Annotated in this window: 104 protein-coding genes, 5 tRNA genes and 1 pseudogene (1 of these 110 running past the window's edge); 77 read left to right on the top strand and 33 right to left on the bottom strand. The window is 73.5% G+C overall.

What is annotated here, in order from left to right; all coding sequences use genetic code 11:
* Window positions 1-307 precede the first annotated feature (307 nt).
* Window positions 308-886 (top strand): hypothetical protein, encoded by a 579-nt coding sequence (locus ACF09K_RS25900; protein WP_392247169.1) that lies wholly within the window; start codon window positions 308-310, stop codon window positions 884-886.
* 57 nt (window positions 887-943) lie between these two features.
* Here ACF09K_RS25900 and ACF09K_RS25905 read toward each other — a convergent pair whose 3' ends face one another.
* Complete coding sequence (locus ACF09K_RS25905; RefSeq protein WP_392247170.1) at window positions 944-1,249, bottom strand: ferredoxin; 306 nt, start codon at window positions 1,247-1,249, stop codon at window positions 944-946.
* A gap of 243 nt (window positions 1,250-1,492) precedes the next feature.
* Here ACF09K_RS25905 and arc point away from each other — a divergent pair, with 243 nt between their 5' ends.
* From arc to prcA, 6 genes are all read left to right on the top strand, one after another.
* A complete protein-coding gene (gene arc / locus ACF09K_RS25910; RefSeq protein ID WP_392247172.1) occupies window positions 1,493-3,259 on the top strand; it encodes a proteasome ATPase in 1,767 nt (588 codons plus the stop codon).
* Between the two features lie 229 nt (window positions 3,260-3,488).
* Entirely contained in the window at window positions 3,489-5,000 is a 1,512-nt protein-coding gene (dop, locus tag ACF09K_RS25915) for a depupylase/deamidase Dop (RefSeq protein WP_392247173.1), read from the top strand.
* Window positions 5,001-5,188: 188 nt separating this feature from the next.
* Window positions 5,189-5,407, top strand: coding sequence for a ubiquitin-like protein Pup (locus ACF09K_RS25920; protein ID WP_392247174.1), 219 nt, complete (start codon window positions 5,189-5,191; stop codon window positions 5,405-5,407).
* Window positions 5,408-5,449: 42 nt separating this feature from the next.
* Window positions 5,450-6,043 (top strand): endonuclease VII domain-containing protein, encoded by a 594-nt coding sequence (locus ACF09K_RS25925; protein ID WP_392247175.1) that lies wholly within the window; start codon window positions 5,450-5,452, stop codon window positions 6,041-6,043.
* The gene (gene prcB / locus ACF09K_RS25930) at window positions 5,995-6,840 is read left to right on the top strand and encodes a proteasome subunit beta (RefSeq protein ID WP_392247177.1); all 846 of its coding nucleotides are present in this window, start codon (window positions 5,995-5,997) and stop codon (window positions 6,838-6,840) included. The genes ACF09K_RS25925 and prcB overlap by 49 nt, the downstream gene beginning before the upstream one ends.
* Before the next feature lie 58 nt (window positions 6,841-6,898).
* Window positions 6,899-7,645, top strand: a complete 747-nt coding sequence (prcA, locus tag ACF09K_RS25935; protein ID WP_392247179.1) for a proteasome subunit alpha — start codon at window positions 6,899-6,901, stop codon at window positions 7,643-7,645.
* A 70-nt stretch (window positions 7,646-7,715) separates the two neighbouring features.
* Here prcA and ACF09K_RS25940 read toward each other — a convergent pair whose 3' ends face one another.
* Window positions 7,716-8,729: a LacI family DNA-binding transcriptional regulator gene (locus tag ACF09K_RS25940; protein WP_392247180.1), complete on the bottom strand. Its 1,014-nt coding sequence runs from the start codon at window positions 8,727-8,729 to the stop codon at window positions 7,716-7,718.
* Between the two features lie 120 nt (window positions 8,730-8,849).
* Here ACF09K_RS25940 and ACF09K_RS25945 point away from each other — a divergent pair, with 120 nt between their 5' ends.
* The 16 genes from ACF09K_RS25945 to ACF09K_RS26020 all read left to right on the top strand — a co-directional run bounded on the left by ACF09K_RS25945 (window position 8,850) and on the right by ACF09K_RS26020 (window position 26,076).
* On the top strand, window positions 8,850-10,109 hold the full coding sequence (locus tag ACF09K_RS25945) for an MFS transporter (RefSeq protein ID WP_392247182.1): 1,260 nt from the start codon (window positions 8,850-8,852) through the stop codon (window positions 10,107-10,109).
* A gap of 9 nt (window positions 10,110-10,118) precedes the next feature.
* Window positions 10,119-11,480, top strand: coding sequence for a Pup--protein ligase (gene pafA / locus ACF09K_RS25950; protein ID WP_020117715.1), 1,362 nt, complete (start codon window positions 10,119-10,121; stop codon window positions 11,478-11,480).
* A 213-nt stretch (window positions 11,481-11,693) separates the two neighbouring features.
* Entirely contained in the window at window positions 11,694-12,701 is a 1,008-nt protein-coding gene (locus tag ACF09K_RS25955) for an FKBP-type peptidyl-prolyl cis-trans isomerase (protein ID WP_392247184.1), read from the top strand.
* Window positions 12,702-12,760: 59 nt separating this feature from the next.
* Window positions 12,761-13,132, top strand: a complete 372-nt coding sequence (locus ACF09K_RS25960; RefSeq protein WP_073495330.1) for an FKBP-type peptidyl-prolyl cis-trans isomerase — start codon at window positions 12,761-12,763, stop codon at window positions 13,130-13,132.
* Window positions 13,133-13,262: 130 nt separating this feature from the next.
* On the top strand, window positions 13,263-14,240 hold the full coding sequence (locus ACF09K_RS25965; RefSeq protein WP_392247185.1) for a helix-turn-helix transcriptional regulator: 978 nt from the start codon (window positions 13,263-13,265) through the stop codon (window positions 14,238-14,240).
* 18 nt (window positions 14,241-14,258) lie between these two features.
* Window positions 14,259-15,341, top strand: a complete 1,083-nt coding sequence (locus ACF09K_RS25970; RefSeq protein ID WP_392247186.1) for a helix-turn-helix transcriptional regulator — start codon at window positions 14,259-14,261, stop codon at window positions 15,339-15,341.
* Window positions 15,338-15,631: a hypothetical protein gene (locus ACF09K_RS25975; RefSeq protein WP_392247187.1), complete on the top strand. Its 294-nt coding sequence runs from the start codon at window positions 15,338-15,340 to the stop codon at window positions 15,629-15,631. Before ACF09K_RS25970 ends, ACF09K_RS25975 begins: the two co-directional genes overlap by 4 nt.
* A gap of 20 nt (window positions 15,632-15,651) precedes the next feature.
* Window positions 15,652-15,846: a hypothetical protein gene (locus ACF09K_RS25980; RefSeq protein ID WP_392247189.1), complete on the top strand. Its 195-nt coding sequence runs from the start codon at window positions 15,652-15,654 to the stop codon at window positions 15,844-15,846.
* A gap of 261 nt (window positions 15,847-16,107) precedes the next feature.
* Window positions 16,108-16,395, top strand: coding sequence for a Sec-independent protein translocase subunit TatA (gene tatA, locus ACF09K_RS25985; protein WP_363089206.1), 288 nt, complete (start codon window positions 16,108-16,110; stop codon window positions 16,393-16,395).
* A gap of 47 nt (window positions 16,396-16,442) precedes the next feature.
* Window positions 16,443-17,387 carry a twin-arginine translocase subunit TatC gene (tatC, locus tag ACF09K_RS25990; protein WP_392247191.1) on the top strand — a complete coding sequence of 315 codons (945 nt, stop codon included), beginning with the start codon at window positions 16,443-16,445 and terminating at the stop codon, window positions 17,385-17,387.
* Window positions 17,388-17,517: 130 nt separating this feature from the next.
* Window positions 17,518-20,370, top strand: a complete 2,853-nt coding sequence (locus tag ACF09K_RS25995; RefSeq protein ID WP_392247193.1) for a DEAD/DEAH box helicase — start codon at window positions 17,518-17,520, stop codon at window positions 20,368-20,370.
* 1,016 nt (window positions 20,371-21,386) lie between these two features.
* A complete protein-coding gene (locus ACF09K_RS26000; protein WP_392247547.1) occupies window positions 21,387-22,958 on the top strand; it encodes a sensor histidine kinase in 1,572 nt (523 codons plus the stop codon).
* Window positions 22,955-23,362, top strand: coding sequence for a roadblock/LC7 domain-containing protein (locus ACF09K_RS26005; RefSeq protein ID WP_363089202.1), 408 nt, complete (start codon window positions 22,955-22,957; stop codon window positions 23,360-23,362). Before ACF09K_RS26000 ends, ACF09K_RS26005 begins: the two co-directional genes overlap by 4 nt.
* Window positions 23,359-23,754 (top strand): DUF742 domain-containing protein, encoded by a 396-nt coding sequence (locus ACF09K_RS26010; RefSeq protein WP_392247194.1) that lies wholly within the window; start codon window positions 23,359-23,361, stop codon window positions 23,752-23,754. The genes ACF09K_RS26005 and ACF09K_RS26010 overlap by 4 nt, the downstream gene beginning before the upstream one ends.
* Window positions 23,735-24,355 carry an ATP/GTP-binding protein gene (locus tag ACF09K_RS26015; protein WP_392247196.1) on the top strand — a complete coding sequence of 207 codons (621 nt, stop codon included), beginning with the start codon at window positions 23,735-23,737 and terminating at the stop codon, window positions 24,353-24,355. Before ACF09K_RS26010 ends, ACF09K_RS26015 begins: the two co-directional genes overlap by 20 nt.
* 170 nt (window positions 24,356-24,525) lie before the next feature.
* Window positions 24,526-26,076 (top strand): cytochrome P450, encoded by a 1,551-nt coding sequence (locus ACF09K_RS26020; protein ID WP_392247197.1) that lies wholly within the window; start codon window positions 24,526-24,528, stop codon window positions 26,074-26,076.
* On the opposite strand, the gene ACF09K_RS26025 is transcribed toward ACF09K_RS26020, so the two are convergent.
* On the bottom strand, window positions 26,070-27,035 hold the full coding sequence (locus ACF09K_RS26025; RefSeq protein ID WP_392247199.1) for an RluA family pseudouridine synthase: 966 nt from the start codon (window positions 27,033-27,035) through the stop codon (window positions 26,070-26,072). The two genes, ACF09K_RS26020 and ACF09K_RS26025, sit on opposite strands and share 7 nt — an antisense overlap.
* A 69-nt stretch (window positions 27,036-27,104) precedes the next feature.
* Between ACF09K_RS26025 and ACF09K_RS26030 the strand changes: the two genes are divergently transcribed.
* A complete protein-coding gene (locus tag ACF09K_RS26030) occupies window positions 27,105-27,686 on the top strand; it encodes a GNAT family N-acetyltransferase (protein WP_392247201.1) in 582 nt (193 codons plus the stop codon).
* A gap of 68 nt (window positions 27,687-27,754) precedes the next feature.
* Here the strand turns inward: ACF09K_RS26030 and ACF09K_RS26035 are convergent, their stop codons facing one another.
* Entirely contained in the window at window positions 27,755-28,600 is an 846-nt protein-coding gene (locus ACF09K_RS26035; RefSeq protein WP_392247203.1) for a siderophore-interacting protein, read from the bottom strand.
* A gap of 97 nt (window positions 28,601-28,697) precedes the next feature.
* Window positions 28,698-29,627: a 5'-3' exonuclease H3TH domain-containing protein gene (locus tag ACF09K_RS26040; protein WP_392247549.1), complete on the bottom strand. Its 930-nt coding sequence runs from the start codon at window positions 29,625-29,627 to the stop codon at window positions 28,698-28,700.
* 219 nt (window positions 29,628-29,846) lie between these two features.
* On the opposite strand from ACF09K_RS26040, the gene ACF09K_RS26045 reads away from it, so the two are divergent.
* The 4 genes from ACF09K_RS26045 to ACF09K_RS26060 all read left to right on the top strand — a co-directional run bounded on the left by ACF09K_RS26045 (window position 29,847) and on the right by ACF09K_RS26060 (window position 34,472).
* Entirely contained in the window at window positions 29,847-30,929 is a 1,083-nt protein-coding gene (locus ACF09K_RS26045; protein ID WP_392247205.1) for a glycine betaine/L-proline ABC transporter ATP-binding protein, read from the top strand.
* Window positions 30,922-32,733, top strand: a complete 1,812-nt coding sequence (locus ACF09K_RS26050; RefSeq protein ID WP_392247207.1) for an ABC transporter permease/substrate binding protein — start codon at window positions 30,922-30,924, stop codon at window positions 32,731-32,733. The genes ACF09K_RS26045 and ACF09K_RS26050 overlap by 8 nt, the downstream gene beginning before the upstream one ends.
* A 453-nt stretch (window positions 32,734-33,186) precedes the next feature.
* Window positions 33,187-33,753 (top strand): helix-turn-helix domain-containing protein, encoded by a 567-nt coding sequence (locus ACF09K_RS26055; protein WP_392247209.1) that lies wholly within the window; start codon window positions 33,187-33,189, stop codon window positions 33,751-33,753.
* The gene (locus tag ACF09K_RS26060) at window positions 33,753-34,472 is read left to right on the top strand and encodes a helical backbone metal receptor (protein WP_392247211.1); all 720 of its coding nucleotides are present in this window, start codon (window positions 33,753-33,755) and stop codon (window positions 34,470-34,472) included. Before ACF09K_RS26055 ends, ACF09K_RS26060 begins: the two co-directional genes overlap by 1 nt.
* On the opposite strand, the gene ACF09K_RS26065 is transcribed toward ACF09K_RS26060, so the two are convergent.
* Window positions 34,384-35,583, bottom strand: a complete 1,200-nt coding sequence (locus ACF09K_RS26065) for a TDT family transporter (RefSeq protein ID WP_392247213.1) — start codon at window positions 35,581-35,583, stop codon at window positions 34,384-34,386. The two genes, ACF09K_RS26060 and ACF09K_RS26065, sit on opposite strands and share 89 nt — an antisense overlap.
* Window positions 35,584-35,653: 70 nt before the next feature.
* Here ACF09K_RS26065 and ACF09K_RS26070 point away from each other — a divergent pair, with 70 nt between their 5' ends.
* Window positions 35,654-36,604 (top strand): LysR family transcriptional regulator, encoded by a 951-nt coding sequence (locus ACF09K_RS26070; RefSeq protein ID WP_392247215.1) that lies wholly within the window; start codon window positions 35,654-35,656, stop codon window positions 36,602-36,604.
* Window positions 36,605-37,003: 399 nt separating this feature from the next.
* Here the strand turns inward: ACF09K_RS26070 and ACF09K_RS26075 are convergent, their stop codons facing one another.
* Entirely contained in the window at window positions 37,004-37,714 is a 711-nt protein-coding gene (locus tag ACF09K_RS26075; RefSeq protein WP_392247217.1) for a gamma-glutamyl-gamma-aminobutyrate hydrolase family protein, read from the bottom strand.
* Window positions 37,715-37,831: 117 nt separating this feature from the next.
* Window positions 37,832-38,566, bottom strand: a complete 735-nt coding sequence (locus ACF09K_RS26080) for a FadR/GntR family transcriptional regulator (protein ID WP_392247219.1) — start codon at window positions 38,564-38,566, stop codon at window positions 37,832-37,834.
* Between the two features lie 174 nt (window positions 38,567-38,740).
* On the opposite strand from ACF09K_RS26080, the gene ACF09K_RS26085 reads away from it, so the two are divergent.
* From ACF09K_RS26085 to ACF09K_RS26095, 3 genes are all read left to right on the top strand, one after another.
* Window positions 38,741-40,099 (top strand): glutamine synthetase family protein, encoded by a 1,359-nt coding sequence (locus ACF09K_RS26085; RefSeq protein ID WP_392247221.1) that lies wholly within the window; start codon window positions 38,741-38,743, stop codon window positions 40,097-40,099.
* Window positions 40,100-40,245: 146 nt separating this feature from the next.
* On the top strand, window positions 40,246-41,601 hold the full coding sequence (locus ACF09K_RS26090) for an aldehyde dehydrogenase family protein (RefSeq protein ID WP_392247223.1): 1,356 nt from the start codon (window positions 40,246-40,248) through the stop codon (window positions 41,599-41,601).
* Window positions 41,598-42,380: a 3-oxoacyl-ACP reductase gene (locus ACF09K_RS26095; RefSeq protein ID WP_392247225.1), complete on the top strand. Its 783-nt coding sequence runs from the start codon at window positions 41,598-41,600 to the stop codon at window positions 42,378-42,380. The genes ACF09K_RS26090 and ACF09K_RS26095 overlap by 4 nt, the downstream gene beginning before the upstream one ends.
* Window positions 42,381-42,620: 240 nt before the next feature.
* Here the strand turns inward: ACF09K_RS26095 and ACF09K_RS26100 are convergent, their stop codons facing one another.
* Window positions 42,621-43,823 (bottom strand): amino acid deaminase/aldolase, encoded by a 1,203-nt coding sequence (locus ACF09K_RS26100; RefSeq protein WP_392247227.1) that lies wholly within the window; start codon window positions 43,821-43,823, stop codon window positions 42,621-42,623.
* A 1,568-nt stretch (window positions 43,824-45,391) separates the two neighbouring features.
* Here ACF09K_RS26100 and ACF09K_RS26105 point away from each other — a divergent pair.
* Both ACF09K_RS26105 and mycP read left to right on the top strand, forming a co-directional pair.
* On the top strand, window positions 45,392-46,198 hold the full coding sequence (locus ACF09K_RS26105) for a hypothetical protein (RefSeq protein WP_392247229.1): 807 nt from the start codon (window positions 45,392-45,394) through the stop codon (window positions 46,196-46,198).
* Window positions 46,195-47,397: a type VII secretion-associated serine protease mycosin gene (mycP, locus tag ACF09K_RS26110; RefSeq protein WP_392247231.1), complete on the top strand. Its 1,203-nt coding sequence runs from the start codon at window positions 46,195-46,197 to the stop codon at window positions 47,395-47,397. The genes ACF09K_RS26105 and mycP overlap by 4 nt, the downstream gene beginning before the upstream one ends.
* A 162-nt stretch (window positions 47,398-47,559) precedes the next feature.
* On the opposite strand, the gene ACF09K_RS26115 is transcribed toward mycP, so the two are convergent.
* Window positions 47,560-48,585, bottom strand: coding sequence for a serine hydrolase (locus ACF09K_RS26115; protein WP_392247233.1), 1,026 nt, complete (start codon window positions 48,583-48,585; stop codon window positions 47,560-47,562).
* A 150-nt stretch (window positions 48,586-48,735) separates the two neighbouring features.
* Between ACF09K_RS26115 and ACF09K_RS26120 the strand changes: the two genes are divergently transcribed.
* Window positions 48,736-49,503 carry an SseB family protein gene (locus ACF09K_RS26120; protein WP_392247236.1) on the top strand — a complete coding sequence of 256 codons (768 nt, stop codon included), beginning with the start codon at window positions 48,736-48,738 and terminating at the stop codon, window positions 49,501-49,503.
* A gap of 6 nt (window positions 49,504-49,509) precedes the next feature.
* Here the strand turns inward: ACF09K_RS26120 and ACF09K_RS26125 are convergent, their stop codons facing one another.
* Window positions 49,510-49,887 carry a DUF1844 domain-containing protein gene (locus ACF09K_RS26125; RefSeq protein ID WP_392247238.1) on the bottom strand — a complete coding sequence of 126 codons (378 nt, stop codon included), beginning with the start codon at window positions 49,885-49,887 and terminating at the stop codon, window positions 49,510-49,512.
* A 383-nt stretch (window positions 49,888-50,270) separates the two neighbouring features.
* Here ACF09K_RS26125 and infC point away from each other — a divergent pair, with 383 nt between their 5' ends.
* The 9 genes from infC to ACF09K_RS26170 all read left to right on the top strand — a co-directional run bounded on the left by infC (window position 50,271) and on the right by ACF09K_RS26170 (window position 60,332).
* Window positions 50,271-50,972, top strand: coding sequence for a translation initiation factor IF-3 (gene infC / locus ACF09K_RS26130; protein WP_392247240.1), 702 nt, complete (start codon window positions 50,271-50,273; stop codon window positions 50,970-50,972).
* 108 nt (window positions 50,973-51,080) lie between these two features.
* Window positions 51,081-51,275 (top strand): 50S ribosomal protein L35, encoded by a 195-nt coding sequence (rpmI, locus tag ACF09K_RS26135; RefSeq protein WP_007829094.1) that lies wholly within the window; start codon window positions 51,081-51,083, stop codon window positions 51,273-51,275.
* 99 nt (window positions 51,276-51,374) lie between these two features.
* Window positions 51,375-51,758 carry a 50S ribosomal protein L20 gene (gene rplT, locus ACF09K_RS26140; protein ID WP_073499619.1) on the top strand — a complete coding sequence of 128 codons (384 nt, stop codon included), beginning with the start codon at window positions 51,375-51,377 and terminating at the stop codon, window positions 51,756-51,758.
* 140 nt (window positions 51,759-51,898) lie between these two features.
* The gene (locus ACF09K_RS26145) at window positions 51,899-52,747 is read left to right on the top strand and encodes a TrmH family RNA methyltransferase (RefSeq protein WP_392247242.1); all 849 of its coding nucleotides are present in this window, start codon (window positions 51,899-51,901) and stop codon (window positions 52,745-52,747) included.
* A 55-nt stretch (window positions 52,748-52,802) separates the two neighbouring features.
* A complete protein-coding gene (locus tag ACF09K_RS26150) occupies window positions 52,803-53,942 on the top strand; it encodes an ATP-binding protein (RefSeq protein WP_392247244.1) in 1,140 nt (379 codons plus the stop codon).
* A 158-nt stretch (window positions 53,943-54,100) separates the two neighbouring features.
* Window positions 54,101-55,222 carry a phenylalanine--tRNA ligase subunit alpha gene (pheS, locus tag ACF09K_RS26155; RefSeq protein WP_392247247.1) on the top strand — a complete coding sequence of 374 codons (1,122 nt, stop codon included), beginning with the start codon at window positions 54,101-54,103 and terminating at the stop codon, window positions 55,220-55,222.
* Window positions 55,222-57,732 carry a phenylalanine--tRNA ligase subunit beta gene (gene pheT / locus ACF09K_RS26160; protein ID WP_392247249.1) on the top strand — a complete coding sequence of 837 codons (2,511 nt, stop codon included), beginning with the start codon at window positions 55,222-55,224 and terminating at the stop codon, window positions 57,730-57,732. The genes pheS and pheT overlap by 1 nt, the downstream gene beginning before the upstream one ends.
* Before the next feature lie 623 nt (window positions 57,733-58,355).
* The gene (locus ACF09K_RS26165; RefSeq protein WP_392247251.1) at window positions 58,356-59,696 is read left to right on the top strand and encodes a transcriptional regulator; all 1,341 of its coding nucleotides are present in this window, start codon (window positions 58,356-58,358) and stop codon (window positions 59,694-59,696) included.
* Window positions 59,697-59,786: 90 nt separating this feature from the next.
* Window positions 59,787-60,332: an NUDIX hydrolase gene (locus ACF09K_RS26170; protein ID WP_392247253.1), complete on the top strand. Its 546-nt coding sequence runs from the start codon at window positions 59,787-59,789 to the stop codon at window positions 60,330-60,332.
* A gap of 86 nt (window positions 60,333-60,418) precedes the next feature.
* On the opposite strand, the gene ACF09K_RS26175 is transcribed toward ACF09K_RS26170, so the two are convergent.
* Window positions 60,419-61,279, bottom strand: a complete 861-nt coding sequence (locus tag ACF09K_RS26175) for a 3-hydroxybutyryl-CoA dehydrogenase (protein WP_392247255.1) — start codon at window positions 61,277-61,279, stop codon at window positions 60,419-60,421.
* A 180-nt stretch (window positions 61,280-61,459) separates the two neighbouring features.
* On the opposite strand from ACF09K_RS26175, the gene ACF09K_RS26180 reads away from it, so the two are divergent.
* Window positions 61,460-62,731, top strand: coding sequence for a glycoside hydrolase family 10 protein (locus ACF09K_RS26180; protein WP_392247256.1), 1,272 nt, complete (start codon window positions 61,460-61,462; stop codon window positions 62,729-62,731).
* A 96-nt stretch (window positions 62,732-62,827) separates the two neighbouring features.
* Here the strand turns inward: ACF09K_RS26180 and ACF09K_RS26185 are convergent, their stop codons facing one another.
* A complete protein-coding gene (locus tag ACF09K_RS26185; RefSeq protein ID WP_392247551.1) occupies window positions 62,828-63,025 on the bottom strand; it encodes a DUF1918 domain-containing protein in 198 nt (65 codons plus the stop codon).
* Between the two features lie 159 nt (window positions 63,026-63,184).
* A pseudogene (locus ACF09K_RS26190) lies at window positions 63,185-64,096 on the bottom strand (DMT family transporter); the annotation flags it as partial.
* On the opposite strand from ACF09K_RS26190, the gene ACF09K_RS26195 reads away from it, so the two are divergent.
* From ACF09K_RS26195 to ACF09K_RS26205, 3 genes are read left to right on the top strand one after another with little or no spacing between them, the layout of a single operon-like run.
* Window positions 64,095-65,558, top strand: a complete 1,464-nt coding sequence (locus ACF09K_RS26195) for a PLP-dependent aminotransferase family protein (protein ID WP_392247258.1) — start codon at window positions 64,095-64,097, stop codon at window positions 65,556-65,558. The pseudogene ACF09K_RS26190 and the gene ACF09K_RS26195 overlap by 2 nt on opposite strands.
* Before the next feature lie 11 nt (window positions 65,559-65,569).
* A complete protein-coding gene (locus ACF09K_RS26200; protein WP_392247260.1) occupies window positions 65,570-66,034 on the top strand; it encodes a GNAT family N-acetyltransferase in 465 nt (154 codons plus the stop codon).
* 31 nt (window positions 66,035-66,065) lie between these two features.
* The gene (locus ACF09K_RS26205; protein WP_392247262.1) at window positions 66,066-66,659 is read left to right on the top strand and encodes a histidine phosphatase family protein; all 594 of its coding nucleotides are present in this window, start codon (window positions 66,066-66,068) and stop codon (window positions 66,657-66,659) included.
* Here the strand turns inward: ACF09K_RS26205 and ACF09K_RS26210 are convergent.
* Window positions 66,641-67,129 carry a DUF6314 family protein gene (locus tag ACF09K_RS26210; protein ID WP_392247264.1) on the bottom strand — a complete coding sequence of 163 codons (489 nt, stop codon included), beginning with the start codon at window positions 67,127-67,129 and terminating at the stop codon, window positions 66,641-66,643. The two genes, ACF09K_RS26205 and ACF09K_RS26210, sit on opposite strands and share 19 nt — an antisense overlap.
* Window positions 67,130-67,346: 217 nt before the next feature.
* On the opposite strand from ACF09K_RS26210, the gene ACF09K_RS26215 reads away from it, so the two are divergent.
* From ACF09K_RS26215 to ACF09K_RS26240, 6 genes are read left to right on the top strand one after another with little or no spacing between them, the layout of a single operon-like run.
* The gene (locus ACF09K_RS26215) at window positions 67,347-69,962 is read left to right on the top strand and encodes a YfhO family protein (protein WP_392247266.1); all 2,616 of its coding nucleotides are present in this window, start codon (window positions 67,347-67,349) and stop codon (window positions 69,960-69,962) included.
* A 46-nt stretch (window positions 69,963-70,008) separates the two neighbouring features.
* Window positions 70,009-71,037, top strand: a complete 1,029-nt coding sequence (gene argC, locus ACF09K_RS26220; RefSeq protein ID WP_392247268.1) for an N-acetyl-gamma-glutamyl-phosphate reductase — start codon at window positions 70,009-70,011, stop codon at window positions 71,035-71,037.
* Window positions 71,034-72,185 (top strand): bifunctional glutamate N-acetyltransferase/amino-acid acetyltransferase ArgJ, encoded by a 1,152-nt coding sequence (gene argJ, locus ACF09K_RS26225; protein WP_392247270.1) that lies wholly within the window; start codon window positions 71,034-71,036, stop codon window positions 72,183-72,185. The genes argC and argJ overlap by 4 nt, the downstream gene beginning before the upstream one ends.
* A complete protein-coding gene (gene argB / locus ACF09K_RS26230; protein WP_392247272.1) occupies window positions 72,182-73,114 on the top strand; it encodes an acetylglutamate kinase in 933 nt (310 codons plus the stop codon). The genes argJ and argB overlap by 4 nt, the downstream gene beginning before the upstream one ends.
* Window positions 73,111-74,352, top strand: coding sequence for an acetylornithine transaminase (locus tag ACF09K_RS26235; protein WP_392247274.1), 1,242 nt, complete (start codon window positions 73,111-73,113; stop codon window positions 74,350-74,352). Before argB ends, ACF09K_RS26235 begins: the two co-directional genes overlap by 4 nt.
* A gap of 7 nt (window positions 74,353-74,359) precedes the next feature.
* A complete protein-coding gene (locus ACF09K_RS26240) occupies window positions 74,360-74,902 on the top strand; it encodes an arginine repressor (RefSeq protein WP_392247276.1) in 543 nt (180 codons plus the stop codon).
* A gap of 295 nt (window positions 74,903-75,197) precedes the next feature.
* Here the strand turns inward: ACF09K_RS26240 and ACF09K_RS26245 are convergent, their stop codons facing one another.
* From ACF09K_RS26245 to ACF09K_RS26270, 6 genes are all read right to left on the bottom strand, one after another.
* Window positions 75,198-75,938 carry an FAD:protein FMN transferase gene (locus ACF09K_RS26245; RefSeq protein WP_392247552.1) on the bottom strand — a complete coding sequence of 247 codons (741 nt, stop codon included), beginning with the start codon at window positions 75,936-75,938 and terminating at the stop codon, window positions 75,198-75,200.
* A 55-nt stretch (window positions 75,939-75,993) separates the two neighbouring features.
* Window positions 75,994-77,118: an FMN-binding protein gene (locus ACF09K_RS26250; RefSeq protein ID WP_392247278.1), complete on the bottom strand. Its 1,125-nt coding sequence runs from the start codon at window positions 77,116-77,118 to the stop codon at window positions 75,994-75,996.
* Between the two features lie 84 nt (window positions 77,119-77,202).
* Window positions 77,203-78,585 (bottom strand): ferric reductase-like transmembrane domain-containing protein, encoded by a 1,383-nt coding sequence (locus ACF09K_RS26255; protein ID WP_392247280.1) that lies wholly within the window; start codon window positions 78,583-78,585, stop codon window positions 77,203-77,205.
* Between the two features lie 69 nt (window positions 78,586-78,654).
* Window positions 78,655-79,362 (bottom strand): L,D-transpeptidase, encoded by a 708-nt coding sequence (locus ACF09K_RS26260; protein WP_392247282.1) that lies wholly within the window; start codon window positions 79,360-79,362, stop codon window positions 78,655-78,657.
* Between the two features lie 214 nt (window positions 79,363-79,576).
* Window positions 79,577-80,164, bottom strand: a complete 588-nt coding sequence (locus tag ACF09K_RS26265; protein ID WP_392247284.1) for a pyridoxamine 5'-phosphate oxidase family protein — start codon at window positions 80,162-80,164, stop codon at window positions 79,577-79,579.
* 111 nt (window positions 80,165-80,275) lie between these two features.
* Window positions 80,276-81,136 (bottom strand): hypothetical protein, encoded by an 861-nt coding sequence (locus ACF09K_RS26270; RefSeq protein ID WP_392247286.1) that lies wholly within the window; start codon window positions 81,134-81,136, stop codon window positions 80,276-80,278.
* Between the two features lie 260 nt (window positions 81,137-81,396).
* On the opposite strand from ACF09K_RS26270, the gene argH reads away from it, so the two are divergent.
* The 4 genes from argH to ACF09K_RS26290 all read left to right on the top strand — a co-directional run bounded on the left by argH (window position 81,397) and on the right by ACF09K_RS26290 (window position 86,165).
* Complete coding sequence (gene argH, locus ACF09K_RS26275; protein WP_392247288.1) at window positions 81,397-82,824, top strand: argininosuccinate lyase; 1,428 nt, start codon at window positions 81,397-81,399, stop codon at window positions 82,822-82,824.
* Between the two features lie 76 nt (window positions 82,825-82,900).
* On the top strand, window positions 82,901-83,872 hold the full coding sequence (locus tag ACF09K_RS26280) for an aldo/keto reductase (protein WP_392247290.1): 972 nt from the start codon (window positions 82,901-82,903) through the stop codon (window positions 83,870-83,872).
* A gap of 224 nt (window positions 83,873-84,096) precedes the next feature.
* Window positions 84,097-84,645: a TetR/AcrR family transcriptional regulator gene (locus ACF09K_RS26285; protein ID WP_392247292.1), complete on the top strand. Its 549-nt coding sequence runs from the start codon at window positions 84,097-84,099 to the stop codon at window positions 84,643-84,645.
* A complete protein-coding gene (locus tag ACF09K_RS26290) occupies window positions 84,642-86,165 on the top strand; it encodes an MFS transporter (protein ID WP_392247294.1) in 1,524 nt (507 codons plus the stop codon). The genes ACF09K_RS26285 and ACF09K_RS26290 overlap by 4 nt, the downstream gene beginning before the upstream one ends.
* A gap of 137 nt (window positions 86,166-86,302) precedes the next feature.
* Here ACF09K_RS26290 and ACF09K_RS26295 read toward each other — a convergent pair whose 3' ends face one another.
* Complete coding sequence (locus ACF09K_RS26295) at window positions 86,303-86,974, bottom strand: lysophospholipid acyltransferase family protein (protein ID WP_392247554.1); 672 nt, start codon at window positions 86,972-86,974, stop codon at window positions 86,303-86,305.
* A 413-nt stretch (window positions 86,975-87,387) separates the two neighbouring features.
* Here ACF09K_RS26295 and ACF09K_RS26300 point away from each other — a divergent pair, with 413 nt between their 5' ends.
* Window positions 87,388-88,587 (top strand): glycerophosphodiester phosphodiesterase, encoded by a 1,200-nt coding sequence (locus ACF09K_RS26300; RefSeq protein WP_392247296.1) that lies wholly within the window; start codon window positions 87,388-87,390, stop codon window positions 88,585-88,587.
* A gap of 377 nt (window positions 88,588-88,964) precedes the next feature.
* Window positions 88,965-89,462: a GNAT family N-acetyltransferase gene (locus ACF09K_RS26305; protein ID WP_392247298.1), complete on the top strand. Its 498-nt coding sequence runs from the start codon at window positions 88,965-88,967 to the stop codon at window positions 89,460-89,462.
* 70 nt (window positions 89,463-89,532) lie between these two features.
* On the opposite strand, the gene ACF09K_RS26310 is transcribed toward ACF09K_RS26305, so the two are convergent.
* Both ACF09K_RS26310 and ACF09K_RS26315 read right to left on the bottom strand, forming a co-directional pair.
* The gene (locus ACF09K_RS26310; protein WP_392247300.1) at window positions 89,533-89,967 is read right to left on the bottom strand and encodes a hypothetical protein; all 435 of its coding nucleotides are present in this window, start codon (window positions 89,965-89,967) and stop codon (window positions 89,533-89,535) included.
* Window positions 89,948-90,307 carry a hypothetical protein gene (locus ACF09K_RS26315; RefSeq protein WP_392247302.1) on the bottom strand — a complete coding sequence of 120 codons (360 nt, stop codon included), beginning with the start codon at window positions 90,305-90,307 and terminating at the stop codon, window positions 89,948-89,950. Before ACF09K_RS26315 ends, ACF09K_RS26310 begins: the two co-directional genes overlap by 20 nt.
* 705 nt (window positions 90,308-91,012) lie before the next feature.
* On the opposite strand from ACF09K_RS26315, the gene ACF09K_RS26320 reads away from it, so the two are divergent.
* The 8 genes from ACF09K_RS26320 to ACF09K_RS26355 all read left to right on the top strand — a co-directional run bounded on the left by ACF09K_RS26320 (window position 91,013) and on the right by ACF09K_RS26355 (window position 102,591).
* Entirely contained in the window at window positions 91,013-92,056 is a 1,044-nt protein-coding gene (locus tag ACF09K_RS26320) for a methionine ABC transporter ATP-binding protein (protein WP_392247304.1), read from the top strand.
* The gene (locus ACF09K_RS26325) at window positions 92,053-92,796 is read left to right on the top strand and encodes a methionine ABC transporter permease (protein WP_392247306.1); all 744 of its coding nucleotides are present in this window, start codon (window positions 92,053-92,055) and stop codon (window positions 92,794-92,796) included. Before ACF09K_RS26320 ends, ACF09K_RS26325 begins: the two co-directional genes overlap by 4 nt.
* Before the next feature lie 154 nt (window positions 92,797-92,950).
* Window positions 92,951-93,787, top strand: a complete 837-nt coding sequence (locus tag ACF09K_RS26330; RefSeq protein WP_392247308.1) for a MetQ/NlpA family ABC transporter substrate-binding protein — start codon at window positions 92,951-92,953, stop codon at window positions 93,785-93,787.
* Between the two features lie 192 nt (window positions 93,788-93,979).
* A complete protein-coding gene (locus ACF09K_RS26335) occupies window positions 93,980-94,618 on the top strand; it encodes a GNAT family N-acetyltransferase (protein WP_392247309.1) in 639 nt (212 codons plus the stop codon).
* A gap of 112 nt (window positions 94,619-94,730) precedes the next feature.
* Window positions 94,731-96,005, top strand: coding sequence for a precorrin-6y C5,15-methyltransferase (decarboxylating) subunit CbiE (gene cbiE / locus ACF09K_RS26340; RefSeq protein ID WP_392247311.1), 1,275 nt, complete (start codon window positions 94,731-94,733; stop codon window positions 96,003-96,005).
* 347 nt (window positions 96,006-96,352) lie between these two features.
* The gene (gene cobT, locus ACF09K_RS26345) at window positions 96,353-100,300 is read left to right on the top strand and encodes a nicotinate-nucleotide--dimethylbenzimidazole phosphoribosyltransferase (RefSeq protein WP_392247313.1); all 3,948 of its coding nucleotides are present in this window, start codon (window positions 96,353-96,355) and stop codon (window positions 100,298-100,300) included.
* A 136-nt stretch (window positions 100,301-100,436) separates the two neighbouring features.
* Window positions 100,437-101,669: a uroporphyrinogen-III C-methyltransferase gene (cobA, locus tag ACF09K_RS26350; protein ID WP_392247315.1), complete on the top strand. Its 1,233-nt coding sequence runs from the start codon at window positions 100,437-100,439 to the stop codon at window positions 101,667-101,669.
* Between the two features lie 103 nt (window positions 101,670-101,772).
* Entirely contained in the window at window positions 101,773-102,591 is an 819-nt protein-coding gene (locus ACF09K_RS26355; protein WP_392247317.1) for a TrmH family RNA methyltransferase, read from the top strand.
* Here ACF09K_RS26355 and ACF09K_RS26360 read toward each other — a convergent pair.
* A complete protein-coding gene (locus ACF09K_RS26360) occupies window positions 102,558-103,991 on the bottom strand; it encodes a protein kinase (RefSeq protein ID WP_392247556.1) in 1,434 nt (477 codons plus the stop codon). The genes ACF09K_RS26355 and ACF09K_RS26360 overlap by 34 nt on opposite strands.
* Window positions 103,992-104,588: 597 nt before the next feature.
* On the opposite strand from ACF09K_RS26360, the gene ACF09K_RS26365 reads away from it, so the two are divergent.
* From ACF09K_RS26365 to ACF09K_RS26375, 3 genes are all read left to right on the top strand, one after another.
* Window positions 104,589-104,771 (top strand): hypothetical protein, encoded by a 183-nt coding sequence (locus ACF09K_RS26365; protein ID WP_363089137.1) that lies wholly within the window; start codon window positions 104,589-104,591, stop codon window positions 104,769-104,771.
* Between the two features lie 390 nt (window positions 104,772-105,161).
* On the top strand, window positions 105,162-106,103 hold the full coding sequence (locus tag ACF09K_RS26370) for a phosphotransferase family protein (RefSeq protein WP_392247319.1): 942 nt from the start codon (window positions 105,162-105,164) through the stop codon (window positions 106,101-106,103).
* 81 nt (window positions 106,104-106,184) lie between these two features.
* Window positions 106,185-106,463: a zf-TFIIB domain-containing protein gene (locus tag ACF09K_RS26375; protein WP_392247321.1), complete on the top strand. Its 279-nt coding sequence runs from the start codon at window positions 106,185-106,187 to the stop codon at window positions 106,461-106,463.
* 55 nt (window positions 106,464-106,518) lie between these two features.
* Here the strand turns inward: ACF09K_RS26375 and ACF09K_RS26380 are convergent.
* The 5 genes from ACF09K_RS26380 to ACF09K_RS26400 all read right to left on the bottom strand — a co-directional run bounded on the left by ACF09K_RS26380 (window position 106,519) and on the right by ACF09K_RS26400 (window position 106,974).
* Window positions 106,519-106,590: transfer RNA gene (locus ACF09K_RS26380), tRNA-Val, on the bottom strand.
* A gap of 36 nt (window positions 106,591-106,626) precedes the next feature.
* Window positions 106,627-106,698 (bottom strand) — tRNA-Val (locus ACF09K_RS26385).
* 19 nt (window positions 106,699-106,717) lie between these two features.
* Window positions 106,718-106,789, bottom strand: a tRNA-Val gene (locus ACF09K_RS26390).
* A 1-nt stretch (window position 106,790) separates the two neighbouring features.
* Window positions 106,791-106,864: transfer RNA gene (locus ACF09K_RS26395), tRNA-Cys, on the bottom strand.
* 37 nt (window positions 106,865-106,901) lie between these two features.
* Window positions 106,902-106,974 (bottom strand) — tRNA-Gly (locus ACF09K_RS26400).
* Window positions 106,975-107,151: 177 nt separating this feature from the next.
* On the opposite strand from ACF09K_RS26400, the gene ACF09K_RS26405 reads away from it, so the two are divergent.
* From ACF09K_RS26405 to ACF09K_RS26415, 3 genes are all read left to right on the top strand, one after another.
* A complete protein-coding gene (locus ACF09K_RS26405; RefSeq protein ID WP_392247323.1) occupies window positions 107,152-108,195 on the top strand; it encodes a chorismate-binding protein in 1,044 nt (347 codons plus the stop codon).
* On the top strand, window positions 108,192-109,013 hold the full coding sequence (locus ACF09K_RS26410; protein ID WP_392247325.1) for an aminotransferase class IV: 822 nt from the start codon (window positions 108,192-108,194) through the stop codon (window positions 109,011-109,013). Before ACF09K_RS26405 ends, ACF09K_RS26410 begins: the two co-directional genes overlap by 4 nt.
* A gap of 76 nt (window positions 109,014-109,089) precedes the next feature.
* Complete coding sequence (locus ACF09K_RS26415) at window positions 109,090-109,908, top strand: GNAT family N-acetyltransferase (protein ID WP_392247326.1); 819 nt, start codon at window positions 109,090-109,092, stop codon at window positions 109,906-109,908.
* Window positions 109,909-109,939: 31 nt separating this feature from the next.
* Here the strand turns inward: ACF09K_RS26415 and ACF09K_RS26420 are convergent, their stop codons facing one another.
* Window positions 109,940-110,482: a DsbA family protein gene (locus tag ACF09K_RS26420; RefSeq protein WP_392247328.1), complete on the bottom strand. Its 543-nt coding sequence runs from the start codon at window positions 110,480-110,482 to the stop codon at window positions 109,940-109,942.
* Between the two features lie 235 nt (window positions 110,483-110,717).
* Between ACF09K_RS26420 and ACF09K_RS26425 the strand changes: the two genes are divergently transcribed.
* Both ACF09K_RS26425 and ACF09K_RS26430 read left to right on the top strand, forming a co-directional pair.
* Window positions 110,718-111,164, top strand: a complete 447-nt coding sequence (locus ACF09K_RS26425) for a hypothetical protein (RefSeq protein WP_392247329.1) — start codon at window positions 110,718-110,720, stop codon at window positions 111,162-111,164.
* 222 nt (window positions 111,165-111,386) lie between these two features.
* Window positions 111,387-111,539 (top strand): hypothetical protein, encoded by a 153-nt coding sequence (locus ACF09K_RS26430; protein WP_020128804.1) that lies wholly within the window; start codon window positions 111,387-111,389, stop codon window positions 111,537-111,539.
* A 61-nt stretch (window positions 111,540-111,600) separates the two neighbouring features.
* On the opposite strand, the gene ACF09K_RS26435 is transcribed toward ACF09K_RS26430, so the two are convergent.
* Complete coding sequence (locus tag ACF09K_RS26435; protein ID WP_392247331.1) at window positions 111,601-112,161, bottom strand: CGNR zinc finger domain-containing protein; 561 nt, start codon at window positions 112,159-112,161, stop codon at window positions 111,601-111,603.
* Window positions 112,162-112,429: 268 nt separating this feature from the next.
* Entirely contained in the window at window positions 112,430-112,843 is a 414-nt protein-coding gene (locus ACF09K_RS26440) for an SsgA family sporulation/cell division regulator (RefSeq protein ID WP_004002642.1), read from the bottom strand.
* 191 nt (window positions 112,844-113,034) lie between these two features.
* On the opposite strand from ACF09K_RS26440, the gene ACF09K_RS26445 reads away from it, so the two are divergent.
* On the top strand, window positions 113,035-113,354 hold the 5' portion of the coding sequence (locus tag ACF09K_RS26445; protein ID WP_392247333.1) for a TIGR02611 family protein. Its footprint extends 139 nt past the window's final position; 320 of the gene's 459 nt are visible here — the first part of the coding sequence; it begins with the start codon at window positions 113,035-113,037; its stop codon lies off the right edge, out of view.

Raw genomic sequence — 113,354 nt, forward strand, 5'->3', positions numbered from 1 at the left:
GCCCGTGTACTGGGTGTACTCGGGTGATCCGACAACGCGGCGAGGTGCCGTGCCAGGCGTCGCGCGCCCGGCGGGAATTGTCAGACACGCCCTAGTCCGGCCGACGCCGCACCAACGAACCGACGCCGTGGTCCAGTTCCCGCGAACCCGAGGGAACTGGACCACGGCGTCGTCGCTTTGGCACCGCCCGCAGGACACCACCCCGACCCCCGACCCCCCTGTTCCCCACACTGTGACGTGTGGCACGATGCAGCCCATCCCACCGGCACAACCCCCACCGGCACAGCCCTCACAGGAGACGCTCCTCGTGCAGCAACCCGCCGTCCCGGAACTGGCACACACCCACACCCGGCCGATCCACTGGCTCGCGACCGCCACCGCCGTCGCCGGCGTCGTGGCCCTGTCCTCGGTGCTCCAGCCCGGCCCCGCGACCGCCGCCCAGGCGAGCGGCCCCGGCACGGCCCCCGCACCCGTCACCGCGACCGCCCCGGCCACCACGGGCGTCGACTTCCCCCTGGAATGCGGCCCGGTGAAGGCACTGGTGATGAAGAAGGCCACCGGAGACCTGGACGGCGACGGCAGGCCGGAAACAGTCGCCGCGGTCCACTGCGACGCCCCCATGGGCACCCCGCCCGACGGCCTCTACGTCCTCACCCAGGCCGCCGGCGCGACCAGCCCCCGGGTCGTCGCCACACTCGTCGACCCCAAGGAACGCCGCACCGTCACCGCCCTGACCGTCGGCGACGGCGCCGTACTCGCCGACTACCTCGGCTACTCCTCGCCCGACGTCCCCAGTTGCTGCCCGGACGTCAAGGAGAGCGCCAAGTGGCGCTGGCACGACTACGCGTTCGTCCGCTCCACACCCGCCGCCACCCACAGCGTCTGAACCGGGCCACCGGGGCTGTGAGGAATCAGACAGCCGTCACCACGCGTACGAACACCGTCACTCCGCGTCCGGACCGTAGACCTCGACCCCGTCCGCGACCCTCCGCACATGGATGCAGTCGCCCGGACACTCCCGCGCCGAGTCCACCACGTCCGCCAACAACGGCAGCGGAACCGGCACCGTGGCACCCTTGTCCTGCAGAAGCTCGTCATCGGCGGCCCTGACGTACGCCAGACCGTCGACATCCAGCTCGAACACCTCCGGCGCATACTGCGCACAGATACCGTCGCCGGTACAGAGATCCTGGTCGATCCAGACCTCCAGAGCCTCGCCGCCGACACCGGCCTCCTGCTGCACGCCCATATCTCCTGCCGAATGTTTGCCGAGCCGTACGGGAACGATGCAGGCTCTGACGGGTGTTGAACACTTCGACCCTACCCCCGGCAGCTTTCCAACCACGTTCGGTGGGTATTCCCCTGGCGTGAGGGAGAGCGCAAGGGTGAAGATCGGACACACCCCGACAGTCTTTTGATCTAGGGGTTTCAATCGACACCCACCCAGGTAGGGTCTGGAAGCGTCCAGCTCCCCTTGGAGGAGGTGAGGACCGTGGCAGCCCACGACGACGACATGAACCGCGGCATCCGCCCGGGACGAGGGTCCGACGACCCCGACGGGCAGATTGCCTACCTTGAGCAGGAGATCGCCGTCCTGCGACGCAAGCTCGCCGACTCTCCGCGACACACGAGGATTCTCGAAGAGCGGATCGTCGAGCTGCAGACCAATCTGGCCGGCGTGTCCGCCCAGAACGAAAGACTGGCCAGCACACTCCGCGAGGCCCGCGACCAGATCGTGGCCCTCAAGGAAGAAGTCGACCGGCTCGCACAGCCGCCCGCCGGCTTCGGTGTCTTCCTCCAGGCGAACGAGGACGGCACCGCCGACATCTTCACCGGGGGCCGCAAGCTCCGGGTGAACGTCAGCCCCGGCGTCGAGCTCGACGAGCTCCGACGCGGCCAGGAACTGATGCTCAACGAAGCACTCAACGTGGTCGAGGCCATGGAGTACGAGAGCGTCGGCGACATCGTCACCCTCAAGGAGATCCTCGAGGACGGCCAGCGCGCCCTGGTCGTCGGACACACCGACGAAGAACGGGTGGTCAGGCTCGCCGAGCCCCTGCTGGACGTCGTCATCCGGCCCGGCGACGCCCTGCTGCTCGAACCCCGCTCCGGCTACGTCTACGAGGTCGTCCCCAAGAGCGAGGTCGAAGAACTCGTCCTCGAAGAGGTCCCGGACATCGGGTACGAGCAGATCGGCGGCCTCGGCGGCCAGATCGAAGCCATCCGCGACGCGGTCGAGCTGCCCTACCTCTACCCCGACCTCTTCCGCGAGCACGAGCTGCGCCCCCCCAAGGGCGTCCTGCTCTACGGCCCCCCCGGATGCGGCAAGACGCTCATCGCCAAGGCCGTCGCCAACTCGCTGGCCAAGAAGGTCGCCGAGGTCACCGGCCAGGCCGCCGGCAAGAGCTTCTTCCTCAACATCAAGGGCCCCGAGCTCCTCAACAAGTACGTCGGCGAGACCGAGCGGCAGATCCGCCTGGTCTTCCAGCGCGCCCGTGAGAAGGCCAGCGAGGGCACCCCCGTCATCGTCTTCTTCGACGAGATGGAATCCCTCTTCCGCACCCGCGGCTCCGGTGTCAGCTCGGACGTGGAGAACACCATCGTCCCCCAGCTCCTCGCCGAGATCGACGGCGTGGAAGGCCTGCAGAACGTGGTCGTGATCGGCGCCTCCAACCGCGAGGACATGATCGACCCGGCCATCCTGCGCCCCGGCCGGCTCGACGTGAAGATCAAGATCGAACGTCCGGACGCCGAAGCGGCCAAGGACATCTTCGGCAAGTACCTCACCGAACGCCTCCCGCTCCACTCCGACGACCTCGGCGAACACTCCGGCGACCGCACCACCACCGTCGACAGCATGATCCAGACGGCAGTGGAACACATGTACGCCGAATCCGAGGAGAACCGCTTCCTGGAAGTCACCTACGCCAACGGCGACAAGGAAGTCCTCTACTTCAAGGACTTCAACTCCGGCGCCATGATCGAGAACATCGTGGGCCGCGCCAAGAAAATGGCGATCAAGGACTTCCTCGAGAAGAACCAGAAGGGCCTCCGCGTCTCCCACCTCCTCCAGGCCTGCGTGGACGAGTTCAAGGAGAACGAGGACCTCCCCAACACCACCAACCCCGACGACTGGGCCCGCATCTCCGGAAAGAAGGGCGAGCGGATCGTCTACATCCGCACCCTCATCACCGGAAAGCAGGGCTCCGACACCGGACGCTCCATCGACACGGTGGCGAACACCGGACAGTACCTGTAGAACCAGGGCGGCTGCGGGTGCCCCCACCGGGCACCCGCAGCCGACTGCTTTTCGGGCCACGGCTGGAGCAGGCAATGACGCAAATGATCTCCCCACCAGCGCAGAGGCGTTCTAGGCTCATCCGTACCGCCGGGCACAGTGCGGGCACGGGCACCGCACACGCACCGGAACACCCGCGGTACTTGAGCGGCGCCCACGACCGAGGACGCCGCCGGGCAAGGAGGGCCGCATGACCGTACGGCGAGTAATGGGCATCGAGACGGAATACGGGATCTCCGTCCCCGGTCACCCGAACGCCAATGCCATGCTCACCTCGTCCCAGATCGTCAACGCCTACGCGGCGGCGATGCACCGGGCCCGCCGGGCCCGCTGGGACTTCGAGGAGGAGAACCCCCTGCGGGACGCCCGAGGCTTCGACCTCGCCCGCGAAGCCGCCGACTCCACCCAGCTCACCGACGAGGACATCGGCCTCGCCAACGTCATCCTCACCAACGGCGCCCGCCTCTACGTCGACCACGCCCACCCCGAATACAGCTCGCCCGAGGTCACCAACCCGCGCGACGCCGTCCTCTGGGACAAAGCCGGCGAACGCATCATGGCCGAAGCCGCCGAACGAGCCGCCGCGCTCCCCGGCGCCCAGCCGATCCACCTCTACAAGAACAACACCGACAACAAGGGCGCCTCCTACGGCACGCACGAGAACTACCTGATGAAGCGCGAGACCGCCTTCTCCGACATCGTGCGCCACCTCACGCCCTTCTTCGTCTCCCGCCAGGTCTTCGCCGGAGCCGGCCGCGTCGGCATCGGCCAGGACGGACACGAACACGGCTTCCAGCTCAGCCAGCGCGCCGACTACTTCGAGGTCGAGGTCGGCCTCGAGACCACCCTCAAGCGCCCCATCATCAACACCCGCGACGAGCCGCACGCCGACGCCGAGAAGTACCGCCGCCTCCACGTGATCATCGGGGACGCCAACCTCTCCGAGATCTCCACCTACCTCAAGCTCGGCACCACCGCCCTGGTCCTGTCCATGATCGAGGACGGCTTCATCGCCGTCGACCTCGCCGTCGACCAACCCGTCCGCACCCTCCACCAGGTCTCCCACGACCCCACCCTCGAGCACCTCGTCACCCTCCGCAGCGGCCGCACACTCACCGCGGTCCAACTGCAGATGGAGTACTTCGAGCTGTCACGCAAGTACGTGGAGGAGCGCTACGGGGCGGACGCCGACGACCAGACCAAGGACGTCCTGGCGCGCTGGGAGGACACCCTCACGCGCCTGGAGAACGACCCCATGAGCCTGGCCGGCGAACTGGACTGGGTGGCCAAACGCGAACTGATGGAGGGCTACCGCCGCCGCGACGCCCTCGACTGGGACGCCGCCCGCCTCCACCTCGTCGACCTCCAGTACGCCGACGTACGGGCCGAGAAAGGCCTCTACAACCGCCTCGTGGCCCGCGGACGCGTCAAGCGGCTCCTGGACGAGACGGAGGTCCAGCGGGCCGTCGGCAAGCCTCCCGAGGACACCCGCGCCTACTTCCGCGGCCGCTGCCTGGAGCAGTACGCCGACGACGTGGCGGCCGCCTCCTGGGACTCGGTCATCTTCGACCTGCCGGGCCGCGACAGCCTCCAGCGGGTTCCAACCCTGGAACCGCTTCGCGGAACGCGAAATCACGTCAAGGCGCTCCTCGACCGCTGCCGCACCGCGGAAGACCTGGTCAAGGTCTTGTCCGGGCACTGAACGGGTACCCGGCCGGACCCGGGCGCGAGGGTGGAAACCCCCGCGCCCGGGAATCATCGAGATGGACCCCGCACGTTGTGGCAACTGCGGGGCCGATGTCGGACCCGGCTTGTAGGGTCTGATCACCACCGATCGGCAGGAATGCCGACCTGTCGACCATGTCGGGCGAACTGAGCGGGGTGAGGGTTATGGCGACCAAGGACACCGGCGGCGGCCAGCAGAAGGCGACGCGCTCCACCGAGGAGACCGAGGAGCAGGCGGCGGAGACGCAGGCCTCGGACGACCTCAAGGAGCGTCAGGAGAAGCTGAGCGACGACGTGGACTCGGTTCTTGACGAGATTGACGATGTACTCGAGGAGAACGCCGAGGATTTCGTGAGGTCCTTCGTTCAGAAAGGTGGCCAGTAGGTCACTTTCGCCTTCGATTTGAAGGTGTAGCGGGGTGGACGGGTGGTCGATCAATTGAATGGGAAGCGCTGCGCGTGGTGTGGTGAGATCCGGCCGCGCGCAGCCTTCGCAACGAAGCGGTCAAACCTCGATGGCCTGCAGCATCGCTGCCGGGACTGTGCTGCCGAGTCGGACCGGAGGCGCCAGGAGGCCATGGGGCGAACGCCTCCGCCTCGTCAAGGGATCCGGGAGGGCCACAAGCACTGTCAGGCGTGTGGCGAGCTCAAGCCGCACTCGGAGTGGCACAAGAAGGAATCAGCCCCGGACGGCTTGGCGTCGCGGTGTCGATCTTGCCGTGCTGTCGATAACCGCCGAGGCCACCTGATGCGCAAGTATGGTCTTACGCCAGCTGAGTTGGACGCGCTGATCGCGGAGCAGCACGGCGTCTGCTGTATATGTCTTGCCGCCCCGGCCGAGCATGTGGATCACTGCCACAAGACGGGTAGGGTCCGAGGCGTACTGTGCTTCAGCTGCAACGCCGCACTGGGGCAGTTCAAGGATCGGCCCGATGCCATAAGGCGGGCTGCTGCTTACGTGGAAGGAAACGCGTGGAAGCCAACACTCGTAGCACCGGGCGTCTACCAGCTGCCTTCCTGACGCCTGGGTCCTCGTCCTTCATGGACTTCCTCTCCGAGCACCAGCCGGAGCTGCTGCCCGGCAACCGGCAACTCCCCGCGATGCAGGGGGTGATCGAGGCGCCGCACGGCACGACGATCGTGGCGGTGACCTTCCCCGGCGGTGTGGTGCTCGCCGGTGACCGTCGCGCGACGATGGGCAACGTGATCGCGCAGCGCGACATCGAGAAGGTGTTCCCGGCGGACGAGTACTCGGCCGTCGGTATCGCGGGCACCGCCGGTCTGGCCGTGGAGATGGTCAAGCTCTTCCAGCTGGAGCTGGAGCACTTCGAGAAGGTCGAGGGTGCTCAGCTGTCGCTGGAGGGCAAGGCGAACCGGCTGTCGACGATGATCCGTTCCAACCTGGGCATGGCGATGCAGGGTCTGGCCGTGGTGCCGCTGTTCGCCGGGTTCGACGTGGACCGCGGCAGGGGCCGGATCTTCTCCTACGACGTCACCGGGGGCCGTTCCGAGGAGCACCACTTCGCGGCGACCGGTTCGGGTTCGGTCTTCGCGCGCGGTGCCATGAAGAAGCTGTACCGCCATGACCTGAGCGAGGAGGAGACCACGACGCTCGTGGTCCAGGCGCTCTACGACGCGGCTGACGACGACTCGGCGACCGGTGGTCCCGATGTCGCCCGCCGGATCTACCCCATCGTCACCGTGATCACCGACGACGGTTTCCGCCGGCTCTCGGACGACGAGTCCTCCGAGATCGCCCGTTCGGTGCTGGCCCGTCGTCTCGAGCAGCCGGACGGTCCCCGGGCCGCGTTGCTGTAGCGGGCCGGGTTCCTGGCAAGGTGATCGTGTGACTTCCACAGAAAGGGACGGATAACCGGTGTCGACGCCGTTCTATGTCTCACCCCAGCAGGCGATGGCGGACCGTGCGGAGTACGCGCGCAAGGGCATCGCCCGTGGTCGGAGCCTGGCCGTGCTCCAGTACGCCGACGGCATCGTGTTCGTCGGTGAGAACCCGTCCCGTGCGCTGCACAAGTTCAGCGAGATCTACGACCGGATCGGTTTCGCGGCCGCCGGCAAGTACAACGAGTACGAGAACCTCCGGATCGGCGGGGTGCGCTACGCGGATCTGCGGGGTTACACCTACGACCGGGACGACGTGACCGCTCGCGGTCTGGCGAACGTCTACGCGCAGACGCTGGGCACCATCTTCTCCTCGGCCGGTGAGAAGCCGTACGAGGTGGAGCTGGTGGTGGCGGAGGTCGGGGAGACGCCGGACGGTGATCAGATCTACCGGTTGCCGCACGACGGGTCGATCGTGGACGAGCACGGTTCGGTCGCGGTCGGCGGCAATGCGGAACAGATCGGCAGCTACCTGGACCAGCGTCACCGGGACGGGATGAGTCTCGCGGAGGCCCTGAAGCTGGCGGTGCAGGCCCTGTCGCGTGACACCAACGGCACGGAGCGGGAGATTCCCGCCGAGCGTCTGGAGGTGGCGGTCCTGGACCGTACGCGTCCGCAGTCGCGCAAGTTCAAGCGGATCGTGGGGCGGCAGCTGGGGAGGCTGCTGGAGGCCGGCGGGGCGTCGACGGAGGCGGAGAGCGCCGAGGAGTCGGACGAGAAGTAGCCCGGCCCGTTCTCGCTGTGCCCCGGCCGTTCTCCGGTCGGGGCACAGGTGTTTTCCCGGAGGGGGTCTGTCAGGGCCTGGGTGGGGCCGTGGAGGCCCGGACGACCAGGTGGACGGGGATCCGTGCGGTTTCGGGTGTGCGGCCGTCCAGGACGGCCAGCAGGGCTCGCATGCCGTGTTCTCCGAAGAGTTCGGCGTCCAGGCGGACGGTCGTCAGTTCCGGGTCGAGGGCGGCGGCGAGGGCGATGTCGTCCACGCCGGTGACGGAGATGTCGTCGGGGATGCGCAGTCCGTGTCGTCGTGCGGCCTTGTAGACGCCGGCGGCGAGTTTGTCGTCGTCGCAGACGACGGCGGTGGGCCGGGGGCCGGGGGAGTCCAGGGCGGCTTCCGCGGCCGTGCGGGCGCCGTCGATGGTCATGGGGGTGGGGGCGGTGCGCAGGGTGGTGCCGGGCACGGCGCGCACGCGTGCGGCCAGCTCGCGGGCGCGTACCTCGAACGTCCAGGAGGGGACGTCGGAGGCCAGGTGCAGGAAGTGGCGGTGGCCGAGGTGCAGGAGGTGTTCGGCGACCTGGCGGGCGCCGTCGGCGATGTCGAGGTTGACGGTGGCGGCTCCGAGGCTGCCGTGGGGGTCGCTGTCGAGCATGACGAGGGGGAGTTGGTCGCCGCGGATGGTGGTGAGGGCGTCGGCGGCCATGGAGGAGGCCAGGACGCCGTCGAGGGCGGTGGGGGCGGAGGCGAAGGGGTCGGGGGCGGGGCCGATGCCTTCGGGGGAGGGGTAGAGGACGACGCCGAAGCCGTGGGTGGCGGCGAGGCGGGCTGCGCCGGTGTAGACGCCGGCGAAGAATTCGGTGGTCAGTTCCGGGACGACGAGCAGGATGGTGCGGGTGCGGCCCAGGCGCAGGTTGCGGGCGGCCAGGTTGGGGCGGTAGCCGAGGTCGCGGGCGGCCTGGCGTACGCGTTCCGCGGTGGTCTCGGAGACGCGGCCGCGCCATTTGTCGCCGAGGACGAGGGAGACGGCGGCCTGGGAGACGCCTGCGGCCCGGGCGACGTCGCGGCTCGTCGGGCGGGTGCTGGCTCGTGCCACCGTGGGCCTGCTCTTTCGTCTGGACGGGTGAACAGCGCACATGGTACGTATGACCGGGACGCGTTATACGTAAAACCTTGGCGGGGTCGACCGCCTCGGGGGAGCCGACGGAGGCGGGACATGGCCGCGGGGTATCTGGAGATCCTCAGGGCGCGGCACGCGGCCCGGCTCCTCGCCGGCACCCTGGTGGGGCGACTGCCCAACGCCACGGCCGCCATCGCGATCGTGCTGTTCGTGCGTGCCGAGGGCGGCGGCTACACCCTCGCGGGCGTCCTGGCGGCCGTGTACGGCGTCGCCAACGCCGTCGGCCAGCCGCTGCTCGGCCGTCTGGTCGACCTGCACGGCCAGCCGCGTGTGCAGCTGTCCGCCGCGCTCGCCGCGGCCTTCGCCATGGGCGGCTTCGCCTTCGCCGGCATCGCCCCGCTGCCGCTCGCCCTCGTCCTCGTCGCGGCGGCCGGGCTGTTCACCCCGCCGCTGGAGGGCGGCCTGCGGGCGCTGTGGCCGTCGGTGCTGCGCCGGGAGGAGCAGGTGCACACCGCGTACGCGATGGACGCGGTGGCCCAGGAGGTGATGTTCACCGTCGGGCCGCTGCTGGTGACCCTGTGCACCTCGCTGTGGTCGGCGCAGGCCGCCCTGCTGGTCCTGAACGGGCTCGGGGTGCTCGGGGCGCTGACCGTGGTCGTCTCGCCGCCCTCGCGGGGGTGGCGCTCCGCCCCGCGCGAGGCGCACTGGCTGGGCGCCCTGCGGTCGCCCGGTCTGCTCGTGCTGCTGGGTGCCTTCCTGTTCGTCGGCATCGCGCTGGGGTCCATCACGGTGGCCTCCGTGCCGTACGCAGACGACCACGGGGGTGACGTGGTGTACGGCTGGCTGATGGCCGCCCTCGGCCTCGGCGCGCTCGTCGGCGGGGTGGCCTACGGGGCGCGGCGGTGGGTGGGGGCGCCGGAGCGGCGACTGCGGGTGCTGGTGGCGTTCCTGGCGGTGTGTTACCTGCCGCTGACGCTGATGCCGGGCGCGGTCGCCATGGTGGCGCTCACCGCGCTGGCGGGCGTGTTCCTCGCGCCCGCCATCGCCTGCGCGTTCGTGCTGGTCGACCGGCACGCGCCGCGCGGCACCGTCACGGAGGCGTTCTCCTGGCTGGTGACCACCTTCACGGTCGGTCACTCGCTCGGAACGGCCGTGGCGGGCCCGGTCGTCGAGGCGGGTGGCGCCCGGTGGGGTTTCGCCGTGCCGGGTGCGGCGGGTGCCGTGGCATTGCTGGTTTTGCTGGCCACGGGGCGGGTACTCGCCGTTCCCGCCGGAAGCGGGGTGGTTGCGGCTTCATCGGAAAATGATCCGAACCGTGCCGTCGAACCCCGTTTCAGTTCAGGGGATCGGGCGTAATGTTCAGTCATGGACCGCCGCATTTTCGGGCTGGAGAACGAGTACGGCGTCACGTGCACGTTCAGGGGACAGCGCCGCCTGTCGCCTGACGAGGTGGCGCGGTACCTCTTCCGCCGTGTCGTGTCATGGGGCCGAAGCAGCAATGTCTTTCTGCGGAACGGCGCCCGCCTCTATCTCGACGTGGGATCGCATCCGGAATACGCGACACCCGAATGTGACAACGTGACCGAACTGGTCACCCACGACAAGGCCGGCGAGCGCATTCTCGAGGGACTCCTGGTGGACGCGGAACGACGCCTGCACGAGGAAGGAATCGCGGGCGACGTCTACCTCTTCAAGAACAACACCGACTCGGCGGGCAACTCCTACGGTTGCCACGAGAACTACCTGGTGGCCCGGCACGGGGAGTTCTCCCGGCTCGCGGACATCCTCATCCCCTTCCTGGTGACCCGGCAGCTGCTGTGCGGTGCCGGGAAGGTGCTCCAGACGCCCCGCGGGGCCGTCTACTGCGTGAGCCAGCGGGCCGAGCACATCTGGGAGGGCGTCTCCTCGGCGACGACCCGGTCCCGGCCCATCATCAACACCCGCGACGAACCGCACGCCGACGCCGAGCGCTACCGTCGCCTGCACGTCATCGTGGGCGACTCGAACATGTCCGAGACGACCATGCTGCTCAAGGTCGGCGCCACCGACCTGGTGCTGCGCATGATCGAGGCGGGCACCGTGATGCGCGACCTGACCCTGGAGAACCCGATCCGGGCGATCCGCGAGGTCAGCCACGACATCACCGGCCGGCGCAAGGTGCGCCTGGCCAGCGGCCGTGAGGCCTCCGCCCTCGAGGTGCAGCGCGAGTACTACGAGAAGGCCGTGGACTTCGTCGAGCGCCGCGGCATCCGTACCGGCACCGTCGACCAGGTCCTGGAGCTGTGGGGCCGCACGCTCGACGCGATCGAGGCCGAGGACCTCGACCGGATCGGCACCGAGATCGACTGGGTGATGAAGTACAAGCTCATCGAGCGGTACCGGGCCAAGCACAACATGACCATGTCGCACCCGCGCGTGGCGCAGATAGACCTCGCCTACCACGACATCCACCGTCGTCGTGGCCTGTACTACCTGCTGGAGCGCAAGGGGCAGGCCGCCCGGATCTGCAACGACCTGAAGATCTTCGAGGGCAAGTCGGTTCCCCCGCAGACCACTCGGGCGCGGTTGCGCGGTGACTTCATCCGCCGGGCCCAGGAGCAGCGGCGGGACTTCACCGTCGACTGGGTGCACCTCAAGCTCAACGACCAGGCGCAGCGCACGGTGTTGTGCAAGGACCCGTTCCGTTCGGTGGACGACCGGGTGGAGAAGCTGATCGCCGGAATGTGACCGGGTGCCGCGTTCCGCGGCAATGCCGGAACGCGACGAGGGCGCCGTGCGTTTCCCGTACGGCGCCCTTCTCGCGTCGGCGGTGCCGTCCCGGGGACAACTCCCGGGGCACCTGCCGAAACGGAACCGGGCCGAAACCTGAATCGGCGCGGAATCGTCAGTAAGGTAGCGCGCACGCCATCAGCAAGATCAACCGATTACGAGGCCCCCACCGTGCGCCGACGCTCACTCATTCTCGCCGCCGTACCCGCAGGACTGGTCACGCTCGCCGGGTGCGGGGACGACTCGTCCGACTCGTCGGGCAAGGTGGACAGCAGCGCGTCGCCCTCCGCCTCGGCCCCCTCCGCCGCGCCCGCCCCCAAGATCGTCGACGGTCCGCTGCCGGCCATCACCGCGGGCACGAAGTTCGGGGAGAAGCCGACGGTCGCCAAGGGCAGCGGCGCGCCCTCCGACCAGCTCGCCGTGAAGACGGTCATCGCGGGCGGCGGCCGGACCGTCGCGGAGGGCGACTACATCCAGGCCCAGTACCTCGGCCAGATCTGGGACACCGGCAAGGTCCTCGACAACTCCTACGACCGCGGGGCGCCGCTGCTCACCCAGCTCGCGCAGGGCAGCACCATGGAGGGCTGGCGCTACGCCCTGACCGGCAAGAAGGCCGGCAGCCGGGTGCAGTTCGCCGTCCCGCCGACCTGGGGCTTCGGCAAGGAGGGCAACGCGGAGGCGGGCGTCAAGGGCACCGACACGCTGGTGTTCGTGTTCGACGTCCAGGACACCTTCAACGCCAGGAGCTCGGCCGAGGGCAAGAAGGTCCCCCAGGACGACGCCGCCGTGCCGAAGGTCGGCACCAACACCGACGGCAAGGCGCCCTCCGTCGAGATCCCCAAGGCCGATCCGCCGAAGAAGCTCGTGTCGGGCTACGTCATCGAGGGCGACGGGGAGGCCGTCGCGGCCGACGACACGGTCCTCGTGCAGTACAAGGGCGTCGTCTGGGACACCGGCAAGGAGTTCGACTCGACGTACCAGCGGTCCGCGCTGACCTCGTTCTCGCTCCAGCAGGTCGTCAAGGGCTGGGCGCAGGGCCTGACCGGCAAGAAGACCGGCAGCCGCGTCGTGATCGTGATCCCGCCCGACCTGGGGTACGGCGACCGGCCGCCGGCCGGCAGCGGCATCGAGAAGGACTCCACGATGGTCTTCACGGTGGACCTCCTCGCGAAGATGTGACGCCGCCGTGATGTAAGACTGTGCTGTTGCCTTTCCGCGAACAAGCAGGAGCGTAAGACGTGAGCATCGAGAAGCCCGAGATCGACTTCCCGGGCGGCGAGCCCCCGGCGGACCTCGAGATCAAGGACATCTGGGAGGGCGACGGTGAGGTGGCGCAGGCGGGCCAGACCGTCTCCGTGCACTACGTCGGTGTCGCCTTCAGCACCGGTGAGGAGTTCGACGCGAGCTGGAACCGCGGTACCCCGTTCCGCTTCCCGCTGGGCGGCGGCCGGGTCATCAAGGGCTGGGACCAGGGCGTGCAGGGCATGAAGGTCGGCGGCCGTCGCCAGCTGACCATCCCGGCGCACCTCGCCTACGGCAACCAGAGCCCGACCCCGGCGATCAAGCCGGGCGAGACGCTGATCTTCGTGGTCGACCTGCTCGGGGTCTGATCGTCGCGGGACCGGTCTCGACCAGCCGGGGTCCATGCCCGTCCGGGCATGGGCCCTCGGCTTTTGCCCGGGCGCCGCGGAGCGGTACGGTCGTCCGTCGGAAGCACCACAGGAGAGGCGAAGGGCGTCGATGGCCATTGCCAAGGCGGAGCGGCTGATGAACCTGGCGCTGTGTCTGCTCGGGACACGGCGGCCGCTCAGCAAGCGCGAGCTGCGTGACTCCATCGAGGCCTACGTCGAGGCGTTCGGTCCGGGCAGGGGCGGGGCCGGGTCGGACGACTCCTTCAACCGGATGTTCGAGCGGGACAAGGACGACCTGCGCGAGCTGGGCCTGGTCATCGAGACCGTCGAGAGCCTGGACGGCGAGATCGGCTACCTCGCCCGCCGTGACAGCAACCGGCTGCCGGCCATCACCCTCGACGCCGAGGAGGCCGCCGCCCTGGGCCTGGCCGCCAAGGTGTGGCAGCAGGCCAGGCTCGCCGGCGCGGCCAGCGGCGCCCTGCAGAAACTGCGCGCGGCGGGCCTGCCCGAGGACGTCGACCCCTACGAGCCGCACAGTGCCCTGGAACCGCGCATCCCCGTCCACGAGGCCGCGTTCGAGCCGCTGATGCTGGCCTGCCGCGACCGCCGTCCCGTCGTCTTCGACTACCGCAAGGCCACCGCCGCCCGTCCCGAGCCCCGGCACGTCGAGCCGTGGGCGCTGGAGTGCTGGCGCGGCCACTGGTACCTCGCGGGCTGGGACCGCGACCGGGGGGCCGAGCGGGTCTTCCGGCTGTCCCGCATCACCGGCAAGGTGCGCTCGCGCGGGACGGCGTTCAGCGCGCCCGTGCCCGACGTCGTCACCGTCCGCGAGACGGTGGCCGGCTGGGCGGGGGAGACCGCCGACCGCAGCGCGCTGATCCGGCTGCGCGCCGGCTGCGGGTACCCCTTGCGGGCGAGGGCCACGGCGGTGCGGGAACTCGGCGACGGCTGGGACGAGTTGGAGATTCCGTACGGGCACGGCCTGGACGCCTGGCTGGTGGAGTTCGGCCCGGACGTGGTGGTGCTGGAGCCCGCGGAGCTGCGGGCCGACGTGGTGGACCGGCTGCGCGCCGTGGCCAAGGGCTGAGGGGGAGCGAGCAACACAGTGGCAGGCAAACCGGTCAGGCCGGCGAACGCGATCGACCAGACCCGGCGGATGCTCTCCCTGGTGACGTACCTGCGGGAGCGCCCGGGAGCGCGCATCGAGGACGTCGCCCGTGCCTTCGGGATCACCGAGGACGAGCTGGTCTCCGACCTCGACGTGCTGCCCATGTGCGGCACCAGCTTCCGCGGCGGCGACCTGCTCGACATCGACACCGACGGCGAGCGGATCTGGTGGCACAACCCGGCCGCCCTCGGCGCGGACGCCGCCGAACCGCTGCGGCTGGCCGCCGACGAGGCGACCGCCCTGCTGGTGGCCGCCCGCGCGGTGGCGACCCTGCCCGGCCTGCGCGAGAGCGACCGCCAGGCACTGCTGCGGGCCACCGCCAAGGTGGAGACAGCGGCCGGGGAGGCGGCGGGCGCCAGCTCCCGCCTGTCGGTGACCTTCGAGTCCGAGGGCGGGGTCTTCGCCGACGTCGACCGGGCGATCTCCGAGCGCCGCCGGCTGTGGATCCGCTACTACTCGCCCGCCCGCGACGAGGTCACCGAGCGCGAGATCGACCCGATCCGCCTGGTCAGCGTCGGGCACACGTACGTGGAGGCCTGGTGCCGCCGCTCCGAGGCGCGGCGCACCTTCCGCCTCGACCGGGTCGCCGAGATCAGGATCCTCGACGAGCCCGCCGCGCCGCCGGAGGTCGAGCTGCGCGACCTGTCGGAGGGGCTGGTCCAGCCCGCCGCCGAGGACCCGGAGGTCGTCGTCGAGGTGGGGCCCGGCGGGCGCTGGGTCGCCGAGTACTACCCGCACGACAGCGCCGAGGAGCTCGCGGACGGCGGCCTGCGCATCACCCTGCGCACGCCCGAGCCGGCCTCGCTGCGGCGGCTGGCGCTGCGGCTCGGCCGCGACGGCCGCATCGTGGCGCCGCAGGACCTCGCCGACAGCGCCCGCCGCGCGGCCCGCGAGGCGCTGGCGGCGTACGACGGGGTGGAGGCCGCGGGGCACGGCGGGACCGCCGGTCCCGGCGGCGGGCCGGGCGGCACGGAGCGGGCCGGGCGGGCGCGGATCGAGGGTCGGGAGCGGCAGCGGTGAGCGAGTCGGTGACGACGTCCGGCGCGCGGGGCGTCTCGGTGGCCTCGGCGTTCTCGGGCATGACCGGCGTGGCCCCGGTGGTCTTCAGGGCGGGCTGCCCGGACTGCCGCGGCCGTTTCGAACTCGCCGCCGGTGCGCTGCGCCTGGTCGTCGGCGCCTCCAGCCGCACCACCTTCTACTCCTTCACCTGTCCCGACTGCGGCGCCGCCGTGCGCAAGCCGGCCGGGGAGCGGGTGGTCGAGCTGCTCACCGGGGGCGGGGTCAGGACCCTGCGGCTGCACACCCCGTAGGAAGGTCTAGGCTCGGCGTCATGTTCTGGCCGATGTTCGCGGTAGCCGTGGGTTTTCTGGGTCTCGCCGTCCTCGCGGTGTTCGCCGTCCGGGTCTTCGTGGAGGCGCGGCGCCTGGGCCGCCAGGTGTCGGACTCCGCGCAGCGCATCAGCCGGGCCGCGGAGGAGCTGGAGCGGGCGTCCCTGAGCGCGGCCCGGGCCGTGGACACCCTGTGAGTGCCGCCGTGGCCCTCGTGTGAGTCCCGCGAGGAATACGTTTTGGGACACTTCGCCCTCCCGTCGCGGCGGTCCGGACAGGTACGCTGCTGATCGCGGTCCGCAGAACGAGGCCCGGATCGCGGACCGGGAGTACGCACGGGGATTGCCTCACGTTCACCCCTGAGCGTTACGATCGCTGCCAGCACGATCGTTCGGACAACTGTCCGACCGATCGGACAGCAATCCCACCCAGCCGCCTCGGTGAGAAGGTAAAGACTTATGTTCGGAAGGCTCGGCGCCCCCGAGATCATTCTCATCCTCGTCGTCATCATCCTGCTGTTCGGCGCGAAGAAGCTTCCGGACATGGCCCGCTCGCTCGGCAAGTCCGCTCGCATCCTCAAGAGCGAGGCCAAGGCGATGAAGGACGACGGCAGCAGCACGGCCACCCCGGCCGGACCGCCCAACGACGGCGAGCAGCCCCCGGCTCAGCGCACCATCCAGGCCTCCCCCGGTGACGTGACCAGCTCGCGCCCGGTCAGCGAGCCGACGGATTCGACCAAGCGCTGACGCAGGGCCGGTGACCTCCGGCCCGCCGCACGAGATGGGAACGTGGGTTGCTCAAGTCCGCCCGCAAGAAGGAGAAGGACCCGGAGGGGCGGATGCCCCTCGCGGAACACCTCCGTGAGTTGCGCAACCGGCTCGCGAAGGCGCTGCTGGCCATCGTGGTCGTCACGATCGTCGCCGCCTTCTTCTACAAGGACATCATCGAGTTCTTCACGAACCCGATCCTGACCGCGGTGGGGTGCGACTCGACCTTCGCGGAGCTGGCGCAGCAGAGGAGCGGCACCTGCGCCCGCATCGTCCTGAACGGTCTGCTCACCCCGTTCACGCTCGCCCTGAAGGTCTCCCTGATGGCGGGCGTGATCTTCGCGTCGCCTGTCTGGCTCCACCAGCTGTGGGGCTTCGTCGCACCGGGCCTGCACCAGCACGAGCGCAAGTACGCCTACGCGTTCGTCGGCACGGGCGTCCCGCTGTTCCTCGGCGGCGCCTTCTTCGCGTACAAGACGCTGCCGACGATGGCGAAGGTGCTCCTCGAGTTCTCACCGGCGGACCTGGACAACCAGCTGCCGCTCGACGAGCTGCTCGACCTCATCGTGCGCATGGTGCTCGTCTTCGGCCTCTCCTTCGAGCTGCCGCTGCTGCTGGTCATGCTCAACCTCACCGGGGCGCTGACCGGCCGGCGCATGGTGAGCTGGTGGCGCGGCATGATCATCGGCATCACGGTCTTCGCCGCCGTGGCCACGCCCAGCACCGACCCGCTGACGATGCTGGCGCTCGCCGGACCGATCTGGATCCTCTACTTCTTCGCCACCGGCTTCTCCCTGCTGAACGACCGCCGCAGGCGCCGCCGGGACGCCCTGGGCCCCGCCGACGACGAGGCCTCCGAGCTGGACCTCACCCCCGAGGACATCGGCCGGGTCGAGGCGGTCGCCCCGAGCCGGACACTGCCCGCACAGACGAGCGCGGAACGGGTCAACGGCTACGACGACGTGACCTGAGCACCGGCACGCAGCCTCCCCGCGGCCGGGGCGCCCGCACGGCGCCCCGGCCGCGCCGTGTGTCCGGGCGGCGACCCGCCGTGAGGCCCCGGACCTCCCGGACGCGGGCCCCGGACGGCGGATCCGGATAATGATCGTCCTGTTGTCAGTGCGGCCCGGTACGGTGGAAAGCACGATGACAGAGGACCTCTCACCGGCCGAGCGGTACGCGGCAGCCCGTAAGCGTGCTGTCGAGCAGGCCACCGCGCTCGCCTCCTTCCGCGAGATGTACGACTTCGGTCTCGACCCCTTCCAGATCGAGGCCTGCCAGGCGCTCGAGTCGGGCAAAGGCGTCCTGGTCGCCGCCCCGACCGGCTCGGGCAAGACGATCGTCGGCGAGTTCGCCGTCCACCTCGCCCTCCGGCAGGGCAAGAAGTGCTTCTACACGACACCCATCAAGGCGCTGTCCAACCAGAAGTACTCCGACCTGTGCCGTCGCCACGGCGCCGACAAGGTCGGTCTGCTGACCGGCGACAACAGCGTCAACTCCGACGCCCCGGTGATCGTGATGACCACCGAGGTCCTGCGGAACATGCTGTACGCCGGTTCGCAGACCCTCCTCGGCCTCGGGTACGTCGTGATGGACGAGGTGCACTACCTCTCCGACCGCTTCCGGGGCGCCGTGTGGGAGGAGGTGATCATCCACCTCCCCGAGTCGGTGACCCTGGTCTCCCTGTCGGCGACCGTGTCCAACGCCGAGGAGTTCGGCGACTGGCTCGACACCGTGCGCGGCGACACCGAGGTGATCGTCTCCGAGCACCGGCCCGTGCCGCTGTTCCAGCACGTGCTCGCCGGACGGCGGATGTACGACCTCTTCGAGGAGGGCGAGGGCCACCGCAGGGCCGTCAACCCCGACCTCGCGCGGCTGGCCCGCATGGAGGCGAGCCGCCCGTCGTACCAGGACCGCAGGCGCGGCCGGAACATGCGCGAGGCCGACCGCGAGCGCGAGCGCAGACAGCGGTCGCGGGTGTGGACGCCCGGACGCCCCGAGGTCATCGAGCGGCTCGACGCCGAGGGCCTGCTGCCCGCGATCACCTTCATCTTCAGCCGTGCCGCCTGCGAGGCCGCCGTCCAGCAGTGCCTGTACGCCGGGCTGCGGCTCAACGACGACGACGCGCGCGAACGGGTCCGCGCCCTGGTGGAGGAGCGCACCGCCGCCATCCCCCACGAGGACCTGCACGTCCTCGGCTACTACGAGTGGCTGGAGGGCCTGGAGCGGGGCATAGCCGCCCACCACGCGGGCATGCTGCCGACCTTCAAGGAGGTCGTCGAGGAGCTGTTCGTCCGCGGTCTGGTCAAGGCCGTCTTCGCCACCGAGACCCTCGCCCTCGGCATCAACATGCCCGCCCGCTCGGTCGTGCTGGAGAAGCTCGTCAAGTGGAACGGCGAACAGCACGCCGACATCACCCCCGGCGAGTACACGCAGCTCACCGGCCGTGCGGGGCGCCGCGGCATCGATGTCGAGGGACACGCCGTCGTGCTGTGGCAGCGGGGCATGAACCCCGACCACCTGGCCGGTCTGGCGGGCACCCGCACCTACCCGCTGCGCTCCAGCTTCAAGCCGTCGTACAACATGGCGGTCAACCTGGTCCAGCAGTTCGGGCGGCACCGCTCGCGCGAGCTGCTGGAGACCTCCTTCGCGCAGTTCCAGGCCGACCGGTCGGTCGTCGGGATCTCCCGGCAGGTGCAGCGCAACGAGGAGGGCCTGGAGGGCTACAAGGCCTCCATGACCTGCCACCTCGGCGACTTCGAGGAGTACGCGCGGCTGCGTCGCGAACTCAAGGACCGCGAGACGGAGCTGGCCAAGCAGGGCGCGGCCCAGCGGCGGGCCGAGGCGGCGGTGGCGCTGGAGAAGCTGAAGCCGGGTGACATCATCCACGTGCCCACCGGCAAGTACGCCGGACTGGCCCTCGTCCTGGATCCGGGCCTGTCCGCCGGCCGGGCCGACGGCCACCGCGGCTTCGACCACCACGACGGGCCGCGCCCGCTCGTGCTGACCGCCGAGCGGCAGGTCAAGCGGCTCGCCGCGATGGACTTCCCGGTGCCCGTCGAGGCGCTGGAGCGGATGCGCATCCCGAAGACGTTCAACCCGCGTTCCCCGCAGTCCCGGCGGGACCTCGCCTCCGCCCTGCGCACCAAGGCCGGGCACATCACGCCCGAGCGTGCCCGCAGGGGCCGGTCCCAGGCGGCCGACGACCGCGAGATCGCCCGCCTGCGCACCGCGCTGCGCGCCCACCCCTGCCACGGCTGCTCCGAGCGCGAGGACCACGCCCGCTGGGCCGAGCGCTATCACCGGCTGCTGCGCGACACCTCGCAGCTGGAGCGCCGGATCGAGGGCCGGACGAACACCATCGCCCGCACCTTCGACCGGATCGTGGCCCTGCTGACCGAACTGGACTACCTGCGCGGCAACGAGGTCACCGAGCACGGCAGGCGGCTGGCCCGGCTGTACGGCGAGCTGGACCTGCTGGCGAGCGAATGCCTGCGGGCCGGCGTCTGGGAGGGCCTGGCGCCGGCCGAACTCGCCGCCTGCGTCTCGGCGCTGGTGTTCGAGGCCCGGTCCGGCGACGACGCGATGGCGCCGAAGCTGCCCGCGGGCAACGCCAAGGCCGCGCTCGGCGAGATGGTGCGGATCTGGGGCCGGCTGGACGCGCTGGAGGAGGACTTCCGGATCAGCCAGACCGAGGGCGTCGGCCAGCGCGAGCCCGATCTCGGCTTCGCCTGGGCCGCCCACATGTGGGCCTCGGGCAAGGGCCTCGACGAGGTCCTGCGGGAGGTCGAGATGCCGGCCGGCGACTTCGTGCGCTGGTGCAAGCAGGTCATCGACGTCCTCGGGCAGATCGCGGCGGCCGCGCCCGCGGAGAGTTCGTCCGTGGCGAAGAACGCCCGCAAGGCGGTCGACGCACTGCTGCGGGGCGTCGTGGCGTACTCGTCGGTGGGCTGAGCACACGCGGGCGGGAACCCCGGCCGCGGCGGTGGCTTCGGCCGGGGCACGACGGGCACCGCCGCCCGGGCGGAGACGCCGGGGCGGCGGGACCGGGACCGGTGGCTGTCCGAGGGGCGCCGGGCCCGTGAGGAAGTGTGCCGCCGGCCGGGGATGACGCCGGGGCGGTGAGATGTGCCGTTGCCCGAGGGGGGACATCGGGCCTGTGAGGTGTGCCGCGGTCCGGGCGGAGACGCCGGGGCGGTGAGGTGTGCCGTTGCCCGAGCAGAGGCGTCGGGTCTGTGAGGTGTGCCGCCGCCCGGGGGAGGGGCCAGGCGGTGAGGTGGGCGGCTGCCTGAGCGGGGACGCCGGGCCTGTGAGGTGTGTGCTGCCGTCCGGGCGGAGCGGCCGGGGCGGTGACAGGGCTCTGCTGACGGTTCGTCAGTGGGTCGGCGGCGCGGAGGGCTGCCGGTTCCGGTGAGTGCCTTCCCGGACGCCGGCTGCGTGCGGAGCCGCCGCCCTGGCCCGTCACCGGGAGGCGTGACACCCGCGCCCCGGCCGAGCCGCCGCACTCGCCCGCGAGGACGAGCTTCGGCGAGGTGGCCGCCAAGGCCCCGAGGGCGGGTCGGGCTCCCGTGCTCCGGCCTGCTCTCCGCCCCGCCCTGCGTTCCGCCCCGTGGCACTCGCGAAGCGGGCCTGCGCGTGACGGCCGTCCGACGGCCGCCCCCGCCTCCGCATCACCTGTCCCGGTGAAGGATTTCGCACGTCCGTACGGCATTACGCAGCGTGTGCGAACGAATTCCGAGCGTGCGAAACGCCCGAGGTTACTCCAGGTGCGGGTGTGGTTTCAGGCGGTTGTCGAACATGACGCGGCGGTGATCCGGCCGGACTAGGCTCGCCCGCGGCGCACCGAGTTGAGGCGTATTCGTGCGCTTGTTCCCGGACATCCCGATGATGCCGACAGATCCCCTACAGAGGGTGCCCACATGGTGAGTGTTCAGTCCCCACCCGGTCGCCGTGAACCGGCCCACATCCGTATGGTGCTGCTGCCGGCGACGGTGATGGCCGCGGCGACCGGAGCGGCCGTCGCCCTGGTGGCGACCCCGGCCCGGACGGCCGTCGGCGTCTGCGGAGCCGTCGCCACCCTCCTGGTGGCCCTCGCCGGCACCGAGGCGGTGCGCCGCGGCCGTCAACTGAAGGAACTGCGCGCGGAGAAGGAACGCCGGATCGGGAATCTGGAACGCCGGGTCTCCGCCCACGAGGAGCAGAACCTCCGGCTCGCCGACTTCTTCGTCCCCCAGGCGGTGGCCTGGCTGCGCGCCGGCAACTCGCCCCGGGAGGTGATGCTCCACTTCGCCGAGGTGGACGCCGGCTACCGCGACCTCGGCGAGGGACAGCGCAAGGTGGTCAAGACGATCCTCGAGATCGTCGACCACGAGGAGGCCCTGCGCGACTCCGCCCAGCGCTCGTTCGTCAGCGTCGCCCGGCGCGTCCAGGCCATCGTGCACCAACAGGCCGCGGAACTCAGGGAGATGGAGGAGGACCACGGCCGCAACCCCGAGGTCTTCGACGACCTCCTGCGCATCGACCACGGCACCGCCCTGATCGGCCGTCTCGCCGACTCCATCGGCGTGCTCGGCGGCGGCCGCCCCGGCCGCAACTGGCCCCAGCCCGTGCCGCTCTACAGCGTGCTGCGCGGCGCCATGTCCCGCATCCTGGAGTACCGCCGCATCCAGCTCGACTCCATCGCCAAGGTCAACATCCGCGGCCTGTCCGTCGAACCGCTGATCCACGCGCTCGCCGAACTCCTCGACAACTCCACCCGCTACTCGCCGCCCACCAGCAAGGTGCACGTCAACGCCGTCGAGGTGCAGACCGGCATCGCGATCGAGATCGAGGACGCCGGCGTCAGCCTCAGCGAGGAGGCCCGCGCCAAGGCCGAGCGCATGCTCGAACAGGCCATGGCCGGGGTCGACATCCAGGACGTCGGGGGCACCCCGCGCCTCGGGCTCGCGGTCGTCGGCCGGCTCTGCACGGCGTTCAACATGCAGATCTCCCTGCGCACTTCCGCCTACGGCGGTGTCCGCGCCGTACTGATCGCGCCGAGCGAGATGGTCACCTCCGACCCCGCGCCCGGCTTCGCCCACGGCATCGGCGCCACCGCCGTACCGCAGATCGACCTGGGCGACATCGAGGGCCCGAAGCGGCCTCCGAAGAAGCGCCGCCCCACCAACCCGAGGATCCCGGCGGATGTCTCCCTGGACGACGACGAGGTGCCCGAGGTCACCGAGTGGACCGACAAGGGCCTGCCGCAGCGCCGCAGCAAGACCACCGTCCCGATCAGCCAGCGCTACCGCGAGGCGTACGCCGCCCAGGCGGCCGAACGCGCCGGTGAGCCCGACCCGTTCGCGCTGCCCGCACCGGAACCCCGGCCCGGCGTGGAGCGGCAGGAGCCCGGCGTCGCCTTCGAGGCGTTCTGGGAGGGACTGAAGAAGGAGGCCCCGCCCGGACACCACCCGACGGACTTCACCCGCAATCCCACCGCATACCTGCATCTGCTCAAGGACAAGGCCGAGTTCGAGGCCGACGATGAAGGGGACCGCACGTGATCCAGCAGCGCCAAAACTTCGACTGGCTGCTCAAGGAACTGTACGACGGGGTTCCGGGCATCGAGATGATCGTCGTGCTCTCGGCCGACGGACTGCGCATCGCCCGCTACGCCGGTGATCCCGACGCCGCCGACCGGATCGCGGCGGCCTGCGCCGGCCTCCAGAGCCTGGCCAACGCCGTCGCCCAGGAGATCCACTCCAGCGACGGCGAGATGAACCTCGTCATGATCGAGCTGAACGGCGGCTACTTCTACATGATGTCCGCCGGTGCCAACGCCTACCTCGCCGTGCTCGCCGACGTCCGCTGCGAGGCCGGCCGGATGAGCGCCATGATGCGCGACCTCGTGGTGCGGATCGGCGCCCATCTGACCAGCCCGCCCCGGCGGAACGGGCAGAGCGTATGACGCCTCCGCAACGCCGACGGCGCGACCCCGCCCCGGAACCGCCCCCGCAGCCGTCGAAGGAGGGGGAGGGCAAGAACCCCGAACGGCTGTACATCATCACCGGACCGGACGGCGAACGCGCCCCGCTCGACCTCGTCACCCTGATCGTGGCGCGTGCCGAACCCCCCTCCTCCGCGCCCCCGGAGCAGTCGGCGGTGCTGCGGATGTGCCGGGCTCCGCTGTCGGTGGCCGAGGTGTCGGCCTACCTCGGCCTGCCGTTCAGCGTGGTGACGGTGCTGCTCACCGAGATGCTGGCGGCCGAACTCGTCCAGGCGCGCGCCCCGATCGTCCGGCAGCACCTCCCCGACCGTTCCCTCCTCGAAGCGGTGATCCATGGACTTCAACGGCTCTGACACCGTCCCCGGCCCACGCGCCGAGGACCACCTGCCGCAGACCACCACGGCGGCGGCCAAGATCGTCATCGTGGGCGGCTTCGGTGTCGGCAAGACGACCATGGTCGGGTCGGTCAGCGAGATCAAGCCGCTGACCACCGAGGAGACCATGACGCAGGCCGGTATCGGCGTCGACGACAACTACGGCTCCGACACCAAGACCGCCACCACCGTCGCCATGGACTTCGGCCGCATCCGCATCACGGACCAGGTCGTGCTCTACCTCTTCGGCACCCCCGGCCAGGAGCGGTTCTGGTTCCTGTGGAACGGCCTGTTCGAGGGCGCGCTCGGCGCGGTCGTCCTGGTCGACACCCGCCGCCTGGAGGTCAGCTTCGAGGTCATGGGCCGCCTGGAGGAACGCGGCGTGCCCTTCGTGGTCGCCGTCAACACCTTCCCCGACGGGCCCCGTTACCCGCTGGAGGACCTGCGGAGCGCCCTCGACCTGCCGCCCGAGATCCCGATCGTGGAGTGCGACGTGCGCCGCCGGGCCTCCAGCCGCGACGTGCTGATGACGCTGACGCGCTTCCTGCACGACCTCGTGCGGACCGGCAGCCTGACCTGACACGCGTCCCCCTGACGCCCGCCCACTCCCTGACACCCGCCCCCTCCTGCCTTCCGCCCCCTCCTGCCTTCCGCCCCCTCCTGCCTTCCGTCCACCTCTGCCTTCCGCCCCCCGCCTCCCGGCCCCTCCCGGACCCCTTTCGGAGCGACCCAGTGACGCCTGACCACCCCATGACGACCGGTCCCCACGACCTGGCCCTCGACCCGCCGCCCGGCTGCCCCGCGCACGGCCGTGGCCCCGGCGGACTGCGCCGGCTCTACGGGCCCGGCGCCGAGGACCTGGACGACCTCTACGAGCAACTGCGCGAGCAGCACGGCCCGGTGGCGCCCGTCCTGCTCCACGACGACGTGCCGATGTGGGTGGTCCTCGGCCACGCCGAGAACATGCACATGGTCCGCACGCCCTCCCAGTACAGCCGCGACAGCCGCATCTGGACGCCGCTGGTGGACGGCGCGGTCAAGCCCGACCACCCGCTCATGCCGCACATCGCCTGGCAGCCCATCTGCTCCCACGCCGAGGGCGACGAGCACAAGCGGCTGCGCGGCGCGGTCACCGCCGCCATGGCGACCATCGACGACCGCAGCCTGCGCCGGTACATCTACCGGTCCACCCAGCGCCTGGTCAACCGCTTCTGCGAGCGGGGCCGGGCCGAGCTGGTCGGCCAGTTCGCCGAGCACCTCCCGATGGCCGTGATGTGCCACGTGCTCGGCATGCCCGAGGAGTACGACGACCGCATGGTCCACGCCGCCCGGGACGCGCTCAAGGGCACCGGGACCGCGATCGCCAGCCACAACCACGTCATGGAGGCGCTGAGCCGGCTCACCGCCCGCCGCCGCGCCCGGCCCCAGGACGACTTCACCAGCCATCTCGTGCTGGACCCGGCGGAACTGACCGACGACGAGGTCCGGGAGCACCTGCGCCTGGTGCTCTTCGCCGCCTACGAGGCCACGGTCAACCTGCTCTCCAACGCCCTGCGGATGGTCCTCACCGACCCGCGGTTCCTCGCCCAGCTCAACGGCGGGCAGATGACGGTGCCGGAGGCGGTCGAGCAGTCCCTGTGGGACGAGCCGCCGTTCAGCACGGTCTTCGCCTACTTCGCCAAGCAGGACACCGAGCTGGGCGGACAGCGCATCCGCCGGGGCGACGGCCTCCTCTTCGCGCCCGCGCCCGGCAACGTGGACCCGCGGGTCCGTCCCGACCTGTCCGCCGGCATGCAGGGCAACCGCGCCCACCTCGCCTTCGGCGGCGGTCCGCACGAGTGCCCCGGCCAGGACATCGGGCGCGCCATCGCCGACGTCGGCGTCGACGCCCTGCTCACGCGCCTGCCCGACGTGCAGCTCGCCTGCGCGGAGGAGGACCTGCGCTGGACGACGTCGATCGCCTCCCGGCACCTCATGGAGCTGCCGGTCCGCTTCGAGCCCAAGCCCCAGCAGGACGTCATGGTCAGGCCCGCCCACGGTGCGCTCCCGCCGCCGCGTCCGGTCCTCCCGGTGACCCCCGGCACCACGCCGGCGCCCGGTACCGTACCCGCCGCTCCGCCGGCCACCCTCCTGCCACCGCCCGCCGAGCCCCGGCCGGCGACCGTCCCGCGCCCCCGGCCCGAGCACCAGCCCCAGCCTCAGCAGCAGCCCCGGCCCGAGCCCGCGGCGGCCCGCGCCGCGGAACCGGCCCGTCGGCCCAGCGGCTGGCGGCGCCTCCTCGACTGGTGGCGCGGCTACTGATCCCCGGCGCGCCCGCCGCCCCGGCCGTCGTGCGACGACCGGGCGGCCAGCGTCCGACGGCTCCGCAACCGGTGCTCCACCCCCGTCACCGGATCGGTGAACTCCAGCTCCCGCGCCAGCAGTTGCAGCGGGCGCCGGAAGTCGCCGGCCGGTCCGGGGGCGGTCACCTCGGGGTACAGGGGGTCGCCGAGGATGGGCACGCCCAGCGCGGTCATGTGCACCCGCAGCTGATGGGTCTGCCCGGTCCGCGGGATCAGCCGGTAGCGGGCGAGTCCGTCCGCGAGGTGCTCGGCCAGTTCGACGCGGCTGACCGCGTTGGGCTCGCCCGGCACCTCACGGGCGGTCAGCGTCCCGCGTTCCTTCACGATCCGGCTGCGCACGGTCACCGGCAGCGCCAGCCCCGGATCGTACGGCGCGACAGCCTCGTACACCTTGCGGACCAGGCGGTCGCGGAACAGGGTCTGGTAGGCACCCCGCTCCTCGGGACGCACGGTGAACAGCACCAGGCCCGCGGTGAGCCGGTCCAGTCGGTGGGCGGCGCCCAGCGCGGGCAGCTCCAGCTCCCGCCGCAGCCGGGCCAGCGCGGTCTCGGTGACGTGGCTGCCGCGCGGTGTGGTGGCGAGGAAGTGGGGCTTGTCGGCCACGACGACGTGCTCGTCGCGGTACACGACCTCCACCGGGAACGGCACCGGCTCCTCGGCGGGCAGGTCCCGGTGGAACCAGACGAACATCCCCGGCACGTACGCCGCGTCCGCCGCCACCGCCCGCCCGTCGGCCCCGACGATCCGCCCCGCCGCGAACAGCGCGTCCACGGCCCCGGCCCGCTCCGGCCCGAACCGCTGCGCCAGGTGCTCCCGCACGGTCGCCCAGGAGCCCCCGCCCGGCAGCCGCACCCGTACCGGGTCGACCCCGTCACGCTGCGGGAGGGGGGACAGCGGGGGAGCGGTGCGGCGTCTCATCGGAATCCACCCTACGGCCGCCGCGAAAACCCGTTGGCACGCTCCCGGCCGGTGGGCATGCTTCCCGGCATGCCCTTCCTGACCGGTCCCGTCCTCCCCGCCGGCGCCCTCGCCACGTCCCCGCAACCGCTCCTGTCCACCGGCGACGGCCTTCTCCTGCGGCCCTGGCGGGCCACGGACGCGCCCGCCGTCCATGCCGCCTTCCAGGACCCGCTGCTGCATCGGTGGCACGTCCGGGCCGCCGACTCCGTCGCCGAGGTCACCGGCTGGATCGAGGAGTGGCTGGCCGAGTGGACCGGGGAGCGGACCGCCCAGTGGGCCGTCGTCGACGCGGCCACCGACGCGCTGCGCGGACGCGTGGCGCTGCGCGGCATCGAACTCGGCGACGGCGTGGCCGAGGTGGCCTACTGGACCACGGCGGCCGCCCGGGGCCGGCGGGTGGCCGCCCGCGCCACGAGCGCCCTGTCGCGGTGGGCCCTCGACGAGGTCGGCTTCCACCGCCTGGAACTGCTGCACGCCACGGCCAACGAGGCCTCCTGCCGCGTGGCCGCCAGGGCCGGCTTCCTCCTGGAGGGCACCAAACGCAGCGCGGGCCTGCACCAGGACGGCTGGCACGACATGCACCTGCACGCCCGGGTGCGGGGCGACTGACCGGGGCCGGGGCCGGGGCTCGGGGCCCCGCCCGCCTCGGCCGCCCGCCTCGGCCGCCCGTCCCGGCGTCAGGCGGCCGGTGTGGTGTTCTCCTGCTCGGCCTCCACGCGCGCGTTCCACTCCCGCTTGGCGGCCTGCCAGCCGTCCTCGTCGTGGCCGAGCCGCCAGTAGCCGGAGACCGACAGGTCCTCGCGGGGGATCCGCAGTTCGACCCGCAGCAGCCTGCGCAGTTCCTTCACGAAGGCGGCCTCGCCGTGGACGAAGGCGTGCAGCCGGCCCTCGGGGAACTCCAGCGCGCGGACCGCCGCCAGGAGCCGCTCGCCGACCGGACGCCCGCCGCGGTGCAGCCAGACGACCTCCACGTCGGAGTCGATCTTCTGCTCCTCCTCGGGGCCGGAGACCTCGACGAGGGCGTGCGCCACGGCGCCGGCGGGCAGCGACTCCAGCGCCGCCGCGATGGCGGGCAGCGCGCTCTCGTCACCGGCCAGCAGGTGCCAGTCGGCGGCCGGGTCGGGGGCGTAGGCGCCACCGGGGCCCAGGAAGCGGACGGTCTCGCCCGGCCGGACACGGGCCGCCCACGGCCCGGCGATACCCTCGTCGCCGTGCAGGACGAAGTCCAGGGTCAGCTCGCGGTGCTCGGCGTCCCAGCGGCGCACGGTGTACGTCCGCGTCACGGGCCACTGCTCGCGGGGGAACTCCGCGCGGATGCGCTCCAGGTCGAAGGGCTCCGGGTAGGTCACGCCCTCGGGTCCGAACAGCAGCTTCACGTAGTGGTCGGTGCAGGTGCCGGCGGGGAACCCGGCCAGCTCCTCCCCGCCGAGGACGACGCGCTGCATGTGGGGGGTGAGCCGTTCGGTGCGGACGACCCGCGCGGAACGGGGCTTCCGGGGCTTCCGTGCCGGACGTTCTGCCATGACGGCCTCCCGAGCCTTCATTGGTTAGGTTTGCCTAAGTTAGCATCTCGTGCCGCCGCGGCACCCCACCGCGCGGTCCCGCTCGCGGGGCCGACGTCTACGCGCCGAGCGTGGTCAGCAGCCGCTGCAGCGACCCGCCGAGCCCCCAGCGCTCCGCCAGCCCTGCCAGTTCCGCGGGTTCCCGCGCGGCACGCGGGAGCCGCGTCGTCACCGCCGGCAGCGGCACGTCGTCGGCGACCCTGACCACCTTCGGCGCGACGGCGAGGTAGGGGCCGGCCTCGCCGAGCCGCTTGCGCTGCGTGGGCGTGAGCCGGGCCCCGGGGTCGTCGACCGCGGCCAGGATCCCGGCCAGGTCGCCGAACTCGGCCAGCAGCTTGGCCGCCGTCTTCTCGCCGATGCCCGGCACGCCGGGCAGGCCGTCGCTCGGATCGCCGCGCAGCAGCGCCAGATCCGCGTACCCGCGCCCGTCGACGCCATACTTCTCGCGCAGCCACGCCTCGTCCGTGGTCTGCAGCGTGCCGACGCCCTTCAGCGGGTACAGCACCCGCACCCCGCGCGCGTCGTCCACCAGCTGGTACAGGTCGCGGTCGCCGGTGACGATGTCGACCGGGCCCTTCGCGCGCGCGGTGAAGGTGCCGATCACGTCGTCCGCCTCGTACCCGGCGACACCGACGCGGGCGATGCCCAGCGCGTCCAGGACCGCCTCGATCACCGGCACCTGCGGGGAGAGCGTGTCCGGCACCTCCTCCTCGTCCGGCCCCGCCTCGTGCTCCTCGGCGACCCGGTGCGCCTTGTAGGAGGGGATGAGGTCGACCCGCCACCGCGGCCGCCAGTCGGCGTCCATGCAGGCGACCAGCTCGTCGGGCCGGTGGTCCCTGACCAGGCGGTCGATGAAGTCCAGCAGCCCGCGCACGGCGTTCACCGGCGTGCCGTCCGGGGCCCTCACGGAGTCGGGGACACCGAAGTAGGCACGGAAATACAGGGAGGCGGTGTCGAGGAGCATCAGTCGTCCGGTCACGCCACGCATCATGCCGCACCGGCCCGGCGGGCGGCCGCCGCGATTCACTCCCGTGGCAGGTGTGAAGGGTCTGTGAACTGTCCCACGGGCGTGTTTGCCCTTGCCGGTCGGGGGCAGGTGCCGCGTCGGAGCGGTGCCGGTTGCACATTCAACTGCTGTGAACGCCCGGCGGGCCGCACCCGGCCCCGCCGCCGCTCCCGTCCCTGCCCCCGACCAGAGAAGGTACGTGTGTCCTCCAGGCTGGAAGCCGACCACCTGTACAAGGTGTTCGGCAGACGACAGGACGAGGCGGTCGAGCGGCTGCGCCGCGGCGCCGACCGGGACGAGCTGCGCGGCGACGGCACCACCGCCGCCGTCATCGACGCCTCCTTCACCGTGGACCCCGGCCAGATCTTCGTCGTCATGGGCCTGTCCGGCTCCGGGAAGTCCACCCTGCTGCGCATGCTCAACGGACTGCTGGAGCCCACCGCGGGACGCGTCCTCTTCGACGGCGAGGACCTGACCGCGCTCGGCGACCGCGAACTGCGCGAGGTCCGCGCCAGGAAGATCAGCATGGTCTTCCAGCACTTCGCGCTCTTCCCGCACCGCAGCGTCCTCGACAACGCCGGCTACGGCCTCGCCGTGCAGGGCGTCCCGCGCGCCGAACGCGAGGAGCGCGCCGGCGAGGCCCTGCGGCTGTGCGGACTGGCCGGCTGGGAGAAGTCCTGGCCGGACGAGCTGTCCGGCGGCATGCAGCAGCGGGTGGGACTCGCCCGCGCCCTCGCCACCGACGCCGACCTGCTCCTGATGGACGAGTCCTTCAGCGCGCTGGACCCGCTGATCCGCCGCGACATGCAGGACCAGCTGCTCACGCTCCAGAAGACCCTGAAGAAGACGATCGTCTTCATCACCCACGACCTCAACGAGGCCATGCGCCTGGGCGACCGCATCGCCGTCATGCGCGACGGCCGCATCGTGCAGAACGGCACCGCCGAGGACATCCTCGTCCGCCCGGCCGACGACTACGTCGCCTCCTTCATCCAGGACGTCGACCGCTCCCGCGTACTGACCGCGTCCGCGGTCATGGACACCGCCGTCCGCGGCGACGAGGCCGACTGCGGCTGCGCCACCGCGGACCCCGACACCCCCTTCACCGAGCTGTGCGCGCTCAGCGCCCGCACGACGCACCCGGTCGCCGTCGTGAACGCGCGGCGCGAACTCGTCGGAGTGGTCCCGCGCCGGCGCCTCGTCGGCTTCCTCGGCGACGAACACGGGGAGCCCACCGCCTGTGCCGACCCGCGCGACGGGGGGAAGGTGACCGCCCGTGCCTAGGCTGCACCTCGGTGACTGGGTCGACTCCGGCGTGGACTGGCTCGTCACCCACATGTCCTGGCTGTTCGACGCCGTCAAGGCGGTCGTCGAAGGCATGTACGACGGCATCGACACCGTCCTCACCGCCCCCGAGCCCCTGCTGCTCGCCGGCATCCTCGCCGTCCTCGCCTGGTGGCTGCGCGGCCTGGTCGCGGGCGTCCTCGGCTTCGCCGGGTTCGCGCTCGTCGACTCCCTCGACCTGTGGGAGGAGGCGATGTCCACGCTGTCGCTGGTGCTCGTCGCCACGGTGATCGCCCTGGTGATCTCGGTGCCGCTGGGCATCCGGGCGGCCCGCTCCCCGGCCGTCAGCGCCGCCCTGCGACCGGTCCTGGACCTGCTCCAGACCATGCCGTCGATGGTCCTGCTGATCCCCGCGATCCTCTTCTTCGGCATGGGCGTGCCCGCCGGCGTGATCGCCACCCTGATCTTCGCGCTCGCCCCCGGCGTGCGCATGACCGAACTCGGCATCCGCCAGGTCGACGCCGAACTCGTCGAGGCTGCGGAGGCCTTCGGCACGACGCCCCGCGACACCCTCTGGCGGGTCCAGCTACCGCTCGCCCTGCCGACGATCATGGCGGGCGTCAACCAGGTCATCATGCTCGGCCTGTCGATGGTCGTCATCGCCGGCATGGTCGGCACCGGCGGCCTCGGCGGCTCCGTCAACGAGGCCATCGGCCGGCTCGACATCGGCCTCGGCTTCGAGGCCGGCCTCGGCATCGTCGTGCTCGCCATCTACCTGGACCGCATGACCGGCGCCCTCGGCACCCGCCTCTCCCCGCTCGGCCGCCGCGCCACCGCCAAGGCCCGCCCCACCGTGTGGAGCCACCGCCCCCGCCCGGCCGTGGCCGTGGTCGGCGTGCTCGTCCTGGCGCTCGTCGCCGGCGGCATGGGCGTCTTCGGCTCGAACTCCGGCACCGCCGAGGCCTCCGCCGCGGACGTCGGCAAGGGCGAGGAGATCACCATCGGCTACATCCCCTGGGACGAGGGCATCGCCTCCACCTACCTGTGGAAGGAGCTGCTGGAGGAGCGCGGCTTCGAGGTGAAGACCACCCAGTACGCCGCCGCCCCCCTCTACACCGGCCTCGCTACCGGTCAGGTCGACTTCCAGACCGACTCCTGGCTGCCCACCACGCACGCCGAGTACTGGAAGAAGTACGGCGACCAGCTCGACGACCTCGGCACCTGGTACGGCCCCACGTCCCTTGAGCTGAGCGTCCCGGCGTACATGAAGGACGTGAACACCCTCGCCGACCTGAAGGCGAAGTCGGCCGAGTTCGGCGGCCGGATCACCGGCATCGAACCCAGCGCCGGAATGATGGGCCTGCTCAAGGACAAGGTCGTCGAGGAGTACAGCCTCGACGGCTACCGGGTCGTCGACGGGTCGACCCCGGCGATGCTCGCCGAGCTGAAGCGGGCCTACGCCAGGAAGGACCCGATCGTCGTCACGCTCTGGTCGCCGCACTGGGCCTACAGCGAGTACGACCTGAAGAAGCTGAAGGACCCCCGGGGCGCCTGGGGCGAGGGCGACGGCGTGCACACCCTGTCCCGCGAGGGCTTCGCCGCCGACCACCCCGAGGTCGGCGCCTGGCTGAAGGACTTCTCCATGACCGAGGAGCAGCTCACCGGTCTGGAGGCGCGCATCCAGAAGGCCGGCAAGGGCAAGGAGCAGGAAGCCGTCCGCGCCTGGCTGAAGGAGAACCCCGGCCTGCTCGACCGGTGGGCACCGGTCGGCGGAGTGGGGGAGCGGAGCAGGGCGGCCGGGTGACCTGACAGCACCCGGGCCGTCCCGCGCGGGGCGGGCGCCGGCGCACCTCCACAGGACGTGCGCCGGGGCCCGCCCCGCGCCGCCGTTCGCACGGCACGGATCCGGCCGAACGCACAGCGCCACGTCCGGGCCCGGACGGCCGTCGGCACCGGCCGCCCGACCAGCCGGATCACGCCGCGCGAACGGCGGCGCGAACGCCGCGGGAACGCCCCGGGAACACCGGGAGGCCGCCGGGCATTGAACCGGAGGACGAGGGGGAAACGCCCCCGCCCGCGGACGATCGGCCGGCGCGAATCGTGACGTCCCGTGTGACGCCGGACGTCCTCGATGTGACGGGCCCGTGAAACGGTTTGCCGAACATGCGTAGGGTGCAAGAGAACTCCATCAGACGCCGTGCGCCCGCGACGGGGCACCCGGCATGCGGACCGACGAGCGGAGGAGGGAGCCGAAGCGATGGGCGACCACAAAGAACAGCCGCTCCGGGTGGGCGCGGCCGTCCGGCGGCGGCGCCGGTCCCTGGACCTCACGCTCGCCGTCGTGGCCGAGCGCAGCGGGTTGTCGGTCCCGTTCCTGAGCCAGATCGAGAACGACCGGGCGCGGCCCAGCACCGGTTCCCTGGAGAAGGTCGCCGACGCCCTGCGCACCACGGCCGTCGAACTCCTCGCCGCCGCCGACCCGGCGTGCAGCGTCGACGTCGTGCGCGCCGAGACCACCGGACCCGAACCCGGTCCGCGCTCCCGGTCGCTGGTCCGTGGCCACCACCAGATGCACGCCTCGGAGTTCACCGGCGACCACGAGGCCGGCCGCGAGTTCCAGTACCGCAACGACCAGTTGATGTACGTCGCCGACGGCGCGGTGGAGATCGAGGCCGAGGGCCGGGCCTACCGTCTCGGCCGCGGCGACACCCTGTACCTCACCGGCGGGGTCCGGCACCGCTGGCGCGCGACCGTGCCGGACACCCGGGTCGTGGTCGTCGCCGTGGCGGAGCACATCGAGGCGGTCCGGGACCGCAAGCGGTAGTGCGGGCCGTCTCCCTGGTGCCCTCGCTCACGGAGGCGGTGGCCGTCACCCTGCCCGGCGTCCTGGCCGGTGCCACCGACTGGTGCACCCACCCGGCGGGCCTCGACGTCGTCCGGGTGGGCGGCACCAAGAACCCCGCGACCGACCGGATCGCCGCGCTCGCGCCCGATCTCGTGATCGCCAACGAGGAGGAGAACCGCGAGCCGGACCTCGCCGCCCTCCGGGACGCCGGCATCGAGGTCCTGGTCACCGAGGTCCGCAACGTGCCGCAGGCCTTCCGCGAGCTGGCCCGCGTGCTGGCGGCCTGCGGGGCCCGCTCGCGCCCCCGCTGGCTGGACGAGGCCGAGGAGGCCTGGAGCGCTCCGCGACCGCCCGGCCGGCGCCGCACGGCCGTCGTGCCCGTCTGGCGGCGGCCGTGGATGGTCCTGGGCCGCGACACCTTCGCCGGGGACGTCCTCGCCCGCCTCGGGGTGGACCACCTGTACACGGCCCACCCGGACCGCTATCCGAAGGTCACGGCCCGGGAACTGCGGGCGGCCGCCCCGGACCTGGTCGTCCTCCCCGACGAGCCCTACCGCTTCACCGCCGGCGACGGCCCGGAGGCGTTCCCCGGCCTGCCGTGCGCCCTCGTCAGCGGACGGCACCTGACGTGGTACGGCCCGTCGCTCGCCGAGGCCCCCCGCGTGCTGGCCGGGGCGCTGCGAGCAGCCGGCCGCTGACCAGCCCCCGCACGGTGTGCGCGGTGACGACGACCCAGGCGGTCACGAGCACGGCGTACAGACCGGCGGCCAGCGCCCCGTACGCGACCAGCCCGGTGTGCCGGGCCAGCGCCGCGGCGCCGGTCACACAGGTGCCGACCGGGAAGGTGAACGCCCACCACGTCATCGCGAAGCCCATTCCGCGCCGGCGGGCCCGCACCACGAGGGCGCCGGCCAGGCACAGCCACAGCAGTGCGAACCCCATGACGGGCACCCCGTACAGGACGGCGAGGACCGCGAGAGCCCGGCCGTCCGCGGCCGGGGCCACCGAGGGCGCGGCCTCCGCGAACGCCCCGACGGCCGTCGTCGACTGCCCGAGCGGCCCCAGGACCAGGAACAGGGTCGGCGTCAGGGCGAGCGGCAGCGGCCCGCCCGTGACCAGCCGGGCGAAGACCAGCGGCAGCATCACCAGCGTGGCGAGCAGACTCAGCCCGAACAGCGCGAAGCACGCGAACAGCAGCGTCTCGCGGGCCTGCCCGGCCGGCAGGTACGGCACCAGGCGCGGCCCCGTCGCCGCCGGCACCATCGGCGCGACGAGCGGCAGCAGCCACACCGGGGTGGCCTGCTCCGGCCCGACCCGATGGCGCACGGCCATCAGGTACGGCACGGCGACGGCCGCCGCGAGCCCCACCGCCGTACCGGCGCCTGACAGCACGGCGCCGAGGGCCACGGCCGCGCCGGTGCCGATCCAGTCCCGGCCGACGGAGAGCGTCCCGCCGCCGACCGCGACCAGCGCCATCGCCAGGCAGCCGTAGAACGGGACCGTCGCCGGGTCCAGGACATGGGCGCGGGCCTGGTCGCGGTGGTGACGCCAGTGCAGGGCCCGGGCGGTGAGCAGGGCCGGCAGCAGGACCAGGGAGAGCGCCCAGACGGCCGCGCAGGCGGGGCGCAGTCCCGGCGGGCGGGCGGGCAGCGCGGCGCCCGCCGTCGCCACCACGGCGGTGCCCATGACCGTGGCGTACCAGTGGGGGCCGAGATGGCGGACGGCGGCGGCACGCGGGCGCGGCCGGGGGCCCGCGACGGGGGCGGAGGAGGGCAGGGAGGAGGGGGCGGGCTGGACTGCGGTGACCATGATCCCACCGTCCCGTCCCGACGCCCCCGCGACCAGGGACGATGACTCTATGGGGGCATAAGCTGGCTTTATGAGTGGCGACGAGACGACGCACGAACCCGCGCCCGAACCCTTGGGGGAGCGGCCCGACGGATCGATCGCGCACCGGGTCCCCGACCTCGGCGCCCTGGAGCTGCTGCTGGCCGTGGCCCGGCTCGGCAGCCTCGGGGCGGCCGCCCGCGAACTGGGCATCACCCAGCCGGCCGCGAGCAGCCGCGTCCGCACGATGGAACGCCAGCTCGGGGTGGCCCTCGTGGACCGCTCCCCGCGCGGTTCCCGGCTCACCGACGCCGGGGCGCTCGTCACCGACTGGGCGCGGCGGATCGTCGAGGCGGCGGCCGCCTTCGACGCGGGCGCGCAGGCGCTGCGCGACCGGCGCGACTCGCGGCTGCGGGTCGCGGCGAGCATGACCATCGCCGAGTACCTGCTGCCCGGCTGGCTCCTCGCGCTGCGCGCGCAGCGCCCGGACACGGCGGTGTCGCTGCTCGCGGGCAACTCGACGGCGGTGGCGGAACGCCTGCTGTCCGGCGAGGCCGACCTCGGTTTCGTCGAGGGGCTCAGCGTGCCGGCGGGCCTGGACTCGACGGTCATCGCCCACGACCGGCTGATCGTCGTCGTCGCGCCGGCGCATCCGTGGGCGCGGCGCCGGCGGGCGGTGTCCGCGCCGGAACTGGCCTCGACGCCGCTGATCCTGCGGGAGGAGGGCTCCGGTACGCGGCAGGTCCTGGACGCGGCCCTCGGCGGACTGGCCCGCCCCCTGATCGAGCTGTCCTCGACGACGGCGGTGAAGGCGGCCGCGGTCGGCGGCGCGGGCCCGGCGGTCCTGAGCGAGCTGGTGGTGGGGGAGGAGCTGGGCCTGCGGCGCCTGGTGTCCGTCCCGGTGGACGGCGTCCGCCTGGCCCGGGACCTCCGGGCGGTCTGGCCCACGGGCCACCGCCCCACGGGCCCGGCCCGGGACCTGCTGTCGCTGACGCGGGGGTAGCGGTCGGTCAGGGCCGCGGGCGGACGGGGACCGGTCCGCCCGGTCCGCCCGGTCCGCCCGCGGTCGGGATGGGGCCCGCCCAGGGGCGACACGGGGGTAGTCGGTGATCAGGGCCGCGGCCGGGTGGGGACCGGCGCGTCCGGCCCGTCCGGCGGTCGGGACGGGGCCCGCCCAGGGGTGAGGCGGGGCTCGGGGCGCAACCCCCGGGGGCGGACCGGGAGGGGGCGGCGGGGCGGAGACCTGCCTGGACCCGCCGTACTCGTCGCACCCGCCGTGCGGTTCCGCCTCGCGGGCCCGCGAGGCCGCCTCACCCCGCGGGTCCGCCGCGCGGCTCGGCTTCGCGGGTCTGCCGCGCGGCCGCACCCGGCTGTCCCGCCTCGCCGCCTCACCCCGCCGTCATCAGCCCCCGCCGCACCCCGCCGCCGTCACCAGCCCCCGCATCACCCGCACATCGTCCCCCGCCTCCGGATGCCACTGCACCCCCAGCACCCACCGCCCGCCCGCGGACGGGAGTTCGACGGCCTCCACCGTCCCGTCCTCCGCGTACGCGGACGCCACCAGTCCCGTCCCCAGCCGCTCCACCGCCTGGTGGTGGAAGGTGGGCACCGACGTCTCCTCCGGCACCAGCCCGGCGTACCGGGTGCCCGGCACGGGCTTGACCGCGTGCCGCCCGAACACCCCGGGCGCCTCCGCGTGCCCGGGCAGGTGCTGCACGAGCGACCCCCCGAGCGCCACGTTCAGCAACTGCATCCCCCGGCAGATCCCCAGCAGCGGCACCCCCGCCCCCAGCGCCGCCCCGATCAACGCCAGCTCCCAGGCGTCCCGCTCCCGCGCCGGCGGACCCGTCCGGGGATCGCGCTCGGCGCCGTAGCGCGCGGGCTCCACGTCGGGCCCGCCCGCGATCACCAGCCCGTCCAGCCGGGCCACGGCGGACGCCGCGTGCTCGGGGGCGTCCGGCGGCAGCATCACCGCCAGCGCGCCCGCCCGCTGCACGAGCCGCGGATACCCGGCCGGCAGCAGCACCGCCTCCAGCTCCCACACCCCCCACCGCGTACCGGTCTCCAGATAGGTGCTGACGCCGATCAGCGGTCTGTCCGTCCCGTTCGCCACGCCCCGCCCTCCGTCCCGCCGTCGGCCACCGCCTCCGCACGGCCGTTGCCTCCGCACGGTCGCTGTCCCCGTGCGGACCGAATGGACCATAAGTGAACCATTGAACACGCCCGTGGGTCAGGCGTGGAAGCCCCGCAGCAGCGCGGCCGTCCCGGCGCAGTGCTCGCGCATGATCTCCCGGGCCCCGTCCGCGTCGCCGTCGAGCACCGCCCCCACCAGCGCCGTGTGCTGGCGCTGGGAGTGCTCCAGGTTGCGCACCAGCAGCGGGATGCAGTCCAGCAGGTCGTTGAGCGTGGCCCGGACCGCCGCGTACTGCGCCGCCAGCGACGGGGAGCCGCACAGCTCGGCGAGGGTGAGGTGCAGCATCGTGTCGTGGCGGCGGTACTCGGCGAGCGGCGCGTCCCTGGTGCGCGCCAGCGCCGTCCGCAACCGTCCGGCCCGCCCCGCCGTCAGCCCGTGCGCCGCGCACAGGCCCGCCGCGCCGACCTCCAGCACCTCCCGGAACCGGAGCACGTCCTCCAGGCCGGCCTGGGTGATCCGCCGCCGCAGCTCGTCCTCGCCGACCGCGTCCGTGCGCGGCAGCACGAACGTCCCGCCGTACCTGCCGCGGCGGGACTCCACGAGCCCCTGGTCCTGGAGCACCTTCAGCACCTCGCGCAGCGTCACCCGGCTGATCCCGAGCCGCTCCGCCAGGTCCCGTTCGGCCGGGAGCCGTTCCCCGGCGGGCACCAGACCCAGCCGTACCACCTGGAGGACCTGCTGCAGGGCCTCCTCGAAACCGTTCCCGGCCCGCACCGGCCGGAGCACCGGCGTCAGCCGGTCCGCCGGTCCTTCCCCGCCGTCCGCCGGCATCCCGTCGCGCCCCCTTCCCAAGTAAAGGTTCCCGGCAATACCTTATGGCTCCCGGTCGTCCGACACAGCCCCCAGCAGCAGCCCCAGCAGCGCCCCGCAGCCGTGACAACAGCCCCCGCAGCCGCAGCCGCAGCAGCAGTCGTAACAGCCGAGGAAGCCTGAGGAGGCCCTCCCGTGGCAGACCGCACACCCCCGCTCGGCGTCGAGGAACTGCACGCCCTCGTCGCCGGCGGTGAGATCGACACCGTCGTCCTCGCCTTCCCCGACATGCAGGGGCGTCTCCAGGGCAAGCGGTTCGCCGCCCGCTTCTTCCTCGACGAGGTCCTCGAACACGGCACCGAGGGCTGCAACTACCTCCTCGCCGTCGACGCCGAGATGAACACGGTCGGCGGTTACGAGATGTCCTCGTGGGAACGGGGCTACGGCGACTTCGCCATGCGTCCCGACCCGAGCACCCTGCGCCGCCTGCCCTGGCACCCCGGTACGGCGATGCTCCTCGCCGACCTCGCCTGGGAGGACGGCTCGCCCGTGGCCGCCGCCCCCCGGCAGATCCTGCGCCGCCAGCTCGAACGCCTCGCCGACCTGGGCTACACCGCCCGGGTCGGCACCGAGCTGGAGTTCATCGTCTTCAAGGACACCTACGAGCAGGCCTGGGACGCCCGTTACCGGGGACTCACCCCGGCCAACCGGTACAACGTCGACTACTCGATCCTCGGCACCGGCCGCGTCGAGCCCCTGCTGCGCCGCCTGCGCAACGACATGGCCGGCGCCGGTCTCACCGTCGAGTCCGCCAAGGGCGAGTGCAACCCCGGCCAGCACGAGATCGTCTTCCGCTACGACGAGGCCCTGGTCACCTGCGACCAGCACGCCCTCTACAAGACCGGCGCCAAGGAGATCGCCTCCCAGGAGGGCGTCTCCCTCACCTTCATGGCCAAGTACGACGAGCGCGAGGGCAACTCCTGCCACATCCACCTCTCCCTCGCGGACGCCGACGGCACCAACGCGATGGCCGGGCCGGACGGGATGTCCGACGTCATGCGCCACTTCCTCGCCGGACAGCTCGCCGCGCTGCGCGACTTCTCCCTCCTGTACGCCCCGCACATCAACTCCTACAAGCGGTTCCAGCCGGGCTCCTTCGCCCCGACCGCCGTCGCCTGGGGACACGACAACCGCACCTGCGCCCTGCGCGTCGTCGGCCACGGCCGCTCCCTGCGCTTCGAGAACCGGCTGCCCGGCGGCGACGTCAACCCGCACCTCGCCGTCGCCGCACTGGTGGCCGCCGGCCTCCACGGTGTCGAGCGGAAGCTGGAACCGCCCGAGCCCTGTACGGGCAACGCCTACACCGCCGACTACGCGCACGTCCCCACCACCCTGCGCGAGGCCGCCGAGCTGTGGGAGAACAGCGCCATCGCCCGGGCGGCCTTCGGCGACGAGGTCGTCGCGCACTACCGCAACATGGCCCGTGTCGAGGTGGAGGCCTTCGACGCGGCGGTCACCGACTGGGAGCTGCGCCGCTCCTTCGAACGCATGTGAGGCCCTCCTTGCCCGACCAGCCCTCTTCCGACCGGCCCTCTTCCGACCAGCCCTCTTCCGACCGGTCCGCTTCCGGCCGGCCCACCTCGGACCGGCCCACCTCCGACCGGCTCCCGGCCGGCGACCTCCCTCCGGACCTGCTACGGGTGATCGATCCGGCCACCGAGGAGGTCGTCGCCACCGTCCCCGCCGCCACCGGGGACGACGTCCACGCGGCCGTCGTGCGCGGCACCCGGGCCCAGTCCCGCTGGGCCGCCCTCGCACCCGGCGACCGCGCCCGCCTGCTGCGCCGGTTCGCCGCGCGGGTCGACGAGCACCTCGAGGAACTCGCGCAACTGGAGGTCCGCGAGGCCGGACACACCGTCGGCAACGCCCGCTGGGAGGCGGGCAACGTCCGTGATCTGCTCGACTACGCGGCCGGCGGGGTGGAACGGCTCACGGGACGTCAGATCCCGGTCGCGGGCGGCCTCGACGTCACGATCCTCGAACCGCTGGGCGTCGTCGGCGTCATCGCGCCGTGGAACTTCCCGATGCCGATCGCGGCCTGGGGCGCCGCCCCCGCGCTAGCCGCGGGCAACGCGGTGCTCCTCAAGCCCGCCGAGACGACCCCGCTGACCGCCCTGCGGCTGGCCGAACTCGCCCTGGAGGCCGGCCTGCCGGAGGGCCTCCTCCAGGTGCTGCCCGGCCGCGGCCCCGTCGCGGGCAACGCCCTGGTCGAGCATCCCGGCGTGGCGAAGATCGTCTTCACCGGGTCCACGGCCGTGGGCAGACGGGTGTGGGCGAAGGGCGCCGAGCGGCTCAAGCGCGTCACCCTGGAACTCGGTGGCAAGAGCCCCAACATCGTCTTCGCCGACGCCGACGTCGAGGCCGCCGCCGCGGCGGCTCCCATGGCCTTCCTCGACAACGCCGGACAGGACTGCTGCGCCCGCACCCGCATCCTCGTCCAGCGCGCCGTCCACGACCGCTTCCTGGACCTCCTCGCCCCCGCGATCGAGTCGGTCGTGGTCGGCGACCCGGCCGACGAGACCACGGACATGGGCCCGCTGATCTCCCGCGCCCAGCTGGACCGCGTCCGTTCGTACGTACCGGACGGCCTGCCCGGCATCCGCGGCAAGGCCCCCGACGGCCCCGGTTTCTGGTTCCCGCCCACCGTCCTGACCGGCCTCGACCCCCGTGCGCGCGTCGCCGTCGAGGAGGTCTTCGGCCCGGTCGCCGTCGTCCTCCCCTTCGAGGACGAGGCGGAGGCGGTCGAACTCGCCAACGCCACCGACTACGGCCTCTCCGGCTCCGTCTGGACCCGCGACGTCGGCCGCGCCCTGCGCGTCTCGCGAGCCGTGCGCGCCGGGAACCTGTCCGTCAACTCGCACTCCAGCGTCCGCTACTGGACGCCGTTCGGCGGCTTCAAGCAGTCCGGCATCGGCCGCGAACTCGGCCCGGACGCCCTGACCGCCTTCACCGAGACCAAGAACGTCTTCATCAGCACGGAGGGCCCCGCACAGTGACCAGAGAGATCATCTGCCGCCGGCTCGTCGGCCGCACCGCCGTCATCACCGGGGCAGGCAGCGGGATCGGCCTCGCCGCCGCGCGCCGCCTCGCCTCCGAGGGGGCCCACGTCGTCTGCGGCGACGTCGACGAGACCCGCGGCGAAGCCGCCGCCGAGGAGGCCGGAGGCCTCTTCGTGAAGGTCGACGTCACCGACCCCGACCAGGTGGAGGCCCTGTTCAAGGCGGCGTACGACACCTACGGCAGCGTCGACGTCGCCTTCAACAACGCCGGGATCTCACCCCCCGACGACGACTCGATCCTCGACACCGGGCTGGAGGCCTGGAAACGCGTCCAGGAGGTCAACCTCACCTCCGTCTACCTGTGCTGCAAGGCCGCCATCCCCTACATGCGGCGCCAGGGCAGGGGCTCCATCATCAACACGGCGTCCTTCGTGGCGAGGATGGGCGCCGCCACCTCCCAGATCTCGTACACGGCCTCCAAGGGCGGCGTCCTCGCCATGTCCCGGGAACTGGGCGTGCAGTTCGCGCGGGAGGGCATCCGCGTGAACGCCCTCTGCCCCGGTCCGGTCGACACCCCGCTGCTCCGGGAACTGTTCGCCAAGGACCCCGAGCGGGCGGCCCGCCGGCTCGTCCACATCCCGGCCGGGCGGTTCGCCGAGGCCGACGAGATCGCCGCCGCCGTCGCCTTCCTGGCCAGCGACGACTCCTCCTTCGTCAACGCCAGCGACTTCCTGGTCGACGGCGGCATCTCCGGGGCGTACGTCACCCCGCTGTAGGCCGCTCCCCGCGGTGCCGGGACGAACACGACGCCCCGCCCGGCCGGTACGGCGTTCCCGGCCGCTCCCCACCGGGAGCGCCGGCGGACGGCGCCCCGGACCGGCCACCGGCACACCCCGGAGCCCTCGCCGCACCGGCGGCGGAGGGCTCCCGACCGGCGACCCCTCGAGCCCACCGGCCGGCATCCCCCGGACCGGCGCGGCGAACCGGAACCGCACGACCTGCTCCGTCCGCGCGGCTCAGAGGAACGTCCGGCCCTCGCCCCGGTACGTCGGCACGGTCGCCGTCACCCGGTCGCCCTCGATCAGATGCAGGGTGTCGAACCGCTCGCACAGCTCACCCGCCTTGGCGTGCCGGAACCACACCTTGTCGCCGATCAGCAGATCGTCGGCGGGGGAGCCGAGCAGCGGGGTCTGCACCTCGCCGGGTCCCTCCTGCGGGTCGTAGCGCAGCCCTTCCGGCAGGTACGGCACCGGCAGCCGGTCGCCGCCGGCGACACCGGAGGCGGGGTAGCCGCCGCCGAGGACGGTGACGACGCCGACCCCCGGCCGCCGTACGACGGGCTGGGCGAACAGGGCGGCCGGACGGCCGCTGAACGACGTGTAGTTGTCGAACAGACGCGGCACGTACAGTCCCGAACCCGCCGCGATCTCGGTGACCGCGTCCTCCGCGGCCGTGTGCTGCACACTGCCCGTGCCGCCGCCGTTGACGAACTCCAGGTCCGGCGCCACGGCCCGCACCGCACGCACCACCGCGGCGCGCCGCTCGACGAGTTCACGGCGGGCGGCGGCCTGCATCAGCCGCACCGCCCGTGACCGGAAGGGCCGCCCGGCCACCGAGTCGCCCACGCCCGCGATGTGTCCCTCGTACGCCATGATCCCCACCAGCCGGAACCCCGGCCGTCGGGCCACCGCCCGTGCCACGTCGGCCACTTGGGCCGGGGAGTGCAGCGGGGAGCGCAGCGCGCCGACCCGCACCCGGCCGCCCAGCAGCTTCAGTGAGGTGTCCAACTCCAGGCAGACCCGGACCACTTCGCCTCCCCCGTCGCGCGCGGAGTCGATGAGGTCGAGCTGGGCGACGTCGTCGACCATCACCGTGACGGCGGCGGCGAGCTTGGGGTCGCCGGCGAGTTCCGCGAAGCCGGAGCGGTCGGCGGAGGGGTAGGCGAGCAGGACGTCGTCGAAGCCCGACCGGGCCAGCCACAGGGATTCGGCCAGGGTGAAGGACATGACGCCCGCGAAACCGTCCTTCGCCAGGACGCGTTCCAGCAGGGCCCGGCAGCGGACGGACTTGCTGGCGACCCGGACCGGCTTCCCGCCCGCCCGGCGCACCAGGTCGTCCGCGTTGGCGTCGAACGCCTCCAGGTCGACGACGGCGAGAGGGGCGTCGAGAGAGGCGGTGGCCCGGTCGTACCGGACCCGGTCGGCGGCGCGCGCAGTCATGGACGCAGCCTGCCAGAACCGGTTACCGCAGGGTAGGGGACGTTCCGGGCAGATGCCCCCGGGGGCGCGGACCGGTTCCCGTTCGCGCGGGAACAAGCCGTAGAGTGACGCGCACGCACGGAGGAGGGCTCCGGCCGGTCACCCGTGCCGGGATGCCGGTCCTCCCGTGCGGGTATGCGTGCCCAGGAAGGACCGTCGGGTCCGCACCGGGGCCGCCTGGCCGAGGAGACCGGCCCGCGCAGGCGACGACGGCGCGGGCACGAGGAAACGGGGGGTGCATGAGCACGGAGGCACGCCGCGCCTCGGTCCCCCCGCGCCCCGCGACGCCCCCGCCCCCGGCGGCTCCGCCCCGCCCGCCCCACCCACCGGCGTCCACGGACCCGGACCACGACCACGACGCGGACTCCCGGGCACCCGGACCGCCGCCCGCGGGGTCCCCGTCGTTCCGTACGGCCCCGGCCCCGAAGCCGCCGTCCGTCGCGCCGGGCCTCCCGCACCTGCCGCCCCCGCACCCGGACCACATGCCCCCGCCCCCCGCGTCGGCCCGCTTCCCGGACGGTCCGCCCCGGAGCGGTGGGACCGGCAGGAGTGACGAGGGCCCGTCCCGGACCGGAGCGCACGGGCCGGAGGACGGTCCCCGGTCCGCGGCCCCCGACGGCGGCCGCCGCGCGGTCCCCATACCCCCGCGCCCGGCGGGACCGGCGGAACGGCAGGTCACGCCCCCGGCCCGCTGGGGCGGTTCCCGTCCGGCAGCCGGTGCGGACGGTGCCGGCGGCGCGGGATCGGCCGGTGCCGACCCGGCACGTCCCGCCGTCCCCCGCCCCGCCCGCCCGGACGGCACCCGCTCCCCGCACCCGGCACCCACCCGCGCCACCGGTCCGGAGACCCCTCGCGCCACCGGCCCGGAGGTTTCCCGCCCCACCGGTCCGGAGACCTCCCGCCCGGCAGCCCCGGCAGCCCCGGCAGCCCCGGCAGCCCCGGCAGCCCCGGCAGCCCCGGCAGCCCGTCGCCCCGTACGACTGGACGCCGTCCGGCCCCCGCGTCCGGACGCCGCGCCGGCGAACGGCTCCCGCCCGGCCGCCCCGCAGGCCGCCGGCCAGGACCGCTCCGCCACCCCCCGGGCCACCCCCCGGCCCGGCCCGCGGGACGGCGCGGCCGGCGCCGCAGCTCCGGACCGGACCTCCGCCCCGGCCCCCGCACCCGCCCCCGGCGCGGAAGCCGCACCGCCCGGCTTCTCCCGCCGGGAGACCCGCGACGCGCAAGGCGCCCCCGCCGCACCCCGCGAGCCCGTCCCCGACCACCCCGGCCCTCCCGCCCCCGGCACCGCCTGGAGCCCCCTCCCGCGTTCCTGGGCGCCCGCCCCCGGACAGCACCGGGACGCGCTGTCGACCGCCCTCCCCGGGCGGCACCCCGAAGCGGACGCGCCGCCCGCCTGGAGTCCCGCGACGCCGCTGCGCCACCCCGGCTTCGACGCCCCGTCCCCGGCCGCCGGGGCCGGACCCGACCCGGCCTTGTCGTGGAGCGCTCCGGCGGCGCCGGGCGGAGCACCCGGCTCCGCGCGGCCCGTCGTGAGGTTCGCCGCCCCGGAGGGGTACGGCGACGCCCCGCGCGCGGAGCGTCGCGGGCTGCGCGGGCACACCGTCGCGGCCGCGGCCTGCGTGGTCCTCGGGCTCGGCCTCATCGGCGGTGCCGTCACCGGCAGCTGGCTCGTCGGCGCCCCCGCGGACGCGGGGGAGCGGAGCGTCTACGCCACCGCGGGCGACCTGTGGCACAACGTGCCCGTCGACCTGCTGTTCCCCCCGGCCGTGGACGGACAGGGCGCCGGCCCCGGCGGCGCCGACCGCACCTGGACGCGGATCGCCGTCGCCCCGGACAGCGGCTGCGCCGGCGCCTTCGACCCGTTGCTCGGAAAGGCCCTCGCCCCGGTCGGCTGCACCCGCCTGCTGCGCGCGACCTACACCGACGCCACCCGCAGCTTCGTCACCACCGTGGGCCTGCTGTTCACCACGGCGGACGCGGCCGGCATGCGCGCCCTCGACGCCAGGTTCGACAAGGAGGGACTGGCCGGCCGGACCGACCTCATGCCCCGCCCGTACGCCGCGAAGGGCACGCTCGCCGCCGCCTTCGGCGACGCGCAGCGCGCCTCGTGGACGGTGTCCGTCCTCACCGACGCCCCCGTCGTCGTCTACGCCGTCTCCGGCTGGGCGGACGGCCGTACGGTCGCCGCCGCGCAGTCCGCCGTCGAGGCCACCGCCTCCGGCGCCACCACCGCCGTGGCCCAGGCGGGCCTGGGCCACGAGGCGAAGGGGCTCGCCGACCGCATCGAGCGCGGCCTGCGCAAGACCGCCGTATCGCCCTCGGAGCCGCCGTCATGAGCGGGCGCGGTGCCCGCCGGGCCGGTGTGCTGGGCTGCCTGCTGGCCGCCGCGGTCGCCCTGGTGCCGCCCACCGCCGCGTACGCGGACGGCATCCGAGCCAAGCAGTGGGCACTGGAGGCCCTGCGCACCGAGGAGGTCTGGCGGACCACCAAGGGCGGGGGCATCACCGTCGCGGTCCTGGACACCGGCGTCGAGGCCGACCACCCGGACCTCGACGGCAACGTCCTGACCGGCAGGGACATGGTCGGCTTCGGAGCCGGGCCCGGCGACCGCGCCTGGGCCCGCCACGGCACCGCGATGGCCGGCATCATCGCCGGTCACGGGCACGGCTACGGCAACGGCGACGGCGTCATGGGCATCGCCCCGGAGGCGAAGATCCTGCCCGTCCGGGTGATCCTGGAGGACGGCGACCCGTCCCGCGCCAAAGCCCGCACCACCCGCGGCAACGCCCTCGCCGAAGGCATCCGCTGGGCCGCCGACCAGGGCGCCGACGTCATCAACCTCTCCCTCGGCGACGACTCCGCGTCGGCCCACCCCGAACCCGCCGAGGACGAGGCCGTCCAGTACGCGCTGAAGAAGGGCTCGGTCGTCGTCGCCTCGGCCGGCAACGGCGGCGAGAAGGGCGACCACATCTCCTACCCGGCGGCCTACCCGGGCGTCATCGCCGCGACCGCCGTCGACCGCTACGGCACCCGCGCCTCCTTCTCCACCCGCCGCTGGTACGCCACGGTGAGCGCCCCCGGCGTCGACGTCGTCATCGCCGACCCCGACCACAAGTACTACGAGGGCTGGGGAACCTCCGCCGCGGCGGCCTTCGTCTCCGGCGCGGCCGCCCTCGTCAAGGCCGCCCACCCCGACCTGACCCCGGCGCAGATCAAGAAGCTGCTGGAGGACACCGCCCGCAACTCCCCCACCGGCGGCCGCGACGACTCCCGCGGCTTCGGCTTCGTCGACCCGGCCGCCGCGATCGAGGCCGCCACCGGCCTCGAACCCGAGGGCCTGCGGGCGGCGGCGTACGGCGAGGAGTACTTCGGCCCCGGCCCGGACGAGCGGAAGGCCGAGGACGCCGCCTCCGGCTGGGCCGGCCCGCTCGCGGGCGGCACCGGGGGAGTGCTGCTGGTGGCCGCGGTGATCCTGTGGCGGGGCCGCCGCGCCCGCGACCGCGAGGACGGTCAGCAGCAGTACGACGTCCTGTAGACGCCGCTCTCCGGCCGGCCCCGGCCCCCGGACGACGCCGGCCGGGACCGCTCGGCCCCCGGGCGCGCCCATCTGGCCCGCCCGGCCCCGGGCGTCGCCCATCCGGCCGGCCCCGGCCCCCCCGGACAACGCCCGCCCGGTCACCGGGCCGGCCCGCTCGCGTCAGGCGTCCGTGAAGGCGGACAGCGCCGCCCCGGCCGCCGCTTCCACCAGCGCGATCCCCTCGGCCCGCGTCCGGTTGCCGTCCGACAGCACGGCCACCAGGTAGTCGCGCCCGCCGGACGTCACCCGCCCGATGCTGTTGACGTCCCACAGCCCCGTCGCCGTACGCGGCAACCAGCCGTTCTTCAGCGCCCACGCCGACCCGTCGGCGACGGCCGAGACCCCCCAGCTCTGGTCCGCCGCGATCTGCCCCATCAACGACCGGAGGTACGCCCGCGAGGCCTCGTCCAGCGCCGACGCGGTGCCGAAGACCTGCCGCAGCAGCGTCAGCTGGTCGGCCGCGGTGGTCCGGGTCAGCCCCCACAGCGCGCCGTCACCGCCCCGGGTGCCGGTGAGTCCGAACCGCAGGTTCGCCGCGTCGAGCCCCGCCGCGCCGCCGATGGAGTTCCACAGCGCGGTCGCCGAGGCGTTGTCGCTGTGCTCGATCATCGCGGTCGCGTACGCCTCCTCCCGGGCCGTGAGGCGCCGGCCGGCGTCCTGCGCCCGGAGCAGCAGCGCCGCCAGGATGTCCACCTTGACGATGCTCGCCGTGTCGAAGGCACCGGTGCCGTGGACGGCGCTCCGCCCGGATTCCACGTCGAGCACGGCCACCGAGACCGCGGCGGCGTCCGGCACGGTCACCGAGGCCATCGCCTCCGCCAGCAGGACGTCGCGGTCGACCACGGACCCGGACCCGGCCCCGGAACCCGACGTGGACCCGGGCGTGGACCCGGACCGGATCACGGACTCCACCGATGCCTCCCCGCTCGTCGCCGACGGCACCGACGCCGAGGGCGACGGTGCCGTCGACGATACGGCGCCGGGACCCGGGTGCGCCCGCGCCTTCACGTACACCGTCCCGGCCGCCGAGGCGCCGAGCACGGCCACGGAGGCGAGCGCGCAGGAGAGGAGGGGACGGCGCCCGGACGGACGAGCGCGGCTGCCGCGGCGTGCCCCGCGCTCTCTGGGTTCTCTGGAGGACTGCATGCCCGTGATGCTGGAGGCGCCGGCTGTGCGCCCCGTCAGACCCGGATCAAAGGTGTGTCAGGGTTTTCTGAGAAACCCGTGAAAGCGGTCACCGCCGTGTTCCCGGCCCCCCGCAAGGCCGGCGGTTTCCCCCCGATAGGGTCGGTGACCGTGGCGAACAAGAACATTCCCGACCCCGGTTTCTCCGACGACGACGGCTCCGCCGACCCCGTGCTGAGCGCGGCGCTCGCCGCCTGGGCCGAGGACCGCACCGCCGTGGGACCCGTACTGGAGGCGCTCGAGGGCGCCCGGCTGCTCGTCCCCGTCGTCGCCGTGCTCGGGGAGGTGGAGGAGGACGAGAACGGGCTGCGCCGCGAGAAGACCAGCGACATGGCCGTACCGACCCTGAAGGCGGGGGACCGCACGGCGCTGCCGGCCTTCACCTCCACCGCGTCCCTCGCCCGCTGGGACCCGAAGGCGCGCCCCGTCGCCGTGCCCCTGCACCAGGCCCTGCGGGCGGCCGCGCACGAGAAGGCCGACACGGTCGTCCTCGACATGGCCGGGCCGGTCGCCTTCGAACTGACGGGGCCCGCGCTGCTGGCGCTCGCCGAGGGCCGCACCACGACGGACCCGCTGGCCGACCCGGCGGTCGTCGACGCGGTACGGGCCGCGGTGGCCGCCGAACCGGCCGTCCTGCGCGCCCACCTGGTGCCCGGCCGGTCCGACGGCACCCTCGGCACCCTCGGCACCCTCGGCACCCTCGGCACCCTCGCCCTCGTTCTGGCCCCCGACGCCGCTCCCGCCGAGGCCGCGCGGGCCGTGGCGGAGCGCATCGCCGCCGACGAGACACTGAGGGCCCGCCTGGTGCGCGGCCTCGACCTGGCACTCCTGCCGGCCGGAACCACCCCTCCGGGCGAGCCCTTCTACCTGCGCGACTGACGAACCTCAGCCGTAGACCGGCCCGGTGTACTTCTCGCCAGGGCCCTGGCCCGGCTCGTCCGGGACGATCGAGGCCTCGCGGAAGGCGAGCTGGAGCGACTTCAGACCGTCGCGCAGCGGTGCCGCGTGGAAGGAGCTGATCTCGGTCGTGCTCGCGTCCAGCAGGCCGGCGAGGGCGGTGATCAGCTTGCGGGCCTCGTCCAGGTCCTTGTACTTGTCGCCCTCCTCGGTGAGGCCGAGCTTCACGGCGGACGCGCTCATCAGGTTGACGGCGACCGTCACGATCACCTCGACCGCCGGGACCTCGGCGATGTCGCGGGTCATCTCGTCGAAACCGGCGGTGCCGGAGGGCTCGGGGCTGTCCGAGGGGGAGGTCTCACTCATGCCCCACACGATAGGGCCCGCCGCACGCCCCCTTGACAGCAGGAGGCCGCGGACACCGGATTCGCGCACGCGTGAACGAGCTGCTAACCTCGTGTAACGACCGGTCGGACACGCGTGCCCCTCAGCAGGCGGATCCGGCCCACAAGTGGAGGCTCCGAACTCCCACCCGACCACCCTCCGGGGCGGCGGGTCACCCCGGTCAGGCGGCCACCATCGTTCCGTACGGACGATGGAGTCGCCCGGTAGTGCGCCCCGCGGTCCTCGCGGCGGTGCTCCGGTAGTGCTTGGAGCCCCGCGTGTGATCGTTCGGGGCATTTTTTGTGCTTCGGCGTGGTTATCAACCAAACGAACACAGACGTTACGCGGCCGTTCGCCAGACTGCCGTGTGGTGCTACCGAGGAGGATCCATCAGCGCCGAGCCCCGTATCAACGACCGGATTCGCGTTCCCGAGGTGCGACTTGTCGGTCCCAGTGGTGAGCAGGTCGGCATCGTGCCGCTCGCGAAGGCACTGGAGCTTGCGCAGGAGTACGACCTGGACCTGGTCGAGGTCGCGGCAACCGCCCGCCCGCCGGTCTGCAAGCTCATGGACTACGGGAAGTTCAAGTACGAGTCGGCCATGAAGGCCCGTGAGGCGCGCAAGAACCAGGCGCACACGGTCATCAAGGAGATGAAGCTCCGGCCGAAGATCGACCCGCACGACTATGACACCAAGAAGGGTCACGTCGTCCGGTTCCTCAAGCAGGGCGACAAGGTCAAGATCACGATCATGTTCCGTGGTCGCGAGCAGTCCCGGCCCGAGCTGGGCTACCGGCTGCTGCAGCGTCTGGCGGAGGACGTCCAGGACCTCGGGTTCATCGAGTCGAACCCGAAGCAGGACGGCCGAAACATGATCATGGTTCTCGGTCCGCACAAGAAGAAGACCGAGGCGATGGCCGAGGCACGTCAGGCCCAGGAGGCCCGCAAGGCCGAGGCGAAGGCCAACCCGGGCCGCTCGCAGAACGCCGCGGATTCCGACGCCGTGAACGCCGAGGGATCCGGGGACGACGCGCGGTCCGAGTCCGCCGAGGCCTCCGCCGAGGCGTGACCCCCCGGGACTTCGGTCCCAGGACGTAACCGATACAAGCGACGCTCCACCTGTGCCCGGTTTCACGACCGGGCACCGGAGCGCCACCGACGAGGAGAGAACGGCGCTATGCCGAAGAACAAGTCGCACAGCGGTGCCAGCAAGCGCTTCAAGGTCACCGGCTCCGGCAAGGTGCTCCGCGAGCGCGCCGGCAAGCGCCACCTGCTCGAGCACAAGTCGTCGCGCCTGACGCGTCGCCTCACCGGCAACGCCGAGATGGCCCCGGGCGACGCCAAGAAGATCAAGAAGCTTCTCGGCAAGTGACGTACGGGCGCCTCGCCGCCGTACGTACGTCTGAACCGGGACCCAATCGTTTCCGGGCCGTGTGAGTCCCACCGCGGCCCCGCTACAAGGAGTTAAAAAGTGGCACGCGTCAAGCGGGCAGTCAACGCCCACAAGAAGCGCCGGGCGATCCTCGAGGCGGCCTCCGGCTACCGCGGTCAGCGTTCGCGCCTGTACCGCAAGGCCAAGGAGCAGGTCACCCACTCGCTGGTCTACAACTACAACGACCGCAAGAAGCGCAAGGGCGACTTCCGCCGGCTGTGGATCCAGCGCATCAACGCCGCTGCCCGCGCCAACGGCATCACGTACAACCGCTTCATCCAGGGTCTGAACGCCGCGAGCATCGAGGTCGACCGCAAGATCCTGGCCGAGCTGGCGGTCAACGACCCGACCGCGTTCGCCGCGCTCGTCGAGGTCGCCCAGAAGGCGCTGCCGTCGGACGTGAACGCGCCGAAGGCTGCGTGACGCCGCGCCGGCTGAGCCGGAAGTGACATGACTCGGACCCGCAGGCCACCCGCCTGCGGGTCCGAGTGCGTCCGCCCCGGACTGCTTCCGCCCCCGCCGCCCCGTCCCGCCCCCCGCCGACCCACCGAAGGTGAACCCCGATGCCCCCCGCCACCCCCGACCTCGTCTCCCCCCGTTCCGCCCGCGTCCTGGCCGCCAGGCGCCTCGCGCGACGCAACTTCCGGGGGAAGGAGCGGCTGTTCCTCGCGGAGGGCCCGCAGGCCGTACGGGAGGCCGCCGCCCACGGCGACACCCTCGTGGAGCTGTTCGCCACCCCCGAGGCCGCGGAGCGCCACGCGGGCATCGTCGGCGAGGCCCGGGACGCCGGCGCCCGCGTGCACCTCGCCGACGAGCGGGTCATCGAGGACATCTCCACCACCGTCACCCCGCAGGGCCTCGTGGGCGTGTGCCGCTTCGTCGACACCCCCTTCGACGACGTCCTCGCCGCCCGCCCCCGCCTCGTCGCCGTCCTCGCGCACGTCCGCGACCCCGGCAACGCCGGCACCGTCCTGCGCTGCGCCGACGCGGCCGGCGCCGACGCCGTCGTCCTCACCGACGCCTCCGTCGACCTGTACAACCCCAAGGCGGTACGGGCCTCGGTCGGATCGCTGTTCCACCTGCCGGTCGCCGTCGGCGTCCCCGTCGAGCGGGCCGTCGCCGGGCTGAGGGACGCCGGGGTGCGCATCCTCGCCGCCGACGGCGCCGGCCGGGACGACCTCGACCACGAACTGGACGAGGGCACCATGGGCGGCCCCACCGCCTGGGTCTTCGGCAACGAGGCCTGGGGGCTGCCCGAGGAGACCCGGGCCCTCGCCGACGCCGTCGTCCGCGTCCCGATCCACGGGAAGGCCGAGAGCCTGAACCTCGCGACCGCCGCGGCCGTATGTCTCTACGCGTCGGCCCGTGCACAGCGCGCCTCCGGAGGGTGCCGCTCCGTCACCGACAGCTAGTAGGGTGACCAGCTCGGGGGGCCTCTTCCGGGAGGACGGGAGGTGAGGTAAGGGGATGGGTGTCGGCACGAGCAGCGCACCGGGAGCCGGGGGACCGGGGCGCCCGCCCGCGGCCCGACCGGCCGGTGACCCCACCGGACTCGGCATCGACCCCGACGACCTGCCCGACGGGCTGGTCGTCGCCGACGAGCACGGGTACGTCGTCTGCTTCAACGCCGCCGCCGAGCGCATCACCGCCGTTCCCGCCGCCGAGGCCCTCGGACAGCGGCTCGACAAGGCCCTGCCGCTGGAGGACCTCGAAGGCCGCCGCTGGTGGCAGCTGACCGACCCCTACAGCGGACTCGCCATCCGGGTGGGCCAGCCCGAACGCAACCTGCTGCTGCCCGGCGGACGTGAGGTCCTCGCCTCCGCCCGGTACGTCCGCGGCGAGCCCACCGGCCCCGTCCGCCGCGTCGTCGTCTCCCTCCGCGACACCGAGGCCCGCCGCCGCACCGAGCGCAGTCACGCCGAACTGATCGCCACCGTCGCCCACGAGCTGCGTTCCCCCCTCACCTCCGTGAAGGGGTTCACCGCCACGCTCCTCGCCAAGTGGACGCGGTTCACCGACGACCAGAAGCGGCTGATGCTGGAGACGGTCGACGCCGACGCCGACCGCGTCACCCGGCTCATCGCCGAACTCCTCGACATCTCCCGGATCGACTCCGGCCGGCTGGAGGTGCGCCGGCAGCCCGTTGACATGGGCGCCGCCGTCGGCCGCCACATCCAGGCCTACGTCGCCGCCGGGCAGCCCGCCGACCGGTTCCTGCTGCGCATCGAACAGCCGCTGCCCCCCCTGTGGGCCGACCCCGACAAGGTCGACCAGGTGCTCAGCAACCTCATCGAAAATGCGGTGCGGCACGGCGAGGGAACCGTCACCATTGACGTCACGCCCGCCCCGTCCCCCCGCGAGGGGGAGGACACCGGCACGTCGGTCATCGTGAGCGACGAGGGCACCGGCATCCCGGAGGAGTCCATGAACCGCGTCTTCACCCGCTTCTGGCGGGGCAGCAAGCGCGGCGGCACGGGCCTCGGGCTGTACATCGTCAAGGGCATCGTCGAGGCCCACGGCGGCGTCATCACGGTCGGCCGCGCCCACGGCGGCGGCGCCGAGTTCCGATTTACGCTGCCCGTGGCGGCCCCGGCCTATCTGGCCTAGCCACCGCGGGCGCATCGGTACGTTCTCACCCCGTTAGACTCGGCCTTTGGCACCTTCGTGTCCCATGGACGGCCCTCCGAGTGAGCCGGTGACGGGGACATTCAGCCTGGGGGCACCTCCCAGCGGTAGCTGGGGGACAATCGGAAGCACGGGAAGAGATGTCGGCACCGAACAAGTCGTACGACCCAGTAGAGGTCGAGGCCCTGAAACCGGAAGAGATCGAGCGCATGCGGGACGAGGCGCTCGCCGCCTTCGCCGCCGCGGACTCCCTCGACGCACTCCAGGAGGCCAAGGTCGCCCACACCGGCGGCGCCTCCCCGCTGGCCCTCGCCAACCGCGAGATCGGCGCACTGCCCCCGCACGCGAAGGCCGCCGCCGGCAAGCTCGTCGGCCAGGCCCGCGGCGCGGTGAACAAGGGCCTCGCCGCCCGGCAGACCGAGCTGGAGGCCGAGCGCGACGCGCGCGTCCTGGTCGAGGAGGCGGTGGACGTCACGCTGCCCCACGACCGGGTCCCGGCCGGCGCCCGCCACCCGCTCACCACGCTCTCCGAGCGCATCGAGGACGTCTTCGTCGCCATGGGCTACGAGGTCGCCGAGGGCCCGCAGGTCGAGGCCGAGTGGTTCAACTTCGACGCCCTCAACATCGGCCCGGACCACCCGGCCCGCGGCGAGGCGGACACGTTCTTCGTGCAGGGACCGCAGGGCGGCACCGAGTCCGGTGTGGTGCTGCGCACCCACACCTCGCCCGTGCAGATCCGCTCGCTGCTCGGCCGCGAGCTGCCGGTGTACGTGATCTGCCCCGGCCGCGTGTACCGCACCGACGAGCTGGACGCCACGCACACCCCCGTCTTCCACCAGGTCGAGCTGCTCGCCGTGGACGAGGGCCTGACCATGGCGGACCTCAAGGGCACCCTGGACCACATGGTCCAGGCGCTGTTCGGCGAGGGCATGAAGACCCGGCTGCGCCCGAACTTCTTCCCCTTCACCGAGCCGTCCGCCGAGATGGACATGGTGTGCTACGTCTGCCGCGGCGAGTCCGTCGGCAACCCCGACCGGCCCTGCCGCACCTGCTCCAGCGAGGGCTGGATCGAACTGGGCGGCTGCGGCATGGTCAACCCCAAGGTGCTCACGGCCTGCGGCGTCGACCCGGAGAAGTACAGCGGGTTCGCCTTCGGGTTCGGCATCGAGCGGATGCTGATGTTCCGCCACAACGTCGAAGACATGCGAGACATGGTCGAGGGTGACGTCCGGTTCACCCGGCCGTTCGGGATGGAGATCTGATGCGGGTCCCGCTTTCCTGGCTGCGGGAGTACGTCGACCTGCCGGCCACCGAGACCGGCCGCGACGTCCAGGCCAGGCTCATCTCGGCCGGCCTCGAGGTCGAGACGGTCGAGCAGCTCGGCCACGACCTCAAGGGCCCCCTCGTCGTCGGCCGGGTGCTGACCATCGAGGAGCTGGAGGGCTTCAAGAAGCCCATCCGCTTCTGCACCGTCGACGTCGGGCAGGCCAACGGCACCGGCGAACCGCAGGAGATCGTCTGCGGCGCCCGCAACTTCGCCGTCGGCGACAAGGTCGTCGTGGTCCTCCCGGGTGCGGTCCTGCCCGGCGGCTTCGCCATCGCCGCGCGCAAGACGTACGGCAAGACCTCCCACGGCATGATCTGCTCCAGCGACGAGCTGGGCATGGGCGACGACGGCACCAAGGGCATCATCGTGCTGCCGCCGGAGACCGAGGTCGGCAGGGACGCCGTCGAACTCCTCGAACTGGTCGACGAGGTCCTGGACATCGCCGTCACCGCCAACCGCGGCGACTGCCTGTCCCTCCGCGGCGTCGCCCGCGAGACCGCCATCGCCTACGGCCTGCCGCTGCGCGACCCCGCCCTGCTCGACGTACCCGGACCCAACGCCTTCGGCTACCCCGTCCAGGTCTCCGACCCGGTCGGCTGCGACCGCTTCACCGCCCGCACCGTCACCGGTCTGAGCCCCGAGGCGCGCTCCCCGATCTGGCTCCAGCGCCGGCTCCAGAAGGTCGGCATGCGCCCGATCTCGCTCGCCGTCGACGTCACGAACTACGTGATGATGGAGCTGGGCCAGCCCCTGCACGCCTACGACCGCACCCTGGTCCAGGGCACCATCGGCGTCCGCCGCGCGGCCGAGGGCGAGAAGCTCGTCACCCTCGACGGCGTCGAGCGCACCCTGCACGCCGAGGACCTGGTCATCACCGACGAGCGCGGCCCCATCGGCCTCGCCGGTGTCATGGGCGGCGCCAACACGGAGATCGCCGACCACGCCGAGTCCGAGGGGACCACCGACGTCGTCATCGAGGCCGCCCACTTCGACGCGGTCTCCGTCGCCCGCACCGCCCGCCGCCACAAGCTGTCCTCCGAGGCGTCCAAGCGCTTCGAGCGCGGCGTCGACCCGCAGGCGTCGTCGGCGGCCGCGCAGCGCACGGTCGACCTGCTGGTGCTGCTCGCCGGCGGCACCGCCGAGGCCGGCGTCACCGAGGTCGTCGCCCCGTCCGCGCCGCACACCGTCGCCGTGCCCGCCGACCACCCGGACAAGGTCGCGGGTGTCGGCTACGGCCGCGAGACCGTCGTACGACGGCTCCAGGAGATCGGCTGCGACGTGTACGGGCAGGACGAGCTGATCGTCACCGTGCCGTCCTGGCGGCCCGACCTCGGCGAGGCCAACGACCTCGCCGAGGAGGTCATCCGGCTGGAGGGCTACGAGAACCTGCCCTCCACGCTGCCCAAGCCCCCGTCGGGGCGCGGCCTCACCCACCGCCAGCGGCTGCACCGCCGGGTCGGCCGCGCGCTGGCCGGTGCCGGTTACGTCGAGGCGCCGAACTACCCGTTCGTCGCCGAGCAGGTCTTCGACCAGCTCGGCCTGGACGCCGACGACCCGGCCCGCCGCGTCGTCCGGCTGACCAACCCGCTCAACGACGAGGAGCCCGCGCTCCGCACGTCGCTGCTGCCGGGCCTGCTCGCCGCGCTGCGGCGCAACGACGGCCGCGGCTCGCACGACCTGGCCCTCTTCGAGACCGGGCTGGTCTTCCTCCCGCGCGAGGAGCAGCGCGTCGCCGGTCACCTGCCGGTCGACCGCCGGCCGACCGGCGAGGAGATCGCGGCGATCGACGCCGTACTGCCCGAGCAGCCGCGCCACGTCGCCGCCGTCCTCGCGGGAGCCCGCGAACAGGCCGGCTGGTGGGGCAGGGGCCGCCCGGCGGACTGGGCCGACGCCGTCGAGGCGGCGCGGACGGTCGCCCGGGAGGCGGGCGCCGAACTGATCGTCCGCAAGGGCCGGTACGGGCCGTGGCACCCGGGCCGGTGCGCCGAGCTGGTGGTCGCCGCCGACGGCGCCGAGCGGGTCGTCGGCCACGCCGGCGAGCTGCACCCGCGCGTGCTGAAGGCCCTCGGCCTGCCCGCGCGCACCTCGGCCATGGAGCTGGACCTGGACGTCCTGGAGCGGGTCGGCGACGACACGCCCCGGGCGCCGAGCATCTCCACGTTCCCCGTCGCCACGCAGGACGTCGCGCTCGTCGTCGACGTCCACGTCCCGCACGCCGACGTCGAGGCCGCGCTGCGCGAGGGCGCCGGTGAACTCCTCGAGGGGATCAGGCTGTTCGACGTCTACGAGAACGCGGAGCAGCTGGGCGACGGGCGGAAGTCGCTCGCCTACGCCCTGCGCTTCCGCGCGGCGGACCGGACGCTGACGGTCGACGAGGCCTCGGCCGCCCGGGACGCGGCGGTCGCCCTCGCGGGCGAGCGGACGGGTGCGGTGCTGCGCGGCTGAGGTGCTGCGTGGCTGACATGCCGTGCGGCTGACGCGCCGTGCGGCCGAGGCGGGTGCGGGGGCAGGAGCCCCGCACCCGCCTCTCATCCGTTCGGGTGAGTTCTCCCGGCGACCGGGCCCGTGGGCCCCGGCGCCGACGGAACCGGACCGGCCTCGCGGGGCACCGGCCTCTCGGGCCCGGTCCGCCGGTGCCGCACGGGGCCGGTCCGTCCGCGCTGTACGAGCCCGGACGGGGAGCGGTCCGCCGCGTCCGGCACCGGACCGGCCCGGCCCGGCAGCGCCTGCCGCGGGCCCCGCGCACGGTCTCCGGCGCACCCCGCGCCGCACGGCGGGCAGGCCGCCGGGCGACGGCGCGCCGCCCGCGCGGCACGACCGGCGACCGCGGCGGCCGGCCCGGCGGACCACGGCCCGGGCCGCGGAGCGAACGGCCGGGCCGCCGCTTGATGAGGGGGGAGCCGACGGCCCGGCCGGCCTCTTTCGAGGCGTTTCAGTCAACCGGACGGCGACCCTGTGCGACAGCGCGCGCACGGTGCGGATGCGCGCACTCGGTTCGCACCCCGTGTGAAGACGCACCCGCTACCGTGAGTGGCGCCGTCGGCACCGAACCACCCGGGGGGCACCTCATGCAGCCCAACACCCTCCTCGACGCGATCCTGGACGAGGCCGGAATCTCGCACGCGGGCCTCGCCGCACACGTCAACCAGGCCGGCCGCGCCCGCGGACTCGCGCTGCGCTACGAACACACCGCCGTCGCCCGGTGGCTCAAGGGCCAGCGCCCGCGCGGACAGGTCCCCGACCTGATCTGCGAGGTGCTCGCCCGCCGGCTGCGGCGGCCCGTCACCCTCGACGACATCGGCCTCGGCGTGCCCGGCGCACCCGCGGCACCGCACGGCACCTCGCTGTCCGGGTTCGTGGAGCGGGCCACCGCCCTGTGGCGCTGCGACGAGCAGCGGCGCCCGCACGTCCTGGGCGCCCCCGCGGTCACCGGCACGCCGGCCGTGATGCCGGTGTGGGAGTGGGAGAACCCGCCCGAGGACACCGACGTCTCCCGCGACGGCCGGCACCGGGTCACCGCCGCCGGCATCGAGACGCTGCGCGCGGCCCGCGCCCACTACGAGCAGATGTACCGCAGGGCCGGCGGCGTGGCGACCCGCGGCCGCGTCGTCGGTTTCCTCAACGCCGAGGCGGCCCCGCTGCTGCGCGGCGGCTGCACCGACGCCACCGGCCGCCGACTGCACCGCGCGACCGGCGCCCTGGTGGCGATCGCCGGCATCTGCGCCTACGACTCCGACGCGCACGGCCTCGCCCAGCGCTACTTCCACCAGGCACTGCGGCTCGCGAAGGCCAGCGGGGACCGGGGACTCGGGGCGTACGCCATCGCGCTGCTGGTCAACCAGTCCCTGTTCATGCGGGAGTTCCGGCAGGCCGTCGCCTTCGCGGAGGCCGCGCTGCGCACGGTCGGCAAGGACGTCACCCCCGCCCTCGCCTCCGACCTGCACGCGATGCAGGCGAAGGCGTACGCCCACCTCGGCGACGGCCGGAGCGCCCTGTCCTGCATCCGGCGGGCCGAGGCCGCCGCCGACCGCATCCGGCGCGGCACCGAGCCGGACGAGACCGGCTACGTCCAGCCGGGGCTGGTCAACGTCCAGGTGGCGGAAGCCCTGTTGAGCCTCGGCGACGTCACCGCCGCCGCGGAGCACGCCGCGGCCGCCGTCGGCACGCCCGCCCACGACCGGGGCCGGGTGCACCGGCTCGCCATGCTCAGCACCGTCGAGCTGCGCCGGGGGAACGCCGACCGGGCGGTGGCCACCGCCGTGCTGATGGCGGAGCAGGCGCGGGGCATGGAGTCCCGGCGGCTGCGCGACAGACTCCGGACGGTACGCGAACACCTGGTGCGCAGCGGCTGCGCGGGCACGGCGGAGGCGGCCGAACTCATCGACGGCGCGCTGCGCGTGCCGTTGTAGCGCCCGCGCCCCCGTTCCCGTTCCCGCGGCCGTTCCTGTTGCGATTCCTGCTGCGATATTGCCCCTTACTCGACGGAAGGTGGCAGAACCGTGCAGTGGACGAAACAGAACGAGCGAACTGTGTATGAAAACCGCTGGTTCCAGGTCAACCTCGCGGACGTCGGCCTGCCGGACGGCCGGCACCTCGACCACTTCCTCATACGGCTGCGGCCCGTCGCGGTGGCCACCGTGGTGAACGCGGCCGACGAGGTCCTCCTGCTGTGGCGGCACCGCTTCATCACCGACAGCTGGGGATGGGAACTCGCCGCGGGCGTCGTCGAGGACGGCGAGGACGTCGCCCGCGCGGCCGCCAGGGAACTGGAGGAGGAGACCGGCTGGCGGCCGGGCCGCCTGCACCACCTGATGAGCGTGGAACCGGCCAACGGCCTCACCGACGCCCGCCACCACGTCTACTGGTCGGACGAGGGCGAGTACGTGGGGCACCCCGTGGACGACTTCGAGTCCGAGCGCCGGGAATGGGTCCCCCTCGCACGCGTGCCCGGCATGGTCGCCCGGGGGGAGGTCCCGGCCGCCGACACGGCGGCCGCCCTCCTGCTCCTGCACCACCTCAGGCTCGGCCGTGACACCGGGCGCTGAGGCCCGGCCGGCCCGGCACGGACGCTCCGCGGCGTGAACGGGCCCGGCACCGGGTGAGGTGCCGGGCCCGCGTGACGCGCCGGGGGTCAGCCGTAGGTGTAGAAGCCCGAGCCGGTCTTGCGGCCCAGGCGGCCGGCGTCGACCATGCGCTGGAGCAGCGGGGGAGCGGCGTACAGGGGCTCCTTGTACTCCTCGTACATCGACTGCGCGACCGAGGCCACCGTGTCGAGGCCGATCAGGTCGGACAGCTTCAGCGGGCCCATCGGGTGGGCGCAGCCCAGCTCCATGCCGTTGTCGATGTCCTCGCGGTTGGCGATGCCCGTCTCGAACATCCGGATCGCGGAGAGCAGGTACGGGATCAGCAGCGCGTTGACCACGAAGCCCGAGCGGTCCTGGGCGCGGATGGCGTGCTTGCCGACCGTCTTCTCGGCGAACAGCTGCGCACGGCTGAGGGTGCCCTCGGAGGTGGTCAGCGCCGGGATCAGCTCGACGAGCTTCTGCACCGGCGCCGGGTTGAAGAAGTGGATGCCGACGACCTGGTCGGGCCGCGAGGTGGCGACCGCCAGCTTCACCAGCGGGATGGAGGAGGTGTTGGAGGCCAGGATGGCGTCCGGGCGGGTCACGACCTGGTCCAGGACCTGGAAGATCTCCGTCTTGACCTGCTCGTTCTCCACGACGGCCTCGATGACCAGGTCGCGGTCGGCGAACTCGCCGAGGTCGGTGGTGAAGCTCAGGCGCGCCTGCGTGGCGTCCCGCTCCTCCTCGCTGATCTTGCCGCGTTCGGCGGCCTTGGCCAGGGAGTTGAAGAGCCGGGTGCGGCCGAACTCCAGGGCCTCGCCGGTGGTCTCGGCGACCTTCACGTCGAGTCCGGCCCGCGCGCAGACCTCGGCGATGCCCGCCCCCATCTGGCCGCAGCCCACCACTCCGACGCGTTCGATGTCGGTCACATCGGTCCCTTTCACTGGCTGACTCCGGTCACTGCGCAGGTCTCCCGGGTCTCGGCAGGCCTGCTCCGATCGTGCACGTTACTAGCAAGTATCGATGATCGATCGCCGGGGTGGGGGCATGCTGGGCGCGGAGTCGATCCGTGACCGAGCGGATCCGCGGTGTATGTGGGGATGTGCGCGATGGGGCGACTGACTCGGCGGGCGTTCGCGCTGGCCGCGCTGTCGGCGTTCACGACGACGGGCGCGGCGGCCCGCCCGGCCGGGAGCCAGGCCGGAGGCCCGTCCGCACATGGCGGGCACGGCGGGCACGGCGGGCACGGGCGGGCGACGGCGGAGATGCGGGGTGTGTGGCTGGCCACCGTCGCCAACCGGGACTGGCCCTCACGCACCGGACTGACGGCGGCCCAGCAGCGTTCCGAACTGCTCGGCTGGCTCGACCTGGCGGTCCACAACCGTCTCAACACGGTGATCCTCCAGGTCCGGCCCACGGCGGACGCCCTGTGGCCCTCGCCGTACGAGCCGTGGTCGCAGGTGCTCACCGGCACCCAGGGCAAGGCGCCCGGCTGGGACCCGCTGTGCACCGCCGTGACGGAGGCGCACGCCCGCGGACTCCAGCTGCACGCCTGGTTCAACCCCTACCGCGTCGCCGTCCACGACGATCCGGCCCGGCTCGTCGCCTCCCACCCCGCGCGCCGGCACCCCGACTGGGTGGTCCCGTACGGCGGGAAGCTCCACTACAACCCCGGGCTGCCCGAGGTCCGGGCGTTCGTGCAGGACGCGATCCTCGACGCGGTGCGCCGCTACCCGGTCGACGCCGTGCACTTCGACGACTACTTCTATCCCTATCCGGTGGCCGGCCAGACCTTCGACGACGACGCGGCCTACGACGCCCACGGCGGCGCCTTCACCGACCGGGCCGCCTGGCGACGCGACAACATCGACCGGCTGGTGCGCGAGACGGCCGCCCGGATCAAGTCGGTGCGGCCCACCGCGCAGTTCGGGATCAGCCCCTTCGGGGTGTGGCGCAACGCCTCCACCGACCCGCGCGGCTCGGACACCCGGGCGCTCCAGTCGTACGACGCCGTCCACGCCGACACCCGCAGGTGGGTGCGGGAGGGCTGGATCGACTACGTCGTGCCGCAGCTGTACTGGAACATCGGGTTCTCCGCCGCCGACTACGCCGCGCTCGTGCCCTGGTGGGCGGAGGTCGCGCGGGGCAGCCGCACCAGGCTCTACCTGGGGGAGGCGCTGTACAAGGCCGGCGATCCGGCGCAGCCCGCGGCCTGGCAGGACCCGGCCGAACTGTCCCGGCACCTCACCCTCGCGGCCGGCCGGCCCGAGGTCCGCGGCCACGTCTTCTTCGCCGCGAAGGAGCTGCGCGCGGACCGCGCCGGCGCGATGGCGCGGGTCGTCGCCGACCACTACGCGCAGCCGGCGACGCCCCCGCGCTGACCTGCCGTCGTGTCCTGCCGTGCTCGGCCGTGCCGGTCGGGCCGTCGTGTCCTGCCGTGCCCGGTCGTGCCGGTCGTGCCGTCGTACCGTGCCGGCCTACCGTCGCTCCTCGCTCTTGTGGCGGATCTCGGTGTCCGGTCCCGGCGAGCACACGCCCTCGTGCCCGTCCGTGAAGCGGACGCGGTAGGGAGGGTTGCCCTCCTGTCCCAGCACTTCGACGATCTCGCCGACCTTGTCGTGTTGGCCCACCACCCTGCCGTGCTGGACAAGCTGGTCGCCCGTGGTCGCACGCATCTGTGAGACCTCCTCACCGTGTGCGGGAGCAGCGGTTCGTGTCCTGGAGTCGTCCCGGGATCCGTACGCGGAGCCGTCCCGGAGTCCTTTTCCCGTCTGTGGCGCGCCCACCGGCCGAACCGGCGCGCGGCGCCCTCGGAGCCTTCCGTCGGAGACCTGACCGCGCGCCCGCTGGGTGACGACGATGCAGACCAGGACGGCCGCGGCCGTCAGCGGAGCGGCGGGCGTGAGGTGCTCGCCCAGCAGCAGCACCGACCACACCAGTGTGAGCAGGGGCTGGGCCAACTGCAACTGGCTGGCCCTGGGGATGCCGATGGCGGCCATGCCCCGGTACCAGACGACGAGGCCGAGGAACTGCGAGCCCACCGCCACCCACAGCAGCCCGGTCACGCCGTGCGCGGTCAGCCGGACCGGTTCGAGGGCGAGGGCGAGGGCGGCGGCGGGCACGGCGAGCGGCAGGCAGAGCACCAGCGCCCAGCCGATGACCTGCCAGCCCGGCATCACCCGCGCCAGCCGGCCGCCCTCGGTGTAGCCGGCCGCGCACACCAGCAGCGCCCCGAACAGGTACAGGTCGGCGGTGGTGAGGGCGCCGCCGCTCTGCCGCACGGTGAAGGCCACCACCGCGCCGGCACCCACCAGCGCCGCCGTCCAGAAGGTCCGGGAGGGCCGGGAGCCGACGCGCAGGGCGGACAGCAGCGCGGTCGTCAGGGGCAGCAGACCCACCACCACGGCCGCGTGCGCGGTGGACGAGGTCCGCAGGGCCAGGGTGCTGAGCAGCGGGAAGCCCACGACGACCCCGGCGGCCACGACGGCGAGACCCGCCCGGTCCCGGCGGGCGGGCAGCGGCACCCGCAGGGCGAGGAGGCAGCCGCCCGCGACGAGCGCGGCCAGCACGCTGCGCACGGCGACCAGCGACCAGGGGCCGAAACCCTCCAGGCCCCAGGCGGTGGCGGGGAAGGTGAGCGAGAAGGCGCCGACGCCGAGAGCGGCCTGAAGGGTACCGGGGCCGTGCGCCCGCGGGGCGGCCACCGCTATCGCGGGAGGGGCAGTAGCGCTACTCTGTGTCTTCATGCATGAGCGTAGCAGTGTCGGTGAACTGGCGGATCGACTCCGAAGGGAGCTCGACCGCTACTCTCCCGGTGGAAAGCTCCCGTCGAGTCGTGCCCTCGTCGAGCGGTTCCGGGTGAGCCCCGTGACGGTGTCGCGGGCCCTCGCGCAACTGGCCGCCGAGGGGCTGGTGGTCACCCGGCCGGGCGCCGGTGCCTTCCGGGCCGGGCTGCGCCCCGCGCCCGCACCGGCCGGCGACACCTCCTGGCAGGAGGTCGCGCTGAGCGCGGAGGGCGCCGACCTCGTGCCCCGCTCGGTGGACGCCTCCGGCGTGACCGTCTCCCTAGCGGCCCCACCGCCCGGCGTCGTCGAGTTCAGCGGCGGCTACCTGCACTCCTCCCTGCAACCGGAGCGCGCCATGTCGGCGGCCCTGGCGCGGGCCGCGCGACGTCCCGGCGCCTGGGGGCGGCCGCCCCTGGAGGGGCTGCCGGAGCTGCGCGAGTGGTTCGCGCGCGCCATCGGCGGCGCGGTCACCGCCGCCGAGGTGCTCGTCAGCGCCGGCGGCCAGACCGCGCTCACCACCGCCCTGCGGGCGCTGGCCCCGCCCGGCGCCCCGGTGCTCGTCGAGTCGCCGACCTATCCGGGCATGCTGGCGATCGCCCGCTCGGCGGGACTGCGCCCGGTGCCGGTGCCCGTGGACCCCGACGGCGTCAGGCCCGAACTGCTCGCCGACGCCTTCCGCGCGACCGGCGCCCGCGTCTTCGTCTGCCAGCCGCTGTTCCAGAACCCGACCGGCGCCGTCCTGGCCCCGGCCCGCCGCGGTGAGGTGCTGCGCATCGCCCGCGAGGCCGGCGCCTTCGTCGTGGAGGACGACTTCGTGCGGCGGCTCGCGCACGAGGACGCCGGGCCGCTGCCGCGCCCGCTCGCCGCCGACGACCCCGACGGCGTCGTCGTCCACGTCGGTTCGCTCACCAAGGCGACCTCGCCGAGCTTCCGGGTCAGCGCCCTGGCCGCCCGCGGTCCGGTCCTGGAGCGCCTGCGCGCCATCCAGGTCGTCGACACCTTCTTCGTGCCCCGCCCCCTCCAGGAGGCGGCGCTCGAACTCGTCGGCTCGCCCGCCTGGCCGCGCCACCTGCGGGCGGTCGCGGCCGAGTTGCGCAGCCGGCGCGACACTCTTACCACCGCCCTCGCCCTGGACCTGCCCGAACTCGCCCTCCCGCACGTCCCGTCCGGCGGCTACCACCTCTGGCTGCGCCTGCCCGACGGCACGCGGGAGCCGGCGTTCACGGCGGCGGCCCTGCGCGCGGGCGTCGCCGTGACCCCCGGCCGCCCCTACTTCAGCGCCGAACCCCCGGCCCCGCACATCCGCCTGAGCTTCGCGGCCGCCGCCGGGGCCGGGGAGATCGCGGAAGGGGTGCGGCGGCTGCGGTCGGCCCGCGACGAGGTGCTCGCGGAAACGGTTCGACACCGGGCATCCCGTCTGTGAGGGTCACCCCCATGACCTCCCGCACCACGCCGCCCCTCGCCGAGGGCTACGAGATCTCCGCCGACACCGACCGGATCGACGTCGGACGGGTGCACCGCTGGCTGTCGACCGACGCCTACTGGGCGCTCGGCCGGGAGCGCGAGAAGCAGGAGCGGGCCGTCGCCGGGTCGCTGAACTTCGGCGTGTACGAGACGGTGTCCGGACAGCAGGTCGCCTACGCGCGCGTGGTGACCGACCTGGCGACCTTCGCCTGGCTGTGCGACGTGTACGTGGACCCGGCGGTGCGGGGGAAGGGCATCGGGACCTCGCTGGTCGCGGCCGTCCGCGACCACCTGCGCCCGCACGGTCTGCGCCGCCTCCTGCTCGCCACCCACGACGCGCACGGCGTCTACGCGAAGATCGGCTTCGAGGCGCTGGAGCGGCCCGACCACTGGATGGCGCTGATCTTCGAGAAGCCTTCACACGGCGGCTCTTGACCCGGCCCCTCGGGCGTCCCACCATCACCGCATGGCACTCCGGGTCACGTTCGTCGCCGCGGCGCGCGGTTCCGCGCCGCTCGCCGAGCGTTTCGAGGACGACCGCCCGCTGGACCAGGCGGGCTGGGACGAGGTGCAGCGGGCGGCCGGCGCTCTCCTGCCGCCGGCGGCGGCCGAGCTGCGCTACTGCTCGCCGACCCCGCGCAGCCGTGCCACCGGTGACGCGCTCGGGTACGCCCCGCTCGCGCAGCTCGCCCTGCGGGACTGCGACATGGGGCGCTGGCGCGGCCTCACGCTGGGGGAGGCGATGGCCCGGGAGCCGGAGGCGGTGGACGCCTGGCTGGCCGACCCGCGGGCCACTCCGCACGGCGGCGAGTCGCTGCCGGCGTTCATCTCCCGGGTGGGCGGCTGGCTCGACACCCGGTCCGTGGAGGACGGCTGCCGGATCGTGGCCGTCGCCGAGCCGAGCGTGATCCGGGCCGCCCTGGTCCACGTGCTCAGGGCGCCGCCGTCGACGTACTGGAACCTCGACGTGCGCTCGCTGTCGACGACCACCGTCGCCGGGCGCGGCGGACGGTGGAACCTGCGCTTCGAGGGGAGCGCGGTTCAGGCCTCGCGCGCGTAGCCATCGGCGGCCTCGCGCACGCAGCCGGCGGCCTCGCGCACGTAGTCGGTGGTGAGGACCAGGTCCTTCGCGGGGCCGCGCACCCGCCAGACCGTCCGCCAGCGGTCGGCGTCCCGGACGGTGAACTCGCCCCGGTAGAGGTCCGCGGCGCACGGGTGGCCGCTCACGTGACGCCCGCTCGTCAGGTCGAGGTCGTGGAAGGGCCGCCCGTCGGCGAACGTGACGTCGGCCGTGCCCGGCGCCCGCCCGGGCAGGAAACGCAGGGTCCGCCCGGCGGGCCGCGGCACGCCCCGCCAGACGAACGTGCCCGACTCCTCGTGCAGCAGGCCGCCGCCGTCCAACGGGCCGAAAACCGTCGTGCCCTCGAAGCGCCCCGCCTCGCCGCTCGCCAGGTCCCGCACCGACCGCTCGGCCCGCCAGCGCCCGGCGAGGAACGCCAGGACGTCCGGCACCGGCCAGAACTCGCCCATCGCGCGCCGACCTCCGTCCCCTCCGTGACCGCGCGACCCGTCGACGCGCTCCGTCCACCTCCCTATCTTGCCGTTCGGAGCGCGGAAGGAGGCGCACGGAGCCGCGGGAGACACCAGGAGCCGGCCGCTGCCCCGCGGGCAGCGGCCGGCCTCTGGAAAGCTGCCTGACATCTCCCGTTTCCCCGCCGGTGCGGGCGCGGGTGCCAGGCTCGCCGGCATGCTCGCCGTACCGCGGTTACCGGCACCGGCCCGGCCGGGGCGGTCCCCGTCCCTGCTCGCCGCCCTCCTGACCGTCACGGCGTTCTGCGCCTCCGACGCCGTCGCCCGCAGCTTTCCCTTCGGCCCGCGCACCCGCAGCGTCAACGACCTGGGCAACCAGTACCTGCCGTTCCACGCGCACCTGTGGGACCTGCTGCACGGCCGGGCCGACGGCGGCGTGCTGTTCAACTGGCAGTCCGGCTACGGGGCGAGCTTCCTGCCCGACCTCGCCACCTACGTCACCAGCCCGTTCGCCCCGCTCGTCGCGGTGTTCCCGCGCGACCGGATCGACCTCGCGGTGTACGCCGTCACCGTCCTGAAGCTCGCCTGCGCCGCCGCCGCGATGGCCCGGCTGCTCCGTGACCTGCGGCCCGGCCGCTGGTGGGCGGCGGGACTCCTCGGCGCGTCCTACGCCCTGTGCGGCTGGAGCGTGTCGAGCGGCACGTACAACCTGATGTGGCTCGACGGCCTCATCGCCCTGCCGCTGCTGTGCCTGGCCGGCGAGTGGGCCCTGGCCGGACGGCGTCTCCTCCCCGGCGTGGGGATCGTGGCCGCGGCCTGGACCGCCAACTTCTACACCGCCTACATGGCCACCCTCGCCGCCGGCCTCGTGTTCCTCCTGCGGCTGTGGCTCCGCGGACTCCCGCGCCGCGAAGGCCTCGCCGCGGCGGGCCGGGCCGCGCTGACCGCCGCCCTCGGCACGGGCCTCGCGGCGCCCCTGGTGGCGGTCGTGTACTTCGGCAGCGCCCACGCCTCGCCGGGCAGGTTCACGGGGTTCACCCCGGTGCCCGCCCAGGACCTCCTGGCCCGCCTGCTGCCGACGACGTACGGCTTCGGCTCGCCCGCACTCTTCGTGGGCACCCCCGCGCTGCTGCTCGCCCTCTCGCTGCCCTTCGCGCGGTCGGCGCCCGTACGGGTGCGCGCCGGCTGGACCGTGCTGGTGACCGTGGTGACGCTGTCGATGCAGTGGGGCCCGACCCAGCTGCTCTGGCACGCCTTCGCCGTCCCGCAGGGCAGCGGGTACCGGCAGACCTTCGTGGTGTGCGCGCTCCTGGTGATCGCGGCCTGGCACGCGCTCTCGTACGGCCCGCCCGACCGGCGCGCGTCGGCCGCGGCGGCCGGGCTGCTCGCGCTGGTCGCCGCCGTCGCGAGCCGCAGCGACCTGGTACGGCCCCTGGCGTGGGCCGTGCTGCTCCCGGCCGTGGCGGGCACGCTGGGCGGCCTGCTGCTGCTCGGCCGTGCGGGCGCCGGGCGTGCGCCCGGCACCGGGCGCCGTACCGTGCCCGCCGTGTGCGCCGTCGCGCTGCTCCTGTGCACGCAGCTCGGCGAGGTCACCGCCACCGCCGCCGCGGCCACCCGCACGCGGCTCGGGCACATGGACGACTACGCGCCCTGGGGGCAGCGGCGGCAGCAGCAGGCGGACGCGGTCGCCGAGGCCGACGGCTGGCCCCGCCACCGCACCGACCCGGGCCGGGAGCAGACCGTGGGCAACGACCCCCTGATGGTCGGCGGCCAGGGCGCCCAGTACTACAGCAGCCACACCTCCGACGTGCTGTTCCGTACGCTCACCGCCCTCGGCGGCGGCTGGACCTCGGGCGGCCGCAGCCTCCAGAGCCTGGACAACGCCGTCACCGACGCCGTCTTCTCCGTCGGCGCCCGGGTGCACTCCCCGCCCGACCCGCACCAGAACTGGTTCCCGCAGGACGGCAGCGGCGTGACCGTGTCCCGGCGGAAGGTGCCGCCCCTGGTGACGGTACGGCCCGCCGCGGCCGGCGCCCCCGCCTTCGGGCCCTCGCCGTACCGCAACCAGGAACTCCTGCTGGGCACCCGCGTCTACACCGTGCCCCGCCTCACCGTGCGGACCGGCGGCGGGACGGCGCCCCGCCGGACCGGGGGCGACCGGCCCGGCGTACGCCTCGACGCCCCCGGCGCGCGGACCGCCGCGGGCCGGCCGACGATCACGGCCGCGTGCCCGGCGGGCAGCGAGGTGTACCTGTGGGCGCCGCGCTTCGCGGGCACCGCGCGGCTCGCCGGCGCCCCCGCCGGCGCTCCGACCGGCCGGTTCCGCTCCGACTCCGTCAGCAAGATCGCCGCCATGCAGCGGCTGGGCACCGTCCCGGCGTCCGGACTCCTGCGCGTCGACCTGTCCCCCGACCGGCCGGGCACCGTCCCGGACGGAGCCGTCGGCTGCCTGGACACCGCCCGGCTGGACGCCGCCGTCGAGCGCCTCACGGCCACCGGCGCCACCGAGGTGAGCGTCTCCGGCGGCACGGTCCGGGCGGAACTCCCCGAGGGCAGTACGGGGACCGCCGTCGTCGCCGCGCCCCGGATCGCCGGATGGCGCTGCGCCACGGGCGACGGCCCCGCCGTGCCCGCCGGCGACCACCACGGCCTGATCGCCGTCCCCCTCGACGGCTCCTCGACCCGCCTCACCTGCACCTTCCACCCGCCCGGCCTGCGGCTGGGCACGGCCCTGGGCGGCGCGTCCCTGCTGACCGTGGCGCTGCTCGGCGTCCTCGCCGCCGTCCGGCGGCGGCACGGGGCAGCCGGTCCCTCCGGAGAATGGATTGTATAAACGTGCATAGCGACGTATAGTCATGCCATCCAAGAGGAGGGTGGACATGGCGGTACGTGCGGCGGTGGCCGGAGCGAGCGGGTACGCGGGCGGCGAGGCGCTGCGCCTGCTCCTCGCGCACCCCGAGATCGAGATCGGCGCCCTCACCGGCAACTCCAACGCGGGGCAGCGGCTGGGAGCCCTCCAGCCGCACCTGCTGCCCCTCGCCGACCGCGTGCTCCAGGAGACCACCCCCGAGGTGCTCGCCGGGCACGAGGTCGTCTTCCTCGCCCTCCCGCACGGACAGTCCGCCGCCGTCGCCGAACAGCTCGGCCCGGACGTCCTGGTGATCGACATGGGCGCCGACTTCCGGCTCGCGGACCCGGCCGACTGGGAGCGGTTCTACGGCTCCCCGCACGCCGGCACCTGGCCCTACGGCCTCCCCGAACTGCCGGGCGCCCGCGTCGCGCTGGAGGGGTCCAGGCGCATCGCGGTGCCCGGTTGCTACCCCACGGCCGTCTCCCTCGCCCTGTTCCCGGCGTACGCCGCCGGCCTGGCCGGGGCCCAGGCCGTGATCGTCGCCGCCTCCGGCACCTCCGGCGCCGGCAAGGCGGCCAAGCCGCACCTGCTCGGCAGCGAGGTCATGGGGTCGATGTCCCCGTACGGCGTCGGCGGCGGGCACCGGCACACGCCCGAGATGATCCAGAACCTCAGCGCGGCGGCGGGGGAGCGGATCTCCGTCTCCTTCACGCCGACCCTCGCGCCGATGTCCCGCGGCATCCTCGCCACGTGCAGCGCCGCCGCCAAGGAGGGCGTCACCGCCGAGTCCCTGCGCGCGGCCTACGAGAAGGCCTTCGCCGACGAGCCCTTCGTGCACCTGCTGCCCGAGGGCCGCTGGCCCGCCACGGCGTCCGTCCAGGGTTCCAACGCCGTTCAGGTGCAGGTCGCCCTCGACGAGGAGGCGGGCCGCATCATCGCGATCAGCGCCATCGACAACCTGACCAAGGGCACCGCCGGCGGTGCCGTCCAGAGCATGAACATCGCCCTCGGGTTCCCCGAGGCACTGGGACTTTCCACGATCGGAGTCGCACCGTGAGCGTCACGGCAGCCAAGGGGTTCACGGCGGCGGGCATCGCCGCCGGGATCAAGGAGAACGGCAACCCGGACCTGGCCCTCGTGGTCAACACCGGGCCCCGTCGCGCCGCCGCGGGCGTCTTCACCTCCAACCGCGTCAAGGCCGCGCCGGTGCTGTGGTCCGAGCAGGTCCTCAGGAGCGGCGCCCTGTCCGCCGTGGTCCTCAACTCCGGCGGCGCCAACGCCTGCACGGGACCGAAGGGCTTCCAGGACACGCACGCCACCGCCGAGAAGGCCGCCGCGGTCCTCGGCCTGGGCGCCGGCGAGGTCGCCGTCGCCTCCACCGGACTGATCGGCGTCCTCCTCCCCATGGACAAGCTGCTCCCCGGGGTCGAGAAGGCCGCCGGGGCGCTCAGCGAGCACGGCGGCGAGAAGGCCGCCATCGCCATCAAGACCACCGACACCGTCCACAAGACGTCCGTCGTGACGAAGGACGGCTGGACCGTCGGCGGCATGGCCAAGGGCGCGGGCATGCTCGCCCCCGGCCTGGCCACCATGCTCGTCGTCCTCACCACCGACGCCGACGTCGACAGCGCGACCCTGGACCGGGCGCTGCGCGCCGCCACCCGGGTCACCTTCGACCGCGTCGACTCCGACGGCTGCATGTCGACCAACGACACCGTGCTGCTGCTCGCCTCCGGCTCCGCCGGCGTCACCCCGGAGTACGCCGGGTTCGCCGAGGCCGTCCGCACCGTCTGCGACGACCTGGGGCAGCAGCTCATCCGCGACGCCGAGGGCGCCGGCAAGGACATCAAGGTCGAGGTCGTGGGCGCCGCGAGCGAGGACGACGCCGTCGAGGTGGGCCGCTCCATCGCCCGCAACAACCTCCTCAAGTGCGCCATCCACGGCGAGGACCCCAACTGGGGCCGCGTGCTCTCCGCGATCGGCACCACCGCGGCCGCCTTCGAGCCCGACCGGCTCAACGTCGCCATCAACGGCGTCTGGGTGTGCAAGAACGGCGCCGTCGGCGAGGACCGCGACAAGGTCGACATGCGCTACCGCGAGGTCCACATCGTCGCCGACCTCGCGGCCGGCACCGAGACCGCCACCATCTGGACCAACGACCTCACCGCCGACTACGTCCACGAGAACAGCGCCTACTCGTCATGAGCAACGGACCCACGCGGAAGCACACCGCCCTGCCCAAGGCCCAGATCCTCATCGAAGCGCTGCCCTGGCTGACCCGGCACAACGGCAAGACGGTCGTCATCAAGTTCGGCGGCAACGCCATGATCGACGAGGACCTGAAGGCCGCCTTCGCCCAGGACGTGGTGTTCCTGCACCACGCCGGCATCCGGCCCGTCGTCGTGCACGGCGGCGGCCCGCAGATCAGCGCCGCCCTCGACAAGCACGGCATCGTCAGCGAGTTCAAGGCCGGCCTGCGCGTCACCACCGAGGACGCCATGGACGTCGTACGGATGGTGCTGGCCGGGCAGGTCCAGCGCGAACTGGTCGGGCTGCTCAACCAGCACGGCCCGCTCGCCGTCGGGCTCACCGGTGAGGACGCCCACACCATCACCGCCGTCAAGCACCGGCCCGAGATCGACGGGGAACTGGTCGACATCGGGCGGGTCGGCGAGATCACCGCGATCGACACGGGCGCGATCGAGGCACTGCTCGCCGACGGCCGCATCCCGGTCGTCTCCTCCATCGCCCGCTCCGAGGACGACGGACATGTCTACAACGTCAATGCTGATACGGCGGCTGCGGCACTCGCTGCTGCTCTGGGCGCCGAGACCCTCATGGTCCTCACGGACGTCGAGGGCCTCTACGAGGACTGGCCGAACTCCGACGAGGTGATCAGCCGCCTCACCGCCTCCCAACTGGAGAAACTCCTCCCGGAGTTGTCCTCCGGCATGGTGCCGAAGATGGAGGGCTGCCTGCACGCCGTCCGGGGCGGCGTCACCACCGCCCGCGTCATCGACGGCCGCGTCCAGCACTCGATCCTGCTGGAGATCTTCACCGACGAGGGCATCGGCACGATGGTCGTGGCCGACGAGGAAGCCGTGCCCGGCGAGAAAGAGGGGGAGTCGTCATGAGCGACGCCGTCGTGAGCAACGCCGCCACGGGTGACGCCGTCAGCGGCAACGAGGAACTGACCGCGCGCTGGCAGGGCGCGCTCATGAACAACTACGGCACCCCGCTGCTGCCCCTGGTCCGCGGCGAGGGCACCCGGCTCTGGGACGCCGACGGCAACAGCTACCTCGACTTCGTCGGCGGCATCGCGACCAACGCCCTCGGCCACGCCCACCCGGCCGTCGTCGAGGCCGTGACCCGGCAGATCGGCTCCCTCGGCCACATCTCCAACTTCTTCCTGGCCGAACCGACCGTGGCCCTCGCCGAACGGCTCCTGCGGCACTTCGGCCGGGAGGGCAGGGTCTTCTTCTGCAACTCCGGAGCCGAGGCCAACGAGGCCGCCTTCAAGATCGGCCGGCTGACCGGGCGCACCCACGTCGTGGCCACCGAGGGCGCCTTCCACGGCCGGACGATGGGCGCCCTCGCGCTCACCGGGCAGCCCGGCAAGCGCGACCCCTTCCTGCCGCTGCCCGGCGACGTCACCCACGTCCCCTTCGGCGACGCGCAGGCGCTGGCCGCCGCCGTCACCGAGGAGACCGCGCTCGTCGTCCTCGAGCCGATCCAGGGCGAACTCGGCGTCGTCGTCCCGCCCGCCGGCTACCTCAAGGCCGCCCGCGCCATCACCGCCGCCACCGGCGCCCTCCTCGTCCTCGACGAGGTGCAGACCGGCATCGGCCGGACCGGGCACTGGTTCGAGTACCAGGCCCACGAAGGCGTCCTGCCCGACGTGGTCACCCTCGCCAAGCAGCTCGGCGGCGGACTGCCGCTCGGCGCCACCGTCGCCTTCGGCCGGGCCGCCGAACTGCTGCGGCCCGGCCAGCACGGCACGACGTTCGGCGGCAACCCCGTCGCCTGCGCCGCCGGACTCGCCGTCCTCGACACCATCGAGAACGAGGGCCTGCTGGAGAACGTCAAGCGGCAGAGCGAGCGGCTGCGCAACGGAATCGAGGGTCTCGGCCACCCGTTGATCGATTGTGTCCGGGGCGCGGGTCTCCTCCTGGGTATCGTGCTCACCGAGCCGCTCGCGCCCCAGGTGCGCCAGGCGGCTCAGGAGGCCGGTTTCCTGGTCAACGCGCCCGCCCCCGACGTCGTACGGCTGATGCCACCGCTGAACCTCGGCGACGACGAGGCGGACGCGCTGCTCGCGGCGTTGCCCGGCATCCTCCAGGCAGTGCACGGGGACGGACGATCCGGGGAATGAGACGACGATGAGCCAGGCGCAGGACCACGAGCAGACGGCGGCCAACGGGCCCGCCGTCCCGCAGACCCGCACCGCCCGCCACCGCCGGATCGTCGACATCCTCAACCGGCAGCCCGTGCGCTCCCAGAGCCAGCTGGCGAAACTGCTCGCCGACGACGGGCTGAGCGTCACCCAGGCGACGCTCTCCCGCGATCTGGACGAGCTGAACGCGGTGAAGATCCGCAACAACGACGGCGACCTGATCTACGCGGTGCCCAGCGAGGGCGGATTCCGGACGCCGCGGGTCCCGCTGGGCGGGTCGGCGAAGGAGGAGCGGATGCGGCGGCTGTCGCAGGAACTGCTGATCTCCGCCGAGGCCTCCGCGAACCTCGTGGTCCTGCGCACGCCGCCGGGCGCGGCCCAGTTCCTCGCCTCGGCGATCGACCAGGCGGAACTGCACGACATCCTCGGCACGATCGCCGGCGACGACACGCTGCTGCTCATCAGCCGGGAGCCGACCGGCGGCCAGGCCCTGGCGGACCACCTGCTGAGGCTGGCCCAGAACACCTGAGGCTCCACCGGCCGACCCGGCCGTCGGTCCGGCCGGTCCTTCGGCCGAGGGTGCGCGGGCGCCGGACGCGCCCGCGGGGCGGAGCCGGACACCGGCACCGCCCCGCGCCCCCGGGGGTGCCGCGGTCACCCGTGCCGGCACCGGCCGCCGTCCGCGGGCAGGCGTGCCGCCCGGGCCGGCACGGGGCGGCCCGGGCGGGCGCAGGGGCGGCACGCGCCAGGGGCCGCACACCCCGCGACCCATGCCCCGGCACCGGCCGGCGGCCGGGCCGAACCGCGTCCGGCCCGGCGGGGGTTCAGCCCAGCCGACGCGCCAGACCCCCCGTGCACCGCACCTCGTCCCCGGCCGTGATCAGCAGTGCCTCCACGTCGGGCAGCGACTCCAGCCACCGCAGTCCCTCCCGCGACCCCATCGCGAAGGCGGCGGTGGCCCAGCAGTCCGCCCAGGTCAGCCGGGGCGCCACGACGGTCACGGCGACCAGGTCGGTCACCGCCGACCGCCCCGTGCGCGGGTCGACGATGTGCGCCCCCCGCTCCACCGTCCCCGACGTGGCCACCGCCAGCTCGTCCGCCCCCGCCGCCGAGACCACCGCCGCCAGCCCACCGGGCCGCAGCGGATCCGACACCCCGACCCGCCAGGGCCGGCCGGGGCCGGGCACGCCCAGCACCTGCACGTCGCCGCCGCCGTTGACGCTCACCCCGTTCACCCCCGCCGCGGCGATCGCCCGTGCCGCGCGCTCGGCCGCCCACCCCTTGACGATCCCGGTGGGGTCGAGCCGGCCGTCCCGGTAGCGCATGCTGAACCAGCCCTCACTGGTCCGCTCCGCCTCGGCGCCCAGTTCCAGCACCTCGGCCACCTCGGGGCCGCACTCCCCGACGGTCAGCTCGCCGCGCGCCAGCCGGGAGACCTCGCTGTCCTCCCGGTAGGTGCTGAACACCTCGTTCACCCGGTGCAGGCCGGCGACCGCCTCGTCGAGGGCCGCCCGCACCGCCCCGGGTTCCCCGCCGCGGACGTCGAAGGAGAAGACGGTCCCCATGACCTCCTCCGCGTGCCGCACCACGGCGGGTGCCTGCGACGACCCGGCCACCGTGTCAGTCACCGGCCCGGTCCAGCGCCGACTGCAGGGACTCCCGGTAGCCGTCGCTGGTGTAGGTGGCGCCGGAGACGGCGTCGATGTCGGCACTGCCGGCGGCCACCGCGGCCCGGTTGAGCCTCGGGACGGCGTCGGCGGTGATCTGGTCGCTCCGCCCGCCCTTGGGCGCCTGGACCGTCTCCGCCTTCGTGATCCTGCCGCCGCTGACGGTGATCCGCACCTGCACGGCGCCGTACTGCGTCTGAGCGGCCTCCCCGGTGAAGGTGCCGCCCGCCGGGGCGTTCCCCGAGGCCTCCGGCGCCTTCGAGCCCTCCGGAGCCTTCGGGGCCTCCGGTGCCTCCGAGCCCTGCTGGGCCCCCGAACCCTGCGCCCCCGCGCTCGCGTTGGCCTTGTCGATCGCGGACTGGAGGGACTTCTTGTAGCCGTCGCTGGTGTAGGTGGCGCCGGAGACGGCGTCGATGCCGGGGCTCTGCCGGGCGACGACGGCCTGGTTGAGCTGGGGGACGGCGTCGGCGGTGATCTGGTCGCTCCGCCCGCCCTTGGGCGCCCGGACCGCCTCCGCCTTCGTGATCCGGTTCCTGCTGACGGTGATCCGCACCTGCACGGCCCCGTACTGCGTCTGCGCGGCGTCCCCGTCGAAGGTGCCGGACACCTGGGCGGTGCCCGCCCCCTGGGAGGCCCCCGCGCCCGCCTTCATCCTGTCGATCGCCGACTGGAGGGACTTCTTGTAGCCGGCGCTGGTGAAGGTGGCGCCGGAGACGGCATCGATGTCGGCGCTCTGCGCGGTGACGGCGGCCCGGTTGAGCTGGGGGACGGCGTCGGCGGTGATCCGGTCGCTCTGCCCGCCCTTGGGCGCCTGGACCGCCTCCGCCTCGGTGATCCTGCCGTCGTCGACGGTCAGGCGGACCTGCACGGCGCCGTACTGCGTCTGTGCCGCGTCACCGGTGACCGCCCCGGACGCGGCCGCCGCGGTCCCGCCCTGGGCGGCCTGCTGGGCCGCCGCGCCGGCGGCCGGGGAGGAGCCGGGGTCGGTCGCCGGCTTCAGCGACAGCAGCAGCACGATCCCGGACACGGTGGCCGCGCCCGCGAGGACGACGCGCCGCAGAGGATGCTTCTTCTTCATCGTTCCTGATTCCCGTCGCTTCCGTCGCTTGCCGCGGATCCGTTGATGTCCGTCGCCGGCCGTGTGCCGCCGGGGGGCCGCCGCTCACATCTCGAACGACTCGTGGTGGATGCGGCGGGCGGGCACCCCGGCGCCGCGCAGGGCCTCGTACACGTTCCGGGCGAAACCGGCCGGCCCGCACATGAAGACGTCGTGGTCCTCGATGTCCGGCAGCTTGCGCCGCAGGGACTCCGCCGAGATGTCGGGGCGTTCCCCGTCGGGGCTGTTGACGGCGTACATCAGCCGGGCCCCCCGCTCGTCGGCGATCTTCGCCAGCTCGTCCCACAGCGCCAGGTCCTGGGTGCTGTTGGCCCGGTACAGGAGCGTGATGTCACCGGCCGCGCCGGGCAGCGTCTCGAACAGCGCCCGCATCGGCGTGATGCCGACGCCGCCGGCCACCAGCAGCACCTTGCCCTGGCTGCGCCGGGAGGCCGTCATGGCGCCGTACGGACCCTCGGCCCACACCTTCACCCCGGGCTTCAGACCGCGCAGCGCGGAGCTGTGGTCGCCGATCGCCTTGACGGTGATGCGCAGCAGTTCGGGGCGGGGCGCCGCCGACAGCGAGTACGGGTGCGAGCTGAACCGCATGCCCGGCGCCATGAACCGCCACCGGAAGAACTGTCCGGCCTCCGCGCCCATCCGGTGCAGCCTGCGCCCGCCGATCAGCACCGACACGATGCCGGGCGTCTCCTCGATGACCGCTTCGACGTACATGCGGTGGCGCAGGTTCAGCCGGATCGGGGTGAGGACGCGGTACCAGAGGACCAGCGCGGTGACCGATCCGTACAGCGCGTACCAGACGGTCTTCGCGGCGGGCTCGACGGCGAACTCGTTGCCGGTGGTGATCTGGTGCCAGAACGTCAGGAACACCGCGGCGTACGTCAGGAGGTGGACGTGGTACCAGGTGTCGTACGGCATCCTGCGGCGCACCGGGCCGATCGACGCCAGGCCGACGACCACCAGCAGGGACGTGCCGACGGCGGCCTTGCCCATGTCGGGCAGCTGGTTCACGGAGTCGACCGTCTGCCGCACGATGTCGCCGAGCGTCCTGCCGGACTGGAGCGCGTACCCCCACATGATGAGGAACACGTGCGCGAAGGTGAGGCTCAGCGTGTAGCGGCCGGTCATCGCGTGCCAGCGGGCGACCCGGTCCGAGCCGACCCGCCGTTCCAGCGCGGGCACCCGGGCCATCTGGAGGACGACGAGCGCCATCAGGTAGCCGGCGAGCAGGCCCGTGATCCGGCCGGCGTTGAGGATCCTGCCCTCGGTGCCCGCGACGGACGCGGTGTTGTCCCACCACAGCCACAGCACCCCCGCGGCACCCGCCCAGACGGCGAGCAGCAGCGGGACGGCCGGGGAGCGGCGCGGACGGATGCGGCGCATCGTCTGGCGGCGGGCGGCACGGCCGCCGGCGATCGTCGTGGTCACTGTTCCTCCGTGGTGCGGGCCCTTGACCCACAGATACGGGGCGCGGCCGCACGGTGTTCAGCGCCGCGCTCAGTAGCGGGTGATCGCCGTCGCTCCGCCGTCCGTCCCGATCGCGATGTGCGGCCGTTCCCGCGGGCGGGCCCACGTCAGGATCCGCCGCATCGCGTCCACCGGGACCGACACGCAGCCCGCCGTCGCCCCACGGCCGTCGACGTGGAGGAAGATCCCCGCCCCGCGACCGCGCACCGGCTCGCGGTAGTTGAACCCGATCACCAGGGCGTGCGCGTACTGCGTCCGGAAGCCGATCAGGTGCTCGGACTCGTCGGCGCGGCAGTCGGCCGCCCGCGGTTCGGTCCACCGGTTGTAGGAACGGGACGCGTTGTCCTGGCACCACCAGGAGTCCTCGCGCACACGGCGGTGGGCGTACGTCGTCCCGCGGGGCGGCGCCTGGACGCCGAACGCGAACGGCAGGCCGTACAGTCCGGTCGGTGTCGTGTCGGTGCCCTGCCGGCGTACGGCCCCCTCGACCAGCCCGTTCGCGCCGAACCGGGCCGGCGCGGAACCGGTCCGCACCCACCGGCCGCCCCGCAGGTCCCACCAGGCGAGGGTGCCCGCCGTGGCGCCGGCCCCCGGGGCGACGGCGGTGATCAGCTGGGTGCCGCCGCCCGTGTCCGCCATCCGCGCGGGCAGCGGGGGCGACCCGCCGGTGCCCGGAGCAGCCCCGAGCAGCGGCAGGGACGCACAGACGAGGGCGGCGGCGAGGGCACGAGGGCGCATGGTCAGACGCTAAGCGGCCCCGGCCGCCCCGGCAGGCCGGGTGGGCCGACCGTGCGGGGCCCACCGCCCCGCCGCACCCCGCCCCGTCCGCGGACCGCCGGTCCCGGTACCTGCCGCTGTCCGCCGGTCCCTGCATCCGCCGGTCCCTGCATCCGCCGGTCCCCGCACCGGTCGGTCCCGGTGCCCGCCGGTCCCGGCACCGGGACCGACCGCGTCAGGCCGGACGCGGTGGCAGCGGCAGCGGGAGTCCCGGGAGTCCGTCCATGCTCGTCGCCACGTGTTCCTTCTTCGTGAAGTACGCGCTGAGCGACGCGTCGTCCTCGCGCGCGAACCGCTTCCCGTGCAGGTCCCGGTCCTCGTCGTACGTCATGAAGGGCACGGCGTACCCGCAGGTGTCCCGGACCAGTTCGGCGTGCACGACGATGACCGCACGCAGCCCGTGCGGGACCGGGTCGATCCCGGGGAAGCGGGCGAGGAGGTCCGGGAAGCGGGGGTCGTCGCGGAAGACCGGTTCGCCGCGGCCGTGCACCCGCACGATGTTCGGCGGTCCCTGGAACGCGCACCACATCAGCGTGATCCGGCCGTTCTCCCGCAGGTGCGCGATCGTCTCGGCGTTGGAGCCGGCGAAGTCCAGGTAGGCCACGGTGTGTTCGTCGAGGACGGCGAACGACCCCCTGAGGCCCTTGGGGGAGAGGTTCACGGTGCCGTCGCCGGACAACGGCGCGGTCGCGGTGAAGAAGAGGGGCTGCTCCTCGATGAACGTGCGGAGTCTGCCGTCGATGCGTTCGTAGGTCTTTCCCATGACTGACGATTGTTCGGGAAAGCCTTTCGCACGTCTAAGCGATTTCGTGGCCGGACGCCGCGGCGGCCGCCCCGGCCGGTGTTCCCCGGGGCGGCCGCCGCGCCTGTCAGGTCACTTGTTCAGCGCGCAGGGTGCGAGTGCGTCGAGGCCCTGGGGCTTGGCGGCGGTGCGGCCGATGGCGGTCGCGATGCGGTTGACGGTGGAGACGCGCTTGTCCTTCAGCGGGCCGAGGATGGCGTTCTGGACGAAGTTGGGGCCGCCCTGGCCGACGGTGTCGACGAGGCGCTTGTTGGCCTCGGCGATCTGGGTGTTGAGCAGGGCGAGGTTGCGGTCGACCTCGGCCTGGGCGGTGGCGGGGATCGCGGGGAGCCGCGAGGCCACGTCCGGGCAGCTGATCGTGCCCGCGGCGCCGGCGTTGCCCGTGTTGCCGTTGTTCCCCGCGTTTCCCGCGTTCCCGGCGTTGCCGTTGTTGCCCGCGTTGCCGTTGTTCCCGTTGTTCCCCGCTTGCTGACCGGGCGCCGCGGCGGCGCCGTCGAGGGCGCAGGGTGCGAGTGCGTCGAGGCCCTGGGGCTTGGCGGCGGTGCGGCCGATGGCGGTCGCGATGCGGTTGACGGTGGAGACGCGCTTGTCCTTCAGCGGGCCGAGGATGGCGTTCTGGACGAAGTTGGGGCCGCCCTGGCCGACGGTGTCGACGAGGCGCTTGTTGGCCTCGGCGATCTGGGTGTTGAGCAGGGCGAGGTTGCGGTCCACTTCCGCCTGGGCGGTGGCGGGGATCGCGGGGAGCCGCGAGGCCACGTCCGGGCAGCTGATCGTTCCGGGGGAGGCGAGCGTCCGGGCGTCCGTGCCGCCGTTCTTCGACGTCTCCCCGGCGAGGGCGGAGTTCACGACCACCGCGCCGGTCAGTGCCAGAGCGGCGGCGCCGCCGATGAGCGCCACGCGACGCTTGTTGTACTTCGGAAGAGCCCTGGACATGCGGATGCCTCACTTGGGTCAGGAGCGGGTGGACCGGACGCGGCGCCTGCGTCCAGCGGTGAGTACGGGTAAGCGGTTGCCGTTGTTCAAAGGCGTTGCGAAAACATCCGCGGGACCGGTGGCGGACGCCGGGACCCGCCGCCGACTTGATTGACGAATCATGCATGACACTGCATACTCATGCAGGAGTCAGCTGGTGAAGAGCAACGGTCGGCCTGCGAAGATCTGAGTTCGCCCACACCCTTCTAGGAGCAACCCGAGTGAGCAGCAACAGCGGTGACGTACGGCTCTGGGGCGGCCGGTTCGCCGACGGACCCGCCGAGGCCCTGGCGAAACTGTCCGCGTCCGTCCACTTCGACTGGCGGCTCGCGCCCTACGACATCGCCGGTTCGCGCGCCCACGCGCGCGTGCTCCACAAGGCGGGCCTGCTCACCGACGACGAGCTGACGGCCATGCTCGCGGGCCTGGACCGGCTGGCGGCGGACGTGGCCTCGGGGACCCTGGTCGGCACCGTCGCCGACGAGGACATCCACACCGCCCTGGAGCGGGGCCTGCTGGAGATCCTCGGCCCCGACCTCGGCGGCAAGCTCCGCGCCGGGCGCTCCCGCAACGACCAGGTCGCCACCCTCTTCCGGATGTACCTGCGCGACCACGCCCGGATCATCGGCGGCCTGATCGCCGATCTCCAGGACGCCCTGATCGGCCTGGCGGAGGCCCACCCGGACGTGGCGATGCCCGGCCGCACCCACCTCCAGCACGCCCAGCCGGTCCTCTTCGCCCACCACGTCCTCGCGCACGTGCAGCCCCTGTCCCGGGACGCGGAGCGGCTGCGCCAGTGGGACGAGCGCACGGCCGTCTCGCCGTACGGCTCGGGAGCGCTCGCCGGTTCCTCGCTCGGCCTCGACCCCGAGGCGGTCGCCGCGGACCTCGGCTTCGAGCGCGGCAGCGTCGGCAACTCGATCGACGGCACGGCCTCCCGCGACTTCGTCGCCGAGTTCGCCTTCATCACCGCGATGATCGGCGTGAACCTCTCCCGGATCGCCGAGGAGGTCATCATCTGGAACACGAAGGAGTTCTCCTTCGTGACCCTGCACGACGCGTTCTCCACGGGCTCGTCGATCATGCCGCAGAAGAAGAACCCGGACATCGCCGAGCTGGCGCGCGGCAAGAGCGGCCGTCTGATCGGCAACCTGACCGGTCTCCTGGCCACCCTCAAGGCCCTCCCCCTCGCCTACAACCGCGACCTGCAGGAGGACAAGGAGCCCGTCTTCGACTCCTGCGAGCAGCTGGAGGTCCTGCTCCCCGCCTTCACCGGCATGATCGCCACCCTCACCGTCCACCATGAGCGCATGGAGGAACTGGCCCCGGCCGGCTTCTCCCTCGCCACCGACGTCGCCGAGTGGCTGGTCAAGCAGGGCGTGCCGTTCCGGGTGGCGCACGAGGTCGCCGGCGAGTGCGTGAAGGCCGCCGAGGCCGAGGGCAAGGAGCTGGACGAGCTGACCGACGAGCAGTTCGCGAAGATCTCCGCCCACCTCACCCCCGAGGTGCGCTCCGTCCTCAACGTCCCCGGCGCCCTCGCCTCCCGCGACGGCCGCGGCGGTACGGCGCCGAGCGCGGTCGCCGTCCAGCTCGCCGAGGTGAAGGCGGACGTCGCCGTCCAGCACCGGTGGGCGGACGCCAGGAAGTAGCGGTTCCGCCGCCGTCGGGGCGTCGCGGGTTACGTTGGTCGCCAGCCGTACCGGAGCCGACCCCACGGAGCCCGCGATGCCCTTCGCCCGCCTCGCCGCAGCGACGACCCCCACCTGTCACCTCGGCCTGGGGCTCGCCGCGGTCGGCCGCCCCGGCTACATCAACCTCGGCCGGGACCGCGACCTCGGGGACGACCGCGACGTCGAGACGCTGCGCGCCCGCACCCACGAACTCCTCGACGCCGCCTACGCCCAGGGCGTCCGCTACCTCGACGCGGCCCGCTCCTACGGCCGCTCCGAGGAGTTCCTCGCCGACTGGCTGACGGCACACCCCGAGGTGGACGACGTCGTCGTCGGCAGCAAGTGGGGCTACACCTACACCGCCGGGTGGACCACCGACGCCGAGCTGCACGAGGTCAAGGACCACACCCTCGCGACGTACGAGCGCCAGCGCGCCGAGACGGCCCGCCTGCTCGGTGACCGTCTCGACCTCTACCAGATCCACTCGGTCACCCCGGACAGCCCGGCCCTCACCGACAAGGAACTCCACGCCAGGCTGGCCGAGGCCGCGGCCGGGGGCCTCACCGTCGGCTTCTCCACCAGCGGCCCCGCCCAGGCCGACGCCGTCCGCGCCGCCCTCGCCGTCGAGGTCGACGGCACCCCCCTCTTCCGTACCGTCCAGTCCACGTACAACGTCCTGGAGACCTCGGCCGGCCCGGCCCTCGCCGAGGCCCACGACGCCGGACTCACGGTGATCGTCAAGGAGGGCATGGCCAACGGCCGCCTCGCCGGACCGTACGCACCGGACGTCCTCAGGGCGGTGGCCGAGGAGACCGGCCTCGGCTGTGACGCGGTCGCCCTCGCGACGATCCTGCGGCAGCCGTGGGCCGGGGTCGTCCTGTCCGGCGCCGCGACCGTCGCGCAGCTCTCCTCCAACCTGCACGCGGCCGTCGTCGACCTCGACGAGGACCGCGTGGCCCGGCTCGCGGCCCTGACGGAGGAGCCGGCCGCCTACTGGGAGCGGCGCGGCCGCCTGCCCTGGCACTGACGGAGCACCCGGACCGCCCGGAGTACCGGGACCCGCCGGACCGCCGGCCCCCCGGACCGCTGGGCCCTCCCGGCCCCCGGACCGCTGGGCCCCCGGCCCCCGGAGCGCCGGGAGCACCCGGACCGCCCGGCTCGCTCCGGGAGTCACCGCACGAGATGCGCAGGGCGTGAGATGCACACGCCGCTGATGAGACATTCATGTCTCATGTGGGTTATAGTCGTCTCATGGCTGTCGACCGTGATCACGTGCTGCGCAGCGCCGCGGCCCTGCTGACCCGCAGATCCACCGCGACCATGGACGAGGTCGCCAGGGCCGCCGGGATCAGCAGGGCCACCCTGCACCGGCAGTTCGCCGGACGCGACGCGCTCGTGCGGGCGCTGGAGGCGCTCGGCATCCAGGAGTGCGAGGCCGCCCTGGACCGGGCCCGTCCCGACGACGGCCCGGCGAGCGCGGCCGTCCGCCGCGTGGTCCGCGAGATCGAACCCGCGGCCCCCCTGCTGGCCTTCCTCTACAGCGAGAACCAGCTGTTCGAGGGGGAGGAGCAGAACGAGGGCTGGGCCGGGATCGACGACCGCGTCGCCGCCCTCTTCCGGCGCGGCCAGGCCGACGGCGAGTTCCGCATCGACCTGAGTCCGGCCTGGCTCACCGAGGCCCTGTACGGCCTGCTGGCCTCCGGCGCCTGGGCGGTCGCGGAAGGCCGCGTCGCCCGCAACGACTTCACCCACATGATCGTCGAGCTGCTGCTCGGCGGCGCACTGAGGAGACGACCATGACCGGCACCCTGCGGCCGGTGACCCCGGACGAGGCGGTGAAGCGCCCCGGCCGCTGGCTCGCGCTCTCCGTCCTCGTGTTCGCCGTGCTGCTGGTCGCCGTCGACGCGACCGTCCTCGGCCTGGCGACCCCCTACATCAGCGAGGACCTCGAGCCCTCGGGGACCCAGCTCCTGTGGATCGGCGACGTGTACTCCTTCGTCATCGCCGGTCTGCTGGTCTCGATGGGCAGCCTGGGCGACCGGATCGGCCGCAAGCGCGTCCTGCTCGTCGGCGCCACCGCCTTCGGCGCGATATCCGTGCTGAACGCGTACGCGACGACACCCGAGATGATGATCGCCGCCCGGGCGCTCCTCGGCGTCGCCGGCGCGACCCTGATGCCCGCCACCCTCGCCCTCATCCGCAACCTCTTCCACGACCCGCGCGAGCGGAGCCTGGCCGTGGGCGTCTGGGGCGCCACGGCCTCCGCCGGCACGGCGGTCGGTCCGATCGCCGGCGGCTTCCTCCTCGAGCACTTCTGGTGGGGCTCGGTCTTCCTCATCAACCTGCCCGTGATGGCGGTCCTCGTCGTCGTCGGCATCCGCACCCTGCCCGAGTCCCGCAACCCGAACCCGGGCCCGTGGGACCTGATCGGCGTGGCCCTCTCCCTCGTCGGCGTGATCGCGGTCGTCTACGCCGTCAAGGAGGCCGCCGCCCACGGCCTCACCCCGGTCACGGCCGGCGCCGCCCTGCTCGGCGCGGCGGCGCTGTACGGCTTCGTCCGCCGCCAGCTGACCCTGCCGGTACCGCTGCTGGACATGCGCCTGTTCCGCGACCGCGGCTTCAGCGGCGCGGTCCTGGCCGACCTGCTGACCGTCCTCGGCCTGTCCGGGCTGGTCTTCTTCCTGTCCCAGTACCTGCAACTGGTGCAGGGCAGGAGTCCGTTGGAGGCGGGACTCGCCGAACTGCCCGCCGCGGTCGGTGCGGTGGCCGCCGGCCTGGTCGCCGGCCACGCGGCCCGGCGCCTCTCGGTGCGGACGGTCGTCTCCGGCGGTCTCGCGGCGATCGGGCTGGCGCTGGCCGCCCTCACGGTGATCGACGAGAGCACCGGCTATCCGCTGCTGGGAGCGTCCCTGCTGATCGTCGGCGTGGGCGCGGGCTTCTCGTTCACCGTCACGGCCGACGTGATCCTGTCCTCGGTGCCCCAGGAGGAGGCCGGCTCGGCGTCCGCGGTCTCGGAGACGGCGTACGAACTGGGCGCGGCCCTCGGCATCGCCGTCCTGGGTTCGATCGTGACGGGCGTCTACCGCGGCTTCCCGTCCCCGCCGGGCACGCCCGCGGGAGCGCACGAATCGCTGGGCGGGGCGGTGGAGGCGGCCTCCGGCCTGCCCGCGGCCACGGCCCGGGACATGCTGGCGTCGGCACGCGGGGCCTTCGTCGACGGCCTCACCCTCGCGGCGGGCGCGGGAGCGGCGGTGCTCCTGGCCACGGCGGTGGCGGCGTGGTTCATGCTCCGGGGCCAGCGGCTGGACAGCCGGGCCTGAGCGCCGCGGCGCCGTGCCGGGCCGCGGCCCCCGACACACGGCGAGGGCGCGCCCCCTCGCACACACGGAGGGGGTGCGCCCACGCACACGGCGAAGGCGCGGCCGCCCCGCGGGCGGCCGCGCCCGGTCGCGCGTCCTCAGGCGGCCTTCGCCTTCGTGGCGTACATGTCCACGTACTCCTGCCCGGACAGCCGCATGACCTCCGTCATCACGGAGTCCGTCACCGCGCGCAGCACGTAGCGGTCCCGGTCCATCCCCTCGTACCGGGAGAACTCCATGGCCTCACCGAAGCGGACCGTCACCTTCGAGGGACGGGGCATCCCCGAGCCGCTCGGCTGGATCTTGTCGGTGCCGATCATCGCGAAGGGCACCACGGGCGCGCCGGTCATCAGCGTGAGACGGGCGATGCCCGTACGGCCCCGGTACAGCCGGCCGTCGGGGGAGCGGGTGCCCTCGGGGTAGATCCCGAAGACCCGGCCCTCCTCCAGGATCCGGCGGCCGGTCATCAGCGCGGCGACCCCGCCCTTGCCGCCGTCGCGGTCGACGGGGATCATGCCGACGCCGGTGAAGAACCAGGCCATCAGCCGGCCCTTGAGGCCCTTGCCGGTGACGTACTCGTCCTTGCCGATGAAGAAGACCTGCCGGTCGCAGACCAGCGGCAGGATCATCGAGTCGATGAAGGTCAGGTGGTTGCCGGCCAGGATGACCGGACCGTCGCCCGGAATGTGCTCCACGCCTTCGACCCGGGGGCGGAACATCAGGCGCATGACCGGTCCGAGCACTGCCTTGATGAGCGCGAAGCGGGACAACGGGCCCTCCGATGTCAAGGGATGACGGTATGAGTCTGTGCAGGTGAGGACGATACTCGCGCGGCCGGGGGCGGCGCACATCGGGTTCACCGACGTCTTACGCACTGTTGACCTGCGTTCACCTGCACGGCCGGTCCGCCGCGGGCCCGACACACGGACGCAACGGTGTGACGGACATCGCGCCCCGCAGCCCCGTGAGGCCCCACGGCCCCCGTGCCGGCTGCCGGGTGCGGCCCCGGCCGGTACCGGTCGCGTACCCCGCTCCGCGCCGCCGAACCGGACGCCCCGTCATGTCGTCGTACGGCACGTGCCATCCACCGGCAGCCAGGTGTTCGGATCGAGGTCTCCCGGTGGTCACGTCCGCGCACCTACGATCGGCGCGCACGGGACGAGCCGATGGCAGGAGGACCCTCATGGGGATGCAGGAGCCGCAGGAGTCGCAGAACCCGCAGGAACCGGACACCCGGGCGGGCGGAACCGGACGGCGGGCGTTCCTCGGAGCGGCCGCCGCGCTCGGCGCCGCCACGACGACCCTGGGCCTCGCCGGCACCGCGGGAGCGACCGGGACGCGGCCCGGCGGCAAGGGCCTCCGCGGCCTCCCCGTGCCGACGATCATCGGTCACCGCGGCGCCAGCGGATACCGGCCCGAGCACACCCTCGGCTCCTACCAGCTCGCCCTCGACCTCGGCGCCGACATCGTCGAGGCCGGCGACCTCGTCCCCACCAGGGACGGCCACCTCGTCTGCCGCCACGAGCCGGAGATCGGCGGCACCACGGACGTCGCGAGCCACCCCGAGTTCGCCGGCCGCCGCACCACCAAGCTCCTCGACGGCGTCTCCACCACCGGCTGGTTCACCGAGGACTTCACGCTCGCCGAACTGAAGACGCTCCGCGCGACCGAGCGCATCCCCGCCAACCGCCCCCACAACACCCTCTACGACGGCCGCTGGGAGATCCCCACCTTCGAGGAGGTCCTGCGCTGGCAGGACGAGCAGACCCGCAAGCGCGGCAAGCAGGTCTGGATCTACCCCGAGCTGAAGCACCCCACCTACTTCCGCAAGCTCGGCCTGAACCTGGAGGAGCGCGTCGCCGGGCTGCTGCGCAGGCACGGCAAGGACGGCAGGAACGCGCCCGTCATCCTCCAGTCCTTCGAACCGACCAGCGTCCAGCGCCTGGACAAGATGGTCGGCAACCCGCTCGTCGTCCTGCTCTCCGGCGCCGCCACCCGCCCCTGGGACTTCGTCGAGACCGGCGACCCGCGCACGGTCGCCGACCTGGTCACCCGCGAGGGCCTGCGCGAGATCGCCGGCTACGCCCAGGGCATCGGCCCCACCCTCGACCTGGTCGTCCCCAAGGACGCGGCCGGCAACCTGACCACGCCGACCACCCTGGTGAAGGACGCCCACGCGGCCGGCCTCGTCCTGCACCCGTACACGATGCGCAACGAGAACCCCTTCCTGCCCGCGAACTTCCGCAAGGGCACCGGCGCGGACGCCTACGGCGACGTGTTCGGCGCGTACCGGGCGTACTTCGCGACCGGAATCGACGGCGTCTTCACCGACCAGCCGGACACCGGTCTCCTCGCCCGCGAGGACTTCCGCAACGGCTCCTGACCCCGTCGGGATGACGACAGGCCGCCCGGACGCCCCGCCCCGGGCGGCCCGGCCCACGACGGCGAACGCGGCCCCGGGCGGACCGTCCTGACCGCCGCCCGGCGACGCGCGCCGCGCGAGCCGTGCGCCGGATGCCCGCCCGGTGCACCCGGTTCCCGGACGCCCCGCCGTCGCCGCGGGACCTTGCGCACCGCCGGATCGCGGGGGAGCCGGGTGTCTCAGGGGAGTTGGGTATCTCACAGGCCGGTCCCGAACCGGAACGTTCCGCATGTCCGGCATGTCCGCGATGTCTGCTCCGACCGGAGGTTGCGGCCCCCGGGGCGCGGGGATAGGAGTGTAGGACCACAGGCGATCAGGTGAGCGGGAGGCGTGCGCACATGGGCATGAGCGTGACCATCTCGGTGGGGACCGAGCAGGATGCCGAGCAGATCTTCAGGCTTCAGTACCTGTGTTTCCAGGGCGAGGCGGCGCTGTACGGCAACTACCGCATCGCCCCCCTCGTGCAGACCCTCGACTCCGTCCGGCAGGAGCTGGCCTCCGACTGCGTCTACGTGGCGCGGCTCGGCGAGGAGGTCGTCGGCTCGGTGCGCGGCACGATCGCCGAGGACGGCACGGCCGCCATCGGCAGGCTCTGCGTCCACCCCCGCCTCCAGGGGCACGGCATCGGCGCACGGCTGCTGCGCGCGGCCGAATCGGCGCTGGCCGGGGAGCGCGGTGCCACCAGGTTCCGCCTCTTCACCGGCCACCGCAGCGAAGGCAACCTCCGCCTGTACCGCCGGGTCGGCTACCGGACGGTGGGTACGTCCCAGGGCTCGGACGGCGTCCCGATGATCGTCCTGGAGAAGTCGGCGGACGAGTTCGCCACCACGGCCTGATCACCCGGACCGGGCCCTCCCGGCTGCGGCCTGCCGGGCTGCGGCCCGTCGGGCTCCGGTCCTTCCGGTCTCAGTCCGCCCGCCGAGCCTTCCGCAGCCAGAAGAGGGCGGTCAGCGGCAGCAGCACCGGGATGAACACGTAGCCCATCCCGTAGTCCGACCACACGGTCGAGTCCGGGAAGGCGCCCGGGTCCAGCAGGGTCCAGGTGCCCACGGCCAGCACGCCCACCAGCTCGGCGGCGCAGCACACCTGCGCCGCCCTGCGCGCCGTCTCCCCGCCCCGCACCAGCGAGTACGTGATGAAGCCGTACACCAGACCGGCCGCCGCGGACAGCGAGTACGCGAGCGGCGCCCGGTCGAACTCCGTCGCGATCTGGTACGCCGACCGCGACACCGCGCCGACCACCATCACGCCGTAGAACCAGACCAGCAGCAGACCGGGGCCGCCGATCAGCCGCGCCGGCTTCTCCTTCACGGCCGTCACGTCAGCCTCCCCAGATGTCATACAGCCGCACCTCCAGGACGGCGAGCACGATCCCGCCCGCCGCGACCGTCACCGAACCCCACCGGGTCCGCTCGGCCAGTGACATGAACCCCGCCGCCGGAACGCACGCGAGCGCGCCCAGCAGGTACGCCACGAAGATCGTCGTGCCCTGCGCCGGGTCCTCGCCCCGCGCCAGCAGCACGACCCCGACGACCAGCTGCACCAGCGCCAGCACCGAGACCACGGCCATCCCGATGAAGTGCCAGTCCTTCGTCGGCTGGTCACGGTAGGCCGCCCAGCCGCACCAGGCGGCGAGCAGCAGCGCGGCGACACCGGTCGTCAGCGTCAGGGCAGCGAGCATGCAGTGACCCTATTACGGTCGTATGCGGCCCCCGCGTCCGGGCCCGCGTCCGGACCGGGACTCGGCCGGGACGCGGCCCGAGCGTGGTCCGGGCGCGGCCCGGACGCGGCCTGGGCGCGGTCCGAGCGTGTTCCCGACGCGGTCCGGTCGCGGTCCGGTCCCGGTCCGGCGGCCGTGGTGTCGGCCACAGCCCACCCCGGCCGCGGGTCCGGATCCGGCCCTGGCGGGAAAGCCCCGTTCCCCTTGTCCGCGCTGGTCACCGGCGGGGGAGCGGAGGACTCCGTTTGTGTGCGCGCACTGTCCATGTCTGTCCAGCATGTGGACGGACGGGCTTTGTCAGGAGCGTGGGTCTGCTTTACTGATCGCATGACCACGACGAGCAGCCGCACCCTTGCGACCGAGGCGACCATGACGCCCGGTGCTCGTTGTACGTGTCGAATGTGCGCCTGTTAGAGGGCCCCCGCACCACACCCGAGCTCGCGCCCCGAAGCGAGACGCCGTGGCACGTCCGTACACCTCCCGTACGTGACGAGGCACCTCCCCCACCGCCCGGACGGCTCTGCCCGAACGGCGCGGGGAGACCCATCGCGCACATGTTCTCCCCCGGTTTCCTCGCCACCGCGAGAACCGTGCCGCGTCCCTGACCGAATGCATCCGTGCCCGGGCACACCCACGCCCGCGCACTCGACAGTGACGGAAACCCACGTGATCACCACCACGGGCCTGAGCAAGGTCTACCGCTCGCGCGGCCGTGAGGTCACCGCCCTCGACGGCGTCGATCTGCACGTCCGCGAAGGTGAGGTGTACGGCGTCATCGGCCAGTCCGGCGCCGGCAAGTCCTCGCTGATCCGCTGCGTCAACCTCCTGGAACGCCCCACCTCCGGCACGGTCACCGTCGCCGGACAGGACCTCACCGCCCTCGCCGGCCGCGGCCCGCGCGCCGGCCGGGAACTGCGCGAGGCGCGCAGCCGTATCGGCATGGTCTTCCAGCACTTCAACCTGCTGTCGTCGCGGACCGTGCGGGACAACGTCGAGCTGCCGCTGGAAATCCTCGGCAAGTCCGGGAAGGAACGTTCCCGCAAGGCGCTCGAACTGCTCGACCTCGTCGGTCTCGCCGACAAGGCGGGCGCCTACCCCGCCCAGCTCTCCGGCGGCCAGAAGCAGCGCGTCGGCATCGCCCGCGCCCTCGCCGGCGACCCCAAGGTGCTGCTCTCCGACGAGGCCACCAGCGCCCTCGACCCGGAGACCACCCGCTCGATCCTCCAGCTGCTGCGCGACCTCAACCGCCGGCTGGGCCTGACGATCCTGCTCATCACCCACGAGATGGGCGTGGTGAAGTCGATCTGCGACTCCGCCGCGCTCATGGAACGCGGCCGCATCGTCGAGTCCGGCACCGTCAGCGAGCTGCTCGCCACGCCGGGCTCCCAGCTGGCCGCCGCGCTCTTCCCGGTGGGCGGCGAGGCGACCGGCGACGACCGGACCGTCCTGGACGTCACCTTCCAGGGCGAGACGGCCACCCAGCCGGTCATCTCCCAGCTGTCGCGCACCTACAACATCGACATCTCGATCCTGGGCGCGGCCATCGACACCGTCGGCGGCCTCCAGATCGGCCGGATGCGCATCGAGCTGCCCGGCCGCTACGAGGACAACGTGGTGCCGATCGGCTTCCTGCGCGAACAGGGTCTTCAGATCGACGTGCCGGGCGCCGCCGACGAGCGGCCCCGACTGGTGAAGGACGGTGCCCGGTGACCTGGTCGGAAATGCAGCCCCTGCTGGAGCAGGCGTGTTGGGACACCCTCTACATGGTGGGCTGGTCCACGCTCATCGCGGTCGTCGGCGGTCTTCCGCTCGGGATCCTCCTCGTCCTCACCGACCGGGGCGGCCTGCTGCAGAACGTCGTCGCCAACAAGGTGATCGGGCAGGTCGTGAACGTCGCCCGCTCGATGCCGTTCATCATCCTGATGGTCGCGCTGATGACCTTCACCCGCTGGCTGACCGGAACGACCATCGGCCGCGAGGCCGCCATCGTGCCGCTCGCGATCGGCGCGATCCCCTTCTTCGCGCGGCTGGTGGAGATGTCCGTCCGCGAGGTCGACGGCGGACTCGTGGAGGCCGTGCAGTCCATGGGCGGCAGCACCTGGAAGATCGTCCGCAGCGTGCTCGTCCCCGAGGCCCTGCCGTCCCTGATCTCCGGAGCCACCACGACCGTCGTCGCCCTCATCGGCTACTCCGCCATGGCGGGCACCGTCGGCGCGGGCGGCCTGGGCGACATCGCGATCCGCTACGGCTACCAGCGTTTCGAGACCGGCCTGATGTGGATCACCGTCGCCGTCCTGGCCGTCGTCATCTCCCTGCTCCAGTTCGGCGGCGACCTCGCGGCCCGCTCCCTGCACCGGCGCACCGGCAAGGGCAGCCCGCTGCTCCTCTTCCGGCCGCTGCGCGGCATCCTCCCCGGCACGGCCGCCACCGACGCCGTCAGGAAGAGCTGACCGCCCCGGCCCGACCGCCCCGCCCCGGCCCGACCGCCCCGCCCCGGCCGGATTCCTCCGGCCACGGCCCTCGCGCCGTCCCCCTCGCTTCCACCCCCTGTTCCTCCCCGCACACCCACCGCGGGGACGCACCACCTCAGGAAAGGCACTTTTCGTGCGTAACACCGCCAAGATCACCACCGCCGTCCTCGCCGTCGGAGCCCTCACCCTCGGGCTCGGCGCGTGCGGCTCGGACAAGGACTCCGGCTCCGGCTCCGCCGACACGAGCGGCCCGCTGATCGTCGCCGCGAGCCCCGTCCCGCACGCCGAGATCCTCACCTTCGTCAAGGACGAGCTGGCCAAGGACGCGGGCCTCGACCTGGAGGTCAAGGAGTTCACCGACTACGTCACGCCGAACACGGCGACGGAGGACGGCTCGGTGGGCGCCAACTACTTCCAGAACCAGCCCTACCTCGACGACTTCAACAAGAAGAACGGCACCCACATCGTGCCCGTCGTCACGGTCCACCTGGAGCCGCTCGGCCTCTACTCCAGCAAGTTCAAGAGCGTCGACGACCTCAAGAGCGGCGCGACCGTCGCCGTTCCGAACGACACCGTCAACGAGGCGCGCGCCCTGAAGCTGCTCGCCGCGAACGGCCTCATCACGCTCAAGGACGGCGCGGGCAACTCGGCGACCCCCGCCGACATCGCCAAGAACCCGAAGAACCTCACGTTCAAGGAGCTGGAGGCGGCGCAGACCCCGCGCTCCCTGGACGACGTGGACGCCGCCGTCATCAACGGCAACTACGCCATCGAGGCCGACCTGAAGCCCTCGAAGGACGCCCTCGTCCTGGAGTCCGCCACGGACAACCCCTACGGCAACTTCCTCGCCGTCAAGGAGGGCGACGAGGACGACCCGCGCGTGCGGAAGCTCGCGAAGCTCCTCACCTCCCCCGAGGTCAAGAAGTTCATCGAGGACACGTACGCCGGTTCTGTCATCGCGTCCTTCTGACGCGGGTTCCGGCTCCGTCCCGGCCGGTCAAGTCCTGACGTGTCCGGACAAGTTCCCCACGGGGTCCGCGCCGTCGTCGGTGCGGACCCCGTGGTGCGACCCGGTGCTTTCATGCTGCATGCTGAGCAGTTCAGCGGGCCTGACGGTCAGCCAGGTCGGACCCTGACGGTTTCGAAGGTTACGGAGCGGCGCATGACGAGCACCTTCCCCAACATCTCCATCAGCACGGAGCGGTTGGTGCTGCGTCCCCTCGACGAGGACGACGTGCCCGCACTGGCCGAGATGATGAACGACGAACAGGTCACGGCCTGGACCTCCGTCCCCCAGCCCTTCACCGCCGAGGACGCCCGCGCCTGGATCACCGGGCACGCCCCCGGCGAACGCACCTCCGGACGCGGACTCGACCTCGCCGTCACCGAGTTCCTCACCCAGCGGCTCGTCGGCGTGATCCAGCTCGGCAGGACCGACTGGCACGTACGGTCCACCGAGCTGTCGTACATCATCGCCCCCTGGGCCCGCGGCGAGGGCTACGCCTCCGAGGCCGCGCTCGCCACCGCCCAGTGGCTGCTCACCGACCAGAAGCTCGAACGCATCGAGCTGCGCACGGCCGCCGACAACACCGCCTCGCAGCAGGTCGCGCAGAAGATCGGCTGCATCAGCGAGGGCGTCCTGCGCGGCGCCTGCATAGCGCGCGTGCGCGCCGACGACGGCACCTGGAGCGAGGCGCGCACCGACTTCATCGTGTGGAGCCTCCTCCCGGAGGACATCGAGGGCGCGGGGGAGCACCTCACGGAGAGCGGCGGCTACCCGTCGTACGGCGACTGGAACTGACCTCCGGACGCCGCACCGACGCCGCCCGCCCCGTACGACCAGGTACTCTCACGGAACCCCGCCAGCACCGCCAGCACCGCCAGCCGCGCAGACCCACGGGAGACATACGACGATGGCCGACCGCGTCACGGTGATCGGCTGGGACGGCTCGCCGCTGACCGCCGCCGCCCGTTCGGCCCTGGGAGCCGCCACCCTGGTGGCCGGGGCCGCCCACCACCTGGCGCTGCCCGAGGTGCCCCCCGCCGCCGAACGCATCCGCCTCGGCAGCGTCGCCCTCGCCGCCCGCCGCATCGCCGGCCACCGCGGCACGGCCGTCGTCCTCGCCGACGGCGACCCCGGCTTCTTCGGCGTCGTACGGACCCTGCGCGCACCCGAGTTCGGCCTGGAGGTCGAGGTCGTCCCGGCCGTCTCCGCCGTCGCCGCCGCGTTCGCCCGCGCCGGCATGCCCTGGGACGACGCCCAGGTGGTCGTCGCACACCGGCGCACCCTGCGCCGGGCGGTGAACGTGTGCCGGGCCCACCCCAAGGTCGCCGTCCTCACCTCACCCGGCGCCGGCCCCGCCGAGCTGGGACTGCTCATGGAGGGCGTGCACCGCACCTTCGTCGTCTGCGAGGAACTCGGCACCGACCGCGAACAGGTCAGCGTCGTCACCTCCGAGAAGGCCGCCGACCACACCTGGCGCGACCCCAACGTCGTCATCGTCATCGGCGGCAGCACCAGCAGCGTCAGCAGTACCGGCAGCACCGGCAGTACCGGCGCACCGCCGGCCGGCGACGGCGGCTGGATCGCCGGCCGCGACCCGGGCGCCGGTCCGCGCGGCTGGACCCTGCCCGCCGGGGAGTACGGCGGCGGACTGGGCGAGGGAGAGGCGGAGCTGCTGCGCGCGGCCCAGCTCGCCCGGCTCGGACCGCGGGTGGGCGACCTCGTCTGGGACATCGGCTGCGGCAGCGGCGCCTTCGCCACCGAGGCCGCGCGGTCCGGGGCGGCCGTCATCGCCGTCGACCACGCCCTGGAGGCGTGCGCCCGTACCGACGCCGCCGCGCGCCGCTTCGGAGTCCAGCTCCAGATCGTCCGCGGCACCGCCCCGCACGTCCTGGAGGACCTGCCCGAACCGGACGTCGTCCGCGTCGGCGGCGGGGGAGCGGCCGTGGTCTCGGCGGTCGCCGACCGCCGCCCGCAGCGCATCGTCACCCATGCCATGACCCGCGACGCCGCCGAACGCGTCGGCCGCGACCTGACCGAGCACGGCTACCGCGTGGAGTGCGCGCTCGTCCAGTCCGTCGCACTCGACACACGGGCCTGGACGGAGACGGAGCGGAGCGTCGCGTTCCTGCTCAGCGGGGTTCTGCCGGACCGTTCGGACCGGCCCGCTCCGCCCTCCCCGTGATCCCGTCGTCCGACCGCGCGCGGTAGGCTGGCCGATCGTCGTACCGCATTCGGGCACCCGGCTTTTCGTCGGTCGATGTCCGGAAAACGCATCTGATGTGGGGTGGGGTGTGGTACGGCAGAACCTGAGGGCGCGCAACGTGGCGCAGTCCACAGCGGAGCGTTGCGGATCAAGCTGTCGCGACGCGGCAACGGCCGCGACAATGCCACTGAATGGCTTTGTCGTCTTTTCCGGGCGGGTCGTTCGTGCCGCTGGGCGCGGACGCTCGTTCTTCACCACGGGGCGGTCGGTGCGCCGTTCCGGGTGAGCTGGTCGTAGGAGCACTAACCGATGGGCGAGGGGTACGCATGACCGACACCGGCCAGGTTCCGGGCGAGGGTCTGCCGGAGAACGCAGGCATGGTGGATCAGCAGGGCGTCCCCGCGCCCGGCGCGTACACCTACCTCTCCGAGACCACCGCCCAGGACGAAGACCTGCTGCTGCTGCCCGGCGCCCAGAGCGCCTGGGGCAACGAGGTGGCGCCGCCCGCGCCGGAGCCCGTGGTCGAGGCGGTGCACGAACCCGGCCCGCACGAGACGGCGGGCCGTGACACCGGCTCCGTCGACCTCGGCGGCGTCCGCCTCCCGAACCCGTCGGCGCCGCCCGCGGCACCGCGCCGCCCCCTGCACCTCGGCCCGCCCATCCCCGACACCTCCGCGAGCCCGGTCCGCTCCCTGGCCGACCGGGGCCCCGCGGGCGCGCCGGTGCGCCACCCGGGCACGCCCGCCTCCGGGCCGGAGTACCTCGACGGCCAGCACCTGCGCGACCTGCCTCCGCAGGGTGCGGCGCCGTGGGGCGCGCAGCCCGCCGCCCCGGCACAGGTCGTTCCGGGGGCGAACCCCGCCGAAACGGTTGTCCCGGCGGCCCGTCGGCAGCCCGAGCAGCAGGGCGCGGCCCAGGCGGTCATGGCCCGTCTGGCCTCGGAGACGGGCGCGCCGCAGCCCGGCGAACCCGTCCAGCCGTCCCCGGCACCGGAGGCGGCCGAGCCCGCCCCCGCGCACGCCGGTGCGACCGCCCCCACGGCCCCGGCCCCGGAGCCGCAGCCGGCGGACCCGTCCGGAGTCGCCGACGCCGCGCCCGGACCGGAACCGGTGGCGCAGGTGTCCGAGCCCGCGCCGGGCGCCCCGGCGCCCGACGCTCCTCAGGCGCCCGACGCCTCCGGGGCCCCCGACGCGGGTGACGTCCCCACCGACGGGACGACGCCGCCCGTCGAGGCGGCCGTCGCACCCGCGGAGGTACCGACCCCCGAGGCCCCCGCCGCCGTGGCCCCCGTGGCCCCGGCGCCCGCCGTGGCCCCCGAGGCTCCCGCCGCCGAGGCCGATCCGGCTCCCCGGGCCCCGGAGGCCGCCGTGCCCGTCGCCCCGCAGGCCCCGGAGGCTCCCCAGGCGTCCGAGCCCGTCGTCGCGCCGGATCCCGTGCAGGAGCCCCAGGCCGGCCCGGCCCCGGACGCGGCCCAGGCGGCCGACGCCGCGCCCGCCCCGGGCCCGGCGCCCGAGCACGCGGTCGTGCCCCCCGAGGCGCCCGACGCCCCGGAGGCAGCCGAGCCCACGCCCGCAGCGGTCACGCCGCTGCCCGAGCCGACGACTGTCGTGCCCGAGCCGGCGACCGTTATGCCCGCGCCGGAAGCCGCTGCTCCGGTACCGGACACCGCCGCGCCCGGTCCGGTGCCCCCGGCCGCCGAGACCCCGGTCCCCGCCCCCGAGGCGGCCGTCGACGAGTCGGCCCCTGCCCACCAGCCGGCCCCGCAGCCCGAGCAGGCGGCTGCACAGCCCGAGCGGATCGCCCCGGAGCCCGCCGGGACGGAACCGCCCGCCGAGTCCGCCCTGGACGCCTTCCTCGCCCAGCCCGCGCCGGACGTCCACTCCGGCCCGGCCCCGCAGGAGCAGGAGCAGGAGCACCCGCAGGAACCCGTCCACCCCACGGACCCCGCGTCCCGGATCCCGGACGCCTCCGGTCCCGTCGCGGCGACGGCCCAGGACGCGCCGCAGACGGCCCCGACGCCAGACGCCCCCGCCGCGGCGGTCCTCCGACCCACGGCGCCCGTCCTGTCCCCGGAGCCCCAGGAGCCCCAGCCGCTGGGCCAGTTCGTGCCGGTGGAGGGGACGGTGCCGACCGCCCCGCACCTCGCTCCCACCCCGCCGCACGCCCTCGTGCTTCCCACCGACGAGCCGGTGGCGGCCCAGGCAGCCGCGCCCGAGGCAACGGCGCCCGAGGCAGCCGCACCTGAGGCAGCCGCACCTGAGGCAGCAGCGCCCGAGGCGCCTGTCGCTCCGGGGGCGCCCGCACCCGAGGCGCCCCCGGCCGCGCCGCCCGCCGTCGCCCCGTCGGCGGACCTCCCCGCCCCCCGCGAAGCGGACCCCGCCACCGCGGAGACCCCCCTCGCGGACCCCGCCACCCCGGAGGCCGGCCCCGTGCCGGAGCCCGACCCGCAGGTCGCACAGAACGCGGAGGACCTGGACACCGGGGCCGCCGACCAGGAGGAAGAGAGCGCGGCCGCAGTGGAAGACGTACGGCAGTCCACCGGCCCCGCCGCCCCCGCGTACGACGACGCCGAGCGCGAGGCCGTCCTGAAGGTCATGCGCGAACGCCGGGACATCCGCAACGGCTTCCGCAGCGACCCCATCCCGCACGAGGTGCTGCTGCGCGTCCTGGAGGCCGCCCACACCGCGCCCTCCGTCGGCCACTCGCAGCCCTGGGACTTCGTCGTGATCCGCTCCGCCGACACCCGGCGCGCGATGCACGAACTGGCGATGCGGCAGCGGGACGCCTACGCGAAGTCCCTCCCCAAGGGCCGGGCCAAGCAGTTCAAGGAACTGAAGATCGAGGCCATCCTCGACACCCCGGTCAACATCGTCGTCACCGCCGACCCGACCCGCGGCGGCCGCCACACCCTCGGCCGCCACACCCAGCCGCAGATGGCGCCGTACTCCTCCGCGCTCGCCGTGGAGAACCTGTGGCTCGCCGCCCGCGCCGAGGGCCTCGGCGTCGGCTGGGTCAGCTTCTTCGACGAGCGCGAGATGGTCCGCGCCCTCGGCCTGCCCGAGCACCTCGACGTCGTCGCCTACCTCTGCGTCGGGTACGTCGACGAGTTCCCGGACGAGCCCGAGCTGATGCAGGCCGGCTGGGCCAAGCGCCGCCCCCTGTCGTGGGTCGTCCACGAGGAGACGTACGGCCGCCGCGCGCTGCCCGGCGAGGACCCGCACGACCTGCTCGCCGAGACCGTCGCGGGGATCCGCCCGCTGGACGCCAAGGCGCTCGGCGAGGCCTGGGAACGGCAGAAGCGCATGACGAAGCCGGCCGGCGCGCTCGGCATGCTGGAGATCATCTCCGCGCAGCTGTCCGGGCTGTCCCGCCAGTGCCCGCCGCCGATCCCGGAGCCCGCGGCCGTCGCGATCTTCGCCGGCGACCACGGGGTGCACGCCCAGGGCGTCACCCCCTGGCCGCAGGAGGTCACCGCGCAGATGGTGGCCAACTTCCTCGGCGGCGGCGCGGTCTGCAACGCCTTCGCGAACCAGGTGGGCGCCGAGGTCTGCATCGTGGACGTCGGCGTCGTGGCCGACCTCCCGGCCACCCCCGGCCTGCTGCCCCGCAAGATCCGCGCGGGCACGTCCGACATGACGACCGGCCCCGCGATGTCCCGCGAGGAGGCCAAGCAGGCCATCGAGGTCGGCATCGAGACGGCCCGCGACCTGGTGGCGGCCGGCAACAAGGCCCTCCTCACGGGCGAGATGGGCATCGCCAACACGACCGCGTCCGCGGCCCTCATCTCGGTCTTCACCGGTGCCGACCCGGCCGAGGTCACCGGCCGCGGCACCGGCATCAACGACGAGACCCTCGCCCGCAAGACCGAGGTCGTCCGCCGCGCCCTGGAAGTCCACCAGCCCGACCCGGCCGACCCCATCGGGGTCCTCGCGGCCGTCGGCGGCTTCGAGCACGCGGCGATGGTCGGCCTCCTGCTGGGCGGCGCGTCCCTGCGCACGCCCGTGATCCTGGACGGGGTGAGCGCCGGCGCCGCCGCACTGGTCGCCCGCGCGATCGCCCCCGAGGTCCTCGCGGCCTGCATCGCGGGCCACCGCAGCGCCGAACCCGGCCACGTCGCCGCCCTCAACAAGCTGGGGCTGCGCCCCCTGGTCGACCTCGACCTCCGCCTGGGCGAGGGCACCGGCGCCCTGCTGGCCCTTCCGCTGGTCCAGAGCACGGCACGGGCGATGCACGAGGTGGCGACCTTCGACTCGGCGGGAGTGACCGAGAAGTAGGACGCCGCCGGGTCGGGGGGCACGCGCCCGCATGCCCCCCGACCCCCCGTACGTTGAACGCACCTCTAAAATGCGCACGTCAGGGCTGCTCCAGAGCCGCAGCGCCCGCCTCCGCCCGTTCGAGGAGCCGCCCCTCATGGCCGAACACCCCGCCTACCCCGTAGGCCTCCGCCTCACCGGCCGCCGTGTGGTCGTCGTCGGCGGCGGCCAGGTCGCCCAGCGACGCCTGCCCGCCCTGATCGCCGCGGGCGCGGACGTCCTCCTCGTGTCCCCCGAGGCGACCCCCTCCGTCGAGGCGATGGCGGACGCGGGCGAGATCACCTGGGAGCGGCGGGTCTACGCCCCCGGCGACCTCGCCGACGCCTGGTACGCCCTGATCGCCACCGGTGACCCCGACGCCAACGCCGCCGCCTCCGCCGAGGCGGAGCGCCACCGCGTGTGGTGCGTGCGCTCCGACGACGCCGACGCGGCCACCGCCTGGACCCCCGCGACGGGCCACAGCGAGGGCGTCACCGTCGCCGTGCTGACCACGGACGCCAAGGGCCGCGATCCCCGGCGCACCGCGGCCATCCGCGACGCGGTGGTCGAGGGCCTGCGCGACGGCACCCTGGTCGCGCCCCACCACCGCACCCGCACCCCCGGCGTCGCCCTCGTCGGCGGCGGCCCCGGCGACCCCGACCTGATCACGGTCCGCGGCCGCCGCCTCCTCGCCGAGGCGGACGTCGTCATCGCGGACCGCCTCGGCCCGCGCGACCTCCTCGCCGAACTCCCCCCGCACGTCGAGGTGATCGACGCCGCGAAGATCCCGTACGGGCGGTACATGGCCCAGGAGGCCATCAACAACGCCCTGATCGAGCACGCCAGGCAGGGCAAGTCGGTCGTCCGGCTCAAGGGCGGCGACCCCTACGTCTTCGGCCGCGGCATGGAGGAACTCCAGGCCCTCGCCGAGGCGGGCATCGCCTGCACGGTGGTTCCCGGCATCTCCAGTTCGATCTCCGTCCCCGGCGCGGCCGGCATCCCGGTCACCCACCGCGGGGTCGCCCACGAGTTCACCGTGGTCAGCGGCCATGTCGCCCCCGACGACGAGCGTTCCCTGGTCGACTGGCCCTCCCTCGCCAAGCTCACCGGCACGCTGGTGATCCTGATGGGCGTCGACAAGATAGGGAAGATCGCCGAGACGCTGATGGCGCACGGGAAGCCGGCCGGCACCCCGGTCGCGCTCGTCCAGGAGGGCACGACGGCGGCCCAGCGCCGCGTCGACGCCACCCTGGCGACGGTCGCCGAGACGGTCCGCACCCAGGAGGTCCGACCGCCGGCGGTCATCGTCGTCGGCGAGGTCGTCGGCGTCGGCCTGCCCGCCCCGGTGTGACCGCCGGCAGGCGAGCCCGGCGTGCGACCCCCGGCGTGCAACCCCGGGTAACAGACCCCTGCCGACCCGTTGGCACCGCACTCAGGACAAGGCGTATCACCCCGTGGCCGATCTCATCACCGTCGAGGATCCCGACGACCCGCGCCTGCGCGACTACACCGGCCTGACCGACGTGGAGCTGCGCCGCAGACGCGAGCCCGCCGAGGGCCTGTTCATCGCCGAGGGCGAGAAGGTCATCAGACGGGCCAAGGAGTCCGGCTACGAGATGCGCTCGATGCTGCTGTCCGCCAAGTGGGTCGACGTCATGCGCGACGTCATCGACGAGCTCCCGGCCCCGGTCTACGCCGTCAGCCCGGAGCTCGCCGAGCGGGTCACCGGCTACCACGTCCACCGGGGCGCCCTGGCCTCCATGCAGCGCAAGCCGCTCCCGACGGCCGCCGAGGTCCTGCGGACCGCACGCCGGGTCGTGATCATGGAGTCGGTGAACGACCACACCAACATCGGCGCGATCTTCCGCTCCGCGGCGGCCCTCGGCATGGACGCGGTCCTGCTCTCGCCGGACTGCGCCGACCCCCTCTACCGCCGCAGCGTGAAGGTCTCGATGGGCGCGGTCTTCTCCGTGCCGTACGCCCGCCTGGACACCTGGCCCAGGGGCCTGGACACGGTCCGCGAGGCCGGCTTCACGCTGCTCGCCCTCACCCCCGACGAGAAGGCCGTCAGCCTGGACGAGGCGGCGCCCCACACCATGGACCGGGTCGCGCTCATGCTCGGCGCGGAGGGCGACGGCCTCTCCGCCCGGGCCCTGGCCGCCGCCGACGCGCGGGTCCGCATCCCCATGTCCCACGGCGTCGACTCCCTCAACGTGGGCGCCGCCGCCGCCGTCGCCTTCTACGCCGTCGCGACGGGCCGCCCGTCGGCGTAGGCTCCGCCCGCCCTCGCGGGCGACCGCCCGCCGGGCCCGCCGGCGTCCCGCCGCACGTCCGCCTGGGCCTGCTGCCGGTGCCGTACGACGTCGTTCCCGCCGCCGAGTCCCCGGGCCGGCCCCTGGCAGCCCTGGACGACCGCGATGCCGAGCGCCACGAGCAGCGTCACCACGACGAAGACGAACAGCCGCTGCCGCAGCAGCCGCGGATTGGCGGGCCGCAGTCCGGTGCCCGTGGCGCGCGGTGTCCGGCGGCCGGCCCCGCTGCGCGGCGCGGGTCTGCTGCCGCTGCCGGAACGGGTGTTGCGGGAGGAGCCGGTGTTCCGCGAGGAGCCCGTGTTCCGCGAGGCCGGGGTCGGCCGGGCCCCCGGACGCGACGGGGGGTTGCCGCCGCGCGAGGGCGTGCCGCCCCGGGGCGGCACGGCCCCGCGCGAGGACGGCACCCCGCCGCGGGACGGCGGCGGACCGGGCTGCCGCAGCGTGCGCTCCGGGTAGCTGGTGTCGGCCAGCCGCCCGGTCGGCCGGTCGGCCTCACCCGCGCGCGGCGCGGGCGGCCGCACCTCGGCCGGACCGTGGGCCTCACGGGCCGCGATCTCCTTCAGCCGCAGCGAGAGGTCGAGCGTGCTGGGCCGCTCCTGCGGATCCTTCGCCAGACAGGCCCGGATCAGCGGGGCCAGGGCGTCCGGGACGCCGTGCAGGTGGGGCTCCTCGTGCACCACCCGGTACAGCATCACCTCGGAACTGCCGTGCCCGAAGGGGGAGTCGGCGGTCGAGGCGTACGCGAGGGTGGCGCCGAGCGAGAAGACGTCGGTGGCCGGGGTGACGAGCGCACCGCGCACCTGCTCCGGCGCGAGGAACCCGGGGGAGCCGACCGCCGTACCGACGTGCGTGAGCGTGGAGGCTCCCGTCGCCCAGGCGATGCCGAAGTCGATGATCCGCGGGCCCTTGGGGGAGAGCAGGATGTTCGAGGGCTTCAGGTCCCGGTGCACGACCCCGGCCTCGTGAACGGCGACGAGCCCCTCCGACAGCGCCGCCCCGATCGACGCCAGCTCGGCCGCCCCGAGGGGACCGTCGTCGGCGACCTTGTCGTGCAGCGACGGGCCGGGCACGTACTGGGTGGCGAACCACGGCCGGTCGGCGTCCAGGTCCGCCGCGACCAGCCGGGCGGTGCACCCGCCCCGGATCCGCCGGGCCGCCGACACCTCGCGCGCGAACCGCGACCGGAACTCCTGGTCCTCGGCCAGATCGGGCCGGATCACCTTCAGCGCGACCCGCTGCCCCTTCTTGTCGGAGCCCAGGTAGACGACGCCCATCCCGCCCGCGCCGAGCCGTCGGTGAAGCTTGAACGAGCCGACGACGCGCGGGTCCTCGCGCCTCAGGCGCATCATCGCCATGTTCATCCCCGCTGCCCGGTCCGTGTGACGTGGCACAGCTTACGTTTCCACGGCCGCTCGCGCGCAGAGGCCGCGCCCTCTCGGCCCCGCCGATTGTCCGTGCGGAGCGGGAGGGGTGAAGGGCGGTCAGCGACCCGGCGAGCAGGCTCACTTCGCTTTTCCACTGGTCACAACCACCGCTCGCAGAAGGGAGGTTGCACCCGCGAGGGCCGACCGGGCGAAGAGCGCCGCCGACACCGGCGGGACGGCGCGGACCCCTGACGGCACGGCCGGTCGGGCGGGCCACCGGGGGGATGCCGGGGTGCGTGCGGGGGTGGGGGAAGTGAGCGAAGTCACCCGGTCGGGACAGTTGGGGAAAACCGGCCCGCACCGGGCACCCCTTCCGGGAAGACCCCGAGACCTGGAACCCCGTCTCCACCCAGGGGAGTACTCCGCAGGTCATGGCTCATCCTCCGGGAGGCCCGGCAATCGGTACGAGGGCATGACGCCCGGCGCCCGCCGCGCGCCTAGGTTTGAGGTCGAGCGGCGGGTGCAGCACTCGTCCCCCGAGGTCAGACACCCGCCGCTCGTCATGGACAACCGAGAACGGTCAGGAGAGGGACCATGGCCCACACGGCACCGCGGACGCACCTCCGCACCGCGCGACCCCGCCGTACGGGCCGCCGCCACCCCCTGGTGGCGACGGTCATGGCCCTCCCCCTGGCGGTCCTGCTCCTCGTCGTCTTCGACGGCTGGGAGACAGTGGCCACACAGGCGTCGTCCGTGGGTGTGATGCTGGGGCGCTGAGCGGCGACCCCAGGCCCGGAAGAGCGGTCCGGGCGGGGACATCCCTCCATGAAACCCCGTGGGGACGGGGGTACGGCGGACGGCAAGAAATGCCGGCGCAGCTGGGGAGCTGCGCCGGCATTGCCCTTTTCCCGCCGCGCTCCGGGACCCAGCCCGTCCGGCGATACAGCTTGTCCAGTGACCCACCCCGCCCGGTGATCCAGCCCGTCCGGCGTCTGAGGACGAGGCCGTTCAAGCCGAAAGCGGGGGGCCGGGGGCGGCAGCCCCCGGGGTCGGGCCGGGAAGGGGCGGCGGGGGCGAAACCCCCTCACCCCGTGACAGCACAGGTCCCGCCGCGAACCCCCGCCCCCGTACCCTGCGGAGCAGACCCGCACCGCCCCAGGGAGCCCCGTGCCCACCCACCCCCTCCTCGCCGCACTCACCTCCCGCGCCCGCACCCACGCGCACACCCGCACCCCCACCCCCACCTGCCCCTGCGGGACGGCCACCCTCGCCGACCGCCCCGACGCCACCGTCGTCCGTCACGCCGACACCGTCGCCAAGGCCCACGCCCCGGACACCGACCCCGCCGCCCTCGTCCCCCGCCTCACCGCCGCCGCCCGTCTCCCCGACGTCCTCCTGCCCCCGCTCACCCCGACGCCCGCCGTCCTCGGCGCCCGGCTCGTCACCTTCTGGCCGTACGGCGCCCCCGTGGACCCGCAGGACCCGGACGCCGCGCCCTGGGAGGCCGCCGGCAGCCTCCTCGCCCGCCTCCACCGCACCCCCGCGCCCACCCCGCTGCCTCCGATGCGCGGCCCCGCCAAGGCCGCCCGCGCCGTGGCCCGCCTCCGTGCGGCGGGGGCCCGCCCCGAGACCGCCCCCGTCCTGAGCGCCTGGGCCCGTCTGCCCGCCTGGGCCCGGGGCGAGGCCCCGATGCCGGACGCCGCCACCGTCTGCCACGGCGACCTCCACCTCGGGCAGCTGGTCCGCCACCCCGCCCCCGACGGCCCGTGGCGCCTCATCGACGTCGACGACCTGGGTGTCGGAGTCCCCGCCTGGGACCTGGCCCGCCCCGCCGCCTGGTACGCCTGCGGGCTGCTCCCGCCCGAGGAGTGGACCCGCTTCCTGGCCGCCTACCGGCGGGCGGGCGGCCCCGCCGTGCCCGCCGACGGCGATCCCTGGCCCGCCCTCGACGTCCCGGCCCGCGCCCTCACCGTCCAGACCGCCGCCCGCGCCCTCACCAAGGCCCTCGCCGGCGGCAGGGAGCCGGACGAGGTCGAGCGGGCCCTCGTCGACGCCTGCGCGCGCATGGGTCCGCTGCCGGCCCCGTCGGCGCCGGAGTCCGCGAAGTAGGGTGCAACCGACCGCAGCGGGACAGAGTCTGTCCTGGTGATACGCGAAGCAGGACCGACCGGCGAGGAGTTGAGCCGAAACATGCAGTGTCCGAAGTGCCACGCCCCCATGCACACGTACAACCGCAACGGTGTCCAGATCGAGCAGTGCAGCAACTGCCGGGGAATCTTCCTCGACTACGGCGAGCTGGAGGCGCTGACCCGCGTGGAGTCCCAGTGGACCCAGCAGGCCCCGCCGCCCCCGCCCGCCCCGCAGGGCTACCCCGCGGCGCCGGCGGCCCCCGCCTGGGGCGCCCCGCACGGCGGTCACTACGGGCACAAGCGACACAAGAGCTTCGGGCACATGCTCTTCTCCAGCTGAGCCGCGCACACGAAGGAGCCCCCGACCGCGCTGGGCGGCCGGGGGCTCCGGTGCGTGGACGATACTGGGATTGAACCAGTGACCTCTTCCGTGTCAGGGAAGCGCTCTCCCGCTGAGCTAATCGTCCTCGGGGTGGTCACGGCCGGGGGCCGTGGGTGCTGCGTGCGCGATACTGGGATTGAACCAGTGACCTCTTCCGTGTCAGGGAAGCGCTCTCCCGCTGAGCTAATCGCGCGGGGGATCCGAAGATCCAGTGGACGATACTGGGATTGAACCAGTGACCTCTTCCGTGTCAGGGAAGCGCTCTCCCGCTGAGCTAATCGTCCTTGGAGGTGGAGACGGGATTTGAACCCGTGTAGACGGCTTTGCAGGCCGTTGCCTCGCCTCTCGGCCACTCCACCAGGAGTGTAGGGGGCCGGGAAGCCCCCTCTTCCTTCGAGCGGACGACGAGGCTCGAACTCGCGACCTCAACCTTGGCAAGGTTGCGCTCTACCAACTGAGCTACGTCCGCCTGCCGTTTCGGTCCGCTCTCGCGGCCCGGCGACGAGTTGAACTCTAGCGGATTCCGGGGCCAGTACAAAAACGCGTTTGTGCAGCGTGCTGCGCTGCGTCCCGCCGGGCGCCCGCCCGGGCCACCGCCGGGACATCCCCGGGCCACCCCCGGGACACCCGTCCTAGACTCGACACCGTGCTCCACCTCCCTCCTCTCGCCCGCTTCGGCGACCGCGTCGCCACCGGCCTCCTCGACGTCACGCAGGACCCGGAAGCCCTGGACTCCGCCGGTTTCTGGGCCGTGTCCGCCGATTTCGAGGGCCGCCTGGTCTGCGCCCGCTTCGCCGACGTACGGGTCGAACCGGTGCCCGCTCCGGTGCCGGGGGAGTGGCGGGGACCCGCGGCCGGCGACTGGACGTCGTCCCTGGACCACGCGGCGTACACGGCCGGGGTGCGCCGGATCCGGGCGTCCATCGCGGCCGGCGAGGTCTACCAGGCGAACCTGTGCCGGGTCCTGTCGGCGCCGCTGCCCCGGGGCGCCGACCCGGACGCGCTGACGGCCCTGCTCGCCCGCGGCAACCCGGCGCCCTATGCCGGAACGATTCGGCTGCCGGAGCACGGCGTCGAGATCGCCACCGCGTCCCCGGAGCTGTTCCTGCGGCGGAACGGGCGGGTGGTGGAGTCCGGGCCGATCAAGGGGACCGGACGGACCGAGGCGGACCTCCTCGAGAAGGACCACGCCGAGAACGTGATGATCGTGGACCTGGTCCGCAACGACATCGGCCGGGTCTGCGCCACCGGCAGCGTGACCGTGCCCGACCTGTGCGCCGTGGAGAAGCACCCGGGCCTGGTCCACCTCGTGTCCACGGTCCGCGGCGAGCTGCGCGAGGACGCCGGCTGGCCCGAGCTGCTCGCCGCCGCGTTCCCGCCGGGCTCGGTCACCGGCGCCCCCAAGTCCAGCGCCCTGCGGATCATCGGCGAACTGGAGACGGCGCCGCGCGGCCCCTACTGCGGCGGCGTCGGCTGGGTCGACGCCGACCGCGGCACCGGCGAGCTGGCCGTCGGCATACGCACCTTCTGGATCGACCGCGGGGCCGACGCCCTGCGCTTCGGCACCGGAGCCGGCATCACCTGGGGCTCCGACCCCGAGGCGGAGTGGCGGGAGACCGAGCTGAAGGCGTCCCGGCTGCTCGCGGTAGCGTCGGGAGCCTACGAGGTGAGTGGAGAGGGACTGACGTGAAGATCTGGCTCGACGGCGGGTTGCAGGACAGCGAGTCCGCCCGTGTCTCCGTCTTCGACCACGGCCTGACCGTGGGCGACGGCATCTTCGAGACCGTGAAGGCGGTGCACGGCGAGACGTTCGCGCTCACCCGGCACCTGGACCGGCTGACCCGCTCCGCGCGCGGTCTCGGCCTGCCCGACCCCGACCTCGACGAGGTCCGCCGCGCCTGCGCCGCGGTCCTGGCCGCGAACCCGATGCCGCTGGGCCGGCTGCGCATCACCTTCACCGGCGGCCACGGCCCCCTCGGCTCCGACCGCGGCGAGCACGGGCCGACCCTCGTCGTCGCCCTCGGCGAGACCGGCCGCCGCCCCGACTCCACGGCCACGATCACGGTCCCCTGGACCCGCAACGAGCGCGGCGCCCTCACCGGCCTGAAGACGACCTCGTACGCCGAGAACGTCGTCGCCCTGGCCCGCGCCCACCGGCACGGCGCCACCGAGGCGCTGTTCGGCAACACGGTCGGCCGGCTCTGCGAGGGCACCGGGTCGAACGTCTTCGTCGTCCTGGACGGCGAGATCCACACCCCGCCGCTCGCCTCCGGCTGCCTCGCGGGCATCACCCGTGAGCTGACCGTCGAGTGGACCGGCGCCAAGGAGACCGACCTGCCGCTGGACGTGCTGGAGCACGCCGACGAGGTCTTCCTCACCTCCACCCTGCGGGACGTCCAGGCCGTGCACCGCGTCGACGACCGCGAACTGCCGGGCGCCGCGGGGCCCGTGACCGCCAAGGCGATGCGCGTCTTCGACGAACGGGCGGCCGGCGACCTGGACCCCTGAGTCCCCGCCGGCGCCCTCCCCGTTCGTCGCGGTTATTCGGCTGACCCGGGGCGCGGCAGCGGGTAGAACACCCGTGATGACCACGACCCTGCGGCCGACCGAGCCGCTCCAGCGCAGCGCCGACGGGGCGCTGTCCCGCCGCTTCCAGGTATGCGTGAACAGCCGCCCCGTGGGCGCGCTCCACCTCTCGACCCATCCCGGCTTCGGTCCGGCGGTCGCCCGCATCGACGACCTGCGCGTCGAGGAGGCCGACCGCGGGCGCGGCCGGGGCGCGGTCGCCGCGCTCGCCGCCGAGGAGGTGGCGCGCGGCTGGGGCTGCCGGAGGATCGAGGTCCGGGTGCCCGCCGACGCCGGGGCCGCCCTGCGACTGGCGCACGCGCTCGGGTACGTCCACCGCAACCGCGGGATGGAGAAGCCGCTCGGCACCGTCCCGCCCCCGCTGCCCGACGGCAGCCGGGCCAGACCCATGACCGAGGCCGAGTTCGGGCCCTGGCTCCGGCGGGGCCTCGTGGAGTACGCGCAGGTCTGGATCGACCGGGGGGTTCCCGAGGAGGAGGCCTGGGCCAAGTCCCGGCGGGACAACCGGCTGCCGCGGGGCGTGGCCACGGAGGACATGCTGTTCAGCGTCCTGGAGCACGAGGGCGGCCGGGTCGGAACGCTGTGGATGTCCTTCGCCGGGGACAAGGCCTTCGTGTTCGACGTCGAGACCGACGAGCCCTTCCGCGGCCGGGGCCACGGCCGCACCCTGATGCTGCTGGCCGAGGCCCAGTCGATCGCCGCCGGCAAGCCCGTCATCGGCCTCAACGTCTTCGAGGGGAACACGCCCGCCGAGCGTCTCTACGCATCGCTCGGCTACGTGCCGGTGGAGTACTCCCTCTACAAGCAACTGCTCTGACGACGAGCAACCGCTCGGGGACCGGGGCGCCTCAGCCCTGTTCGGCCAGCAGCCGGTCCGCGATCTCCTCGATGCGCTCGCGGAGCCCCTCCTGGCTCTTGCCGCCGTCGAGACGCTCGCCGCCGATGACGTACGTCGGGGTGCCGGTGACGCCGATCGCCTTGCCCTCGGCCTGGTCGGCGTCGACGATCAGGATGTGCCGCCCGTCGATGAGCGCCGTGTCGAACTCCTCGGAGTCCAGACCCAGTTCCCGCGCGACCTCGACCAGGAAGGGTTCTCCCCCACGCTCCAGTTCCCCGACCCGCGCCAGCACCGCCTCGACGTACGGCCAGCCCCGCCCCTGCTCCGCGGCCTCCTCCGCGGCCTGGGCCGCGGCGAACGCGTGCCGGTGCTTCTCCAGGGGGAAGTGCCGCAGCCGCGGCTCCAGCCGGTCGCCGTAGCGCTCGCGCAGGGCGCGGACATCGGCCAGTGCGGTACGGCAGTCGGGGCACTGGAGCTCGCACCAGACGTCGAGGACGACGGCGGGACGGGCGGATTCGGGTGCCGGGACGGCCGCGGGGGAGGAGTCGCTCATGCCCCCAGTCTTCCAGCCCACGTCCCGGCCCCCCAATCCGGACGGTCCGCACCGCCGCGACGTACGGCGCCCGCCGGCACCTGGGGAGGAGCCGACCCGGAGATGTCCCTGATGTCCGCCTGAGACATGGCCCGGCGACCCCTCGCAGGTGCAGGATGGAGGAGCGAAGCACCGCCCCCGCGGCGGTGCGGAGCCGTACCGCCCCTGACCGCATGTCCCGTGTCTGGAGGACCGGATGATTGCCGAGACCGTGTGTTCCGCCGTCGCCGCGGCCGGCCTGGGCATCGCGGCCGTCACGGCGTACCGCAAGCGTTTCCTGGCGGCGGCCCGGATCGCGGCCTACGCGCTGGTGCCCCTCGGTCTGGTGATGACGGGGGTCGTCGAGTGGGCCGCCGACACCGCCTTCAGCCCGACGGCCTGGGCCGGCTTCGGTGTCCTCGGCGCCGCCTGGGCGCTGTTCGCGACCACCCGCGTGGTCGAGCGCCGCAGGGGCGGCGGCACCCGCAAGGAGCGCAGGGCGGCGGCGCGCTCCGCGCACACCGGTGCCGTGGCGCCGGCCGCGTCGGCACCCTCGCTGGGGCAGGGCGCCCGGCCCGCCTCCCGCCCCGCCGCCGCGCCCGGGGCGACCCCCTCGGACGACTTCAGCGACATCGAGGCCATCCTCAAGAAGCACGGCATATGAACCGGTGCCACCGGCCGGTGACGGCCCGGCACCGGTGGCGTCACCGCAGCTGACGGGGCCGGCACGACAGGGCCGCCCCGCGGCGGAAACGACACAGTCGGGCCGCACGCGCGCGGAAGTGATCACGACGGGAAACCGACATCACGGAATTCGGCGAACAACCGCTCAATCCGGGCACGGTGATCGCGTACGGTGCGCCGCCTGCGTCATCATCGCCGCGAGATGCTGGACACGACACAGAGTGATGCCGCGCCCCCTCAGGACGAGCCGCGCGGGTGCCTCTTCGCCCTTTCCCAGCCACCGCTGATGATCTTCCTGGCGGTGATCGGGTGTCTGTTGCTCATGGCCTCGCTGCACGACCTGCTGCTGCTCTGAGCCGTACCCGCGGTCCCCGGCGCCACCCGCCGGGGGGCGCGTCGGCGTCCAGGACGGGACCTCAGCCGGCCGCCTCCTTGCGGCGCGCCCGGTAGGCGGCCACGTGCAGGCGGTTGCCGCAGGTGCGGCTGTCGCAGTACCGGCGCGATCGGTTGCGGGAGAGGTCGACGAAGGCGCGACGGCAGTCCGGGGCCTCGCAGCGCCGCAGCCGCTCCTGCTCGCCGGCCACCACGAAGAAGGCCAGGGCCATCCCGCAGTCCGCCGCGAGGTGGTCCGCGATCGAGGCGCCGGGGGCGAAGTAGTGAACGTGCCAGTCGTAGCCGTCGTGGTCGGTGAGCCGGGGGGTGGTGCCCGCGGCGGCGACCAGCTCGTTGATGAGCGCGGCGGCGGCGCGGGCGTCCGGCGCCGCGAAGATCCGGGCGAACCGCCCCCGGACCCTGCGCACCGCGGACAGGTCGAGCTCGGAGAGCACGCCGATGTCGCTGATCTCGTGTTTTCGCACGAAGTCCCCGAGCGTGGTGACATCCGGCAGCCCGTCCGGGACGGTGTCGTCCTCCGGTGCGGTGTTCACCAGATCCACCACGGCATCGAGCGCACACCGGGTGTCGTGGGTGATCAGCACGTTTCGCTCCCTGGCCTGGAGGGTCGGGCGGGTGCCCGCCGATGCTGGCCGATGGTAGCCGCACCGGGCCGTCGAGCCACCGGTCCGTCGAAGCCGGAAACGCGCGGCCGTCCACCGGCGGGCGGCCGCGCGCTTCCGGCGCGCACGCCGACGCCGCCCCACGGGGAACCGTGGCGCGGCGTCGGCGCATGCCCTATGCGGTTGTTGTCCGAGCCCGAGCCGTCTCCCCGAGTGGACGGCGCCGGGCGCCTCGGTGGGAGCCCTCTCCCTAGCTTTCCGCCAGGATGTGCGAGAGCTCCTGATCGAGATCGAAGTGACGGTGCTCCGTGCCCGGGGGCACGGCCGCGTCCGTCCGCTTCAGGAAGGACTCCAGGGCCCGCGCCGGGGCCTCGAGCAGGGCCTCCCCCTCGGGGGAGCTCAGGGCGATGCAGACGACGCCCTGACCGTGACTGCGCGACGGCCAGACTCGGACGTCGCCGGTGCCCGTGGGCCGGTGCAGGCCCTCCGCGAGGAGGTCGCGGGCGAACACCCACTCGACGGTTTCCTCGGCTCCGGTGTGGAAGGTGGCGTGCACGGCGTAGGGGTCGGCCGTGTCGTACCGCAGGCCTGCGGGGACAGGCAGGGAGGACTCGCTCGACACAACGAGGCGCAGGTGCAGCTCGCAGCTGACCGTGGTGTTCATAAGCGCCAGGGCCTTTCGCTCAGTGTGCGCTCGGGGATTCGCACGTCGGCGAAATCGACATGCCACCTACGGTGCCGTTGTAAACCCCTCTGCGTGGTTTGCGTGCGTTTACGTAACTCTTCCGGCCGAGGGTGTGATCGCGGAGTACCACCATTACGGCGACTCGAATCTCTCGGGTAGGGTTTGGTCGTATGAATACGGGGAGTGACGCTCCGGGCGAGGTGGCCATGGCGACGAACGACGCGAGGTCGGACGGGGCGGCGGAGCGGCAGGCACAGGCCCTCGGTTCCCGGGCCCCGGAGTTCGTGAAGGCCCGCCGGGTCCTGCATCTGAGCTGGCAGGTCGGGATCTTCGTCGTCGGCCTCGCGGTCGTGGTCGCCGGCATCATCATGCTGCCGCTGCCCGGGCCCGGCTGGGTCGTGATCTTCGGCGGCATGGCGATCTGGGCGACCGAGTTCGTCTGGGCCCAGCTGGTGCTGCGCTGGACCAAACGCAAGGTCACCGAGGCGGC

It is taken from the genome of Streptomyces sp. NPDC014882, from assembly GCF_043081325.1.
In the GTDB taxonomy this organism is placed as follows: Bacteria; Actinomycetota; Actinomycetes; order Streptomycetales; family Streptomycetaceae; genus Streptomyces.

Excerpts from the sequence above, each read along its gene's own strand:
- ACF09K_RS26270 (WP_392247286.1), bottom strand. The coding sequence starts at position 81,136 with ATGTCCAGGGCTCTTCCGAAGTACAACAAGCGTCGCGTGGCGCTCATC.
- ACF09K_RS26260 (WP_392247282.1), bottom strand. The coding sequence starts at position 79,362 with ATGCGCCCTCGTGCCCTCGCCGCCGCCCTCGTCTGTGCGTCCCTGCCG.
- pheT (WP_392247249.1), top strand. The coding sequence starts at position 55,222 with ATGCGGGTCCCGCTTTCCTGGCTGCGGGAGTACGTCGACCTGCCGGCC.
- ACF09K_RS26420 (WP_392247328.1), bottom strand. The coding sequence starts at position 110,482 with ATGAGCGACTCCTCCCCCGCGGCCGTCCCGGCACCCGAATCCGCCCGT.
- ACF09K_RS26245 (WP_392247552.1), bottom strand. The coding sequence starts at position 75,938 with ATGGGGACCGTCTTCTCCTTCGACGTCCGCGGCGGGGAACCCGGGGCG.
- ACF09K_RS26290 (WP_392247294.1), top strand. The coding sequence starts at position 84,642 with ATGACCGGCACCCTGCGGCCGGTGACCCCGGACGAGGCGGTGAAGCGC.
- rpmI (WP_007829094.1), top strand. The coding sequence starts at position 51,081 with ATGCCGAAGAACAAGTCGCACAGCGGTGCCAGCAAGCGCTTCAAGGTC.
- ACF09K_RS26125 (WP_392247238.1), bottom strand. The coding sequence starts at position 49,887 with ATGAGTGAGACCTCCCCCTCGGACAGCCCCGAGCCCTCCGGCACCGCC.
- ACF09K_RS26250 (WP_392247278.1), bottom strand. The coding sequence starts at position 77,118 with ATGAAGAAGAAGCATCCTCTGCGGCGCGTCGTCCTCGCGGGCGCGGCC.
- ACF09K_RS25920 (WP_392247174.1), top strand. The coding sequence starts at position 5,189 with ATGGCGACCAAGGACACCGGCGGCGGCCAGCAGAAGGCGACGCGCTCC.
- argC (WP_392247268.1), top strand. The coding sequence starts at position 70,009 with ATGGCGGTACGTGCGGCGGTGGCCGGAGCGAGCGGGTACGCGGGCGGC.
- ACF09K_RS26030 (WP_392247201.1), top strand. The coding sequence starts at position 27,105 with ATGCCCTTCCTGACCGGTCCCGTCCTCCCCGCCGGCGCCCTCGCCACG.
- ACF09K_RS26000 (WP_392247547.1), top strand. The coding sequence starts at position 21,387 with ATGGTGCTGCTGCCGGCGACGGTGATGGCCGCGGCGACCGGAGCGGCC.
- ACF09K_RS26285 (WP_392247292.1), top strand. The coding sequence starts at position 84,097 with ATGGCTGTCGACCGTGATCACGTGCTGCGCAGCGCCGCGGCCCTGCTG.
- pafA (WP_020117715.1), top strand. The coding sequence starts at position 10,119 with ATGGACCGCCGCATTTTCGGGCTGGAGAACGAGTACGGCGTCACGTGC.
- ACF09K_RS26210 (WP_392247264.1), bottom strand. The coding sequence starts at position 67,129 with ATGGGCGAGTTCTGGCCGGTGCCGGACGTCCTGGCGTTCCTCGCCGGG.
- ACF09K_RS26080 (WP_392247219.1), bottom strand. The coding sequence starts at position 38,566 with ATGCCGGCGGACGGCGGGGAAGGACCGGCGGACCGGCTGACGCCGGTG.
- ACF09K_RS26205 (WP_392247262.1), top strand. The coding sequence starts at position 66,066 with ATGGCACTCCGGGTCACGTTCGTCGCCGCGGCGCGCGGTTCCGCGCCG.
- ACF09K_RS26200 (WP_392247260.1), top strand. The coding sequence starts at position 65,570 with ATGACCTCCCGCACCACGCCGCCCCTCGCCGAGGGCTACGAGATCTCC.
- tatA (WP_363089206.1), top strand. The coding sequence starts at position 16,108 with ATGTTCGGAAGGCTCGGCGCCCCCGAGATCATTCTCATCCTCGTCGTC.
- ACF09K_RS25905 (WP_392247170.1), bottom strand. The coding sequence starts at position 1,249 with ATGGGCGTGCAGCAGGAGGCCGGTGTCGGCGGCGAGGCTCTGGAGGTC.
- ACF09K_RS26415 (WP_392247326.1), top strand. The coding sequence starts at position 109,090 with ATGACCACGACCCTGCGGCCGACCGAGCCGCTCCAGCGCAGCGCCGAC.
- ACF09K_RS26100 (WP_392247227.1), bottom strand. The coding sequence starts at position 43,823 with ATGACTGCGCGCGCCGCCGACCGGGTCCGGTACGACCGGGCCACCGCC.
- ACF09K_RS26165 (WP_392247251.1), top strand. The coding sequence starts at position 58,356 with ATGCAGCCCAACACCCTCCTCGACGCGATCCTGGACGAGGCCGGAATC.
- argB (WP_392247272.1), top strand. The coding sequence starts at position 72,182 with ATGAGCAACGGACCCACGCGGAAGCACACCGCCCTGCCCAAGGCCCAG.
- ACF09K_RS26215 (WP_392247266.1), top strand. The coding sequence starts at position 67,347 with ATGCTCGCCGTACCGCGGTTACCGGCACCGGCCCGGCCGGGGCGGTCC.
- ACF09K_RS26440 (WP_004002642.1), bottom strand. The coding sequence starts at position 112,843 with ATGAACACCACGGTCAGCTGCGAGCTGCACCTGCGCCTCGTTGTGTCG.
- ACF09K_RS26040 (WP_392247549.1), bottom strand. The coding sequence starts at position 29,627 with ATGCGTGGCGTGACCGGACGACTGATGCTCCTCGACACCGCCTCCCTG.
- ACF09K_RS26365 (WP_363089137.1), top strand. The coding sequence starts at position 104,589 with ATGGCCCACACGGCACCGCGGACGCACCTCCGCACCGCGCGACCCCGC.
- ACF09K_RS26025 (WP_392247199.1), bottom strand. The coding sequence starts at position 27,035 with ATGAGACGCCGCACCGCTCCCCCGCTGTCCCCCCTCCCGCAGCGTGAC.
- ACF09K_RS26375 (WP_392247321.1), top strand. The coding sequence starts at position 106,185 with ATGCAGTGTCCGAAGTGCCACGCCCCCATGCACACGTACAACCGCAAC.
- ACF09K_RS25945 (WP_392247182.1), top strand. The coding sequence starts at position 8,850 with ATGGCCGCGGGGTATCTGGAGATCCTCAGGGCGCGGCACGCGGCCCGG.
- cobT (WP_392247313.1), top strand. The coding sequence starts at position 96,353 with ATGACCGACACCGGCCAGGTTCCGGGCGAGGGTCTGCCGGAGAACGCA.
- ACF09K_RS26265 (WP_392247284.1), bottom strand. The coding sequence starts at position 80,164 with ATGGGAAAGACCTACGAACGCATCGACGGCAGACTCCGCACGTTCATC.
- ACF09K_RS26115 (WP_392247233.1), bottom strand. The coding sequence starts at position 48,585 with ATGCAGTCCTCCAGAGAACCCAGAGAGCGCGGGGCACGCCGCGGCAGC.
- ACF09K_RS26150 (WP_392247244.1), top strand. The coding sequence starts at position 52,803 with ATGGGTGTCGGCACGAGCAGCGCACCGGGAGCCGGGGGACCGGGGCGC.
- ACF09K_RS26010 (WP_392247194.1), top strand. The coding sequence starts at position 23,359 with ATGACGCCTCCGCAACGCCGACGGCGCGACCCCGCCCCGGAACCGCCC.
- ACF09K_RS26335 (WP_392247309.1), top strand. The coding sequence starts at position 93,980 with ATGACGAGCACCTTCCCCAACATCTCCATCAGCACGGAGCGGTTGGTG.
- ACF09K_RS25995 (WP_392247193.1), top strand. The coding sequence starts at position 17,518 with ATGATCGTCCTGTTGTCAGTGCGGCCCGGTACGGTGGAAAGCACGATG.
- ACF09K_RS26360 (WP_392247556.1), bottom strand. The coding sequence starts at position 103,991 with ATGAACATGGCGATGATGCGCCTGAGGCGCGAGGACCCGCGCGTCGTC.
- cbiE (WP_392247311.1), top strand. The coding sequence starts at position 94,731 with ATGGCCGACCGCGTCACGGTGATCGGCTGGGACGGCTCGCCGCTGACC.
- ACF09K_RS26035 (WP_392247203.1), bottom strand. The coding sequence starts at position 28,600 with ATGGCAGAACGTCCGGCACGGAAGCCCCGGAAGCCCCGTTCCGCGCGG.
- ACF09K_RS26065 (WP_392247213.1), bottom strand. The coding sequence starts at position 35,583 with ATGGTCACCGCAGTCCAGCCCGCCCCCTCCTCCCTGCCCTCCTCCGCC.
- ACF09K_RS26185 (WP_392247551.1), bottom strand. The coding sequence starts at position 63,025 with ATGCGTGCGACCACGGGCGACCAGCTTGTCCAGCACGGCAGGGTGGTG.
- ACF09K_RS26425 (WP_392247329.1), top strand. The coding sequence starts at position 110,718 with ATGATTGCCGAGACCGTGTGTTCCGCCGTCGCCGCGGCCGGCCTGGGC.
- ACF09K_RS25965 (WP_392247185.1), top strand. The coding sequence starts at position 13,263 with ATGGCCATTGCCAAGGCGGAGCGGCTGATGAACCTGGCGCTGTGTCTG.
- ACF09K_RS26430 (WP_020128804.1), top strand. The coding sequence starts at position 111,387 with ATGCTGGACACGACACAGAGTGATGCCGCGCCCCCTCAGGACGAGCCG.
- ACF09K_RS26240 (WP_392247276.1), top strand. The coding sequence starts at position 74,360 with ATGAGCCAGGCGCAGGACCACGAGCAGACGGCGGCCAACGGGCCCGCC.
- ACF09K_RS26195 (WP_392247258.1), top strand. The coding sequence starts at position 64,095 with ATGCATGAGCGTAGCAGTGTCGGTGAACTGGCGGATCGACTCCGAAGG.
- mycP (WP_392247231.1), top strand. The coding sequence starts at position 46,195 with ATGAGCGGGCGCGGTGCCCGCCGGGCCGGTGTGCTGGGCTGCCTGCTG.
- cobA (WP_392247315.1), top strand. The coding sequence starts at position 100,437 with ATGGCCGAACACCCCGCCTACCCCGTAGGCCTCCGCCTCACCGGCCGC.
- ACF09K_RS26300 (WP_392247296.1), top strand. The coding sequence starts at position 87,388 with ATGGGGATGCAGGAGCCGCAGGAGTCGCAGAACCCGCAGGAACCGGAC.
- ACF09K_RS26180 (WP_392247256.1), top strand. The coding sequence starts at position 61,460 with ATGGGGCGACTGACTCGGCGGGCGTTCGCGCTGGCCGCGCTGTCGGCG.
- ACF09K_RS26145 (WP_392247242.1), top strand. The coding sequence starts at position 51,899 with ATGCCCCCCGCCACCCCCGACCTCGTCTCCCCCCGTTCCGCCCGCGTC.
- ACF09K_RS26305 (WP_392247298.1), top strand. The coding sequence starts at position 88,965 with ATGGGCATGAGCGTGACCATCTCGGTGGGGACCGAGCAGGATGCCGAG.
- ACF09K_RS26315 (WP_392247302.1), bottom strand. The coding sequence starts at position 90,307 with ATGCTCGCTGCCCTGACGCTGACGACCGGTGTCGCCGCGCTGCTGCTC.
- dop (WP_392247173.1), top strand. The coding sequence starts at position 3,489 with ATGACCGTACGGCGAGTAATGGGCATCGAGACGGAATACGGGATCTCC.
- ACF09K_RS26235 (WP_392247274.1), top strand. The coding sequence starts at position 73,111 with ATGAGCGACGCCGTCGTGAGCAACGCCGCCACGGGTGACGCCGTCAGC.
- ACF09K_RS26015 (WP_392247196.1), top strand. The coding sequence starts at position 23,735 with ATGGACTTCAACGGCTCTGACACCGTCCCCGGCCCACGCGCCGAGGAC.
- ACF09K_RS25980 (WP_392247189.1), top strand. The coding sequence starts at position 15,652 with ATGTTCTGGCCGATGTTCGCGGTAGCCGTGGGTTTTCTGGGTCTCGCC.
- ACF09K_RS26280 (WP_392247290.1), top strand. The coding sequence starts at position 82,901 with ATGCCCTTCGCCCGCCTCGCCGCAGCGACGACCCCCACCTGTCACCTC.
- pheS (WP_392247247.1), top strand. The coding sequence starts at position 54,101 with ATGTCGGCACCGAACAAGTCGTACGACCCAGTAGAGGTCGAGGCCCTG.
- ACF09K_RS26310 (WP_392247300.1), bottom strand. The coding sequence starts at position 89,967 with ATGACATCTGGGGAGGCTGACGTGACGGCCGTGAAGGAGAAGCCGGCG.
- ACF09K_RS26070 (WP_392247215.1), top strand. The coding sequence starts at position 35,654 with ATGAGTGGCGACGAGACGACGCACGAACCCGCGCCCGAACCCTTGGGG.
- ACF09K_RS26055 (WP_392247209.1), top strand. The coding sequence starts at position 33,187 with ATGGGCGACCACAAAGAACAGCCGCTCCGGGTGGGCGCGGCCGTCCGG.
- ACF09K_RS26020 (WP_392247197.1), top strand. The coding sequence starts at position 24,526 with ATGACGACCGGTCCCCACGACCTGGCCCTCGACCCGCCGCCCGGCTGC.